The 115,343-nt window shown below is 69.0% G+C and carries 106 protein-coding genes (1 of these 106 running past the window's edge); 26 read left to right on the top strand and 80 right to left on the bottom strand.

Features of this window, described 5'->3' with window-relative positions:
- From LDQ05_RS01315 to LDQ05_RS01265, 11 genes are all read right to left on the bottom strand, one after another.
- The coding region annotated (locus LDQ05_RS01315; RefSeq protein ID WP_226435081.1) for a hypothetical protein crosses the window boundary (this coding region is incomplete at its 3' end): on the bottom strand, window positions 1-181 show 181 of its 450 nt. 269 nt of the annotated region lie to the left of the window's left edge.
- Complete coding sequence (gene dapB / locus LDQ05_RS01310; RefSeq protein ID WP_226435080.1) at window positions 178-933, bottom strand: 4-hydroxy-tetrahydrodipicolinate reductase; 756 nt, start codon at window positions 931-933, stop codon at window positions 178-180. The genes LDQ05_RS01315 and dapB, both read right to left, overlap by 4 nt.
- A 166-nt stretch (window positions 934-1,099) precedes the next feature.
- The gene (locus LDQ05_RS01305) at window positions 1,100-2,434 is read right to left on the bottom strand and encodes a M16 family metallopeptidase (RefSeq protein ID WP_226435079.1); all 1,335 of its coding nucleotides are present in this window, start codon (window positions 2,432-2,434) and stop codon (window positions 1,100-1,102) included.
- Window positions 2,435-2,532: 98 nt separating this feature from the next.
- Window positions 2,533-3,264, bottom strand: a complete 732-nt coding sequence (gene narI / locus LDQ05_RS01300; RefSeq protein ID WP_226435078.1) for a respiratory nitrate reductase subunit gamma — start codon at window positions 3,262-3,264, stop codon at window positions 2,533-2,535.
- Window positions 3,265-3,266: 2 nt separating this feature from the next.
- Entirely contained in the window at window positions 3,267-3,953 is a 687-nt protein-coding gene (gene narJ, locus LDQ05_RS01295) for a nitrate reductase molybdenum cofactor assembly chaperone (RefSeq protein WP_226435077.1), read from the bottom strand.
- Entirely contained in the window at window positions 3,950-5,620 is a 1,671-nt protein-coding gene (gene narH / locus LDQ05_RS01290) for a nitrate reductase subunit beta (protein WP_226435076.1), read from the bottom strand. Before narH ends, narJ begins: the two co-directional genes overlap by 4 nt.
- A gap of 32 nt (window positions 5,621-5,652) precedes the next feature.
- Window positions 5,653-9,351 carry a nitrate reductase subunit alpha gene (locus LDQ05_RS01285; protein ID WP_226435075.1) on the bottom strand — a complete coding sequence of 1,233 codons (3,699 nt, stop codon included), beginning with the start codon at window positions 9,349-9,351 and terminating at the stop codon, window positions 5,653-5,655.
- Window positions 9,348-10,502 (bottom strand): nitrate/nitrite transporter, encoded by a 1,155-nt coding sequence (locus tag LDQ05_RS01280; protein WP_372461006.1) that lies wholly within the window; start codon window positions 10,500-10,502, stop codon window positions 9,348-9,350. Before LDQ05_RS01280 ends, LDQ05_RS01285 begins: the two co-directional genes overlap by 4 nt.
- 669 nt (window positions 10,503-11,171) lie before the next feature.
- The gene (locus LDQ05_RS01275) at window positions 11,172-13,460 is read right to left on the bottom strand and encodes a polyribonucleotide nucleotidyltransferase (RefSeq protein ID WP_226435073.1); all 2,289 of its coding nucleotides are present in this window, start codon (window positions 13,458-13,460) and stop codon (window positions 11,172-11,174) included.
- 332 nt (window positions 13,461-13,792) lie between these two features.
- Complete coding sequence (rpsO, locus tag LDQ05_RS01270; protein ID WP_006551263.1) at window positions 13,793-14,062, bottom strand: 30S ribosomal protein S15; 270 nt, start codon at window positions 14,060-14,062, stop codon at window positions 13,793-13,795.
- A 199-nt stretch (window positions 14,063-14,261) separates the two neighbouring features.
- Window positions 14,262-15,227 carry a bifunctional riboflavin kinase/FAD synthetase gene (locus tag LDQ05_RS01265; RefSeq protein WP_226435072.1) on the bottom strand — a complete coding sequence of 322 codons (966 nt, stop codon included), beginning with the start codon at window positions 15,225-15,227 and terminating at the stop codon, window positions 14,262-14,264.
- A gap of 192 nt (window positions 15,228-15,419) precedes the next feature.
- Here LDQ05_RS01265 and LDQ05_RS01260 point away from each other — a divergent pair, with 192 nt between their 5' ends.
- Genes LDQ05_RS01260 through LDQ05_RS01245 form a run of 4 tightly spaced genes read left to right on the top strand, consistent with a single transcriptional unit; the run spans window position 15,420 to window position 18,700 of the window.
- Window positions 15,420-16,313, top strand: a complete 894-nt coding sequence (locus LDQ05_RS01260; protein WP_226435095.1) for a metal ABC transporter substrate-binding protein — start codon at window positions 15,420-15,422, stop codon at window positions 16,311-16,313.
- A complete protein-coding gene (locus LDQ05_RS01255) occupies window positions 16,310-17,068 on the top strand; it encodes a metal ABC transporter ATP-binding protein (RefSeq protein WP_226435071.1) in 759 nt (252 codons plus the stop codon). The genes LDQ05_RS01260 and LDQ05_RS01255 overlap by 4 nt, the downstream gene beginning before the upstream one ends.
- Window positions 17,065-17,994: a metal ABC transporter permease gene (locus tag LDQ05_RS01250; RefSeq protein ID WP_226435070.1), complete on the top strand. Its 930-nt coding sequence runs from the start codon at window positions 17,065-17,067 to the stop codon at window positions 17,992-17,994. The genes LDQ05_RS01255 and LDQ05_RS01250 overlap by 4 nt, the downstream gene beginning before the upstream one ends.
- Window positions 17,995-18,031: 37 nt before the next feature.
- Complete coding sequence (locus tag LDQ05_RS01245; protein ID WP_226435094.1) at window positions 18,032-18,700, top strand: metal-dependent transcriptional regulator; 669 nt, start codon at window positions 18,032-18,034, stop codon at window positions 18,698-18,700.
- Window positions 18,701-18,735: 35 nt separating this feature from the next.
- Here LDQ05_RS01245 and truB read toward each other — a convergent pair whose 3' ends face one another.
- The 11 genes from truB to rimP all read right to left on the bottom strand — a co-directional run bounded on the left by truB (window position 18,736) and on the right by rimP (window position 29,715).
- Window positions 18,736-19,659 carry a tRNA pseudouridine(55) synthase TruB gene (gene truB, locus LDQ05_RS01240; RefSeq protein ID WP_226435069.1) on the bottom strand — a complete coding sequence of 308 codons (924 nt, stop codon included), beginning with the start codon at window positions 19,657-19,659 and terminating at the stop codon, window positions 18,736-18,738.
- Between the two features lie 3 nt (window positions 19,660-19,662).
- Window positions 19,663-20,331 (bottom strand): 4'-phosphopantetheinyl transferase Npt, encoded by a 669-nt coding sequence (gene npt / locus LDQ05_RS01235; RefSeq protein ID WP_226435093.1) that lies wholly within the window; start codon window positions 20,329-20,331, stop codon window positions 19,663-19,665.
- Window positions 20,332-20,372: 41 nt separating this feature from the next.
- Window positions 20,373-21,311 (bottom strand): metallophosphoesterase family protein, encoded by a 939-nt coding sequence (locus LDQ05_RS01230; protein WP_226435068.1) that lies wholly within the window; start codon window positions 21,309-21,311, stop codon window positions 20,373-20,375.
- Window positions 21,312-21,316: 5 nt separating this feature from the next.
- Entirely contained in the window at window positions 21,317-22,666 is a 1,350-nt protein-coding gene (locus LDQ05_RS01225; RefSeq protein ID WP_226435067.1) for an MATE family efflux transporter, read from the bottom strand.
- Complete coding sequence (locus LDQ05_RS01220; protein WP_226435066.1) at window positions 22,666-23,652, bottom strand: DHH family phosphoesterase; 987 nt, start codon at window positions 23,650-23,652, stop codon at window positions 22,666-22,668. Before LDQ05_RS01220 ends, LDQ05_RS01225 begins: the two co-directional genes overlap by 1 nt.
- 98 nt (window positions 23,653-23,750) lie before the next feature.
- Complete coding sequence (rbfA, locus tag LDQ05_RS01215) at window positions 23,751-24,197, bottom strand: 30S ribosome-binding factor RbfA (protein ID WP_226435065.1); 447 nt, start codon at window positions 24,195-24,197, stop codon at window positions 23,751-23,753.
- 62 nt (window positions 24,198-24,259) lie between these two features.
- On the bottom strand, window positions 24,260-24,550 hold the full coding sequence (locus LDQ05_RS01210) for a DUF503 domain-containing protein (protein ID WP_226435064.1): 291 nt from the start codon (window positions 24,548-24,550) through the stop codon (window positions 24,260-24,262).
- Window positions 24,551-24,635: 85 nt separating this feature from the next.
- On the bottom strand, window positions 24,636-27,551 hold the full coding sequence (gene infB / locus LDQ05_RS01205) for a translation initiation factor IF-2 (protein WP_226435063.1): 2,916 nt from the start codon (window positions 27,549-27,551) through the stop codon (window positions 24,636-24,638).
- Window positions 27,552-27,670: 119 nt separating this feature from the next.
- Window positions 27,671-28,054, bottom strand: a complete 384-nt coding sequence (locus LDQ05_RS01200) for a YlxR family protein (RefSeq protein ID WP_226435062.1) — start codon at window positions 28,052-28,054, stop codon at window positions 27,671-27,673.
- A gap of 45 nt (window positions 28,055-28,099) precedes the next feature.
- Window positions 28,100-29,128: a transcription termination factor NusA gene (gene nusA / locus LDQ05_RS01195; RefSeq protein WP_226435061.1), complete on the bottom strand. Its 1,029-nt coding sequence runs from the start codon at window positions 29,126-29,128 to the stop codon at window positions 28,100-28,102.
- Window positions 29,125-29,715: a ribosome maturation factor RimP gene (gene rimP / locus LDQ05_RS01190; RefSeq protein WP_226435060.1), complete on the bottom strand. Its 591-nt coding sequence runs from the start codon at window positions 29,713-29,715 to the stop codon at window positions 29,125-29,127. The genes nusA and rimP overlap by 4 nt, the downstream gene beginning before the upstream one ends.
- A gap of 147 nt (window positions 29,716-29,862) precedes the next feature.
- Between rimP and LDQ05_RS01185 the strand changes: the two genes are divergently transcribed.
- The 3 genes from LDQ05_RS01185 (at window position 29,863) to LDQ05_RS01175 (ending at window position 31,384) form a co-directional block, all read left to right on the top strand.
- Complete coding sequence (locus tag LDQ05_RS01185; RefSeq protein WP_226435059.1) at window positions 29,863-30,384, top strand: hypothetical protein; 522 nt, start codon at window positions 29,863-29,865, stop codon at window positions 30,382-30,384.
- Window positions 30,381-30,827, top strand: coding sequence for a ferritin-like domain-containing protein (locus LDQ05_RS01180; protein WP_226435058.1), 447 nt, complete (start codon window positions 30,381-30,383; stop codon window positions 30,825-30,827). Before LDQ05_RS01185 ends, LDQ05_RS01180 begins: the two co-directional genes overlap by 4 nt.
- A 119-nt stretch (window positions 30,828-30,946) precedes the next feature.
- Window positions 30,947-31,384: a VOC family protein gene (locus LDQ05_RS01175; protein WP_226435057.1), complete on the top strand. Its 438-nt coding sequence runs from the start codon at window positions 30,947-30,949 to the stop codon at window positions 31,382-31,384.
- A 96-nt stretch (window positions 31,385-31,480) separates the two neighbouring features.
- Here the strand turns inward: LDQ05_RS01175 and LDQ05_RS01170 are convergent, their stop codons facing one another.
- A complete protein-coding gene (locus tag LDQ05_RS01170; RefSeq protein WP_226435056.1) occupies window positions 31,481-33,223 on the bottom strand; it encodes a proline--tRNA ligase in 1,743 nt (580 codons plus the stop codon).
- Window positions 33,224-33,276: 53 nt separating this feature from the next.
- Between LDQ05_RS01170 and yaaA the strand changes: the two genes are divergently transcribed.
- The 3 genes from yaaA (at window position 33,277) to LDQ05_RS01155 (ending at window position 37,920) form a co-directional block, all read left to right on the top strand.
- Window positions 33,277-34,020 carry a peroxide stress protein YaaA gene (gene yaaA / locus LDQ05_RS01165; RefSeq protein WP_226435055.1) on the top strand — a complete coding sequence of 248 codons (744 nt, stop codon included), beginning with the start codon at window positions 33,277-33,279 and terminating at the stop codon, window positions 34,018-34,020.
- Between the two features lie 122 nt (window positions 34,021-34,142).
- The gene (gene ppk2 / locus LDQ05_RS01160) at window positions 34,143-35,051 is read left to right on the top strand and encodes a polyphosphate kinase 2 (RefSeq protein ID WP_226435054.1); all 909 of its coding nucleotides are present in this window, start codon (window positions 34,143-34,145) and stop codon (window positions 35,049-35,051) included.
- A 76-nt stretch (window positions 35,052-35,127) separates the two neighbouring features.
- Window positions 35,128-37,920, top strand: coding sequence for a cation-translocating P-type ATPase (locus LDQ05_RS01155; protein WP_372461003.1), 2,793 nt, complete (start codon window positions 35,128-35,130; stop codon window positions 37,918-37,920).
- Window positions 37,921-37,929: 9 nt separating this feature from the next.
- Here the strand turns inward: LDQ05_RS01155 and LDQ05_RS01150 are convergent, their stop codons facing one another.
- The 3 genes from LDQ05_RS01150 to mqo form a co-directional block, all read right to left on the bottom strand.
- A complete protein-coding gene (locus LDQ05_RS01150; protein WP_226435091.1) occupies window positions 37,930-39,351 on the bottom strand; it encodes an MFS transporter in 1,422 nt (473 codons plus the stop codon).
- 58 nt (window positions 39,352-39,409) lie between these two features.
- A complete protein-coding gene (gene cobA / locus LDQ05_RS01145; RefSeq protein WP_226435053.1) occupies window positions 39,410-40,654 on the bottom strand; it encodes a uroporphyrinogen-III C-methyltransferase in 1,245 nt (414 codons plus the stop codon).
- Between the two features lie 97 nt (window positions 40,655-40,751).
- Window positions 40,752-42,278, bottom strand: a complete 1,527-nt coding sequence (mqo, locus tag LDQ05_RS01140) for a malate dehydrogenase (quinone) (RefSeq protein WP_226435052.1) — start codon at window positions 42,276-42,278, stop codon at window positions 40,752-40,754.
- A gap of 225 nt (window positions 42,279-42,503) precedes the next feature.
- On the opposite strand from mqo, the gene LDQ05_RS01135 reads away from it, so the two are divergent.
- Together LDQ05_RS01135 and mtr are read left to right on the top strand one after the other, a co-directional pair.
- A complete protein-coding gene (locus LDQ05_RS01135) occupies window positions 42,504-43,526 on the top strand; it encodes an alpha/beta hydrolase (RefSeq protein ID WP_226435051.1) in 1,023 nt (340 codons plus the stop codon).
- A complete protein-coding gene (gene mtr / locus LDQ05_RS01130; RefSeq protein ID WP_226435050.1) occupies window positions 43,523-44,896 on the top strand; it encodes a mycothione reductase in 1,374 nt (457 codons plus the stop codon). The genes LDQ05_RS01135 and mtr overlap by 4 nt, the downstream gene beginning before the upstream one ends.
- A 79-nt stretch (window positions 44,897-44,975) precedes the next feature.
- Here mtr and LDQ05_RS01125 read toward each other — a convergent pair whose 3' ends face one another.
- Window positions 44,976-45,542 (bottom strand): alpha/beta fold hydrolase, encoded by a 567-nt coding sequence (locus tag LDQ05_RS01125; RefSeq protein ID WP_226435049.1) that lies wholly within the window; start codon window positions 45,540-45,542, stop codon window positions 44,976-44,978.
- A gap of 75 nt (window positions 45,543-45,617) precedes the next feature.
- Between LDQ05_RS01125 and LDQ05_RS01120 the strand changes: the two genes are divergently transcribed.
- The 3 genes from LDQ05_RS01120 to LDQ05_RS01110 are packed head-to-tail and all read left to right on the top strand — an operon-like array spanning window position 45,618 to window position 47,763.
- Complete coding sequence (locus tag LDQ05_RS01120) at window positions 45,618-46,025, top strand: GntR family transcriptional regulator (protein ID WP_372461002.1); 408 nt, start codon at window positions 45,618-45,620, stop codon at window positions 46,023-46,025.
- On the top strand, window positions 46,022-47,032 hold the full coding sequence (locus tag LDQ05_RS01115) for an ABC transporter ATP-binding protein (protein WP_226435048.1): 1,011 nt from the start codon (window positions 46,022-46,024) through the stop codon (window positions 47,030-47,032). The genes LDQ05_RS01120 and LDQ05_RS01115 overlap by 4 nt, the downstream gene beginning before the upstream one ends.
- Window positions 47,029-47,763, top strand: a complete 735-nt coding sequence (locus LDQ05_RS01110; protein ID WP_226435047.1) for a hypothetical protein — start codon at window positions 47,029-47,031, stop codon at window positions 47,761-47,763. Before LDQ05_RS01115 ends, LDQ05_RS01110 begins: the two co-directional genes overlap by 4 nt.
- Window positions 47,764-47,791: 28 nt before the next feature.
- On the opposite strand, the gene map is transcribed toward LDQ05_RS01110, so the two are convergent.
- Complete coding sequence (gene map, locus LDQ05_RS01105; RefSeq protein WP_226435046.1) at window positions 47,792-48,649, bottom strand: type I methionyl aminopeptidase; 858 nt, start codon at window positions 48,647-48,649, stop codon at window positions 47,792-47,794.
- A 50-nt stretch (window positions 48,650-48,699) separates the two neighbouring features.
- Entirely contained in the window at window positions 48,700-50,325 is a 1,626-nt protein-coding gene (locus tag LDQ05_RS01100) for an AMP-binding protein (RefSeq protein ID WP_226435045.1), read from the bottom strand.
- 113 nt (window positions 50,326-50,438) lie between these two features.
- Between LDQ05_RS01100 and LDQ05_RS01095 the strand changes: the two genes are divergently transcribed.
- Window positions 50,439-51,296, top strand: coding sequence for a helix-turn-helix transcriptional regulator (locus tag LDQ05_RS01095; RefSeq protein ID WP_226435044.1), 858 nt, complete (start codon window positions 50,439-50,441; stop codon window positions 51,294-51,296).
- A 24-nt stretch (window positions 51,297-51,320) separates the two neighbouring features.
- Here LDQ05_RS01095 and LDQ05_RS01090 read toward each other — a convergent pair whose 3' ends face one another.
- The 5 genes from LDQ05_RS01090 to dxr form a co-directional block, all read right to left on the bottom strand.
- The gene (locus tag LDQ05_RS01090; protein ID WP_372461001.1) at window positions 51,321-53,150 is read right to left on the bottom strand and encodes a penicillin-binding transpeptidase domain-containing protein; all 1,830 of its coding nucleotides are present in this window, start codon (window positions 53,148-53,150) and stop codon (window positions 51,321-51,323) included.
- 65 nt (window positions 53,151-53,215) lie between these two features.
- A complete protein-coding gene (locus tag LDQ05_RS01085; protein WP_226435043.1) occupies window positions 53,216-54,052 on the bottom strand; it encodes a GNAT family N-acetyltransferase in 837 nt (278 codons plus the stop codon).
- Window positions 54,053-54,198: 146 nt separating this feature from the next.
- Window positions 54,199-55,350, bottom strand: coding sequence for a flavodoxin-dependent (E)-4-hydroxy-3-methylbut-2-enyl-diphosphate synthase (ispG, locus tag LDQ05_RS01080; protein WP_226435042.1), 1,152 nt, complete (start codon window positions 55,348-55,350; stop codon window positions 54,199-54,201).
- Between the two features lie 45 nt (window positions 55,351-55,395).
- The gene (locus LDQ05_RS01075) at window positions 55,396-56,616 is read right to left on the bottom strand and encodes a M50 family metallopeptidase (RefSeq protein ID WP_226435041.1); all 1,221 of its coding nucleotides are present in this window, start codon (window positions 56,614-56,616) and stop codon (window positions 55,396-55,398) included.
- Window positions 56,617-56,631: 15 nt separating this feature from the next.
- Complete coding sequence (gene dxr, locus LDQ05_RS01070) at window positions 56,632-57,786, bottom strand: 1-deoxy-D-xylulose-5-phosphate reductoisomerase (RefSeq protein ID WP_226435040.1); 1,155 nt, start codon at window positions 57,784-57,786, stop codon at window positions 56,632-56,634.
- Between the two features lie 150 nt (window positions 57,787-57,936).
- Here dxr and LDQ05_RS01065 point away from each other — a divergent pair, with 150 nt between their 5' ends.
- Entirely contained in the window at window positions 57,937-58,182 is a 246-nt protein-coding gene (locus LDQ05_RS01065) for a DUF2631 domain-containing protein (RefSeq protein ID WP_226435039.1), read from the top strand.
- A 123-nt stretch (window positions 58,183-58,305) separates the two neighbouring features.
- On the opposite strand, the gene rlmN is transcribed toward LDQ05_RS01065, so the two are convergent.
- Entirely contained in the window at window positions 58,306-59,415 is a 1,110-nt protein-coding gene (gene rlmN / locus LDQ05_RS01060; RefSeq protein ID WP_226435038.1) for a dual-specificity RNA methyltransferase RlmN, read from the bottom strand.
- A 94-nt stretch (window positions 59,416-59,509) separates the two neighbouring features.
- On the opposite strand from rlmN, the gene LDQ05_RS01055 reads away from it, so the two are divergent.
- Window positions 59,510-60,328 (top strand): HpcH/HpaI aldolase/citrate lyase family protein, encoded by an 819-nt coding sequence (locus LDQ05_RS01055; RefSeq protein ID WP_372461000.1) that lies wholly within the window; start codon window positions 59,510-59,512, stop codon window positions 60,326-60,328.
- Here LDQ05_RS01055 and LDQ05_RS01050 read toward each other — a convergent pair.
- The 6 genes from LDQ05_RS01050 to rpsB all read right to left on the bottom strand — a co-directional run bounded on the left by LDQ05_RS01050 (window position 60,297) and on the right by rpsB (window position 65,233).
- Window positions 60,297-61,073 carry a class I SAM-dependent methyltransferase gene (locus tag LDQ05_RS01050; RefSeq protein WP_226435036.1) on the bottom strand — a complete coding sequence of 259 codons (777 nt, stop codon included), beginning with the start codon at window positions 61,071-61,073 and terminating at the stop codon, window positions 60,297-60,299. The genes LDQ05_RS01055 and LDQ05_RS01050 overlap by 32 nt on opposite strands.
- 7 nt (window positions 61,074-61,080) lie before the next feature.
- A complete protein-coding gene (locus LDQ05_RS01045; protein ID WP_226435035.1) occupies window positions 61,081-62,004 on the bottom strand; it encodes a phosphatidate cytidylyltransferase in 924 nt (307 codons plus the stop codon).
- A gap of 2 nt (window positions 62,005-62,006) precedes the next feature.
- On the bottom strand, window positions 62,007-62,564 hold the full coding sequence (gene frr / locus LDQ05_RS01040; RefSeq protein WP_226435034.1) for a ribosome recycling factor: 558 nt from the start codon (window positions 62,562-62,564) through the stop codon (window positions 62,007-62,009).
- 28 nt (window positions 62,565-62,592) lie between these two features.
- Window positions 62,593-63,321: a UMP kinase gene (gene pyrH, locus LDQ05_RS01035; protein ID WP_226435033.1), complete on the bottom strand. Its 729-nt coding sequence runs from the start codon at window positions 63,319-63,321 to the stop codon at window positions 62,593-62,595.
- A 159-nt stretch (window positions 63,322-63,480) separates the two neighbouring features.
- Entirely contained in the window at window positions 63,481-64,308 is an 828-nt protein-coding gene (gene tsf, locus LDQ05_RS01030; protein ID WP_226435032.1) for a translation elongation factor Ts, read from the bottom strand.
- A 106-nt stretch (window positions 64,309-64,414) separates the two neighbouring features.
- A complete protein-coding gene (gene rpsB / locus LDQ05_RS01025; RefSeq protein WP_226435031.1) occupies window positions 64,415-65,233 on the bottom strand; it encodes a 30S ribosomal protein S2 in 819 nt (272 codons plus the stop codon).
- A 359-nt stretch (window positions 65,234-65,592) separates the two neighbouring features.
- Between rpsB and LDQ05_RS01020 the strand changes: the two genes are divergently transcribed.
- Window positions 65,593-66,072 (top strand): M23 family metallopeptidase, encoded by a 480-nt coding sequence (locus LDQ05_RS01020; RefSeq protein WP_372461005.1) that lies wholly within the window; start codon window positions 65,593-65,595, stop codon window positions 66,070-66,072.
- Window positions 66,073-66,099: 27 nt separating this feature from the next.
- Here LDQ05_RS01020 and LDQ05_RS19910 read toward each other — a convergent pair whose 3' ends face one another.
- Both LDQ05_RS19910 and LDQ05_RS01010 read right to left on the bottom strand, forming a co-directional pair.
- The gene (locus LDQ05_RS19910; RefSeq protein WP_443711380.1) at window positions 66,100-67,461 is read right to left on the bottom strand and encodes a MinD/ParA family ATP-binding protein; all 1,362 of its coding nucleotides are present in this window, start codon (window positions 67,459-67,461) and stop codon (window positions 66,100-66,102) included.
- A gap of 458 nt (window positions 67,462-67,919) precedes the next feature.
- Window positions 67,920-68,834 (bottom strand): tyrosine recombinase XerC, encoded by a 915-nt coding sequence (locus LDQ05_RS01010; RefSeq protein WP_226435087.1) that lies wholly within the window; start codon window positions 68,832-68,834, stop codon window positions 67,920-67,922.
- Window positions 68,835-68,945: 111 nt separating this feature from the next.
- Here LDQ05_RS01010 and LDQ05_RS01005 point away from each other — a divergent pair, with 111 nt between their 5' ends.
- A complete protein-coding gene (locus tag LDQ05_RS01005; RefSeq protein WP_226435086.1) occupies window positions 68,946-70,109 on the top strand; it encodes a multidrug effflux MFS transporter in 1,164 nt (387 codons plus the stop codon).
- A gap of 12 nt (window positions 70,110-70,121) precedes the next feature.
- On the opposite strand, the gene LDQ05_RS01000 is transcribed toward LDQ05_RS01005, so the two are convergent.
- Complete coding sequence (locus LDQ05_RS01000) at window positions 70,122-70,904, bottom strand: siderophore-interacting protein (RefSeq protein WP_226435029.1); 783 nt, start codon at window positions 70,902-70,904, stop codon at window positions 70,122-70,124.
- A 100-nt stretch (window positions 70,905-71,004) separates the two neighbouring features.
- Between LDQ05_RS01000 and LDQ05_RS00995 the strand changes: the two genes are divergently transcribed.
- The gene (locus LDQ05_RS00995; protein WP_226435028.1) at window positions 71,005-71,277 is read left to right on the top strand and encodes a DUF6953 family protein; all 273 of its coding nucleotides are present in this window, start codon (window positions 71,005-71,007) and stop codon (window positions 71,275-71,277) included.
- A gap of 35 nt (window positions 71,278-71,312) precedes the next feature.
- On the opposite strand, the gene dprA is transcribed toward LDQ05_RS00995, so the two are convergent.
- From dprA to LDQ05_RS00950, 9 genes are all read right to left on the bottom strand, one after another.
- Entirely contained in the window at window positions 71,313-72,449 is a 1,137-nt protein-coding gene (dprA, locus tag LDQ05_RS00990) for a DNA-processing protein DprA (RefSeq protein WP_226435027.1), read from the bottom strand.
- Complete coding sequence (locus LDQ05_RS00985; RefSeq protein WP_226435026.1) at window positions 72,446-73,954, bottom strand: YifB family Mg chelatase-like AAA ATPase; 1,509 nt, start codon at window positions 73,952-73,954, stop codon at window positions 72,446-72,448. Before LDQ05_RS00985 ends, dprA begins: the two co-directional genes overlap by 4 nt.
- Window positions 73,954-74,307 (bottom strand): YraN family protein, encoded by a 354-nt coding sequence (locus LDQ05_RS00980; protein WP_226435025.1) that lies wholly within the window; start codon window positions 74,305-74,307, stop codon window positions 73,954-73,956. The genes LDQ05_RS00985 and LDQ05_RS00980 overlap by 1 nt, the downstream gene beginning before the upstream one ends.
- A 335-nt stretch (window positions 74,308-74,642) precedes the next feature.
- Window positions 74,643-74,957 (bottom strand): DUF2469 domain-containing protein, encoded by a 315-nt coding sequence (locus LDQ05_RS00975; protein WP_226435024.1) that lies wholly within the window; start codon window positions 74,955-74,957, stop codon window positions 74,643-74,645.
- 37 nt (window positions 74,958-74,994) lie between these two features.
- The gene (locus LDQ05_RS00970) at window positions 74,995-75,693 is read right to left on the bottom strand and encodes a ribonuclease HII (protein ID WP_226435023.1); all 699 of its coding nucleotides are present in this window, start codon (window positions 75,691-75,693) and stop codon (window positions 74,995-74,997) included.
- Window positions 75,690-76,418, bottom strand: coding sequence for a signal peptidase I (gene lepB, locus LDQ05_RS00965; RefSeq protein ID WP_226435085.1), 729 nt, complete (start codon window positions 76,416-76,418; stop codon window positions 75,690-75,692). The genes LDQ05_RS00970 and lepB overlap by 4 nt, the downstream gene beginning before the upstream one ends.
- 243 nt (window positions 76,419-76,661) lie before the next feature.
- Window positions 76,662-77,003 carry a 50S ribosomal protein L19 gene (gene rplS / locus LDQ05_RS00960; protein WP_226435022.1) on the bottom strand — a complete coding sequence of 114 codons (342 nt, stop codon included), beginning with the start codon at window positions 77,001-77,003 and terminating at the stop codon, window positions 76,662-76,664.
- An 85-nt stretch (window positions 77,004-77,088) separates the two neighbouring features.
- Complete coding sequence (locus tag LDQ05_RS00955) at window positions 77,089-77,988, bottom strand: hypothetical protein (RefSeq protein ID WP_226435084.1); 900 nt, start codon at window positions 77,986-77,988, stop codon at window positions 77,089-77,091.
- 74 nt (window positions 77,989-78,062) lie between these two features.
- A complete protein-coding gene (locus tag LDQ05_RS00950; protein ID WP_226435021.1) occupies window positions 78,063-80,429 on the bottom strand; it encodes a Tex family protein in 2,367 nt (788 codons plus the stop codon).
- 175 nt (window positions 80,430-80,604) lie between these two features.
- On the opposite strand from LDQ05_RS00950, the gene LDQ05_RS00945 reads away from it, so the two are divergent.
- Window positions 80,605-81,525: a serine hydrolase gene (locus LDQ05_RS00945; protein ID WP_226435020.1), complete on the top strand. Its 921-nt coding sequence runs from the start codon at window positions 80,605-80,607 to the stop codon at window positions 81,523-81,525.
- A 4-nt stretch (window positions 81,526-81,529) separates the two neighbouring features.
- Here the strand turns inward: LDQ05_RS00945 and trmD are convergent, their stop codons facing one another.
- The 22 genes from trmD to LDQ05_RS00835 all read right to left on the bottom strand — a co-directional run bounded on the left by trmD (window position 81,530) and on the right by LDQ05_RS00835 (window position 106,133).
- A complete protein-coding gene (trmD, locus tag LDQ05_RS00940) occupies window positions 81,530-82,249 on the bottom strand; it encodes a tRNA (guanosine(37)-N1)-methyltransferase TrmD (protein ID WP_226435019.1) in 720 nt (239 codons plus the stop codon).
- A gap of 3 nt (window positions 82,250-82,252) precedes the next feature.
- Window positions 82,253-82,813, bottom strand: a complete 561-nt coding sequence (rimM, locus tag LDQ05_RS00935) for a ribosome maturation factor RimM (protein ID WP_226435018.1) — start codon at window positions 82,811-82,813, stop codon at window positions 82,253-82,255.
- A gap of 8 nt (window positions 82,814-82,821) precedes the next feature.
- Window positions 82,822-83,064, bottom strand: a complete 243-nt coding sequence (locus LDQ05_RS00930) for an RNA-binding protein (protein ID WP_226435017.1) — start codon at window positions 83,062-83,064, stop codon at window positions 82,822-82,824.
- Window positions 83,064-83,504 (bottom strand): 30S ribosomal protein S16, encoded by a 441-nt coding sequence (rpsP, locus tag LDQ05_RS00925; RefSeq protein ID WP_226435016.1) that lies wholly within the window; start codon window positions 83,502-83,504, stop codon window positions 83,064-83,066. The genes LDQ05_RS00930 and rpsP overlap by 1 nt, the downstream gene beginning before the upstream one ends.
- A 181-nt stretch (window positions 83,505-83,685) precedes the next feature.
- On the bottom strand, window positions 83,686-84,786 hold the full coding sequence (locus tag LDQ05_RS00920) for an amidohydrolase family protein (RefSeq protein WP_226435015.1): 1,101 nt from the start codon (window positions 84,784-84,786) through the stop codon (window positions 83,686-83,688).
- Window positions 84,787-84,815: 29 nt separating this feature from the next.
- Window positions 84,816-86,387, bottom strand: a complete 1,572-nt coding sequence (ffh, locus tag LDQ05_RS00915) for a signal recognition particle protein (RefSeq protein ID WP_226435014.1) — start codon at window positions 86,385-86,387, stop codon at window positions 84,816-84,818.
- Between the two features lie 111 nt (window positions 86,388-86,498).
- The gene (locus LDQ05_RS00910) at window positions 86,499-88,997 is read right to left on the bottom strand and encodes a [protein-PII] uridylyltransferase (protein WP_226435013.1); all 2,499 of its coding nucleotides are present in this window, start codon (window positions 88,995-88,997) and stop codon (window positions 86,499-86,501) included.
- Entirely contained in the window at window positions 88,987-89,325 is a 339-nt protein-coding gene (locus LDQ05_RS00905) for a P-II family nitrogen regulator (protein ID WP_226435012.1), read from the bottom strand. Before LDQ05_RS00905 ends, LDQ05_RS00910 begins: the two co-directional genes overlap by 11 nt.
- A gap of 151 nt (window positions 89,326-89,476) precedes the next feature.
- The gene (locus LDQ05_RS00900) at window positions 89,477-90,784 is read right to left on the bottom strand and encodes an ammonium transporter (protein WP_308013137.1); all 1,308 of its coding nucleotides are present in this window, start codon (window positions 90,782-90,784) and stop codon (window positions 89,477-89,479) included.
- A gap of 216 nt (window positions 90,785-91,000) precedes the next feature.
- A complete protein-coding gene (gene ftsY, locus LDQ05_RS00895) occupies window positions 91,001-92,623 on the bottom strand; it encodes a signal recognition particle-docking protein FtsY (protein WP_226435011.1) in 1,623 nt (540 codons plus the stop codon).
- A gap of 12 nt (window positions 92,624-92,635) precedes the next feature.
- Window positions 92,636-96,262, bottom strand: a complete 3,627-nt coding sequence (gene smc / locus LDQ05_RS00890; protein ID WP_226435010.1) for a chromosome segregation protein SMC — start codon at window positions 96,260-96,262, stop codon at window positions 92,636-92,638.
- A gap of 21 nt (window positions 96,263-96,283) precedes the next feature.
- Window positions 96,284-96,559 (bottom strand): acylphosphatase, encoded by a 276-nt coding sequence (locus LDQ05_RS00885; protein ID WP_372461004.1) that lies wholly within the window; start codon window positions 96,557-96,559, stop codon window positions 96,284-96,286.
- A 61-nt stretch (window positions 96,560-96,620) separates the two neighbouring features.
- Window positions 96,621-97,535: an SMP-30/gluconolactonase/LRE family protein gene (locus tag LDQ05_RS00880; RefSeq protein WP_226435008.1), complete on the bottom strand. Its 915-nt coding sequence runs from the start codon at window positions 97,533-97,535 to the stop codon at window positions 96,621-96,623.
- Window positions 97,536-97,561: 26 nt separating this feature from the next.
- Window positions 97,562-97,993 carry an OsmC family protein gene (locus LDQ05_RS00875; RefSeq protein WP_226435007.1) on the bottom strand — a complete coding sequence of 144 codons (432 nt, stop codon included), beginning with the start codon at window positions 97,991-97,993 and terminating at the stop codon, window positions 97,562-97,564.
- A 152-nt stretch (window positions 97,994-98,145) separates the two neighbouring features.
- A complete protein-coding gene (gene mutM / locus LDQ05_RS00870) occupies window positions 98,146-98,997 on the bottom strand; it encodes a bifunctional DNA-formamidopyrimidine glycosylase/DNA-(apurinic or apyrimidinic site) lyase (protein WP_226435006.1) in 852 nt (283 codons plus the stop codon).
- 3 nt (window positions 98,998-99,000) lie between these two features.
- Entirely contained in the window at window positions 99,001-99,798 is a 798-nt protein-coding gene (gene rnc / locus LDQ05_RS00865) for a ribonuclease III (protein WP_226435005.1), read from the bottom strand.
- A 14-nt stretch (window positions 99,799-99,812) separates the two neighbouring features.
- Window positions 99,813-99,995 (bottom strand): 50S ribosomal protein L32, encoded by a 183-nt coding sequence (rpmF, locus tag LDQ05_RS00860; protein ID WP_226435004.1) that lies wholly within the window; start codon window positions 99,993-99,995, stop codon window positions 99,813-99,815.
- Window positions 99,996-99,997: 2 nt separating this feature from the next.
- Entirely contained in the window at window positions 99,998-100,612 is a 615-nt protein-coding gene (locus LDQ05_RS00855) for a YceD family protein (protein ID WP_372460998.1), read from the bottom strand.
- A 152-nt stretch (window positions 100,613-100,764) separates the two neighbouring features.
- On the bottom strand, window positions 100,765-101,523 hold the full coding sequence (locus LDQ05_RS00850; RefSeq protein WP_226435002.1) for a DivIVA domain-containing protein: 759 nt from the start codon (window positions 101,521-101,523) through the stop codon (window positions 100,765-100,767).
- Between the two features lie 122 nt (window positions 101,524-101,645).
- Window positions 101,646-102,137 carry a pantetheine-phosphate adenylyltransferase gene (gene coaD / locus LDQ05_RS00845; RefSeq protein ID WP_226435001.1) on the bottom strand — a complete coding sequence of 164 codons (492 nt, stop codon included), beginning with the start codon at window positions 102,135-102,137 and terminating at the stop codon, window positions 101,646-101,648.
- Entirely contained in the window at window positions 102,134-102,700 is a 567-nt protein-coding gene (gene rsmD / locus LDQ05_RS00840; RefSeq protein ID WP_226435000.1) for a 16S rRNA (guanine(966)-N(2))-methyltransferase RsmD, read from the bottom strand. The genes coaD and rsmD overlap by 4 nt, the downstream gene beginning before the upstream one ends.
- Before the next feature lie 31 nt (window positions 102,701-102,731).
- Window positions 102,732-106,133 (bottom strand): pyruvate carboxylase, encoded by a 3,402-nt coding sequence (locus tag LDQ05_RS00835; protein ID WP_226434999.1) that lies wholly within the window; start codon window positions 106,131-106,133, stop codon window positions 102,732-102,734.
- A 265-nt stretch (window positions 106,134-106,398) separates the two neighbouring features.
- Here LDQ05_RS00835 and LDQ05_RS00830 point away from each other — a divergent pair, with 265 nt between their 5' ends.
- A complete protein-coding gene (locus LDQ05_RS00830) occupies window positions 106,399-106,941 on the top strand; it encodes a dihydrofolate reductase family protein (protein ID WP_226434998.1) in 543 nt (180 codons plus the stop codon).
- Between the two features lie 50 nt (window positions 106,942-106,991).
- Here the strand turns inward: LDQ05_RS00830 and recG are convergent, their stop codons facing one another.
- Window positions 106,992-109,292 carry an ATP-dependent DNA helicase RecG gene (gene recG, locus LDQ05_RS00825; protein ID WP_226434997.1) on the bottom strand — a complete coding sequence of 767 codons (2,301 nt, stop codon included), beginning with the start codon at window positions 109,290-109,292 and terminating at the stop codon, window positions 106,992-106,994.
- A gap of 42 nt (window positions 109,293-109,334) precedes the next feature.
- Window positions 109,335-110,957, bottom strand: coding sequence for a DAK2 domain-containing protein (locus LDQ05_RS00820; RefSeq protein WP_226435082.1), 1,623 nt, complete (start codon window positions 110,955-110,957; stop codon window positions 109,335-109,337).
- A 241-nt stretch (window positions 110,958-111,198) separates the two neighbouring features.
- Here LDQ05_RS00820 and rpmB point away from each other — a divergent pair, with 241 nt between their 5' ends.
- Together rpmB and LDQ05_RS00810 are read left to right on the top strand one after the other, a co-directional pair.
- On the top strand, window positions 111,199-111,390 hold the full coding sequence (gene rpmB, locus LDQ05_RS00815) for a 50S ribosomal protein L28 (RefSeq protein WP_226434996.1): 192 nt from the start codon (window positions 111,199-111,201) through the stop codon (window positions 111,388-111,390).
- A gap of 84 nt (window positions 111,391-111,474) precedes the next feature.
- Entirely contained in the window at window positions 111,475-112,269 is a 795-nt protein-coding gene (locus tag LDQ05_RS00810) for an enoyl-CoA hydratase/isomerase family protein (protein WP_226434995.1), read from the top strand.
- 20 nt (window positions 112,270-112,289) lie between these two features.
- Here LDQ05_RS00810 and LDQ05_RS00805 read toward each other — a convergent pair whose 3' ends face one another.
- Genes LDQ05_RS00805 through LDQ05_RS00795 form a run of 3 tightly spaced genes read right to left on the bottom strand, consistent with a single transcriptional unit; the run spans window position 112,290 to window position 114,554 of the window.
- Entirely contained in the window at window positions 112,290-112,988 is a 699-nt protein-coding gene (locus LDQ05_RS00805) for a uracil-DNA glycosylase (RefSeq protein WP_226434994.1), read from the bottom strand.
- A 44-nt stretch (window positions 112,989-113,032) separates the two neighbouring features.
- Window positions 113,033-113,554 (bottom strand): gamma carbonic anhydrase family protein, encoded by a 522-nt coding sequence (locus LDQ05_RS00800; RefSeq protein WP_226434993.1) that lies wholly within the window; start codon window positions 113,552-113,554, stop codon window positions 113,033-113,035.
- A 10-nt stretch (window positions 113,555-113,564) separates the two neighbouring features.
- Window positions 113,565-114,554: a thiamine-phosphate kinase gene (locus LDQ05_RS00795; RefSeq protein ID WP_226434992.1), complete on the bottom strand. Its 990-nt coding sequence runs from the start codon at window positions 114,552-114,554 to the stop codon at window positions 113,565-113,567.
- A 164-nt stretch (window positions 114,555-114,718) separates the two neighbouring features.
- Here LDQ05_RS00795 and LDQ05_RS00790 point away from each other — a divergent pair, with 164 nt between their 5' ends.
- The gene (locus tag LDQ05_RS00790; RefSeq protein WP_226434991.1) at window positions 114,719-115,321 is read left to right on the top strand and encodes a DUF3515 domain-containing protein; all 603 of its coding nucleotides are present in this window, start codon (window positions 114,719-114,721) and stop codon (window positions 115,319-115,321) included.
- Window positions 115,322-115,343: the final 22 nt, after the last annotated feature.

Genomic DNA, 115,343 nt, shown 5'->3' with positions numbered 1-115,343 from the left:
CGACCACCGGAAGCAGGAACACCCCGATCCCGAACACCACCGACACCGGTTCTCCGCTGGCGATCAACTCGATACCGGTCCGACCGAGCCGGACGAAATAGAAGGCGAGCGCGACGACGATGAACGCGATCAGCGCCACGACCTTGAGGACGTCGCGACCTGCCGCGGCCGGGGAGGTCACAGGTCCAGCAGCGGGTCGATCCCGACGGTGAGTCCCGGGCGCCCACCGATCTCCCGCACACCGAGCAGCACACCGGGCGCGAACGACGACCGGTCGATCGAGTCGTGCCGGATCGTGAGGGTCTCGCCCTGGGTTCCGAGCAGCACCTCCTGGTGCGCGACGAGACCGGCGAGTCGCACCGAATGCACGCGCACACCGTCGACATCGGCGCCGCGTGCTCCTTCGAGTTCCGCGGTGGTGGCATCGGGGCTGCGTCCCACCCCCGCCGCAGCACGTGCCTCGGCGATGAGCGCCGCCGTCCGGTATGCAGTACCCGACGGCGCATCGGCCTTGTTCGGGTGATGGAGTTCGATGACCTCGACGGAATCGAAGAACCGGGCTGCGGCCTGCGCGAACCGCATCGACAGGACCGCACCGATCGCGAAGTTCGGCGCGACGAGCACGCCCACCTCGGGCTTCGCGGAAAGCCACCCGCGGAGCGTGTCCAGTCGCCCGTCGTCGAATCCGGTCGTCCCGACCACGGCGTGGATCCCGTTCTCGACAAGGAACTGCAGATTGTCCATCACGACGTCGGGGTGGGTGAAGTCGACGACGACCTGAGTGCGGCTCGACACGAACTCCGCGAGATCGTCCCCCTTGTCGACGGCTGCGACGAGTTCGAGGTCGGCAGCCGCCTCGACCGCCGCGCAGATCGCCTGCCCGACCTTGCCCTTCGCCCCGAGCACACCTACCCGAACCGCTGCTGTGTCCACGCTCGATCCACGCCTTTCCGTCACCGTGTCGGTCGCACTCGAGACTACGCATCAACGGTTCCCCACGCCTAAAGCGGGGGATTTCACCCTCGGGGCAGCACCCGACACCTCGAAAAGGGCACCGAACGTATGATCGGGGTCACCGGGAGCGCGGGAGTGACCCCGATCAGGCGACGATGTCGCGGACGGCGCGCGGTAGGTCGCGCGGCCGCCGGTACGGGCCCACGACCGCCGCCGCGAACGGGCGGTGCAGCAGGTCGGCGGCCACTTCGGACACCTGCTCGGTGGTGACGGTGGCGATGCGTTCGAGCGTGTCGGTGACGCTCCAGTGCCGGCCGTAGCTCAGTTCACTGCGCCCGATCCGGTGCATGCGGGCACCGGTGTCCTCGAGGCCGAGCACCAGACCGCCGCGCAACGACCCTTTGGCCCGCGCGCACTCGGCGTCGGTGATGCCGTTCTCGGCGACGTCGGCGAGCACTTCCCGGACGACGGCCGCGACATCGCCGAGATTCTCCGGCTGGCAACCCGCATACATCGAGAACGCCCCGGTGTCGGCGAACGTGTCGACACCGGAGTACACCGAGTACGCCAGTCCTCGTCGCTCGCGGACCTCCTGGAACAGGCGGGAGCTCAGCCCGCCACCGATCACGGCGTTGAGCACCGACAGCGGCCACCGGCGCGGGTCGTGACGGCCGAAGGTGCGGATGCCGAGGGTCAGGTGTGCCTGCTCGTTGTCTCGATCCGTGATGCTCAAGGTGGGGGCCGTGCGCAGACGCAGGTCGCCCCTGCGGTGCGGTGCAGGTGCCGCCGAGGCACCGAGGTGACCGGTGAACGCGCGGCGCACGAGTTCAACCGTGTGCTCGTGATCGACGTTGCCGGCGACCGCGACGACCATCCTGGCCGGTGTGTAGCGGCGCACATGGAACGAGTGCAGCTGGTTACGGGTCATCGCCTCGATGGATTCGAGCGACCCGATGATCGGTCTGCCGACCGGGTGATCGCCGTACAACGCGGTGAGCAACGCGTCGCCGAGAAGGTCTTCGGGGTCGTCGTCGCGGATCGCGAGTTCTTCGAGCACGACCTGTCGTTCGACGTCGACATCGGCGCTGCGGCACCGGCCCCGCAACACCACGTCGGCGACGACGTCCACCGCGATCGGCAGATCGTCGTCGAGGACGTGCGCGTAGAAGCAGGTGTGTTCCTTGCCCGTGAACGCGTTGAGTTCGCCGCCGATGCCGTCCACGAGTTCGGCGATCTCGAGTGCGGACCGCGTCGGGGTGGCCTTGAACAGGAGGTGTTCGAGGAAGTGCGCGGCACCCGCGACCGAGGGCTGTTCGTCGCGCGAACCCACCCCGACCCACACACCGACCGCGGCCGACCTCACCCCCGGCACGTGTTCGGTGACGACTCGGACGCCCCCGGGAAGCACGGTGCGACGGACGCCGGTGTCCGCCTCGGACGAGGTGTTGTCGACGGACAGGAGGTCGGAACGAGATGCCATGTGTTGTTCAGTGGTCCTGGGCATAGACGTGGGTGTGGTGTTCCGCGGGAAATCGCGGAACACCACACCTTACACGTGCGATCCGGGCCCTTGCCGCGTCACCAACCGCGTCGGTGCGGCTGTGACCCGATGAGCTCCCCGCGCTGTGCTTCGTCGCGGCTGCGGTAGACGATGTACGGCCGGAACAGGTACTGGATGGGTGCGCTGAACGCGTGGACGAGTCGGGTGAACGGCCAGATCGCGAACAGCACGAGCGCAATCGTGACGTGGATGTGGAACGACAACGGTGCCTCCGCCATCGCGGCGCCGTCCGGCTGCAGGATCCAGATCGAGCGGAACCACGGCGACACCGTCTCGCGGTAGTTGTGGGCCTCGTTGCCCTCGACGGCACCGATCATCGTCGTCGCGAGACCCGCGACGATCGCCGCGACCAGCACCACGTACATGACCTTGTCGTTGAGTGTGGTCGCACTGAACACCGGACCGGTGGTGCGCCGGCGGTAGATCAGCAGGCCCACACCGAGCAGCGTCGCGACACCCGCGATGACACCGGGAACCGCGGCACCCCAGTGGTACATGTGCTCACTGATGCCGACGGCTTCCGTCCACGACTCCGGGATGAGCAGGCCGATGATGTGCCCGATGAGCACGACGAGCATGCCGAAGTGGAACAGCGGGCTCGCGACGCGCAGCATCCTGCCCTCGTACAACTGCGACGAACGGGTGGTCCACCCGAACTTGTCGTAACGGTAGCGCCACCACGTGCCGACGATCAGCACCGCGAGCGTCACGTACGGCACGATGGACCAATAGATCTCGCCGGCGCTCATGGTCACCGGCCTCCTTTCGGATCCGATGTGCTCTCACGACGCGGAGGCACCGTGAGAGTGAAAGGCTGCAACCCGATCGCTTCGGCCGGCGGGCCGCTGCGGGCCAGGAGCAATGCCCGCTGTTCCTCCTGATCCGACACCGGCGGCAGGGTTGCACACACGGCCGTGATCACGTCTGCGTACGGTGAGCCGCGCTCGACCAGGGCACCGCGCAGGACGTCGAGCGGAACCCGGTGCGCGGCGAGCAGTTTCCCGCCGGCATCCGGGTCGACGGTCGCGGCGAACTCGAGTACCACCGGCAGGTGGTCGGGTGCTTCACCCGTCGGTGGTTCGACGCCCGCGTCCATGTAGACGCGGGCGAACGCGTGGATGTCGGTGCCGCGGTTGCGGGTGTCTCCGCCGGTCCAGTACGTCAGATACATCGTGGAGTGCCGACGCATGTCGAACGTGTCGACGTAGTCGCATTCCGCGACGGTGCGTTCGGTCGCCCGCAGGTACGCCGCGACGCGGGCCAGCGCGTCCCGGTCGTCGCCGGTGATGTGCCCGAGCAGTTCCTCGACGGTGTCGAGGCGCTGCGGCATCTGCGCGTCCGGATAGGCGAGCAGCAGCGACGCCACCTGCCGGATCAGGCGGTGCTGCAGCCTCTCCGCAGCGATGTCGCGGCGCGGGGAGCGTTGCAGGAGTTTCATTTCGTCTCCTCCGCCTGGTGCCGACCACCGGGGAACATCCCCGAAGGCACCCCCTTGCCGTCCCAGTTGAGCAGGTTCACCCGCGACGGGTGGCTCTCGTTCGCGGCCATCCCCTCGCTGGTCTGCCGCTGTTTGAGAGCGTGGAACGTCTCCACGGCCACCGGCACGGGCCCGCCGCTCGCCTCCCCGAACGGTCCGGACTCGTACATGCCCGGACCGCCGTCGAACGAGAGTGCGCACTCGGTGGCGGTCTCCTCGAGCTTGTGGCCATCCGCCGCGTACGCGGTGGGGATGACGTATCGCTCCTCGTACTTCGCGAGCGCGAGCAGCCGGTACATCTCGTACATCTGTTCCTCGGTCATGCCCACCGCCTGCGGGATGTGCGGTTGCGTGTCGCGGCCGAGGTTGACGTCACGCATGTACGAGCGCATCGCGGCGAGACGTTGCAGAACCCCCTCGACGACATCGGTGTCGCCGGCAGTGAACAGTTCCGCGAGGTACTGGATGGGGATCCGGAGCGACTCGAGCGCACCGAACAGATTCCCGAGGTCCTCGCCGTCGTGTCCGTCGCGGCTGACCGCGTCGACCACCGGGGACAACGGCGGGATGTACCAGACCATCGGCATCGTCCGGTACTCCGGATGCAGCGGCAGCGCGACCTTGTACCTGTTGATCAGGGCGTACACCGGAGACCGCTGTGCCGCGTTGATCCACTCGTCGGAGATTCCCGACTCGTGGGCGGCGGCGATGACCTCGGGGTCGGTGGGATCGAGCAGGATCTGCCGCTGCGCCTCGTACAGATCCTTCTCGTCCTCGACCGACGCGGCGTCGAGCACCCGGTCGACGTCGTAGAGCACCAACCCGATGTAGCGGAGCCGCCCCACACACGTCTCGGCGCACACCGTCGGCAGACCGACCTCGATGCGGGGATAGCAGAACGTGCATTTCTCGGCCTTGCCGGTCTTGTGGTTGAAGTACACCTTCTTGTAGGGGCATCCCGACACACACATGCGCCAGCCGCGGCACTTGTCCTGGTCGACGAGCACGATGCCGTCCTCGCTGCGCTTGTAGATCGCACCCGACGGGCACGACGCCATGCACGACGGATTCAGGCAGTGCTCGCAGATCCGCGGAAGGTAGAACATGAAGGTCTCCTCCAGTTGGAGGCGCACCTCCTCGCTGACCTTCTTCAGGATCGGGTCGTCGGGCACGATCTCGGTGGACCCACCCAGATCGTCGTCCCAGTTCGCCGACCACTCGACCTTCATCGGCTCTCCGCTGATGAGGCTGCGCGGCGGCGCGACCGGGATGTCGTCACCCAGCGGGGCATTGGTCAGGTTCTCGTAGTCGTACGTCCACGGCTCGTAGTAGTCGTTGATCGACGGCAGCTTCGGGTTCGAGAAGATCCGGGTGAGTTTGTGGAAGCGCCCACCGTCGCGCAACCGCAGCCGGCCCTTCTTGTCGCGAACCCACCCGCCGCGCCACTTCTCCTGATCCTCGTAGGTGCGCGGATAGCCCTGCCCGGGCCGCGTCTCGACGTTGTTGAACCAGACGTACTCGGTGCCCGAACGATTGGTCCAGGCCTGCTTGCAGGTCACCGAACACGTGTGACACCCGATGCACTTGTCGAGGTTCATCACCATCGCCATCTGTGCCATTACCTTCATGATCGCCTCATCTCACGGGGGTGCCGGTGTCGTCAGTACTGGACCTGCTGCGACCGGCGACGGACGACCGTCACCTCGTCGCGCTGGTTGCCGGTCGGGCCGAGGTAGTTGAACGCGAACGAGGTCTGCGCGTATCCGCCCGCGAGGTGCGTCGGTTTGATCAGGATCCTCGTGATCGAGTTGTGGATACCGCCGCGTTTCCCGGTGGTCTCGGTCAGCGGCACATCGATGGTGCGTTCCTGCGCGTGATACACGTACACCACCCCTTCCGGCATGCGGTGCGACACGATCGCCCGGCACACCACCACACCGTTGCGGTTGACGGCCTCGACCCAGTCGTTGTCGCGTACCGAGATCTTCTCCGCGTCGATCGGGCTCATCCACATCGTGGGGCCGCCCCGCGACAGCGACAGCATGAACAGGTTGTCCTGGTACTCCGAGTGGATCGACCACTTCGAGTGCGGTGTCAGATAGCGCACCGTCAACCCGATCCCATCGGTGTCCCCGACACCGGGCTCGCCGAAGAGCCGCGACATGTCCAGTGGCGGACGGTAGGTGGGCATCTGCTCACCGACCTCCTCGATCCAGTCGTGGTCGAGGTAGAAGTGCATGCGGCCGGTGAGGGTGTGGAACGGCTTGAGTTCCTCGATGTTCACCGTGAACGGCGCGTAGCGTCGGCCGCCGGTCTCGCTGCCCGACCACTCCGGGCTCGTGATGACCGGGACCGGGCGCGCCTGCGTGTCGGCGTACGAGATCCGCCTTTCCTCGCTGCCCTCGGCGAGGTGGACGAGCCGACGACCCGTGCGCTTCTCGAGCTCACGGAATCCCTCGACGGCCAGTCGCCCGTTGGAGGTACCCGACAGCAACAGGATCACGTCTGCCATGCGTTCGGCGGACGTGACCGCCGGGCGTCCCGCTCCGGCACCGGAGTTCATCACTCCGAACTTTGCGGCGAGCTGCTCGACCTCCTCGATCGGATGGGTCGTCACGCCCTTCGTGGTCAGTCCCAGCTTCTCCACGAGCGGCCCGAGGGTCGACCACTTGTCGGCGATCGCCGTGTAGTCGCGCTCGACGACGGCGAGCGGGCCCATCGTCTTGCCGGGAACGGGAACCTCCCCGGTCTTACGCCAGTCTCGTTCGGTACCGGACGGATACGCCATAGCACCGGGCGTGTCGTGTTGCAGCGTACCCATCACCACATCGGTGCGGGTTCCCAGGTGGGTGCGGGCCAGTTGACTGAAGGCCGCGGCGATCGCTCCGAACGCGTCGTAGTCCGAACGGGTTTCCCACGGCGGGTCGATCGCCGGGCTGAACGCGTGGATGTACGGGTGCATGTCGGTACTCGACAGGTCGCCCTTCTCGTACCAGGTCGCGGCGGGTAGCACCACGTCCGAGAACAAGGTGGTCGACGTCATGCGGAAGTCGATCGACATGAGCATGTCGAGCTTGCCTTCGGGCACGTCGTCGGGCCACTGCACATCGTGCGGACGCAACTGGTCGGGTGCCGGATCCCCCTGGACGTTCGAGTCGGTTCCGAGCAGATGCCTCAGGAAGTACTCGTTGCCCTTGCTGGACGATCCCAGCAGGTTCGACCGCCACACACTGAGCACGCGCGGCCAGTTCCGCGGATTGTCGGGATCGGTCACCGCGAGTTCGAGATCACCGCCGGCCAACTGCTGCGCCACGTACGCCGGGATCTCCATTCCGGCCTTCCGCGCGTCGTCGGCGACGTCGAGGCTGTTGCGGTCGAACTGCGGGAAGAACGGCGTCCAGCCCATCGCCACCGCGGACGCCATCACGTCCATCGTGTGCTTGTCCCGGAACCGGCCGCGTCCCAGCGGACTCGACAGCGCATCCGCGCGATATCCGTCGTACCGCCACTGGTCGGTGTGCACGTACCAGTAGGAGGTGCCCGCCATCTGGCGGGGCGGCCGACTCCAGTCGGTACCCATCGCCATCGCGGCCCATCCCGTGACGGGACGGCACTTCTCCTGGCCCACGTAGTGCGCCCATCCCCCGCCGTTGCGGCCCATCGACCCGGTCAGCAGCAGCAGCGCGAGGACTGCCCGGTAGGTGGCGTCACCGTGGAACCACTGGCAGATACCCGCGCCCATGATGATCATCGACCTGCCGCCGGACTCCTCGGCGTTGTGGGCGAACTCCTTGGCGATGCGGATGGCCTGCGCCGCGGACACACCGGTGATCGGTTCCTGCCACGCCGGGGTGTACGGGGTGTCGGCGTCGTCGTAGCCCGTCGCCCACGATCCCGGCAGGTTCAGCTCGGGTCTGCCGACGCCGTACTGGGCGAGCATGAGGTCGAACACGGTGCACACCAGGTGCTCACCGACCCTTCGAACCGGAACACCACGCACGACCGTCTCGCCGTGCCCGTCGACGGTGTCGAAGCTCGGGAGCACGATCTCGGCGGCGTCACCCGCTCCCCCACCGGTCGGCGCGACCGTCAGCGTCGGAACCAGATCGCCCAGGTCCAGATTCCACTTGCCGATCCCGTCGTCGCCGTAGCGGAATCCCAGCGACCCGTGCGGTACCACCACGGTGTCGGTGGCCCCGTCGACGAACACCGGCTTGAACGCGGCGTTCTCGACATCCTGCCCGAGGTCGGCGGCCGTGAGGTTCTTGCCCGGAACGAACGTGCCGTCCCGATCCTCGAGTTTCACCAGGAAGGGCAGGTCGGTGTACTTGCGTGCGTAGTCGACGAAGAACGGAACGCGCTGTTTGACGTAGAACTCGTTGAGCAGCACGTGACCCATCGACATCGCGAGCGCACCGTCGGTGCCGGCCGCGCACGGCATCCACTCGTCGGCGAACTTGGTGTTGTCGGCGTAGTCGGGGCTGACCGTGACGACCTTCGTGCCGCGGTACCGCACCTCGGCCATCCAGTGCGCATCGGGGGTACGGGTGACGGGGACGTTCGAGCCCCACATCATCAGATACGACGCGTCCCACCAGTCACCGGATTCGGGGACGTCCGTCTGGTCGCCGAACACCTGGGGAGACGCCACCGGAAGGTCGGCGTACCAGTCGTAGAACGACGTCATCACGCCGCCGAGCAGTTCGATGAACCGGGACCCCGCCGCGAACGACACCATCGACATCGCCGGGATCGGTGAGAACCCCGCGACCCGGTCGGGGCCGTACTCCTTGATGGTGTGCACGTGTGCCGCGGCGACCATCTCGGTGGCCTCCGCCCACGTGACCCGCACGAGGCCGCCCTTGCCGCGGGCCCGCTGGTAGCGGCGACGACGTTCCGGATCGCTCTGGATATCGGCCCACGCCAGCACCGGATCACCCAGACGGGACTTCGCCTCCCGGTACATCTCGACGAGCACGCCGCGGGCGTACGGGTAGCGCACACGCGTCGGCGAATAGGTGTACCAGGAGAATGCCGCGCCTCTCGGGCATCCGCGGGGTTCGTACTCGGGACGGTCGGGGCCGACCGACGGGTAGTCGGTCTCCTGGGTCTCCCACGTGATGATCCCGTCCTTGACGTAGATCTTCCACGAACAGGAGCCGGTGCAGTTCACCCCGTGGGTGGAACGCACGACCTTGTCGTGGCTCCAGCGGTCCCGATAGAACACGTCGCCTTCGCGTCCGCCCTTGCGGGTGACGGTGCGTCCGTCGCCGGATTCCTCACCGGGGGTGAAGAACCGTCCGCTACGGACGAGAAGTTCCTCGAGCGCGCCGCCGGTGCCGGGCTTGTCGGCTTTCACTGGGACTCCTTCTTACTCGGGATGGTTGCTCCGGACTCCGCGCCGTTCGCGGGTTCGCGGGTCTTGAGCATCAACAGGGTGTACAGAAGCGCGACGATTGCGGTCGCCACGAGCAGCAACAGTCCGACGGTGTAGTCGTTGTCGACGGAGTCGTACGTCGCGCCCATCATCAGCGGCGGGAAGTATCCACCGAGACCACCTGCAGCAGCGACGATTCCGGTGACGCTACCGACCGATTTGGCCGGCGAGCGACGCGCCACCCAGGCGAACACGCCGCCCGTGCCGATGCCGAGGAAGATCGCCATCGCGATGAAGTCGGTGGCCGACCACAGGTCCGGTGCAGGCTTGAGCGTCGCGATGGCCGCGGTGACAGCGGTACCCGCGAACGACGCCAGGACGACGTACTTCGGCGGGATCCGGTCGGACAGGGCACCGCCGATCGGCCGGGCGACCACCGCGGCCAGCGCGAACGCCGCTGTGCGGGTACCGGCGTCGACCGCGGAGAATCCGTAGATCGTCTTGATGTAGGTGGGCAGGTAGTTGCTGAACGCGACGAACCCGCCGAACACGATGGCGTACAGGAAGGACATCTCCCACGTCACCCGGAGTTTGCAGGCGGCGAGGAACTTCGGGACCACCGGTTCGGTGTTCGGGGTGAACGCCGGCGCGTTCCTCATCAGCGTCACGCACAGCACCGCCGTGGCGGCGAGAGCGATCGCCACGATGAAGTGGGTGGCGAGCAACCCGAACCAGTTCACGAATCGGGGGGTGAAGAACGCCGAGAGCGCAGTGCCGACCATGCCCGCACCGAACACGCCGGTGGCGAAGCCGCGACGGGACGCGTCGTACCAGTTGTTCGCGAACGGAATTCCCACCGCGAAGATCGTGCCGGCGATACCCAGGAAGAAGCCGAAGACCAGAAGCAGCGGATAGGATCCCGCGTTCCCTGCGAACCCGACCGCGATGACCGGGAGGATCGAGGCGACCGTGATCGCGATGAACATGATCCTGCCGCCGTAGCGGTCGGTCAGCGGGCCGATGACGATGCGCCCCAGCGCTCCGACGAGGATCGGCGTCGCCACGAGCATGGACGCCTCGGAGCTGCTGAGCGACATGTCGCCCGCATAGGTGGTGGACAGTGGGCCGATCATGTTCCAGGCCCAGAAATTGATGGCGGACACCCACGTCGCGAGTGCGAGGTTCACTCCCGGTCGTGCCCCGATTCCAGAAACCGCAGCCGTGTTCACACCGTTAGGAAACCACTGTCGGGTAGCGAAACACGCAATAATCGGGAAACGTTACATCCGATCGAATATGTGAATTCGATCTTGAGTACGAAAGGCCCTGTCGGGCTGCGACGCAAACTGCTTACAGTGCAAGTTCATCGAAAATTCCGACCCCCGAATTCTCAGGACATCCTAACCTGTTCTACGGAAATCGTCATCCGATTCGCGGGGTGATCCGGGCCGAAATGCCCTTGTGTCGTCGGTGGAATACGGCCCGATTCGCCGGAATCATCACCGATGCCCGAGCCGGCGCCGCTCCCGCTCGGGCAAGCGTGCTCTTCGTCTCCTTCGACCGAACCGACGGTCGCAGCCCCCGCAGACGCGACCCCCGACACGTGCCCGGGCGGCCGGGCGACCCGGGTGGCTCGAACAGCGGGACAGCGAACGGGGACGATGCCCCGCCTGGACGGCAACACTCCGGACGACGACACCCGCGCACCTCCCGCACGCCTCCGGATCGGAAGGTGGGGAGGCACGCGGGTGTCTGCGTGCCTGCTTCCACCGTCGCGGATACCGCGGCGGTGGAGGGTTCTGTCAGGACTCGGTGGCCTCGGCGCTCTCGGGCGCAGCGGAGGCCTGCTCCGCGTCGTCCTCGACAGGGACGAGGCTGATCTTGCCGCGGTTGTCGATGTCGGCGATCTCGACACGGATCTTCGAGCCGACGTTGACGACGTCCTCGACCTTGGCGATGCGCTTGCCGTTGCCGAGCTTGCTGATGTGCACCAAGCCGTCGCGGCCGGGCAGCAGCGACACGAACGCACCGAACGCGGTGGTCTTGACGACCGTGCCCAGGAACCGCTCGCCGACCTTCGGCAACTGCGGGTTCGCGATCGCATTGATCTTGTCGATCGCGGCCTGCGCCGACGGGCCGTCCGCGGCACCGACGAAGACGGTGCCGTCGTCCTCGATGGAGATGTTGGCGCCGGTCTCCTCGGTGATCGAATTGATCATCTTGCCCTTGGGCCCGATCACCTCGCCGATCTTGTCGACGGGGACCTTGATGGTCGTGATGCGCGGCGCGAACGGGCTCATCTCGTCGGGCGAGTCGATGGCCTCGGCCATGACCTCGAGGATCGTGGTGCGCGCATCGTGCGCCTGCGACAACGCACCCGCGAGGACCTGCGACGGGATACCGTCCAGCTTGGTGTCGAGCTGAAGGGCCGTGACGAAGTCCTTCGTACCGGCAACCTTGAAGTCCATATCGCCGAAGGCGTCCTCGGCACCGAGGATGTCGGTGAGCGCGACGTACCGCGTCTCGCGAGTTCCGTCCTCGAGTTCGACGTCGTCGGACACCAGACCCATGGCGATACCCGCGACCGGGGCCTTCAACGGCACGCCGGCGTTGAGCAGCGACAGAGTCGACGCGCACACCGAACCCATCGACGTCGAACCGTTGGAACCGAGAGCCTCGGACACCTGACGGATCGCGTACGGGAACTCCTCGACACTCGGCAGCACCGGAACCAGGGCGCGCTCGGCGAGGGCACCGTGGCCGATCTCGCGGCGCTTCGGGGAACCGACGCGGCCGGTCTCACCGGTCGAGTACGGCGGGAAGTTGTAGTGGTGCATGTAGCGCTTGGACGTCTCGGGCCCGAGCGAATCGACCTGCTGCGCCATCTTGACCATGTCGAGCGTGGTCACACCGAGGATCTGCGTCTCGCCGCGCTCGAACAGAGCCGACCCGTGCGCACGCGGCACGACCGCGACCTCCGCGGACAGGGCGCGGATGTCGGTGATGCCGCGACCGTCGATGCGGAACTGGTCGCGCAGGATGCGCTGGCGGACCAGCTTCTTGGTCAGCGAGCGGAACGCCGCGCCGATCTCCTTCTCGCGTCCCTCGAAGTCCGGTGCGACCTGCTCGAGGACCTCGACCTTGATCTCGTCGGTGCGCTCGTCGCGGGCCTGCTTGCCGGCGATCGTCAGCGCCTCGGCCAGCTTGGCGGACGCGGCTGCCTCGACCGCCGCGTACACGTCGTTCTCGTACGGCGGGTAGAGGGGGAACTCACCGGTCGGCTTCGCCGCCGCGGCCGCGAGGGCCTGCTGCGCCTCGCAGAGCCGGGCGATGAACGGCTTCGCGGCCTCGAGCCCCTGCGCGACGACCGCCTCGGTCGGGGCCTGGGCCCCGCCGTCGACGAGTGCAATGACGTTGTCGGTGGCCTCGGCCTCGACCATCATGATCGCGACGTCGGCGTCGTCGCCGGAGCCGGAGACGATACGACCCGCGACGACCATGTCGAACACGGCGTTCTCGAGCTGCTCGACGGTCGGGAACGCGACCCACTGGCCGGCCTTGTTCTCGTCCGAGCTGATCAGCGCGACACGCACGCCACCGACCGGGCCGGAGAACGGCAGACCCGCGATCTGCGTGGACGCCGAGGCTGCGTTGATCGCGACGACGTCGTAGAGATCGTTCGGGTTCAGGCTCATCACCGTCACCACGACCTGGATCTCGTTGCGCAGTCCGTCGACGAACGACGGACGCAGCGGCCGGTCGATGAGGCGGCAGGTGAGGATCGCGTCGGTGGAAGGACGGCCTTCACGACGGAAGAACGAGCCGGGGATACGTCCCGCGGCGTACATGCGCTCCTCGACATCCACCGTCAGGGGGAAGAAGTCGAAGTGTTCCTTGGGCTGCTTGCTCGCGCTGGTCGCCGACAGCAGCATGGTCTCGTCGTCCAGGTAGGCGACGACGGAGCCGGCGGCCTGCTGCGCGAGGCGACCGGTCTCGAAACGGATGGTGCGGGTGCCGAAGGCACCGTTGTCGAGTGTCGCGACGGACTCGTAGACGCCCTCGTCGACCTCGACTGCGGTGTTGCTGGTCATCTGTGAAATCTTCTCTTTCCCTCTTCGTCTTCGCCGTACCCGCGTGGGCGCCGCGACCCCGTGGTCGCGGCGGCGCACCGACTCGCGGAGGCGGTCGTCGATCGAAACCCCCCGGGGACCGTGCTGCGGGACGGACGTCCCGCGCGTCGTCCGGATCGGAGGATCACTACCGAGGACCGACACCGTCGGTGCGTACGGCTCACCGCCGTGTGCGGTGTTGTGTGCCGACTGTCGGCGCAAACACCGACAGCCAACGAGGCCCAGTGTAGAGGGAGCCCCGTTGGCTGTCGGGCTGGATCAACAGATGTGGATCCGGTCGTGTCCGACCTGCGTCAGCGACGCAGACCCAGACGCTGGATGAGCGAGCGGTAACGCTCGACGTCGACCTTCTCGACGTACTTGAGCAGACGACGACGCCGGCCCACGAGCAGCAGGAGGCCGCGACGCGAGTGGTGGTCGTGCTTGTGCTGCTTGAGGTGCTCGGTCAGGTCGACGATGCGCTTGGTGAGCAGCGCCACCTGTGCCTCGGGCGATCCCGTGTCGGTCTCGTGGAGGCCGTACTCGCCGAGGATCTGCTTCTTCTGCTCGGTGGTCAATGCCACTGGTAACTCCTGATCACTGACGTCCGCGTGCACTGGAAACGGACAGAGTCCGTCGGTGCGGCCGCCGCGAACCGCAGCGCACACCGACGGACCAGCCTACCAGAGCTCGATGGTGTCACCGCAGGTCGCTCACTTCCCCGCGCACCGCGGCGCGCGAGCATGCCCGGCGCCGCCGACCTCCGCACGGAGCTCGTCGCGACTACTGCTCCCCGGCGAGGAGTTCGCGGGCGCGGTCCGCATCGCCGTGCATCGCGGACACCAGCGCCTCCACCGAGTCGAACTTCTCCATGCCCCTGAGTCGCGTGACGAAATCGACCGCCACGTGCTGTCCGTACAGATCGGCCTTCGCGTCCAGCACGAACGCTTCCACTGTGCGGTTGCGCCCCGAGAAGGTGGGGTTGGTCCCCACCGACACGGCAGCGCCGTATCGGCGGCCGACTTCCATCCCGTCGACCGGTGCCCCCGAATCGAGCACCGTGAACCATGCGGCGTACACGCCGTCGGCGGGGATCGCAGCGTACATGGGAGGTGCGACGTTCGCGGTCGGGAAGCCGAGGCCACGCCCACGCCCGTCACCCCGCACGACGACACCTTCGACTCGATGGGGCCTGCCGAGCGCATCGGCTGCCGCCGCGACGTCGCCGGCGTCGACGCACGAGCGGATGTAGGTCGACGAGAACGTCACGGCGTGTTCGGCGAGCAGATTCAGTCCCTGGACGGCGAATCCGAAGCGGTCACTGATGGACCGGAGCATGTCGACGGTTCCGGCGGCCTTCTTGCCGAACGTGAAGTTCTCCCCCACGACGACCTCCGCCACGTGCAACCTCTCGACGAGGATCTCGTGCGCGTACCGATCCGGTGAGAGTCTCATGAACTCGGGCGTGAACGGCACCACGCAGAACACGTCGATCCCGAGTTCCTCCGCGAGTTCCGCGCGGCGCGACAGAGTCGTCAGCTGCGCCGGGTGACTTCCGGGCCGCACCACTTCCATCGGATGCGGGTCGAACGTCATCAGCACGCTCGCCACCCCGCGTTCGCGTGCGGCCTCCACCGCGCGGCCGATCAACTGCTGGTGACCGCGGTGCACACCGTCGAACACACCGATCGTGACCACGCACCGACCCCAGTCCGCAGGAATCTCGTCCAGACCTCGCCATCTCTGCACAACGCGAAGCCTACGACCCTCTGCGTCGTCCGGCACCGCCGACTCACCGCGCCGGAGCGGACGACCCCGCCGCACACGCACGAATCCCTCCCCATCCGGGGGGACACGACACCCTCTCGATACCGGAGCGGCGGTGCCGACTGGACATTTCAGGTTACGCGTCCCCATAATTTCGGGGTGCCTAACTTTTCGATGCGTGCGGTCGCAATTTCGGCGGTGTTGGCGGCGAGCGCGGGACTGAGCGCATGCTCCACGCCCACCGACCGGGACGACAGGCCGCTGGTGCTCACCACGTTCACCGTGCTCGCCGACATGACACGGGTGATCGCCGGTGATCACGTGCGCGTCGAATCCATCACGAAACCCGGTGCCGAGGTTCACGGATACGAACCGACCCCGGGTGATCTGCGGACCGCGGCCGACGCCGACCTCGTCTTCGACAACGGCCTCGGCCTCGAACGGTGGTTCGAGCGTTTCCTGACCGACACCCACGCCGAACACGTCGTGCTCAGCGAGGGCATCGATCCCATCCGCATCGGAGAGGATGCCTACGCCGGCCGCGACAATCCACACGCGTGGATGTCGCCGCTGAGCGCACAGATCTATGTCGACAACATCGAGGCCGCACTCACCGGGCTCGTACCCGAGCACGCCGACGATTTCGCTGCCGCCGCGGACTCCTACCGCCTGCAGCTCCGCTCCGTCCACGACGAGATGGTCGACGCGCTCCGTGCCGTACCCGAGGACCGGCGAGCGCTGGTCAGCTGCGAGGGCGCCTTCTCCTACCTCGCACGCGACACCGGCCTGACCGAGGCGTACCTGTGGCCGGTCAACGCGGACCGACAGGGCACACCGCAGCAGATCGCCCGCACCGTGGACTTCGTCCGCGACAACGACGTACCCGCCGTGTTCTGCGAATCCACCGTGTCCGACAAGGCTCAGCGGCAGGTCGCCGCCGACACCGGCGCGGCGTTCGGCGGAATCCTCTACGTCGATTCGCTCTCCGAACCCGACGGCCCCGTCCCCACGTATCTCGACCTCCTGCGCCACGACGCCCGAACGATCACGACGGGACTGACGCGATGAGCACCCCCGTCGACACCGCACCTCCCCTGGTCGCCGTCGACGCGGTCACCGTCCGCTACGGGACCGTCACCGCACTCGACGACGTGAGCCTGACGCTGCGCCGCGGGGCCGTGTGCGGCCTGGTCGGGACCAACGGTTCGGGCAAGTCGACGCTGTTCCGCACCATCATGGGCCTCGTTCGCCCGGATACCGGTTCGGTCCTGATCGACGGGGCTTCCATCACGGCCGCGCGCCGCGCGGGCAAGGTCGCCTACGTCCCGCAGGCCGAGGGAGTCGACTGGGACTTCCCGATCGGTGTCCGCGATGTCGTGATGACGGGTCGGTACGGACACCAGGGATTCCTGCGCCGGGCTCGGCGCGCCGACCACGACGCCGTCGACGCAGCCCTCGACCGGGTCGGCATGGCCGAGTTCGCCGACAGACAGATCGGCAACCTGTCCGGCGGCCAGCGCAAACGCGTGTTCGTGGCGCGGGCGATCGCTCAGGACGCGCCTGTCCTGCTGCTCGACGAACCGTTCGCCGGCGTCGACACCACCACCCAGGCCGCACTGACCGCGGTCCTTCGCGACCTCGCCTCCGCGGGTCGCGCGATCCTCGTCGCGACCCACGATCTCCCCGGGCTGACGACACTCTGCGACGAAGCGGTGCTCCTGCAACGTCGGGTGCTCGTCCACGATGTCCCCGAGGAGATTCTCCGCCCCGAGAACCTGGCCCTCGCCTTCGGCGTCGACACGACCGCGGAGGTGTCCCGATGATCGAGTTCTTCCTCGAGCCCCTGCAGTACGGGTTCATGCAGCGGGCCCTCGTCATCGCGGTCGTGTCGACCGCGGTGTGCGCCCTGCTCAGCTGCTGGCTCGTGCTCGTCGGCTGGTCCCTGATGGGTGATGCGGTCTCGCATGCGGTCCTTCCGGGAGTCGTCCTCGCCTACCTGGTGGGCGTGCCGTTCGCGTTGGGTGCCCTGCTGTTCGCGGGCATCGCGGTGGCACTGATCGGTCTCGTCCGCGAGACCACCACCATCAAGGAGGACGCCGCGATCGGCACGGTGTTCACCACGTTGTTCGCCCTCGGTGTGGTGCTCATCTCGAAGAATCCCAGCCAGGTCGATCTGCACCACGTCCTGTTCGGCAACCTCCTCGGCCTGTCGACGTCGGATCTGTGGCAGGTGTCGGCTCTGGCGGGTGCGGTGCTGATCGTCCTGGTGGCCAAGCGCCGCGACCTGACGCTCTTCGCATTCGACCGGACCCAGGCCCACACGCTCGGGATGTCCCCCGCCGCACTGTCGGCGCTGCTTCTCGCCCTGCTCGCGGTCACGATCGTCAGCGCCGTGCAGGCCGTCGGAGTGATCCTGGTCGTCGCGATGCTCGTCATCCCCGGCGCGACCGCGTATCTGCTGACGGATCGGATGTCGCGGATGCTCGTCATCGCACCGCTGCTCTCGGTCACGTGCTCGGTCGCCGGTGTGTACATCAGCTACCACACCGATGCCGCCACCGGAGGTGTCGTCGTGCTCACCCAGGCGGCAGCGTTCACGACGGCCTACCTGTTCGCTCCGCTCCGCGGGATCGTGCCCACCCGGCTGCGCCGCAGACACGCTGCGGTGGGCCGACGGAACGCGGATGGCGGCGGCACCCACGGAACGCGCCGCGCCGGGCAGGATGATTCTGCGGTGACGGTTACCTAAGCTTGTGCGTGTGCCCGACAGCCGTGGAACCACCCCGATGCCCGAGACCCTGTCCTCGGTCGCACAGGACTACCTGAAGATCATCTGGAGCACGCAGGAGTGGTCCGGCGAGAAGGTGTCGACGAAGATGCTCGCCGAGAAGCTCGGGGTGTCGGCGTCGACCGTGTCCGAGGCGGTGCGTCGCCTCGCCGATCAGGGAATGGTCGACCACGCCCGCTACGGATCGATCTCCCTGACCGAGGACGGACGTGCCGCGGCCGTCACGATGGTGCGTCGGCACCGGCTGATCGAGTTGTTTCTCGTCTCCGAACTCGGCTACGGCTGGGACGAGGTGCACGACGAGGCCGAGGTCCTCGAGCATGCCGTGTCCGAACGCATGATCTCGGCGATCGACGCGAAGCTCGGGCACCCGGTCCGCGACCCGCACGGCGATCCCATCCCTGCCGCCGACGGCACGATCCCGTCCCCGCCGGCACGCGCGCTCAGCGAGTTCGCCGACGGGGACAGCGGCACCGTCGCCCGCATCTCGGATGCCGACCCGGCGATGCTGCGCTACTTCGACGAGGTGGGAATCGCTCTCGACACCGACATCACCGTCGTCGAACGCCGGGACTTCGCCGGAACCCTCTCGGTCCGCCTCGGCGGATCCGAGGACCGCACGGTCGAGCTCGGTCATCCGGCCGCCGAGGCGATCTGGCTCGTCTGACGCGTACGGGCCTTCGGCGTGTCCGATCTCCGGGGTCACATGTTCGCGGGCCGAACCACGAACACCGACGAGGCCCTCCTGCCCTTCTCCTGGAGAAGGGCCACCGCGCGCCCCCGCGGGTCGATCGCGGCGTACACACCCGGTATTCCCGCGGGTTCGAGCCAACGTCCGTGCGCGAGCACCCCGGCTTCGACGTCGGTGACGGGGCGTACCGGGAAGGCGGTCACGATCGCGGCGTCGAGATCGAGGCTCGGCGCGGGATCGTCCGCGAGTTGTTCCAGGGTGCGCGCGTGGTCGAGCCCGAACGGTCCGACGACGGTGCGGCGCAGGGCAGTGAGATGCCCTCCCACGCCGAGCGCCGCACCCAGATCGCGGGCCAGCGCACGGATGTAGGTTCCCGACGAGCAGTCCACTTCGACGTCGAGGTCGACGAACCCCTCGTCGGGCAGGTCGCGGCGCGCCAGGACCGCGAACCGCGACACGGTGACGGGCCGCGCCGGGATCTCGACGGTCTCGCCCTCACGCATCCGCGCATACGCCCGTTTTCCGTCGATCTTGATCGCGCTCACGCTGGCGGGGACCTGTTCGATGTCGCCCGTGAGCGCGTCGACCTCCGCGGCGATCCGCGCGTCGGTCACCGTCGAGGCGTCGACGGTCGCGACCGCCTCCCCCTCGGCGTCGTCGGTGACGGTGCTCCGACCCAACCGGATCGTCGCGGTGTAGGACTTGGTGGTCAACGCGAGCAGACCGAGCAGTTTCGTCGCGCGCTCCACCCCGAGGACGAGTACACCGGTGGCCATCGGGTCCAGCGTGCCGGCGTGCCCGACCTTGCGGGTCCCCAACAGTCGGCGGCAGCGGGCGACGACGTCGTGACTGGTCATTCCCGCGGGCTTGTCGACGACGACCAACCCCGCACGGGTGAGCGCAGGATTGTCCGAACCGTTCGTGGAATCGGTCATCGCTCAGCGCACCGTGATCGCGGTCAGGACGAGGCCGCCGGCCACCAGCCAGCGACCGTCCAGCGACGTCAACGGGGCACCGTCCGTGGTGTCGCCGGGGACGAGCAGACGCGAGTGAAACGATCCGGAGATCCCCGCGTCGGTGTCGGCGTCACGGTCGAAGGTGATGTGGGCGTCCTCGAATCCGAGCCATCTGCCGGTGAGTGGGAACCACGCCTTGTAGGTGGCCTCCTTCGCACAGAACAGCACACGGTCCCAGTGCACATCGCCGTCGGTCGTGCCCGCGAGCCAGCGACGTTCCTCCTCGAGGCTCACCGCGTCGAGGACACCGTCGGGAAGCCGGTCGTGGGGTTCGGCATCGATGCCGAGCGACCGCACCTGCAGGGAGTAGCCGAGGACCGCACCGCGATATCCGTCGCAGTGCGTCAGGCTGCCGACCACCCCGCGCGGCCAGACGGGTGCGCCGCGCTCACCCCGGAGCACGGGCGCCGGGTCCACACCGAGGCGGCTCATCGCCTGACGCGCGCAGTGCCGTGCGCCGACGAACTCGCGACGACGCTTCTCCACCGCGCGGGCGATCAGGGCCTCCTCCTGCGGGTGCGGCTGCAATCCCGGTGGATCGTCGAACAGTTCGGCTGCGACCACCCCGTCGGGCACGATCCGCGCGATCAGGCCGTCCCGCGTACCGGCGCGGTCCTCGAGCGTCGGTTCCGTCACCGCAGTTCCCTCTCTCGTCGTTCCCGCATCTTCTCGACTTCCGCTTCCATCTCGGGGGTGACCGTGAAATGCCCGCCCCACTTGTTGAGGGTGCCCGGTGGATAGTCCGGGACGGGCAGGATCTGCCGCAGCACCCGGTCCGGCAGACCGCGACGTTGCCATTCGCGCGGGTATCCGACGGACACCTCTTCGAACCGCACCCCGTCGTAGTAGGTGGTGCGCGGGATGTGGAGGTGGCCGTACACGCTGCACAACGCCCGGTACCGCACGTGCCAGTCGGCGGTCTCGGTGGTGCCGCACCAGAGCGCGAACTCGGGGTAGAACAACATCCGCGTGGGTTCGCGCACGAGCGGGAAGTGGTTGATCAGCACCGTGGGCAGTTCCGGGTCCAGCGCGTCGAGGCGCACCCGCGTCTGTTCGAGCCTCGCACTGCACCACACGTCGCGGGTGAGGTACGGGTCGGGTCGCAGCAGGAACTCGTCGGTCGCGACGACGTTCCGTTCGCGTGCCAACGCGAGACCGTCCGCCTTCGTGGCGGTGCCGTCGGGCAGGAACGAGTAGTCGTAGAGCAGGAACATCGGCACCAGCACGACCGGCCCGCCCTCTCCTTCCCATACGGGATACGGGTCTTCGGGCGTGAGCACCCCGAGTTCCCGGCACATCGTCACCAGATAGTCGTAGCGGGCCACGCCGTGCATCTGCACCGGGTCCTTCGCCGTGGTCCACAACTCGTGGTTGCCGGGTACCCAGACGACCTTCGCGAAGCGTTCGCTCAGCAGTTTCAGGGCCCACCGGATGTCATCGGTCTTCTCCGACACGTCACCGGCGACGATCAACCAGTCGTCCGGTGACTCCGGGTACAACTCCTCCGTGACGGGCCGGTTGCCCCGGTGCCCGACATGGATGTCGCTGACCGCCCACAACTTCGCCGACACCGGCATCATCCTCCCGTTCCGTCGTTCGCGTGGATCTGCCGATCCGCGCCGGCCACCGCCCACCGTCCCGTGAGAACCCGCGCGACCACGGCGATCATCCGGAACACGATGAACACGGTAAGCCCCGTCCAGATCCCTGCCAGACCCCAGCCGAAGGCGAGCGAGCACCAGATGAGCGGCAGGAACCCGAACAGTGCCGACGCCAGGGTGGCGGTACGCAGGTAGGCGGCGTCACCGGCGCCGAGCAACACCCCGTCGAGCGCGAACACGACGCCGGCCAGCGGCATGATCGCGACGAAGTACCACCACGCGATGTCGATCTGTGCGAGGACGTCGACATCGGTGGTGAACAGCCCGGGGATCACGGACCTCCCCAGCAGGAAGAACACGGCCAGGAGCGCGGCGAACACCACCGACCACGCCGTGACACGCCACGCCAGCCTGGTGGCTCCCCGCCGGTCGGCGGCGCCGAGCGCTGCGCCGACGAGTGTCTGTGCGGCGATCGCCAACGAGTCGAGAGTGAGCGTCACGAAGTTCCACAGCTGCAGCACCACCTGGTGCCCGGCGACCGCGGCGGCACCGAAGCGCGCGGCGACCGCGGCGGCGGACAGGAAGCACGCTTGGAAGGCCAGGCTACGCGCGATCAGGTCGCGCCCGAGCCGCAACTGCGCGGAGATCACGTCCCGCCGCGCGCGCAGAGGTACGCCGGCACGCACCAACGCCACGACGAACAACGTCGCCGACACGGCCTGACCGACGACGTTGGCGACCGCCGACCCCACGAGTTCGAGTCGTGGCGCACCGAGCAACCCGTGCACGAGAACGGGACACAACAGGGCCGACAGCGCGAGCCCCGCCACCACGTAACGCAACGGCCGGATCGTGTCCTGGACACCGCGCATCCACCCGTTGCCGGCCAGTCCGACGAGGATCAGCGGTGCACCGAACAGCGCGACACGCAGCCAGGAGACCGCGGCACCGGCGATGTCGTCGTCACCGGAGAGCAGTCGGGCGACGGGATCCGCCAGCAGCTGACCGACGACGAGCACGACGGTTCCGACGGCGACGGCGACCCAGGTCGCCTGGACACCCTCACCGACCGCGTCGTCGCGCCTGCCCGCACCGTGGAATCGGGCACTGCGCGCCGTCGTGCCGTACGACAGGAACGTCAGCTGCGTGCTGACCTGGGCCAGGACGAGACCACCGATGGCCAGCCCCGCGAGCGGCAGAGCACCGAGACGCCCCACGACTGCCACGTCGAACAACAGGTACAGCGGTTCCGCGGCGAGCACCCCGAGCGCAGGTACCGCGAGGCCGAGTACGCGCCGTCCCGACACCTCACCGGTCGGCGTCATCACCCGAGCTCGGCGCGCAGTTGCGCGACGATCTCGTCGCGATCACCGTGCGCGGTGTACCCGGAGGCGAAGCGGTGACCGCCACCGCCGAGCGCGGTCGCGACGCGGGACACGTCCACGGTCCGCTTCGATCGCAGCGACACCGTCCACACCCCGACTCCGACCTCCTTGAACACCGCCGCGACCTCCGCCTCCGCGGTCGTGCGGACGATGTCGACGACGCTCTCGATCTCCTCTGCTCCCAGGCCGACCGAGTCGTCGCGACGCACCAACGCGTACACCAGTCCGTGTCCTGCTGCGGCATCGGGAACCAGTGTCGCGGTGCCCAGCACCGCCGAGAGCATCGGCAACCAGCCGAAGGGGTGGGTGTCGAGGAGTGCGCGTGTGATGGCCCCGCCGTCGATCCCGGTGTCGAGCAACCGCGCCGCGAGTCGGTGAGTGCCGGGGCGCACCCACCGGAACGATCCCGTGTCGGTGACGAGACCCGCGAACAGGCAGTGCGCGAGATCCCCGTCGAGTTCGACGTCCCACGCATCGAACACGTCGACGAGCACCACGGCGGTCGCCTCCGCGGCGTCGTCGATCAGGTTGTGGGTACCGAACCGCGTGTTGGAACGGTGATGGTCGACCACGAGGGTGTGTGCGGCACCGTCGAGCCGGTCGCGCAGTGCACCGAGGCGCCCCGCGGTGCCGCAGTCGACCGCAACGAGGAGGTCGACGTCGCGGCGCACGTCCTTCGGCGCGGTCAGCAGATGGATGCCCGGAAGGGTACGCATCGACGCGGGCACGTCGTGCGGTGCCGCGAAGGCGACCTGCACGGACACACCGCGTCGTTCGAGGGCGAGCGCGAGCGCCAGACCGCTGCCGAGGGTGTCGGCGTCCGGCTGGACGTGGCAGAGCACCGTGACGGTGCGGGCCGCGTTCAGCAGGTCGACGGCACCGTGCACGTCGACGTCGGTGCCGTGCGCCTCATCGGGTCCGGTCATCGTCTCTCCACTCGCGATCCTTCATCGTTGCTGATCGTCCCGTCCGGGCACCGGCGACCCCTGTCACCCGGTGCCCGGACCACGGTCGTCGCCGCAGGTCACTCGTCGTCGCGCTCGCGCGGCTCCCTGTACGGGTCGGCGTCGCCCGCGGGAGACGCCCCTTCCCGGGCACGCGCCACGGCGTCGTCCGCCGCCCGTGCCTGCGCGAGCAGTTCCTCCATGTGGCGGGCGGTGTCGGGAACGGTGTCGGTGGCGAACGTCAACGTCGGCGTGAAGCGCACACCGGTTCCCGCTCCGACCTTGGACCGCAGGATGCCCTTGGCCTTCTCCAACCCGGCCGCTGCGGACTCGAGGTCCGGCTCGGTGTTCAGGTCGGCGCCGCGCACCGTGTAGTACACGGTCGCATCGTGCAGATCCGCGGTCACCTTCGCGTCGGTGATCGTCACGAAGGCCAGTCGCGGATCCTTGATCTCGTGGTCGATGGCGGTGGCGACGATGGTGGAGATGCGCTTCGCGAGTCGCCGTGCGCGTGCTGGATCGGCCATGTCTTCGGTTTCCTCCTCGGCCGCCGCTACCGGCGGCGGCGCCGGGTCCGGTCTCCCGAAGGTCAGTCCTCGGGTCCGAACAGTCTTCGTCTGGTGGAGAGCAACTCCAGTTCGGGTCGGTCGGCAACGAGCCGCTCGCACTTGTCCAGTATCTCGCGAACGTGCACGAGGTCCGGTGCGACCACTGCCACACCCAGCCGGGACCTGCGGTGCAGATCCTGGTCACCTGCCTCCGACGCGGACACGCCGAGGCGGCGCAGGTCCGCGAGGACGGGTTTGATCAGCGACCGCTTCTGCTTGAGCGAATGCACGTCGCCGAGGAGCACGTCCAGTTCGAGAGCTCCCAGATACACCCGGTACCTCCGTATCGATCGGGTGGCCCGACACGTCCGGTGGCGGCGGACGAGAAGTTCGTCCGCCGCCACCGTGACCCGTGTGTCAGTCGCGCGGCTTCTCGCGCAGTTCGTATGCCTCGATCACGTCGCCGACCTTGATGTCGGAGTAGGTGATCGTCATACCGCACTCGTAGCCCTCGCGGACCTCGACGACGTCGTCCTTCTCGCGGCGCAGCGACGAGATGGTGACGGTCTCGGCGACGACGTTGTTGTCGCGGAGCAGTCGTGCCTTCGCGTTGCGCTTGACGATGCCGGACTGCACGAGGCAACCCGCGATGTTGCCGACCTTCGAGGACTTGAAGATCGCGCGGATCTCGGCGCGACCCAGCTCGACCTCTTCGTAGACCGGCTTGAGCATGCCCTTGAGGGCCTTCTCCACCTCGTCGATCGCCTGGTAGATGATCGAGTAGTAGCGGATGTCGACGCCCTCGCGGTTTGCGAGTTCGGTGGCCTTGCCCTCGGCACGGACGTTGAATCCGATGATCACGGCATTCGACGCCGCAGCCAGGTTGACGTTGGTCTCGGTGACACCACCGACACCGCGGTCGATGACCCGCAACCGCACCTCGTCGTCGATCTCGATTCCCATGAGCGCCTCTTCGAGGGCCTCGACGGTACCCGAGTTGTCGCCCTTGAGGATGAGGTTGAGCTCGTTGTGCTCCTTCAGAGCGGCATCGAGGTCCTCGAGGCTGATCCGCTTGCGGCTCTTCGCGGCCAGCGCGTTGCGCTTGCGCGCATTGCGGCGGTCGGCGATCTGCCGGGCGATCCGGTCCTCCTCGACGACGACGAGGTTGTCGCCCGCGCCCGGCACCGACGTGAAGCCGATGACCTGCACCGGCCGCGACGGCAGCGCCTCGTGGACATCGTCGCCGTACTCGTCGACCATGCGGCGCACGCGGCCGTACGCGTCGCCGGCGACGATGGAGTCGCCGACCCGCAGCGTGCCGCGCTGGACGAGCACGGTCGCGACGGGACCGCGACCGCGGTCCAGGTGTGCCTCGATGGCGACGCCCTGCGCCTCCATGTCGGGGTTGGCCCGCAGGTCCAGCGATGCGTCCGCGGTCAGCAGGACCGCTTCGAGCAGCTGGTCGATGTGCAGCCCCTGCTTCGCCGAGATGTCGACGAACATGGTGTCGCCGCCGTACTCCTCGGTGATGAGGCCGTACTCGGTGAGCTGCTGACGGATCTTCTGGGGGTTCGCACCCTCCTTGTCGATCTTGTTCACCGCAACCACGATCGGCACCTCCGCCGCCTGGGCGTGGTTGATCGCCTCGACCGTCTGCGGCATGACGCCGTCGTCCGCCGCGACCACGAGGATCGCGATGTCGGTCGCCTTCGCGCCGCGGGCACGCATGGCGGTGAACGCCTCGTGACCCGGGGTGTCGATGAAGGTGATCAGACGATCTTCACCGTTGAGGTGGGTCATCACCTGGTACGCACCGATGTGCTGCGTGATGCCACCGGCCTCGCCTTCGCGGACGTTCGCCTTGCGGATCGTGTCGAGCAGGCGGGTCTTGCCGTGGTCGACGTGACCCATCACCGTGACCACCGGAGGACGCTGCTGCAGATCCTCTTCGGTGCCCTCGTCCTCGCCGTACTGGATGTCGAACGACTCGAGCAGTTCGCGGTCCTCGTCCTCGGGACTGACGACCTGCACGACGTAGTTCATCTCCGAGCCGAGCAGCTCGAGAACCTCGTCGTTCACCGACTGCGTGGCCGTGACCATCTCACCGAGGCTGAACAACGCCTGGACCAGCGATGCCGGGTTCGCATCGATCTTCTCGGCGAAGTCCGACAGCGATGCGCCGCGAGCGAGACGGATGGTCTCACCGTTGCCGCGGGGAAGCCGCACACCGCCGACCGACGGTGCCTGCATCGAATCGTATTCCTGCCGCTTCTGCCGCTTCGACTTGCGGCCGCGACGCGGCGCTCCACCGGGACGACCGAAGGCGCCGGCCGCGCCACCGCGACCGCGGCCACCGCCGCCACCGGGACGACCCCGGAAACCGCCCGGTGCGCCCGCACCGGTTCCGGCTCCACCGCCACCACCGGCGCCACCGCGGTATCCGCCACCGCCGCCGGGACGACCGCCGGGTGCGCCGGGGCGCCCCGGGCGACCGGAGGCCGCGGGACGCGCCGCGCGTTGCGGCATCGCCGCCGGGTTCGGACGCGGAGGCATCGAACCGGGGGACGGACGCGGTCCGCCTGCGCCCGGAGCAGGGCGAGGTCCGCCCTGCGGGCCGGGGCGCGGGCCACCGGAGGCCGCGGCGGGACGACCCTGCCCCGGAGTGGGACGGGGTCCACCCTGACCGGGAGTCGGGCGGGGGCCACCCTGCGGACCGGGACGGGGACCGCCCTGGCCCGGACGCGGAGCGTTCGGGCGGGGGGCGGGACGTTCGGCCGGTGCAGACGAGTACGGGTTGTTACCCACGCGCGGCGGCTTCGGACCGGGACGCGGTGCCGGCTTGGGACCGGGTGTCGCGGCCTGCGGACCGGGCTTGGCGGCGGGCTGCTGCGGCGTCGGGGTCTTCGCGGCCGGGGCCTGGGGCGCCGGCTTGGCGGCCTCCGGCTTCGGTGCTGCCGGCTTCGGCGCACCCGGCTTCGGTGCGCCCGGCTTCGGGCGCGCGGCCTGTGCCTCGGACGCAGCTGCCGGCGTGCCTGCGGGCGCGGCCGCCGGCTTGCCGGACGCGGCTGCCGGCGACGGGGCCGGCGCTGCGGGACGCGGACCCGGACGCGGGGCGCCGGGCTTCGGACCGGGGGTCGGTGCGGCCTTACCGGCCGAGCTGCCCTCGTCCTTCGCCTTACCGAAGGACTCACGCAGACGACGCGCGACGGGGGGCTCCACCGTCGACGACGCCGATTTCACGAACTCGCCCAGCTCCTTGAGCCGTTCGAGTACGACCTTGCTCGTGACATCGAGTTCTTTCGCCAACTCGTGCACGCGGGGCTTGCCTGCCACTGCTCTCCTCACTGATGAGGCCGAGCGGCTGGCTTGCCCGCACGACCTCGGGTTATCTCCGATGGACGTTCATCGCTGGTGCTTCACGGTGTGCTCATGAGTGTTCGTACCTGTTCTTCTCAGAGTTCGATGTCACTGTTGGTGTCCGCGGCGGGGTGCTCTCCGCGCGTGGCGCGGGGGTTCTCCACCAAGGATCCGACCAGCTGATCCAGCGCTGTCGTGTCCGGAAGACCGGATACTTTCAGTGCTCTGCCGAATGCTCGACGCCGAGCGGCGAGACCCAGGCAGTCCGTCGTGGGGTGCACCCACGCACCTCGTCCGGGAAGCCTGCGCCCCGGGTCGGGCACCACGGCGAATCCGGGCGGTTGCGCACCGTCGGACCCGTGGACGCGAGCCACGACCCTCAGCAGTTCGGCAGCCAGCACTCGCCGCCGACACCCGACGCAGGTACGCACCGGCCCGGTGTGTACCCGACCGACCGAAGGCAGGTCATGCTGAACCATCGACCACTCTACCGCTGTTCTGCCCGGAATCCCGCATCCCACCCCCTACTCGCCTGTCGGCGCGGCGTCCGAGGGCTCGTCACCACCGGGAGCCGCATCACTTCGGATGTCGATCCGCCACCCGGTCAGTCGCGCTGCGAGCCGCGCGTTCTGCCCTTCCTTGCCGATCGCGAGGGACAATTGGAAGTCGGGGACCACGACCCGAGCCGCGCGGGCTTCCGGGTCGACCACGGTGACCGAGACCACCTTCGACGGCGACAGCGCGTTGCCGACGAACGTCGCGGGATCGTCGTCGTAGTCGATGATGTCGATCTTCTCTTCACCCAGTTCACGCATGACGTTGCGCACGCGCTGCCCCATGGGGCCGATGCACGCACCCTTCGCGTTCAGTCCGGACACCACCGAATGCACGGCGATCTTGGAACGATGCCCGGCCTCACGGGCGACGGCGACGATCTCGACGGACTCGTCGGCGATCTCGGGAACCTCGAGAGCGAACAGTCGACGGACGAGATTCGGGTGGGTGCGCGACAGCGTGATCTGCGGGCCGCGCTGGCCGCGGGCCACGTTGACGACGTAGCACTTGATGCGGTCCCCGTGCTCGTACGTCTCCCCCGGCACCTGCTCGGCCGGCGGGATCAGCCCCTCGGTCGTGTTGGCGTCGCCGCCGATCTTCACCACGACCATGCCGCGGGCGTTCGCCCGCGCGTCGCGCTGCACCACGCCGCTGACGATCTCGCCCTCGTGGGTGGAGAACTCCCCGAAACGCTGCTCGTGTTCGGCCTCGCGGATCTTCTGCATGATGACCTGCCGCGCGGTGGTCGCGGCGATCCGACCGAAGTCCTCGGGGGTGTCGTCCCACTCGGCGATCACGTTCCCGTCGTCATCACGCTCCTCCGCGAGCACCTGGATCGCGCCGCTCTTCGTGTCGACGAGGACGCGGGCGTGCGGCTGATGTCCGTCGACGTGCCGGTACGCGAGGAGCAGCGCCGTCTCGAGCGTGTCGATGAGCTCGTCGAACGGGATGTTCTTCTCCGACTCCAGCATGCGCAGAGCGGCGATCTCGATATTCACTTGTCCACCTTCGTTTCGTTCACGTCGTCCGATTCGTCGTCGCCCACCGCGGACTCGTCGAGTTCGCCGGCGGCCACACGTCCATCGGGCAGCCCGCCCGCCAGTTCCAGTTCCCGCGGGTTCGGCGGGGAGAACTCGACCTCGACCAGGGCGCTGCGCACCTCGCCGAGCGGGGTCGGCCGAACCACCGGGCCGTCTCGGTCGGGAACGACGAGCCGTACCGTATCGCCGACCAGTTCGCCGATCCGGGCGACGATCGTGCCGTCCGCCAGTTCGATGCGGGCACGACGCCCCTGCGCGCGGCGCCAGTGCCGGTCGCGAGTCAGAGGACGCCCGATGCCCGGGCTCGTGACCTCGAGCACGTACGGCGATTCACCGAAATCCGAGACCGCGTCGAACGCGTCGGATACCAGGCGGCTGAGCCGGGCGGCCTCGTCGAGTCCGAGACCCGCATCGCTGTCGACCATCAGACGGACCGTGCTGTGCTTGCCCGCGGCGGTCACGACCACGTCCTCGAGGTCGTAACCCTCGTCGGACAACAGATCGGCGACGAGCTCGACGATCCTCTCCGGGGGTGGAACAGGCATGACGGGCAAGCTCCTCGTGAAGTTGTGGTCGCAGCGGACAACGGCCGGCACGAGTGCACCGGCAGTGATCCAGCCTAGCCTGCCACCGGCCGGGCCGTGGCCGGGGCGGGATCGATTCCCGTCACATCGGGCTGGCAGGATGGCCCGGTGCCGACGTCTCCCCCGCATCCCGCCCCGTCCCGAAGGGCGCGTCCCGCCCTCTCCCGAAGGGCGCTGTTCCGGTGGTCCACGATCACCGTCACCGGCGCCGTCACGGTCGGTCTGACCGCGTGCGCAGCCACCGACGACGAGCCCGAACCCGATCCGCTCCTGTCCGCGGCCGCACGCGCACGCACGGACGCGGCGACCGCGACGGCGCTCGCCGCCACCACGCCGGACCTCGCCGACGCACTGACCGCGATCGCGGACGAGCGCGCCGCCCACGCCGAAGCGCTCGACACCGAGATCTCGCGCGCCGCCGGCGTGACGGACTCCACGGCACCGCCACCGACGACCACCGCGCCCGCGCCGACCGGTCCCGCACCGAGCGTCGAGGAACTGCGCGCGCGGCTGACCGACTCGCAGCGCGGTGCCGCGGACCTGGCACGTACCCAGCGCGGTTTCCGCGCCGGCCTGCTCGGCTCGATCAGCGCCGCCTGCGCGGCCCACACGGAGGTGTTGTTGCCGTGAGCTCACCCGAACTCGGTTCCGAACAGCAGTCGCTCATCGATGCACTGGCCGTAGAGCACGCCGCCGTCTTCGGATACGGGGTCGTCGCCGCCTTCGCCGATCCCGGCCGTGCCGACGAGGTGGCCGCGGACACTGCTGCGCACCGCGCGCGGCGGGACGCCACCGTCGACACGTTGACCGCGGCCGGGGTGACGCCGCCGGTCGCGGCGCCGGGCTATACCGTCCCGTTCCCCGTCGCCGATCCCGTGCAGGCAGCCGAACTGGCCGTGCAGATCGAGACGGATGTCGCGGTGGCGTGGCGGTCGGTGCTCGAACGAGCCGACACCGAGGCGGTCCGGGCGGACGCGGTCGTCGCCCTCACGGAGTCCGCGATCCGAGCCGCGCGGTGGCGGAGCAATCTCGGGATCGTTCCGCCGACCGTGGCTTTTCCCGGTCGGCCCTGACACCCCGGCCCGCACGCCGCGCCGGGTGATCGCGGGAACGTCCCCGAACTGCCTGCTCCGCGCCCGCGACGGCACTACACTTCGGACGCGACCGTCCCGCAGCGACCTGGGAGCACGCGATGCGATCAGTCGATCCGTACCTGAACTTCGGCGGCAACGCCGAGGAAGCGTTCACGTTCTATCGCTCGGTTTTCGGCGGTGAACTGCAACTGGCCCGCTTCCGCGACATGGACACCGGCGGCGTGGAGTTGACCGAGGAGCAACTGAACGGCGTCGCGCACGTCGCACTGCCCATGGGTGACAGCATCCTCATGGGTTCCGACGTCCCCGCGTCGATGGGCACCGTCACCGCGGGCACCAACTTCGCCATCTCGATCGATGCGGACAGCGCGGAGGAAGCCGACAGGGTGTTCGGCGCGTTGTCGGCAGGAGGCGAGGTGACGATGCCGCTGGGCGCGGTGGAATGGGCCGAGCGCTTCGGCATGTGCACCGACAGATTCGGCGTGCAGTGGATGATCGGCTTCACCGGCGACGTGGTGTTCGGGGCACCCCGGTAGGTCGGGGCACCCCGATCGGCCGGTCACCCACGCCGTTGCGACGCGGCCCGCCCCGTCGACCCCGCGGTGCGGGGACGGACCCGCCGGGGCTGCGGGCTACCGGCGTGTCGCCGCGAGCACCTCACCCACCGCGTCACCGACCGGCACCTCACGTGCTTCACCGGTGAACCGGTCACGTAGTTCGACGTTGCCGTCGGCGAATCCACGACCGACCACGACGACGAGGGGCATCCCGAGGAGTTCGGAGTCCTTGAACTTCACACCCGGCGAGGCCTTGCGATCGTCGAGCAACACCTCGAGGCGCGCATCGGACAGTTCCTGCGCGAGCGCTTCGGCGCCCGCGCGGGCCTGCTCGTCCTTGTTCGCGATGACGAGATGGACGTCGAACGGGGCGATCTCCGCCGGCCACCGCAGACCCTTGTCGTCGTGCTGCTGCTCGGCGACGACCGCGACCAGGCGCGAGACACCGACACCGTAGGACCCCATCGTCGGGCGCACGGGCTTGCCGTTCTCACCCAGGACGTTCACCTCGAACGCATCGGTGTACTTGCGGCCGAGCTGGAAGACGTGCCCGATCTCGATGCCGCGGGCCGACACGAGCGGTCCCGCTCCGTCGGGTGACGGATCACCGTCGCGGACCTCCGCGGCCTCGATCGTGCCGTCTGCGACGAAGTCACGTCCCGCGACCAGCCCGAACACGTGCTTGCCGGGTTCGTCGGCGCCGGTGATCCAGCTCGTGCCGTCGACGACACGCGGGTCGACCAGGTACCGCACACCGTTCGCGAGCAGCGCCTTCGGGCCGATGTATCCCTTGGCGAGGAACGGGTTGGCGGCGAAGTCGGTGTCGTCGAGCATGGCGAACTCGGCGGGTTCGAGGGCCGCCTCGAGACGTTTCTCGTCGACGTCGCGTCCGCCGGGGATGCCGATGCCGAGCAGTTCCCAGTCACCGCCGGGCTGCTTCACCTTCACGAGGATGTTCTTGAGGGTCTCGTCGGCGTCCACCTCGCGTCCGAGGATCTGCGACGCCGCCGCGACGAGCGTGTCGATCGTGGGTGTGTCGGGCGTGTCGTGGACGACCGCCGCGGGCAGCCCGTCGATCGGCACCGGCGCGGGCGCGAGAGTCGTCACGGCCTCCACGTTCGCGGCGTACCCGGATTCGAGGCAGCGCACATAGGTGTCCTCGCCCGCGGGCGAATCGGCGAGGAACTCCTCGGACGCGCTGCCGCCCATCGCACCGGAGGTCGCCGAGACGATGACGTATTCGACGCCGAGACGCGTGAAGATCCGTTCGTAGGCGTCGCGATGCGCGCGATAGGACTCGGCGAGACCGTCGTCGGTGAGGTCGAAGCTGTAGGAGTCCTTCATCACGAACTCGCGGCCGCGCAGGATGCCGGCGCGGGGTCGTTCCTCGTCGCGATACTTGGCCTGGATCTGGTACAGGGTGACCGGGAAGTCCTTGTACGAGTTGTACTCCCCCTTGACGGTGAGAGCGAACATCTCCTCGTGGGTCGGCCCGAGGAGGTAGTCGCCCTGCTTGCGGTCCTGCAGCCTGAACAGGTTCGGACCGTATTCGGTCCAGCGGTTGGTCGTCTCGTACGGTTCGCGCGGCAGCAGCGCCGGCAACGAGATCTCCTGTGCCCCGATGGAGTTCATCTCCTCGCGCACGACACGTTCGATCTGCCGCAGCACCCGCAGGCCCAGCGGCAGCCACGAGTACACGCCGGGCGCGATCCGGCGCACGTAGCCGGCGCGGACGAGGAGCTTGTGGCTGGCGACCTCGGCGTCGGCCGGGTCGTCGCGGAGGGTACGGAGGAACAGGTGCGACATGCGGGTGATCACGGACGGTCAGCCTACCTCTCGCCCACCATCGGCCATCGGTACGGTTGTCGGTTGTGCTGGTGCTTCTTCCTCCTTCCGAAACCAAGTCCGACGGCGGCGACGGCGCGCCCCTCGATCTCGGTGAGCTGTCGATGCCGCAGCTCACCGAGACCCGCGAGGTGCTGGCGCAGGCACTCGTGGATCTCGCGGCCGACCCCGACGAGTCGAGCCGTGCGCTCGGGCTCGGCGCGACGCAACTCGACGAGGTCGAACGCAACGCGAAGCTGTGGGTCTCGCCGACACGTCCGGCACTCGACCGGTACACCGGCGTGCTGTTCGATGCGCTCGATGCCGCAGGTTTCTCGAAGGCTCAGCGCGACAAGGCATATCACCGCGTCGGGATCGGATCGGCGCTGTTCGGCGCAGTGCGGGCGGCCGACCCGATCCCGGCGTACCGGCTGTCCGGCGGATCCCGGATCCCGGGGTTCGGGACCCTGGCGTCACTGTGGCGGCCGGAGCTGTCGGACGCGCTCGTCGCCGAATCCGACGGGGGTCTCGTCGTCGATCTGCGTTCCGGGGTGTACCAGCAGCTCGGCCCGGTTCCCGGGGCGGTGACGGCGACGGTTCTCACCGAGAAGCCGGACGGCACCCGCAAGGTCGTGAGCCACTTCAACAAGCACCACAAGGGCCTGCTCGCCCGTGCACTGGTACTCACCCGCGCGGAACCGTCCGATGTCCGCGGCGTCGCTCGGGTCGCGTCGAAGGCCGGGCTGCGCGTCGAGGTGGCGTCCCCGTCCGAACTCGTCGTCCTCACCTGACCCGTACCGTCCCCACTGCGATCGGCCTTCGCGGTAAATGCACCGAACCACCGTCGCCGCTGGTCATCGTGCCGTAGAGTGCGATGGCAGTGTGTCGTATCGACACGACGAGGGAGCACCTCATGGGCAAGAAGGACCACGCGGAGAAGAAGCACACCGGCGGCGGGACGCACCGTTCGGGCGCCGCCGGATCCCCCACGGGTCCACGTCCGACCCGATCCGGGGAACTGTCCCCTCCCCGACCGGTCCCCGCCTCCCCACCGATGACGAACAAGGAATACCGGCGACATCTGCGTCCGCTCCACGGTGAACTCGTCGCGATGCAGGAATGGGTGCGCGAATCCGGCGCCAAGGTGTGCATTCTGTTCGAGGGCCGCGACACCGCCGGCAAGGGCGGGGTCATCAAGGCGATCACCGAACGTGTCAGTCCGCGGGTGTTCCGGGTGGTCGCCCTCCCGGCACCGACCGAACGTGAGAGGTCGCAGATGTACCTCCAGCGGTACATCCCGCATCTGCCTGCCGCGGGTGAGGTCGTGATCTTCGACCGGAGCTGGTACAACCGCGCCGGCGTCGAACCGGTCATGGGTTTCTGCACCCCGGAGCAGACGGCGCAGTTCCTGCAGATGGTTCCGGCGGTCGAACGCGCCGTCATCGCCTCCGGCATCCTCCTGATCAAGTACTGGCTCGAGGTGAGCGAGGAACAGCAGACCGCGCGCCTGCACAGCCGCATGGACGACCCCCGCAAGGTGTGGAAACTGTCCGCGATGGATCTCGAGTCGTACAGCCGCTGGTACGACTACGCGCGGGCACGCGACGAGATGCTGCGCACGACGCACACCGGGTGGTCGCCGTGGCACGTCGTGTGCACCGACGACAAGAAGCGCGGTCGCCTGAACATCATCTCGCACCTGCTCGACACCGTGCCGTACGAAGCCCCCGAGGCCCGTGAGATCACGCTGCCCGCGCGGCAGGAGCCGGGCGACTACCGCGATCCCGAGCTCCCGGTCGACTGGATCCCCACCCCCTACTGACGACCCGCACCCGAACCCGGCGGGGCGGGCGGGTCCGCGGTGGACGTGTCCACCGCCACGACGGACGGAGACGACCATGGCGGGACAACCCGGGTCCGGGCGCACACCGGCCGCGACGTCCACTGTCGACGACCTCCGGCCGCCGTGGCACGCCATGACGCCCGACGAGGTGGCCGCCGCACTGGACGTCCACCCGCGGTCCGGACTCACCGGCGGCGAGGTCGCGTCGCGGCGGGACCGGTACGGCGTCAACATGATCGTCGCCGAACCCGCGCCGTCCGTCTGGGCGGTCGCGCTGGTGCAGCTGACCGATCCGATGAATCTGATGCTCGTCGTGGTCGGTGTGGTCGGGCTCGTCATCGGTCAGATCCCGGTCGCGTTGACCGTCGCGGGTCTGGCCGCACTCAACGTGGTCCTCGGCACCCGTCAGGAGATGAAGGCGCGCGCGAGCGTCGACGCGCTCGCGAAGATGCAGGTTCCCCACGCGAGAGTGCTGCGCGACGGCACGCTCGTCGAGATCGACGCGACCGAACTGGTTCCGGGCGACGTCGTCTCCCTCGAGGCCGGTGATCTCGTCCCCGCGGACGGCCGGATCCTCACATCCGCGACGCTGGAAACCCAGGAGGCCGCCCTGACCGGCGAGAGCGCCCCCGTCGCGAAGGACGTCACGGCCCTCACCGATCCCGCGGCAGCGCTGGGTGACCGTTCCGACATGCTGTTCCAGAACACATCCGTCACACGGGGCACCGCGACGATGGTCGTCACGGATACGGGGATGACGACGCAGATGGGGCGGATCGCGTCGATGCTGTCGGCCGTCACCCCGAAGAAGTCACCGCTGCAACGGGAACTCGGATCATTGACGAAGGTACTCGCGGTGGTCGCGTGGACCGCGGTCGCGATCATCATCATCATCGGGTTGCTGCGCGGGCAGACCGTGGCGACCGTGCTGCTGCTGGGTGTCTCCATGGCGATCTCCGCGATCCCGACGGGTCTACCCACATTCGTGCAGTCGATGCTCTCGTCCGGGGCGAAGCAACTCGCGGACTCCCGCGCGATCGTGAAGAACCTGAACGACGTGGAGACGCTCGGTGCGACGAGTGCGATCAACTCCGACAAGACCGGCACGCTCACGATGAACGCCATGACGGTCCGGTCGCTGTACTTCCACGGCCGCTGGTTCACCGTCGAGGGTGAGGGCTACGCGAAGTCGGGCGCGATACGTCACGCGGCCGGCGAACCCGTGCCCGACTTCACGCGACTCGCGTACGGGCTGTGCCTCGACAGCGACGCGACGGTGTCCGACACCGGCACCGTCGTGGGCGATCCCACCGAGGCCGCGCTGGTGGTGCTCGCCGCGAAGATCGGTGTGGACGCAGAGGAGACCCGCCGTGCGTACCCGCGATTCGCCGAGGTGCCGTTCGATTCGGCGTACAAGTTCATGGCGACCTTCCACCACGTGCCGTTCGAGGGCGGCGAGGTGTTCGTGGAGATGGTCAAGGGAGGACCCGACGTCGTCCTGGCCCGCTGCTCCGGTGCCTTCTCCTCCGAGGGGGACCGCATCGACATCACGGCGGTCCGCAACGACATCGATGCCGCCAACCGCAGGATGTCGGAGAAGGGTCTACGTGTCCTCGCCTTCGCCGCGCGCCGACTGGACGGACAGGAGAACGCGGTTTCCGACGACCCCATGGCGTTCGTCGACGAACTGACGTTCATCGGGATGGTCGGGATCATCGACCCCCTTCGCCCCGAAGCCGCCGAGGCGGTCCGCACCGCTCACCGCGCCGGGATCGAGGTGCGGATGATCACCGGTGACCACGCGGTGACCGCGTCGGCGATCGGCGCCGAATTGGGGTTGGGGCCGGGCGCGATCAGCGGCGCGGAGTTGCAGGCCATGTCCGACGACGAGGTCCTCGCCGCGCTGCCGGACGTGCACGTGTTCGGTCGTGTCACGCCGCAGGACAAGCTTCGACTCGCCGAACTCATGCAGCGATCCGGGCGGATCGTCGCCATGACCGGCGATGCCGTCAACGATGCCGCGGCGCTCAAACAGGCAGATGTGGGCGTGGCGATGGGGTCCGGCAGCGAGGTCACCAAGCAGGCCGGCAACATGGTCCTCACCGACGACGACTTCGGCACCCTCGTCGACGCGATCGCACTCGGACGCAGCATCTACGACAAGATCGTCTCGTTCATCCGCTGTCAGATGGCGAAACTCTTCTCACTGATCCTGTTGTTCCTCGCCGCGAGCATCTTCGACATCAACGACGGTGTGGCCCTGACCCCGTTGATGGTGCTGTTCCAGAACTTCTTCGTCACCATGTTCCCCGTGATCGTCATCATGCAGGATCCGCCGGCGCCGAACCTGATGGACGACCCGCCCCGCGATCCGTCCGTGCCGATCACCAACCCGCTCGCGCTGTGGCAGTGGATCTTCTACGGCGCCGTCGAGTTCGCGGTCACACTGATCGCACTGTTTCTCGCGCCGGGCGAGATGAGTTCCACCGAAGCGAACGTGCCCATGACCATGGCGTTCGTCGTCCTGGCGCTGGGTTCGATCTTCGGAGGCCTGGTGATGCGTCGCGACCCGGAGAGCGGGCTGGCCGCGCCGATCCTGGGGGCCGTCAAGATCCTGGCGATCCCGACCGTCGTGACCGTGCTCGCCGTCGAACTCGACTTCCTCCGACGATTCCTGATGACCGCCGATCTCAGCGGAGGCCAGTGGCTCGCATGCCTCGGCCTGTCACTGGTCGTACCGGTCGTCGTCGAGGCGGAGAAGGCGATCCGCCGACGTGCCCGCCGGCACGGCACGGCACACACGGTCGACCCGCGTACGGCCGTCACCCCGGCACGTGCCCGCGCGTGAGGGGTCGGCTCACGCGCTCTGCGCGGCCTTCTCCGCTTCCTGGCCCTGCGCGACCTGTTCGGGAGTGAACCCGATGAACAGCGCGGCGATGCCCGCGATCACGGCGCACACCGCGCACCCGACGAGGGCGAACATGTATCCCTCGCCCTGCGCCGCCAGTTCCACCGCGCTCATGTCGGCGACCGCACCGGAGGTGCCCCCCAGAGACATCGTCCGCGAGGTCGCCATCGCGCCGATCACACCGAGCCCGACGGGCCCGCCCAGTGTCTGGGCCACCTGCGCGATCGCGGACAGCGGTCCGATCTCGTGCTGGCCGACCCCGGCGATCGCGCACAGCGGCAACGGAACCACGGCCAGACCCACCCCGAACCCGACGACGAGCACCAGCACGAACAGCGTCGGGAAGTAGCTGACGTACTGGTCCATCGTCGAGCCGACGAGCAGGCTCACCGTCATGATGATCGACCCGGTGACGACGAGCCATCGCGGCTGGACCCTGGCGACGACCCGCGAGGACACCGCTGCGGCGGCACCGAGCCCGAACGCGAACGGCACGAACGCGAGGCCGGCCTGCAGCGGCGTGTATCCGAGGATGTCCTGCACGAACAGTGCAACGAATGCGGCCAGGCTGAACATGACCGCGCCCGCGAAGAAGATCGACACGAACGTCGCGACCCGATCGGTGTTGCGGAACAGGACGAACGGCAGGAGCGGATTCGCCGCGCGCCGTTCCACGAGGAGGAAGATCCCGAGCATCACGGCACCTCCGCCGAGCGCACCGATCACGGCGGGACTCCCCCACCCCAGTTCGGGCCCCTCGGTCAGTCCGAACACGAGCCCCGTGCAGCCGATGGTCGCGAGCACGGCGCCCGGCACGTCGAGAGTCAACCGTTCGGCGGCGGTCTCCCGCAGCGACACCACCGCGAGGACCACGATCAGTACGCCGATCGGCACGTTGATGAGGAAGATCCACCGCCACGACACCTGCGTCAGTGCGCCGCCGAGGATGAGCCCGGCGATCGATCCCACTCCGGTCATCGCGGCGAACACGGCGATCGCACGGTTCCGCGCCGGGCCCGCCGCGAAGGTCGTGGCGACGAGCGCGAGGGCCGTCGGTGACGCGACGGCCGCGCCGACACCCTGCAGCGCCCGCGCCGCGATGAGCATCGCCTCGCCGGTCGCCAGACCGCACAGCAGGGATGCGACGGTGAACAGTGCGACACCGCCGATGAACATGCGTTTCCGGCCGTAGCTGTCGCCGAGCCTCCCCCCGAGCAGCATGAGGCCGCCGAACGCGAGCGCGTACGAGGTGAGAACCCAGTTGCGGCCCGCGTCCGAAAGCCCGAGCTCGGATTGGAGGGGGGCGAGAGCGAGATTGGCGACGGTGCCGTCCAGCACGACCATCAGCTGGAGTCCGCTGAGCACGAGCATGGCGAGGGCCAATGCCCGCGTCGTCGTCGCATGGGGAGGCGAAACCACGTCGGTCACGTTACCGACCGTCCGGAGTGAGCCCCGCGACCGGGCCGATGACGATGATCGCCGGCGGGCGGATGCCCTCGTCACGGATCCGTGTCGCGACCGTGGACAGCTCGGCCCGGACAGTCCGTTGACTGCGCAGCGTGCCTTCCTGCACCACCACCACCGGGGTGTCCGAGGGGCGACCCCCGGCGAGCAACGCGTCGGCGAACCGGTCGATGCGTTCGACACCCATGAGCAGCACCAGTGTTCCGCGTAGCTTCGCGAGAGCGTCCCAGTCGGTGAGCGAGTCGGGATGTCCGGGTGCGACGTGTCCGCTGACGACGACGAACTCGTGCGTGACACCACGGTGCGTGACCGGGACGTCCGCTGCCGAGGGCACCGAGATCGCACTGGTGATGCCGGGCACCACCGTCACGGGGACACCGGCGGCCGTGCACGCCTGCAGTTCCTCGTACCCGCGGCCGAACACGTAGGGGTCGCCGCCCTTGAGTCGGACCACGAATCTCCCGGCACGGGCGCGGTCGACGAGGATGTCGTTGATCGCCTGCTGCGCCATCGCGCGGCCGTACGGCAGTTTCGCGGCGTCGATCACCTCGACCTGCGGGCCCAGCTCGGCGAGCAGTTCCTGCGGGGCGAGGTGATCGGCGACGACGACGTCCGCCTGCGCGAGCAGCCGCCGACCGCGCACCGTGATCAGATCCGGGTCGCCGGGGCCGCCTCCGACCAGCGCCACCCCGACGGGCTTCGCGGCGGTATCGGTGACCTCGCCGAACGAGCCACCGGCGAGCGCGTCGCGGATGGATGTGCGGACCGCTGCGGACCTCCGGTGGTCACCGCTCGCGAGGACACCGACGGTCAGTCCGTCGTGCGCGGTGGTGGCGGGCGTGACGGCGCTGCCGTCACGGGCACTGTCGGCGCGCACACAGAACACGTGACGCCGGTCGGCTTCCGCGACGATCGCCTCGTTCGTGGCGGGTTCATCGGTACAGGCCAGCACGTACCAGGCGCCGTCGAGGTCTCCGTCCCGGTAGTCGCGTAGCTCGAGCGTCACACGGCCCTTCGCCGCCATGCTCTCCACGACGGGGGTCGCGGCGCGGGCGATGACGTGGACGTCGGCGCCGGAGGCCGTGAGCAGACCGAGTCGCCGCTGGGCGACGGATCCCCCGCCCACGACGACGACCCTGCGGCCGTTCAGGTTCAGTCCGACCAGATAGTTCGGGTCGCTGCGGTTCGGGTCTGTGCTCTCGGATGACACCGGGTGGTCCCCACTTTCGGTTCTGGTGCGGTCGCGCGAGGCCGGTCCGCTCCCCCGGGGGTGCGGACCGGCCCGTCGACGGTTCGGTCGAAGGAGATCAGACCGTGGCGACCTCGGCGGGAGCCGCAGGCACCGGTTCGGACGCCGTGTCGAGTTGCAGCGACTCGGTGCTCCACTTCCAGACCTGGTCGAAGAGCGACGGGTTCTCGGAGAGCTTGACGCCCAGCGAGGGCACCATCTCCTTCAGCTTCGGCTGCCAGCCCGCCCACTGCTTCGGGAAGCAGCGTTCGAGTACGTCGAGCATCGCCGGTACGGCGGTCGACGCGCCCGGGGACGCTCCGAGGAGGCCGGCGATGGTTCCGTCGGCAGCGTTGACGACGGCGGTTCCGAACTCGAGGACACCCCCCATCCCCTTGCGTCGGATCACCTGTACACGCTGACCGGCGACGATCAGTTCCCAGTCCTCGAGCCGAGCCTCGGGCGCGAACTCACCGAGGGTGACGATGCGGTCGGCCGGCGACTGCGTGAGCTCACCGACGAGGTACTTGACGAGACCGAGTTCGGTGACGCCCACGCCGAGCATCGACATGAGGTTGTTCGGCCTGATCGACTTGGGCAGGTCCAGGATGCCGCCCTCCTTGAGGAACTTCGGCGACCAGCCGGCGTACGGCCCGAACAGCAGCCCCTGCTTGCCACCGATCACGCGGGTGTCCAGGTGCGGCACCGACATGGGAGGTGCTCCGACGGCGGCCTTGCCGTAGACCTTGGCGCTGTGCTGCGCGATGACGTCGGGGTTGGTGCACCGCAGGAACGCTCCCGAGACGGGGAACCCACCGAAACCCTTCGCCTCGGCGATACCCGACTTCTGCAGCAGGTGCAGGGCGCCGCCGCCGGCACCGACGAACACGAACTTCGCGTGCACGATGCGGGTGACGCCGCTGCGGCGGTTGCGGACCTTCACCTTCCAACTGCCGTCGGACTGCTTGGAGAGGTTGACGACCTCGTGCCCGAAGAACACGGTGCCGCCGGAGGCGGACACGTTGTTGATCAACTGCTTGGTGAGGGCACCGAAGTCCACGTCGGTGCCGGTCTCGGTCCAGTTCAGCGCGACCGGATCGGAGAAGTCACGTCCCTGCGCCATGAGCGGGAGCCGCTCGGTGAACCACTCGGGGCTCTCCGAGTACTCCATACCCGCGAACAACGGATGACCGGCGAGCGCGTCGTAGCGGGCACGCAGGTACTTCACGTTGTCGGCGCCGTGGACGAAGCTCACGTGCGGGATCGGGTTGATGAAGTTCTTCGGGTCGCTCAGGATGCCGTTGTCGACGGCGTAGGCCCAGAACTGGCGCGAAACCTGGAACTGCTCGTTGACGCTGATCGCCTTGGTGATGTCCACCGAGCCGTCGGGCTTACCCGGGGTGTAATTGAGTTCACACAGCGCGGAATGGCCGGTCCCGGCGTTGTTCCACGGGTCGCTGCTCTCCGCGGCGGCGGCGTCGAGCCGCTCGAATGCCGTGATCGTCCACTCGGGCTGCAGCTGCCGCAGCAGCGCGCCGAGGGTCGCGCTCATGATGCCCGCACCCACGAGCACTACATCGGTTTTCGCCTCTACGTTCTCTGACACTGGGAAATCGACTTCCTTGTCTGGTTCGCACGCGGCGCCGCGGCGTGGCGTCCGCACCGATCGCGTGAGTTTCCCGAACACGTCCGTGACCACGTCCCCGACAAGGCGAGTTCGTCACGATCGCGCCGACTGCGACGAACAGGTTACCCGCGCGTTGACCGGCGTTTCACTTCACCCAATTGTGTACCCCGTGCGGCGGGCTGCGGTCATCAATAGGGTGTGATGGTGACTACTTGGCGGCCCGACATCCTCGGCGACGGATACCACCAGCTCACACTGCCTCTCGGAACGGATCCGGATGGTGAGGGTGAGATCACCGCGACGCTGGTGCGGCGCGACGACGACGGCACCGCGCCGCCGGCCCGTGCGGTGCTGTACGTGCACGGTTTCACCGACTACTTCTTCCAACGGCACCTCGCCGACCACTTCGCCGCGCGCGGCTACCGGTTCTACGCCCTGGACCTGCGCAAATGCGGGCGTTCACGGCGCCCGGGACACACTCCGCACTTCGTGACCGACCTGGCGTTCTACGACGTGGAGCTCGGGCGGGCGCTGGAGATCGTGCGCGCGGAGACGGGTGGGGACGTACTCCTCGCCGCGCACTCGACCGGCGGTCTCGTGGTGCCGCTGTGGCTCGACCGGTTGCGACGTCGACCCGGAGGTGTCCGCGGCGCCGGGGTGAGCGGCCTGATCCTCAACAGCCCGTGGTTCGACCTTCAGGGCCCGTCCTGTGTGCGCAACATCGGTACCGCGGTGGTCGACCTGATCGGGCGTCTGCGCCCGAAGGACGTGGTGCCCGGCCAGGAGATCGACACGTACGGGCGGAGCCTGCGCGACGGCGGCTGGGAGTACGACCTCGAGTGGAAGCCGCTGGCGGGGTTCCCGGTGACATTCGGGTGGCTGCGTGCCGTGCGACGAGGGCACGCGCAGCTGCATCGCGGGCTCGACGTCGGTGTCCCCTCACTGATCCTGCGGTCGGGTCAGACGAGGTTCGCTGCGGAACCGGGCTTCGGTGTCGATGCCCTCGACGCCGTCCTGGACGTCCGGCAGATCGCGCGGTGGGCCGGGTGCCTGGGCGATCGGACGTCGATCGTGCCGATCCGCGGAGCGCGGCACGATGTCTTCCTCTCCGCGCCGGACGCCCTCGCACATGCGTTCCGGGAATTGGATCTGTGGTTGGAGTGGTTTGACGCTCACGGAGACCGGACGGGTGCCGCCGGGACACGAGATACGGGAGAACTGGTTTGAGCCACTACGACGTCGCGATCATCGGCACGGGATCGGGCAACTCGATCATCGACGCGCGGTTCGACGACAAACGGATCGCGATCCTCGAGCAGGGCACCTTCGGTGGAACCTGCCTCAATGTCGGATGCATCCCGACGAAGATGTACGTCTATGCCGCCGACGTGGCGCGTACCGTCCGCACCGCGTCCCGGTTCGGGGTGGACGCATCCGTCGACGGGGTGCGGTGGAACGACATCGTCGACCGGGTGTTCGGCCGGATCGATCCGATCGCTGCCGGCGGCGAGCGGTACCGGCGCGAGGACTGCGGCAACGTCACGGTGTACGACGGCCACGCCCGCTTCGTGGGAGATCGGACGCTCGACACCGGTACCGGGGACACGATCACCGCGGATCAGGTGGTGATCGCGGCCGGGGCCCGCGCGACCGTGCCGCCGGAGGTCCTCGATGCCGGTGTGCGCTATCACACCAGCGACGACATCATGCGGCTGCCGAAACTTCCCGACTCGCTGGTGATCCTCGGGACCGGTTTCATCGCGATGGAGTTCGCGCACGTGTTCTCGGCGCTCGGGTCGAAGGTGTCGGTGATCGGTCGCAGCGGCGCGCTGTTGCGGCACCTCGACACCGACCTGTCGGAGCGGTTCACCTCCCTCGCTCAGGAGCGGTGGGACGTGCACCTGTCGAATCCGGCGCGGGAGTTCCGTCCGGTGGGCGACGGTGTCGAGGTCGTCCTCGAGGACGGCACGGTGGTCTCCGGGGACGCTCTCCTCGTCGCGACGGGTCGTCGTCCCAACGGTGATCTGTTGGACGTGGCGGCGGGCGGTGTCGGAACGGACGGGGAGGGGCGGGTGATCGTCGACGAGTTCCAGCGCACCACCGCGCCGGGGGTGTTCGCGCTCGGGGACGTGTCGTCGGCCTTCCAGCTCAAACACGTGGCCAATCACGAGGCTCGGGTCGTGCAGCACAATCTGCTGCACGACGCGTGGGGCGGTGACACCGCCGCGTTGCGGCGCAGCGACCACCGCTACGTGCCGTCGGCGGTGTTCACGGAACCGCAGATCGCCACGGTGGGGATGACGGAGGAGCAGGCCCGCGCGGCGGGCCACGACGTGAGCATCAAGATCCAGGACTACGGCGACGTCGCCTACGGCTGGGCGATGGAGGACACCGAGGGGTTCTGCAAGCTGATCGCCGACCGGTCGACCGGACTGTTGCTGGGTGCGCACATCGTCGGTGCGCAGGCGTCGACGGTGATCCAACCGCTGATCCAGGCGATGAGCTTCGGAGTGACGGCGCACGAGATGGCGACGGGTCAGTACTGGATCCATCCGGCTCTTCCCGAACTCGTGGAGAACGCGTTGCTCGGCCTCTGACGACCGCCGCATACGACGGTGCCCCCGGAGCGACTCCGGGGGCACCGTCGCATGTGTCTGTGCTGTGCGGTGCTGCGCCTCACCAACTTCCGGTGCGCAGCACGATGGCGGAGGCGAAATCGGAGGGTGCGTCGGCGGGGACGTTGCCGATGCCGACCAGTTCGACGACGCGGAACTCGCCGGTGACGTAACGCATGGAGGCCTCGGCTTCGGTGCGCCGGTCTGCGCTTCCGATCACGATCGTGGTGGGTACCTCGGCCGCAGGTGCCGCGGAATCACGAATCACACCGGCGAGGTCGGGAACGGCCGGGTGCCCTCGGTCGGCGACGACGAGGCTGGCAAATCTGCCGAACCGCCCCGCGGCCACCGCCCACGCGAGTTCGGCACCGGTCCCGCTGCCCACCAGGTGGACCCACGGCAGTGTCAACTCGTCGAGGACGGCGAAGACATCGGCGGGTACGAGTCCGTCGGTGCGGTCGAGCACGACGGTCCGCAGATCCGAGTTGTGGAGCCTCTCGCACACGGCATCGAACACATCAGCGGTCTCGCCGGTTCCGGGCAGCAGCAGCACCGTGTGTCTGCTCACCGGCCCGTCGATCCGGACGTGGACACTGCCTCCCTGCGTTGACACCGTCGTCGTCTCCATGTCGGGCACGCTACACGCAGGTCCGCACCGTTCCCGACATTGCGGTCCCGCGTTCCACGTTCTATGGTTCATTACATGAGTAATGAACCGATGAACCTGACGCGATCCGGCGGGTTCATCGTGGCGACCGACGGAGCGCAGCCCCTCTTCCGCCAGATCGCGGAACTCGTCGAGAACTCCATCCTCGACGGCACCTTCATCGAGGACGAGCAGGTTCCCTCGACGAACGAACTCGCTGCCTTCCACCGGATCAATCCCGCCACCGCGGCCAAGGGACTGAGTGCCCTCGTGGCCGACGGCATCCTCTACAAGAAGCGAGGAATCGGCATGTTCGTCACCCCCGGAGCCCGTGAGAAGGTCCGCGCGCAGCGACGCGCGAGCTTTGCGCAGCAGTACATCGCCCCGCTCGTCCGCGAGGCCGACAAGCTCGGCATGAGCGTCGACGAGCTCAAGGACCTCCTCGACACCTGGGATACTCCATGAAGCACACGACGTCGAACTCTCCCGCGACCCCCGACCGACCGACCCCCGGCTCACCGACACCCACCTCCGCACCACCGCCGGACCGCGACGACGTCGTCGTGCGCGCCCGGGCGGTCGGCAGACGGTTCGGCGACGTCGCGGCTCTGTCCGACGTGGATCTCACGCTCGGCGGCAATACGATCTACGGCCTGCTCGGACGCAACGGAGCCGGCAAGTCCACCCTCATGCAGCTGATCGCCGGTCACCTGCGCCCCACGTCCGGCCGCATCGAGGTCTTCGGCACCGACCCCTACGAGAACGACGCCGTCCAGCAACAACTGTGCTTCGTCGCCGACAGCCGGCGCTATCCCGACGACATGTGTGTCGGTCACGTGCTCGCCGCGGCCACCGCGCTGCTCCCGCTGTGGGATGCCGACTACGCGGACCGGCTGGTCGACGCGTTCGCGCTACCGCGCGGCCGCAAGGCCAAGAAGCTCTCGCGCGGCATGACATCCGCGCTCGGCATCGTCGTCGGGCTCGCATCCCGCGCACCCGTCACCGTCTTCGACGAGCCCTACCTCGGTCTCGACGCCGTGGCACGCGAGATGTTCTACGACGAGTTACTCGTCGACTACGCCGAGAATCCACGCACGATCGTGCTGTCCACCCACCTCGTCGACGAGGTCGCCGACCTCCTCGAACACGTGCTCGTGCTCGACCGCGGTCGACTCGTGCTCGACGAGGACACCGATGCGCTGCGCACGCGGGCTGCCGTGGCGCAGGGGCCCTCCGACGACGTCGCCCGGTTCGTCGGTGACAGCACCGTGCTGCATCGGGAACGGCTCGGCGGCACCGCCCGGGTCACCTTCCTGCGCGACGATCCGCACGTCGACGCCCGTCGTCCCGCCGACGTCGACGTCAGACCGGTGTCCCTCCAGGATCTGGTCGTGCATCTCCACCGCAACCCGGACGCCGTCCCGAACCCCGGCCCCGGGACCGTCACCGTCGACCAGGAGGCCTCGCTGTGACCACCGCACTCGCCCTGCCCGCCCCCGTCGACACCGGTTGGTCACGTGTCGCGTCGATCGCGCGGGTCCAGATCGTCTCGTGGCGCCTGCTGCTGGCGTGGCCGATCGCGATCCTCGCCGTGGCATTCACGATCCCGTGGGTGATCTTCGCCCTGGTCGATACCGGGCAGCAGTACAACGTCACCGGCAGTGTGCTGTCGGCGTACGGATTCGTCGTCGCGTTCTACATGGTGTCGATGACGCAGATGATGCCGTTCACGATCGGGCTCGGCAGCACCCGCCGCCAGTTCGTGGCCGCGGTCACGGCGATCGGTCTGGCCGAATCGTTCGTGTTCGCGGCCGCGTTCCAGACGCTGTCGGTCCTCGAAGCCGCCACCGGAGGGTGGGGTGTGGACATGCGCATGTTCGGCGTGCTCCGGTTCGTCACCGACAGCACCGTCCTGCAGTTCCTGTGCTACTTCGCGACGATGTCGTTCGTGGTCGCGCTCGCGATGCTCCTCGGTGCGATCCAGCACCGGTGGCCCACCACCGGGATCCTCGCCGCGGGAGCCGTCGTGATCGGCGTCGGCGGTCTCGCCGCGATCGTACTGACCTGGACCCAGTCCTGGTCGTCGCTGTGGTCGTGGTCGGCCGACTCGCCCCGCGCGGTCACCCTCGTGGCACTGCCGTTGTGCGTCGCCGCGGCCTGTCTGGCCGGCGCGTGGCAGGTCGTGCGGAACGACTCGCCCTGACCTGCACCTGCCGGCGTCCCGTACACCGTCAGGGCAGGGTGAGGATCTCGCTGCCCGTCTCGGTGACCACCAGCGTGTGCTCGAACTGAGCGGTCCACTTGCGGTCCTTGGTGACGACCGTCCATCCGTCGTCCCAGATCTCGTAGTCGGGGGTACCGAGGTTGATCATCGGCTCGATCGTGAACACCATGCCGGGTTCGATGATCGTGTCGATGTCGGGACGGTCGTAGTGCAGGATCACCAATCCGTTGTGGAAGGTCTCCCCGATGCCGTGCCCGGTGAAGTCGCGCACCACGCCGTACCCGAACCGGTCGGCGTACGACTCGATGACCCGGCCGATCACGTTGAGGGCACGACCCGGCTTGACCGCCTTGATGCCCCGCATCGTCGCCTCCCGGGTGCGTTCGACGAGGGTTCGTACCTCGTCGGACACGTCGCCGGCGAGAAAGGTGGCGTTGGTGTCGCCGTGCACACCGTGGATGTAGGCGGTCACATCGATGTTGACGATGTCACCGTCCTCGACGACGGTCGAGTCCGGGATTCCGTGGCAGATCACCTCGTTGAGCGAGGTGCAGCAGGACTTGGTGAATCCGCGGTAGCCGAGCGTCGACGGATACGCGCCGTGGTCGCACATGTACTCGTGCGCGATGCGGTCGATCTCGTCGGTGGTCACTCCGGGCGCGACAGCGGCGCCGGCCTCGGCGAGCGCCTGCGCCGCGATCTTCGATGCGATCCGCATCTTCTCGATCGTCTCGGGTGTCTGCACCCAGGGTTCGTTGCCCTCCTGCGCCGTCGGCTTCCACGCGTACTCGGGTCGTTCGATCGAGTTCGGCACGGTACGGATCGGCGTGGGAGTTCCGGGGACGAGCGGGGCACGGGTGGACATGACGTCCAGATTAGCGCCCGCACCCCACCCTCCCCGAGAGTCGGGGTCGCTCAGCGCGCTGCTCCCTGACGCAACAGGAACCGCTGCACCTTCCCGCTCGGTGTCTTCGGCAGATGCGGCACGAAGTGCACCGCACGCGGATAGGCGTGCGCAGCGAACTTCGTCTTCACCAGCTTCTGCAGCTCGGCTTCGATCGCGTCGTCGCCGTCCACACCCTCGCGGAGCACGACGAACGCCTCGAGAACCTCACCGCGCAGATCGTCGGGCATGCCGACGACAGCGGCCTCGACCACGTCCGGGTGCATCACCAGCACGGACTCGACATCGAACGGGCCGATTCGGTACCCGGCCATGATGATCACATCGTCGTCGCGCGACGAGAAGAAGAAGAACCCGTCCTCGTCGACCTTGCCCGCGTCACCGGTGAGATACCAGCGCCCGTCCGGGCTGAACCGCGCGGCGGTCTTCTCCGGTGCGTCGACGTATCCGGTGAACCACACCAGCGGACTCGCCTGCACGTCGATCGCGACGCGGCCGAGTTCGCCGGGCGCGGCGATCTCGTCGGAGTCGTCGCGCAGCACCGCGCACGTCCAACCCGGCAACGGCTTGCCCATGGACCGTTCGGGAACGTCTTCGCGGAGACCGTCGGCCCACGCGTCCACGACGAACATGCCGTGCTCGGTCTGCCCGTACTGGTCGCGTACGACGACCCCGAGCGTGTCCCTCGACCACGCCAGGACGTCGGGGGTGAGGGGTTCACCGGCCGACGAGGCACGCCGCAACCGGATCGGCGGGTGACCGGCGGTGTCGGCCCGCAACGCCCGATAGACCGTGGGAGCGGCAGCGAAGTTGGTGACACCGAACCGTTCGAGCACCTGCCAGGTCAGCGCCGGCGAGAATCCTGCGTGCAGCAGGATGCTGCGTCGTCCGGCCGCCATCGGGCCGAGCAGCGCGTAGTACAGCCCGTAGGCCCAACCCGGATCGGCGGCGTTCCAGAAGACGTCGTCGTCTCGTACGTCGAGTCCGAACTCCAGATACGCCTGGAAGGACGCCAACGCCTTCACCGGGACGGGAACCCCCTTGGGGGTGCCGGTGGTGCCCGAGGTGAACAGCTGGACGAGGCCACCGGCCCCGCCGACCGGAACCGCCGCCGCGCGCGGGTCGTCGGCCGCATGGGACGCGAGGAGTCCGGCGAAGTCCAACCCCACTCCCCCGCCGTCCCCGGCGACGACGATCTGCCACGGCGCGTCCTCGGGAATGTCCTCTCCCGGAGCGAGCTTCGCCACCTGGTCTCCGTCGGCGACCACGACCTTCGCGCCGCTCGACCGCAGCCGGAAGGCGATGGCGGGCGGCGCGAACGCGGTGAACAAGGGGACGTGTACGGCGCCGCGACGCCAGATCCCGAGCAGAGCCACGACGAGATCGGCGGACTTGCCCATGAGCGTCGCGACGTGGTCGCCCGGCTCGACACCGAGCTCGGCGAGCGCCGCCGCGAATCGCGCGGATCGTTCGGCCAGTTCCCCGTACGTCAGGTCGGTGGCGGTCAGATCGGCGTCGACCACGGTGAACGCGACCGCGTCGGCGGGATGGTCGTCGCACAGCAACCGCGCGGCCGAGGCATCCGGGGTGTCGAAGCGGTCCAGCAGTTCCTTCACTCGGGTCGCGGTGTCCGCCATGCGGTCCGTCCTCTCGTCGGTCGTCTGATCCCGGGGTCCCACTCGAGACCCGTCACCACATATGATCCGAGTCACAGTTGTGTTCCGATACCCCCGGAAAGGGGTGGCAGAAAGTGGCGCCCGGATCATCGTCCCTGCTCCGTCCCCGTGACAGCGACGCCCTGCGCAGCGAACTGCGGCGCGCGGCGGGTCACACGGGTGTACCCGTCGTGTTCGCCGGAGAGGTGCACGACGGCGCCCTGTACCTGAGCGAATTCCTCGGTACCCGCACCAACGGCCTCGCGGGTGTGGTCGTGCCACCGCGGGCCGGGCTCGGGGGACGTGCGCTCGACGAGTCACGACCGATCACGGTGCCCGACTATCGCAGCGCATCGTCGATCACCCACCATTTCGACCGCCCGGTGCTCGGGGAAGGGCTGCGCTCGATTCTCGCGGTCCCCGTCGTCGTCGGCGGGGCCGCCCGCGCCGTTCTCTACGGCGCGGTCCGCGAACGCCTCCCGTTCGGCGACCGGGTACTGAGCACGTTCGTGCAGGCCGCGGATCGTCTCGCGCGCGAACTCGCGGTCCGCGACGAGGTCGACCGGCGGATGGCGATGCTCGCACACACCGTCCCGGACGACCGGGATTCGGTGGCGGAGTCGGAGGTGCGGGAGGTGTACGCCGAGCTTCGCATCCTCGCCGACGACATCGACGATCCCGATCTGCAGCAGCGGCTGCGCGGTCTCGCGCGGCGACTCTCCGGCAACCCCGACGACGCGGACCGGGGTGGGCCGGTACCTGCGCTGTCACCGCGGGAGATCGATGTGCTCGCGCACGCGGCGCTCGGCTGCACGAACGTGGAGATCGCGCGCCGCCTGTCGGTGGGACCGGAGACGGTCAAGAGCTATCTGCGCAGCGCCATGAGCAAACTCGACGCGCACACCCGCCACGAGGCGGTCGTGGCGGCACGGAAGGTGGGCCTGCTGCCGTGAGCACCGCTCGCCGCCGCCCCGTACCTACTGCTCCGCGTACTCGGGCGGCAGCGCCGCGAACATGTCACGGGTGACGGCGACCGCGTTGTCCGAACTGCCTCCTCGTACGACGAGCGTCGCGAATGCGAGGTTCCCGCGGTACCCGACGAACCAGGCGTGCGACCCGCCCTCGACCTCGGCCTCGCCGGTCTTGCCGTAGACCTCTCCCTGATCACGGATCCTGTCCGCGGTGCCGCTGGTGATGACCAGACGCATCATCCCGCGGAGACCGTCGACCATCTCGGGTGTGATCGGCGTGCCGTCGCCGTCCACGACGGTGTCCCGGCCCTCGATGAGGTAGGGCACGGGCGTCCGCCCGTTCGCGACGGTCGCGGCGACCAGCGCCATCCCGAACGGCGACACGAGGACCTTCCCCTGCCCGAAGCCGTCCTCGGTACGTTCGACGAGATCGGCCGCGGGCGGCACCGATCCGGTGACCGCGGGCATCCCGGTGATGTCGTACCCGACACCCACACCGAACTGCGCGGCGGCGACGGTGAGGTCGTCGGCATCCATCTCGGAGGCGAGTTTCGCGAAGGTGGTGTTGCACGAGCGCGCGAAGGCGGTGGCCATGGGGACCGTGCCGAGCGCGAACTCGTTGTAGTTGGGCACGCTGCGCTCACCGATGGTGATCCGGCCCGGGCACGGGACGAGGGTGTCGGGGGTCGCGAGGCCGTTGGCGATGGCGGCACCCGACGTAATGATCTTGAAGGTGGATCCGGGCGGATACTGGCCCGTCAGCGCGACCGGCCCGTCCCGGTCGGCGGCCGCGTTCTGTGCGACCGCGAGCACGGCACCCGTGTCGGTCTCGATCACGACCATCATGGCCTGATCGGTACGGGCGTCCACAGCGGCCTGCGCGGCCACCTGGATCGGGCGATCGAGGCTGACGGAGAACGACGGCGCGGGTTGCGGGGGCGTCTCGGTGAGCACGCCGGTCTCACCGCCGTACTGGTTGACGAGTACGACACTCCAACCGGCAGTCCCGTCGACCTCGTCGATCACCGTCTTCTTGATCTGCCCGATCAGGTCGGGGGCGAACGTGCGGTCGGTCGCGACGAGATCGGCCTGCTCGGTCACGACGACCCCGGGTATTGCAGCCAGGGTCCCGGCAACCGTGTCGTAGTCTTCCTCCCGTAAGCGGACGATGTGCTCCGTTCCGGTCGACGCGGTGGCGGATTCGGCGATCGACTGGGCCGTGATCGACGCATCGAACCGGGCCAGTGCCGCAGCGAGCCCACGCGCTGCGCCGGACACGTCGGGGCTCCGCGCGGCGTCGAATCCGATGCCGTACACCGTTCCGGGCACGAGGACGTCGCTGCCGGCGTGTTCGTTGACACGCGCCCGCGGGGCCGGTGTGCTGCGCAGATACATCTTCTGGGTGTCGCCGAGTTGCGGGTGCAGCACGGACTTCGTCCACCGCACCACCCATCGGCTCCCGCTGCGCCCCATATGGAGCTCACCGGTGTACTGCCAGACCCGGTCCTTCGGCAGGTGCCACGTGTACTCGTACGCGACGGTCGCCGCATCATCCGACATCCGCACTCCGGCGGTGGCGGCGTCGAGCGACTCGGCCTGCAGGGTGTCCCACACCTCCGCAATGGCGACCTCGGCGTCCTCCGGGCGATCGGTGTGCGCCGCGGCCGCGACGATGTCGCGTACGGCGAGGTCGTCGAGGAACGCCGCAGCCGACGCCTCCGGGCCCGTGGGCTGCGAAGCGCATGCCGCGGTCATCCCTACCACCGCAGCGACAGCCGCGACGAGGGCGATGATTCTGGGTGCGACCGGACGCACCACGGTCGGTCGAGCGTTCATCGCCCGTCATCGTATGTGCGGGATGCCCGGGATCCGGGGATTCGGACGCGTCGGGGAGCCCGCGCTCAGTCCAGGAGCACCGTCGAGAAGGTCGCGACCTGACGGAATCCGACGCGCGCATAGGCCGCGCGCGCCCGGACGTTGAAACTGTTGACGTACAGGCTGGGCAGGCGCCCGCCCGCGGCGACGGCCACCGCCACGGCGGCCGTACCCGCGGTGCCGAGTCCGCCTCCGCGTCGTGCCGGATCCACCCACACCCCCTGGATCTGGCCGACCGACGAGGACAGTGAACCCACCTCCGCCTTGAAGACCACCGATCCGTTCTCGAACCGGGCCCAGGCGCGGCCCGCCGCGATGAGACCGGCGACGCGACGCCGGTAGCCGGCCCCGCCGTCACCCGAGCGCGGGTCGATACCCACCTCCTCGATGAACATCGCGACGGCGGCGGGCAGGTAGGCGTCGAGTTCGTCGGGCCGGACCCGCCGCACCGCGGGATCGGACGCGACGAGAGGATCCCGGTCGAGAACCATCAGCGGCTGCTCGGCCCGGACCTCGCGGGCCGGGCCCCAGCCCGGTTCGAGCAATTCCCACATGGGCAGCGTGTGCTCGGCACGGCCGACGAGCGATGAGCAGAGCCGCGGGCCACGGGCCGCCCGATCGGCGAACGCTCGGATGTCGTCGGGTTCGCCGAGCAGTGGAATGAGGTTGGCACCGGAGAAGCACAGCGACTGTTCGGGGCCTCCGCGGCTCCACATCTCGCCACCGAACAACCGGTGGTCGAGGCCGTACTCCTCGACCCGGCCCGCCACCATGCACGTCGCCACCGGATCACGGGCGAGCACCCGTTTCACGGCGGCGCTGTCCCGGCCTCCCAACGACCGGACCCCCAGAAGCTTGAGCACTCGCTCACCACCCGTCGACAAGCCGATACGTGATCAGGGTGCCACGCGTCACGCCCGCATGGAAATCGGTGTTCCGATCCGCCCACCGCCCGACACCTCACGTGCACCACACGTCCCGTGCGCCGCGGTGGCCACCGGGGTTGCGCTCAGCCGACGGTGATGGTGGGGGATCCTGCCGCGTCGTCGCCCATCTCCTCGGCGATGCGCATCGCCTCCTCGATCAGGGTCTCGACGATCTGCGCCTCGGGGACCGTCTTGATGACCTCCCCCTTGACGAAGATCTGTCCCTTGCCGTTGCCGGAAGCCACACCCAGGTCCGCCTCGCGTGCCTCACCCGGGCCGTTGACGACGCAGCCCATCACCGCGACACGCAACGGCACGTCCATGCCCTCGAGTCCGGCGGTGACCTCGTCGGCCAGTGTGTACACATCGACCTGGGCGCGTCCGCAGGACGGGCACGAGACGATCTCGAGCTTGCGGGGACGCAGATTCAGCGACTGCAGGATCTGGGTTCCGACCTTGATCTCCTCGGCGGGCGGCGCCGACAGGGACACCCGGATCGTGTCGCCGATGCCCTCGGAGAGCAGAGCACCGAAGGCGACGGCCGATTTGATCGTGCCCTGGAACGCGGGCCCGGCTTCGGTGACACCGAGGTGCAGCGGGTAGTCGCACTGCGCGGCGAGTTGCCGGTACGCCTCGACCATGACGACGGGGTCGTTGTGCTTGACGGAGATCTTGATGTCGCCGAAGCCGTGCTCCTCGAAGAGGCTCGCCTCCCACAGTGCGGATTCGACGAGTGCCTCGGGGGTGGCCTTGCCGTACTTCTTCATCAGGCGCGGATCGAGGGAGCCTGCGTTGACACCGATCCTGATGGGAATCCCTGCGTCGCCGGCAGCCTTCGCAACCTCCTTGACGCGCCCGTCGAACTCCTTGATGTTGCCCGGATTCACGCGCACGGCCGCACAACCCGCGTCGATCGCGGCGAAGATGTAGCGCGGCTGGAAATGGATGTCGGCGATGACCGGGATCTGGCTCTTCTTCGCGATGGTGGCGAGCGCGTCGGCGTCCTCCTGTCGGGGGCAGGCGACACGCACGATGTCGCAGCCGGAGGCCGTGAGCTCGGCGATCTGCTGGAGGGTCGCGTTCACGTCGTGGGTCTTGGTCGTGCACATCGACTGCACCGACACGGGATGGTCGCTGCCGACCCCGACACCACCGACCATCAGCTGTCGGGTCTTGCGTCGCGGCGCGAGGACCGCGGGAATCTCGGGCATGCCCAGTCCGACGGGGCTTGTCACAGTTCGCCTTCTTTCGTAGCTACCGGCCGATTCTACCGGTGCAGCTCAGAACAGCTTGATGGGGTTGACGATGTCCGCTGTGAGAGTCAGCACCATGAATGCGCCACCGATGACGACCGCGACGTACGTCAGCGGCAGAAGCTTCATGTAGTCGACGGGAGCCCCGACGGGCTTGCCTCGCAGGTTCCGGAACCAGTTGCGGATCCGCTCGTAGATCGCCACGGCCATGTGTCCACCGTCCAGCGGCAGCAGCGGCACCAGGTTGAACGCGCCGAGGAAGAAGTTCAGTTGCGCGAGCAGCAACACGAACGACTGCCAGATGCCGCGCTCGGCGAACTGCCCACCGATCACGCTGGCGCCCACGACGCTGACCGGGGTGTCGATCGACCGTTCGCCGCCCGTCACCGCCGTCCACAGATCGGAGACCTTGCCCGGCAGCGACACCAACGCCTCGGCGGTGCGTGCCGCGAGATATCCGGTGAATCCGAAGGTGGCGGGAACCGCTTCGAGCGGGCCGTACTCGAGGACGGGCGGTTCGGCACCGACGCCGATCGCGCCGACCGTCCGCGAGACCGGCTCGGCATCGGCGACGTCGCTCTCGTACACCCAGCGCTGCACCTGCTGGACCGCGACGGGCACGGTGAGGGTCTCGTCGCCGCGTTCGACCGTGAAGTCCGCGGGGCCGGTGAGCGCCCGGGTGCTGCGCACGAGGTCCTCGAAGGTCTCGACCGGGGTGCCGCCCACAGCGACGACGACATCTCCGACCTGCAGGCCGGCGTCCTGCGCCGGTCCCGTGCCCTGGCACTCGGACGGCGCGTAGCCGCCCTCCTCCCCCGCCTGCGTCGGTGCCGCACAGTCGAGAGACCCGATGACCGCGCGGTCGTCGGTGTTGGGCAACCCGGACGTCACGGCGAGCCCGAAGATCAACGCGATGCCGAGCACGAAGTTCATGGCGATGCCACCGGACATCACGACGAGCCGTTTCCACGTCTTCTGCTTGTACATCGCCCGGTCGACCTCGTCGGGGGCGAGCTCGTCGAGTGCGGTCATTCCCGCGATGTCACAGAAACCACCGGCGGGGATCGCCTTGAGCCCGTACTCGGTCTCGCCGCGGCGGAACGCGAAGACCTTCGGGCCGAACCCGATGTAGTAGCGCCGGACCTTCATGCCGAGCTTCTGTGCGGTCCACATGTGGCCCGCCTCGTGCAGGGCGATGGACACGGCGATGCCGAGGGCGAACAACACGACGCCCAGAACGAACAGCATGTGCGGCCGATCCTCCTACTTCACGAGTGCGCGAGCCCGGTCGCGGGCCCAGCCGTCGGCGGCGAGCACGTCGTCGACGGTGGCGGGTTCGGCCGACCACTCGTCGGCCTCGCTCAGCACCGCTTCGACGGTACCGACGATCCGCGGGAACGTCACCTCACCGGCGAGGAAGGCCTCGGCTGCGATCTCGTTCGCGGCGTTGTACACCGCGGTGAGGCAGCCGCCACCGACTCCGGCGGCGCGCGCCAGGGCGATCGCGGGGAACACCTCGTCGTCGACGGGTTCGAACTCCCAGGTCGACGCCGTCGTGAAGTCGAGTGCCGGGGCGGCGTCCGGCACTCGATCCGGCCAGCCGAGCGCCAGCGCGATGGGCAACTTCATGGACGGTGGGGACGCCTGGGCCAGGGTCGATCCGTCGACGAACGTCACCATCGAGTGCACGATCGACTGCGGATGCACGGTCACGTCGATCCGGTCGTAGTCGATCCCGAACAGCAGATGCGTCTCGATCAGCTCGAGCCCCTTGTTCACCAGCGACGCCGAGTTGAGGGTGTTCATCGGGCCCATCGACCACGTCGGATGCGCGCCGGCCTGCTCCGGCGTGACCGCCTCGAGTTCCGCAGCGCTCCACCCCCGGAACGGCCCGCCCGATGCGGTCAGGACGAGCCGGGCGACCTCGTCCGCGGTTCCGCCGCGCAGGCATTGTGCGAGCGCGGAATGTTCCGAGTCGACGGGCACGATCCGGCCGGGCGCGGCAGCACCGAGAACGAGGGACCCTCCGGCGACCAACGACTCCTTGTTGGCGAGCGCGAGCCGTGCACCGGACTCGAGCGCCGCGAGGGTCGGGCCCAGCCCCAGGGCACCGACGAGTGCATTGAGCACCACGTCGGCGTCGGTGTCACGCACCAGGTCGGTGACGGCATGCGGGCCGCTACGCGCGGGCACGTCGAGCCTCGCCGCCGCAGCGGGATCGGCGACCGCGACGTCGGTGACACCGGTGGCGTGGATCTGTTCGCGCAGCAGATCGATGTTGCCGCCGCCGGCAGCCAGACCGACGACCTCGAATCGGTCGGGGTTCGCCGCGATCACCTCGAGCGCCTGGGTTCCGATGGACCCGGTGCTGCCGAGGAGCAGGACTCGTGTGCGTGGGGAGGATGCTGTGTCGGCCACGTGCTCATTGTTCCCGATGCCGGAGTGTGCGGCCGCACCGGTCGCGGTGGGTCGGCGCGGCGCACCGAACGGTGCCCCCACTTCGTACGACGCCCGGTCGTATGTCACGATTGTCGGCAACGAGACCGACTTGGCGAGCAGGAGGAAACCGTGGCCGGGACCGAGTTGCAGACCACTCACGAGTACACGGACGAGGTTCCGTCGGCTGAGTGGGGATGGAGCGGAGAAGCTCCGAAGCTGTTCCGCACCCTGGGCTGGATCGTCGCGGCGTTCCTGCTGCTGATGATGATCGGCAATCACACCGGGCACGTCGAGGACCTGTACCTGATCGGCTTCGCGGCCGCGATCGTGTTCATCCTCGTCCGCGACATCGTCCGGCGCCGCAAGCCGCGGTAACCACGAGCGAAGACCGGCGACACCCGGGACGCCCACGAGGCGCCCGGGTGTCGTCGTCTGCGCGGGCGCAGGGCGCGCACCGGCCTCACCACGAAGAATGCGAACGCGCCCCTCCTCGGCCGGTCACCCCTCGGCGGCGAGCTGCCCGCACGCGGCCGCGATCTCCTGACCGCGGGTGTCACGCACCGTGCACGGCACACCCTGCGCCTGAACTCTCCGCACGAACTCGCGTTCGACGGGTTTCGGGCTGGCATCCCATTTGCTGCCCGGGGTGGGGTTGAGCGGGATGAGGTTGACGTGCACGAGCGGACCGAGTGCCTTGCGCAGCTTCTTGCCGAGCATGTCGGCACGCCACGGCTGGTCGTTCACGTCGCGGATCAGCGCGTATTCGATCGAGACCCGCCGTCCGGTCTTGTCGGCGTAGTACCGGGCGGCGTCGAGTACCTCCGCCACCGACCATCGGTTGTTGACCGGCACCAGTGTGTCGCGCAGCTCGTCGTCCGGGGTGTGCAGCGACACGGCGAGGGTCACGTGCAGGTCTTCGTCGGCGAGGCGGCGGATCGCGGGGGCGAGACCGACCGTGGACACCGTCACCGACCGCTGTGAGAGACCCAGCCCCTCGGGGGCGGGTGACGTGATGCGACGCACCGCCGCCACGACCCGCTTGTAGTTGGCCAGGGGCTCGCCCATGCCCATGAACACGATGTTCGACAGCCGGCCCGGTCCGCCGGGGACCTCGCCGTCACGCAGGTCCGCGGCAGCCGCGCGAACCTGGTCGACGATCTCGGCGGTGCTCAGGTTGCGGTCGAGACCACCTTGGCCCGTCGCGCAGAACGGGCACGCCATCCCGCACCCGGCCTGGCTGGAGATGCACAGGGTCGCACGGTCGGGGTAGCGCATCAATACGCTCTCGAGCAGCGTCCCGTCGCCCGCGCGCCACAGCGTCTTGCGGGTCTGTCCGCCGTCGCATTCGATGTGTCGCACCGCGGTGAGCAGCGGCGGGAACAACGCGTCCCCCACCTGTCGTCGCAGCGATGCCGGCAGATCGGTCATCTTCTCGGGGTCGGCTTCGAGCCTGCCGTAGTACTGGCGCGCGAGCTGATCGGCCCGGAACGCGGGCAGTCCCAGGTCCCGCACCGCGTCGCGTCGCTGATCGGCGTCGAGATCGGCGAGGTGCCGCGGCGGCATCCCGCGCTTGGGCGCATCGAACACGAGGGGAAGGGTGGCAGACATAATGATCCATTGTCCCATGATTTCGGAGGTTCAGGGCACCCGCGCGGTGTGATACTCACCCACTGCACTCGTCGGGGGGAGGACGATGGGGGCCATGGCCACCGGAATCGACCCCGTGTACGCACGCTCCTGGCTGCTGGTTCCGGGCGCGGACCGCGACCGGTTCGGCGCGGCGGCGTCCTCCGCCGCCGACGCCGTCGTCCTCGACCTCGAGGACGCCGTCCCGCCCGACGACAAATCCTCGGCACGCGCAGCCGTCATCGACTGGTTGCGTGCCGGGAACACCGCGTGGGTGCGCATCAACGACGCCACCACCCCGCACTGGTGCGACGACGTGGACGCACTCGCGGGGGTGCCCGGCCTCGCGGGAGTCATGCTGGCGAAGACGGAGAGCGGGCAGCAGGTCGAAGCCACCCACGAGGCGCTGGCCGCGACGCTGCCCGTGCTGGTGCTCATCGAGTCCGCCGCGGGCCTCGAGGCCGTACCCGAGATCGCGCGGGCGGAGGGCACGTTCCGGCTGGCGTTCGGCAGCGGCGACTTCCGGCGCGACACGGGGATGAGCGACTCCCCGCTCGCGCTGGCCTATCCGCGGTCGCGACTGGTGATCACGAGCCGCGCGGCGCGCCTGCCCGGGCCGATCGACGGCCCCTCCCTGACCGACGACCCGCAGATCCTCGAGCGGGAAGCCCACCTGACCCGTGAAATGGGGATGACCGGGAAACTCTGTACGACACCCGACCGAGCCCCGTACGCCAACGCGGCACTCAGTCCCGACTCCGACGACATCGCCTGGGCACGGACGATCATCGCGCGTGTCGGGGAGGACGGAAGCGGCGTGCGTGACGGGAGTGACCTGCCGAGACTCGCAAAGGCGAAGAAGATCACCCGGCTGTCCCGGATCTTCGGCCGCTGACTGCCCGCCGGGTGCGATCCGGGACCACCAGTCCGGCGGCTCGACGGCGGATGTGCAGCCGATAACGCACGGTCAAAGCGGTTCCCGGGGTCTCGCGCCACGCCCGCGCGGCGATCTCGGGCCCGAACTCGATCCGCAGGACCTGTCCGAGTGCGTCGCGGTCCGGGAACGACCACTCGGTGTCGATACGGCGCAGGTCGAAGCCCTGGGTCTCGAAGAAGGCCTCCACCACGTCCGGCCGATAGTGCGGCAGATCGGCGCGCATCCACTTGCCGTACGGGTGGGCAGTGGCGTCGAGATCCACGACGGCCAGTGCACCACCGGGTCGCAACACCCGCATCGCCTCGGTGATCCCGGCACCGCATCCGGGCCCGAAGAAGTACGCGGTTCGGGCGTGCACGAGGTCGACCGACGAATCCGGGAGGGGAAGTGCGGCGGCAGACCCGTCGACGACGGTCACGGATCCGACGCCGGCTACCCGGCGGCGCGCGGCCGCCCGCAACGGCGGGTGCGGTTCGACACCGACGACGGACCGGGCGTCCGCCGCGAACATCGGCAGGTGGAATCCGGTGCCGCAGCCGACGTCGACGACGTCGCGACCGGCCCAGTCGACGGCCTCCCGCAGCGCCGCGTACACGGCGCCGCGGGTGTCCTGGGCCCGGTTCTCCACCTCGTACACGGCGGGCCAGTGCCAGATGTTGGGGCTCGCGATGACACCCCGGTCGTCTCCCCGTCGTGAGCCCACCGTGTGCCTACACGAACACGGTGAGGATCAGCCAGGTCACGAACGCGGAAGGCAGGATCGAATCGAGCCGGTCCATGATGCCGCCGTGTCCCGGCAGCAGCGTGCCCATGTCCTTGATCTTCAGATCTCGCTTGACCTGCGACTCGATGAGGTCGCCCGACGTCGCGGTGAGCACGAGGACCGCTCCGAGCACCACACCGACCCACCAGGGCCCGTCGAGCATCAGTGTGACGGTGAGGACACCGGCCACCACACACGCGACGAGAGAACCGCCGAAGCCCTCCCAGGACTTCTTCGGGCTGATCGCCGGGACCATCGGGTGCCGACCGAACAACACACCGGCGGTGTAGCCGCCGATGTCGGACGCCACACACACGATCATGAGGCAGAACACGCGCTGCGCGCCCTGCTCGTCGAGCACCATGAGGGTGGCGAACGACGCGAGCAGCGGCAACCATGCGACGGTGAACACCGACACCGCGGTGTCGCGCAGGTAGTTGTGTGGCTGCGCGGCGAGTCCGTGGTCGAACAGCCGCCAGAGCATCGTCACCACCACGGTGCCGGCGAACCCGGCGAGAACCCCGGTGGTTCCGTACGGCCAACCGAGCCAGATCGTCGCCTGCCCACCCAGCAGCAGTGGGACACGGGGAACGAGCACGTCGGCTTCGCGCAGCCTCTTGGTGACCTCCCACGTCGCGATGGCGATGGCGCCACCGACCACGGCGAACCACGCCGTCGGCGCGAACAGCAGGATCACGATGACGAGCGCACCGAGACCCACGCCGACACCGATCGCGGCGGGTAGGTTCCGGCCGGCGCGGGACGCCGGCGCGGACGCCTTCTCCGGTTGCGGGACTGCAGGGGTGATGCCGGAGTCCGCTCCGGCATCGAGTGGAAGCTGCGGATCGGACGATCCGTCGGCTCGACCCACCGTCAGACCTCCATCAACTCGGCTTCCTTGTTCTTGACCAGTTCGTCGATCAGCGCGACGTACTTGGCGGTGGTCTTGTCGAGTTCCTTCTCCGCGCGCACCACCTCGTCCTCACCGGCCTCACCGTCCTTCTGGATGCGGTTCAGCTCCTCCATCGCCTTGCGGCGCACGTTGCGGATCGCGACCTTCGCGTCCTCACCCTTGCCCTTCGACTGCTTGACGAGTTCGCGGCGGCGTTCCTCGGTGAGCTGCGGGACGGAGATGCGGATGATGTTGCCGTCGTTGGTCGGGTTGACCCCGAGATCGGAGTTGCGGATCGCGGTCTCGATGGCGCCGAGCTGCGAGGCCTCGTACGGTTTGACGATGACCATGCGTGCCTCGGGCACGTTGATACTCGCGATCTGCGTCACCGGGGTGGGCGAACCGTAGTAGTCGACGACGATCCGGTTGAACATGCCGGGGTTGGCCCGGCCCGTCCGGATACCGCCGAGATCGTCCTTGGCCACGGTGACGGCCTTGTCCATCTTCTCCTCGGCTTCGAAGAGAGCTTCATCGATCACGGCAGTTCCTCCATGTTCCGTTGTCCAATCATGACCGTACGAGCGTTCCGATCTTCTCACCGGCGACGGCACGAGCGATATTGCCCTTGGTCAGCAGATTGAAGACCATGATCGGCATGGCGTTGTCCATGCACAGGCTGAAGGCGGTCGCGTCGGCGACCTTGAGGTCCTTCTCGATGACCTCGCGGTGTGTGATCTCCTCGAACAGTTCCGCGTCCGGAACCGTGCGCGGATCCGCGGAGTACACACCGTCGACGGCCTTGGCCATCAGCACGACGTCGGCACCGATCTCGAGCGCGCGCTGCGCGGCGGTGGTGTCGGTGGAGAAGTAGGGCATGCCCATCCCGGCGCCGAAGATCACGACGCGCCCCTTCTCGAGGTGACGGCGTGCCCGCAACGGCAGGTACGGTTCGGCGACCTGCCCCATCGTGATGGCGGTCTGCACGCGGGTGTCGATGCCCTGCTTCTCCAGGAAGTCCTGGAGCGCGAGGGAGTTCATGACGGTGCCGAGCATGCCCATGTAGTCCGAACGCGCGCGCTCCAATCCGCGCTGCTGCAGTTCGGCGCCGCGGAAGAAGTTGCCGCCGCCGATCACCACGGCGACCTCGACACCGCTGCGCACCACCTCGGCGATCTGTTCCGCAACCATCGTCACCACATCGGGGTCGAGCCCGACCTTGCCACCGCCGAACATCTCGCCGCCGAGTTTGAGAAGCACCCGGCGGAAACCGGGCCGTTCGTGGGCATCGTCGGACATGACTCTCCTCTGGTTGCGCATGGATCGGCTCCTTCATCCTGCCTCATCGACCCGGCGGAGCCGAGACCGGGCGCGAGGCGACACGCCATCGTTGCCGACGGCGCCCGACACGGCTCGACCCCGCCGGTACAGGTCCGGCGGGGTCGAGCGAACACGGGTCTAGCCGGTGGCGCCGACCTCGAACCGCACGAAGCGGGTGACGGTGGCTCCGGCCTCGTCGAGAAGCGCCTTGACGGTCTTCTTCGAGTCGGTCACGGACGGCTGCTCGAGGAGCACGACATCCTTGAAGTAGCCGTTGACGCGGCCTTCGACGATCTTCGGCAGGGCCTGCTCGGGCTTGCCCTCGGCCTTGGCGGTCTCCTCGGCGATGCGACGCTCGTTGGCGACGATCTCCTCGGGGACCTCGTCCCGGCTCGTGTACTTCGCCTTGAGCGCGGCGACCTGCATGGCGGCGCTGCGGGCAGCCTCGGCGGCGGCGTCGCCGTCACCGGTGTACTCGACGAGCACACCCACGGCCGGCGGCAGGTCGGAGGCACGCTTGTGCAGGTAGACCGCGACGTTGCCGTCGAGAGCGGCGACCCGGCGCAGCTCGAGCTTCTCACCGATCTTGGCGGAGAGCTCCTGGATGAGGGTCGCCACGGTCTTGCCGTCGATCTCGAGCGCGAGCAGCGCGTCGACGTCGGCGGGGCGCGCCTCGGCGGCAGCGGAGACGATCGTGTCGGCGAGCGCCTGGAACTCGGCATTCTTCGCGACGAAGTCGGTCTCCGAGTTCAGCTCGACGAGGACGCCGTCCTTCGCGACGACCAGACCCTCGGCGGTGGAGCGCTCGGCGCGCTTGCCGACGTCCTTGGCGCCCTTGATACGCAGCTGCTCGACGGCCTTGTCGAAGTCGCCGTCGTTGTCGGCGAGAGCGTTCTTGCAGTCCAGCATTCCGGAGCCGGTGAGCTCACGGAGACGCTTGACGTCGGCGGCGGTGTAGTTCGCCATGAGAAGCGAGCCTCCTGTGTCTGTGATGGGAAAGTCTCGGGGTGGGCGTCGATGCGACGGCCCCGACCATGATCTCTCGATCGTCCGGTCGGGGCCGCGCAAGCGATCAGGCCTCGGGGGCTGCGTCCGCCGCGGGGGCGTTCTCGCCGGAGGCGGCCTGCGACAGCAGTTCCTGCTCCCACTCGGGCAGCGGCTCGGCCACGGCCTCGGGCTTGGCGTCCGCGTCGGCGCTCTTCCCTGCGCGGGCCTGCAGGCCCTCGGCGACGGCGGAGGCGACGACCTTGGTGAGCAGAGCCGCGGAACGGATCGCGTCGTCGTTGCCCGGGATCGGGAAGTCGACGAGGTCGGGATCGCAGTTGGTGTCGAGGATCGCAACGACCGGGATGTTCAGCTTGCGGGCCTCACCGACGGCGATGTGCTCCTTGTTGGTGTCGACGACCCACACGGCCGACGGAACCTTCGCCATGTCGCGGATGCCGCCGAGGGTGCGCTCCAGCTTGGTCTTCTCACGCGTGAGCATGAGGATTTCCTTCTTGGTGCGACCCTCGAAACCACCGGTCTGCTCCATCGACTCCAGCTCCTTCAGGCGCTGCAGGCGCTTGTGGACGGTGGAGAAGTTGGTGAGCATGCCGCCGAGCCAACGCTGGTTGACGTAGGGCATCCCGACGCGGGTGGCCTCGTCGGCGATGGACTCCTGAGCCTGCTTCTTGGTGCCGACGAACAGGATCGTGCCGCCGTGCGCCACGGTCTCCTTGACGAACTCGTACGCCTTGTCGATGTACGTCAGGGTCTGCTGCAGATCGATGATGTAGATGCCGTTGCGGTCGGTGAGGATGAACCGCTTCATCTTCGGGTTCCACCGGCGGGTCTGGTGCCCGAAGTGCGCGCCGCTGTCGAGCAGCTGCTTCATGGTGACGACAGCCATGGCTGTTCTCTCTTTCGTGTCGGTTGTCGTGGGTGATCTCGCGATCTCCACCCTGGCGCCCGCATGCCCGCCGAACCCCGCGAGGGGACCGGTCGACGGACATCTGTGACGCACCCACCGACGGTGGATGGCGTCGACGCGCGGACGCGCGAAGTCGATCTGCCTGTGCAGACCGCTCGTCCAGTGTACGAGACCGACCGCCTCGACCACCAACCGGCCGACGCTCGGCGCCCGAAAGTTCGTCTGTGGACAAACCCCTCGGTTGTCCACAGATCGTGAGCGGGGGCTGTCGCGGCACCCGCGAACACGGAAACGTGGCGGGCGTGCAGCTTCCGTCACCGTCCTGCGCCGCCACGGCGATCGCGCTCGTGCTGTGCGCCGTCGCATCGGGCCACGCCACCCCTGTCGCGGGTGCCGCGCCGGCCTTCGGGTGGCCGCTGGAACCGCGACCGGCGATCACCCGCGAGTTCGATCCTCCAGCGCAGGACTGGCTGCCCGGTCACCGCGGCGTCGACCTCGCGGCGCGTCCCGGGCAGACGGTCCTCGCCGCAGGCGACGGCACGGTCGCGTTCGCCGGAACGGTCGCCGGGAAACCCGTCGTGTCGATCGATCACGCGGGTGGGTTACGCACCACCTACGAACCGGTCGTCGCGGCGGTCACGGCCGGCCGCCGGGTGCGCTCGGGGGATCCGCTGGGCACCGTGTCCGCCGGCCACGACGGATGCCCGGTACCTGCCTGCCTGCACTGGGGCCTGCGACGGGGCCGCGACGACTATCTCGATCCTCTGCCGCTGGTACAGCGACCGGTGATCCGCCTGCTTCCTGTCGACGGCGGGTAGCCGTCCCGCCGCGGCCACCCGGCGCGGTCAGAGCGGCGCCGCATGCCGTCCCGTCAACGCCGGAAAGTCGTCGGCGACCATCGCCGCGAGTTCGGTGTACGCCAGACGCGTGGCGGGGCGGAGCAGATCGAGCTCGATCTCGGCGCCTTCGGCGAGGTGCTCGTCGAACGGGACGACCTGCAGGGCACGGCACCGCGAGAGGAAGTGGCCGGTGAGCGCATCCATGTCGACGTTGGTCGCACCGGGGCGCGGGGAGCTGATCACCACGACGGTGCGTTCGACCAGTTCGCCGTACCCGTGGTGCTGCAACCAGTCCAGCGTCGCGGCGGCACTGCGGGCACCGTCGACGGCGGGCGACCCGACGAGGACCAGCGCGTCGGCGAGATCGAGCACACCGCGCATCGCCGAATGCATGATCCCGGTTCCGCAGTCCGTGAGGATGATGTTGTAGTACACCTTCAGGATGTCGACGACGTCGCGGTAGTCGGCTTCGCTGAATGCCTCCGACACGGCCGGATCGCGTTCGCTGGCGAGTACTTCCAACCTGCTCGCCGCCTGGGACGTGTGCGCGCGCACGTCCGAATAGCGTTCGATGTCGTCGGCGACCCGCAGGAGATCGCGCACCGTCGAGTCGGTCTGTTGCCGTACCCGTTGGGCGAGGGTGCCGAAGTCCGGATTCGCGTCCACGGCGATCACGCAGTCACCGCGCAACGAGGCGAACGTCGAGCCGAGGCCGATCGTGGTCGTGGTCTTGCCGACTCCCCCTTTGAGGGAGAGCACAGCGATGCGGTAGTCACCGCCGATCGGTTGTCGGATTCGCGCGACCAACTCGTCGTGGTGCGCGGCCGACGCCGACAGGCCCGGGCTGAGAAGCCCCCCGGTGAGTCGATGGACCCCCCTGCGCCAACCCCCGCCGGGAGCGCGACGAGCACGGCGCACGAGAACACCCGACGCGAGGTCGAGGTTCGATGGTTGATGGTCCGGCCCCGCGTTCGTCCCCGCGATCGACGGTTCCCCGAGCCGATCCGGTGCAGGTTCCGCCCGGTCCGGTTCCGGCGCGGGCGGATGCACGGGGGCCTGTCGCACGGATTCGTGTGGTCGGTCCGGTCGAGGATCCCCCGTCGGTCGGGGTTCGCGGGTCGGTTCCCGACCCTGCGGGGTCGCCGCAGCGGGCAGGCGTTCAGCGACAGGGGGCTCTGCAACAGGGGGCTCTGCAACAGGCGGGGACGGTGTGACGGACCGGAGTACCACGTCCGGTGCCGCGGGCCCGCTCGAGGCGCACTCCGGGATACGTGGCGCGTCCGGCGCAGCCACCGCGACCTCCGGTCCGACTGCCGGTTCGGCCGCGATCACCCGTTCCTGCGTGCGAGGAGGCGTGCGAGGAGACACGGGGGCCGGTGTGTCGACCGACGCGGCCGGTGCGGAGGGCTCCGGTACCGCCGGACGCGCCGGAACCGACAGTGGAGCTCCGAGCGGCGTCGACGCCACCGGGCGCTGTGCGGACACGGCCGGTGGCGGAGGCGCCGTCGGTGCCGGGGGCGCGACGGTGGGATCCGGCACGGGTCGAGACGGTGCGTGCTCGCCCGTCACCGGCGGACGCTCGGCTCGGGACGGCGACGCGTGTGGCGCCGGCGCGTGTGGCGGCACCGTCTCCTCGGGTGCGGTGCGCGAGGACCGGCGCAGACCGCGGCGGCCGACGGGTGCGGCGGCAACCACGGATGCGTCGTCCTCCTGCAACCATGCAGGCACGGCCGGGCTCGGTTGCTCGCGCGTCATCTGACTCCCCCCGCATCTTCCCCCGACTCGGACCGCAGCGACGGTATCAAAAGGGACGTATCGACGCCCGTTCACGCCCTCGGATGCGCCTGCTCGTGCACCGCGCGCAACCGTGCGACGGACACGTGCGTGTACAGCTGCGTCGTCGCCAGACTCGAATGCCCCAGCACCTCCTGGACCACCCGCAGATCCGCGCCGCCTTCGAGGAGATGGGTCGCCGCACTGTGCCGCAGTCCGTGCGGGCCCACATCGGGGGCATCCGGAACGGCCGCCACCGTGGCATGCACCACCGTACGTACCTGCCGCTGGTCGATGCGTCCGCCCCGCTTCCCGAGCAGCAGCGCCGGCCCCGACGTGTCCGCGACCAGGTGTGGTCGTCCGTGGGTGAGCCACATGTCGAGGGCGTGTGCCGCGGGCACCCCGTACGGAACGGTGCGCTCCCTGTTCCCCTTGCCGAGGACGCGGACCACGCGCCGGTCACCGTCGATGTCGTCGACATCGAGTCCGCACAGCTCACCGACGCGGATCCCGGTCGCGTACAGCAATTCGACGATGACCCGATCGCGCAACCCGACGGGGTCCAGTTCTCGCGCCCCGGACTCGGCCGCGTCCATGATCGCGACGGCCTGGTCGGCGCGCAGCACCGCGGGCAGAGATCGGTGGGGGCGGGCGGTCGCCAACCGTGCCCCGGGGTCGGCGTCGACCCGGCCGGTCGTGAACAACCACGCCGTGAACATCCGCACCGACGAGGTCCGGCGGGCCACGGTCGATCGCGCCGCCCCCGACTCGACCTGCCTCGCCAACCACGCGCGCAGGGTCGTCAGATCGAGGTCGGTGATCCGGGCGTCGGGGTCTGCGGCGGCGAGTTCGACGAGAACGGAACGCGCGTCGGCGACGTAGGCCCGCAGGGTGTGCACCGACCGGTTTCGTTCCAGCCGGAGATGGTCGGCGAAGTCGTCGACGTGCACAGCGAGGGCGGGCGGCAACGGGCCGTCGCGCGGATCACGATCCATCGTCCCACCGTGCGGCACACCGCCGGTCACGGCAAGCGGACGCGCCGATAGAGTTAGTTCGTGAGTAAAACTATTCCACTGTCGATGCTGTGCGCACTCGCGCTGCTGTCGGCGACGGCACCGCTGGCGACGGACATGTACCTGCCCGGGCTTCCCTCGATGGTGGAAAGTCTGGACACCACAGCAGTCGCGGTACAGCTCACACTCACGACATTCATGGCCGGCCTCGGATTCGGGCAACTGATCGTCGGTCCGCTCTCCGACGGATGGGGACGCCGGCGCCTGCTGCTCGTCGGCACGATCGTCCTGGCGTCGAGCAGCGCGCTGTGCGCGCTGGCACCCAGCGTCGAGGTCCTCATCGCTGCACGCCTCATCCAGGGCTTCAGCGGTGGAACCGGCATCGTCCTGGCCCGCGCCGTCATCGCCGACCGGGCTCGCGGCCGGGAAGCAGCCAAGCTGTTCAGCGTCATGATGATCATCGGTGGCATCGCACCGATCGCCGCTCCGCTACTGGGCGGGGTGCTGCTCGGCCCGATCGGTTGGCGCGGCATCTTCTGGGTCCTCACCGGCGCCGCCGTCGTCATGCTGGCGGGTGTCCTCGCGTTCGTCCCCGAGACCCTGCCCACCGAGAAGCGGCACGGCGGTGGTCTCGCCGCCCTCGCCCGGAACTTCGGATACGTCCTGCACAATCGACGGTTCGTCGGCTACGCCGGTACCTTCGCGCTGAGCTTCGGCGCGATGTTCGCGTACATCTCGGCATCCCCGTTCGTGGTCCAGAACGTCCTGGGAATGTCCGCATCACAGTTCTCGATCGTGTTCGCGATCAATGCGGTCGGATTGGTCGGCGGCAACATCGTCAACACGCGACTGGTGGCGCGGGTCGAGGTGTACACCCTCCTGCGCGCGGGCGTGCTCGTACTGTTCGGCTCCGGCACCCTCCTACTGGTCGGCACCCTCGTCGCCGGCGCCCACGCCTGGTTGATCCTGCCGCTGCTGTGGGTGTGCATCACGAGCCTCGGTTTCGTCATGGGCAACGCCACGGCCCTCGGCCAGGGCGAGGTCCCGGAGGCCGCCGGTACCGGGTCGGCACTGATGGGTGCGTCCCAGTTCGGACTCGCCGCGATCGTCTCACCACTGGTCGGTCTCGGCGGCGAGGACACCGCGGTGCCGATGACCATCGCCATCGCCACCGCCGGCGGGCTCGCGCTGGTGTCGTTGCTGACGCTGACGCGCGACGCCCGCCGCTGAGCGACTGCCGGATCAGACCGCCTCGGCCTCGGCGAGGTCCCGCTTCCACACGCGGAAGCCCTCCTCCGTGCGGCCACGCCGCCAGTACCCGGAGATCGAGGCGCGCGACGCGGGAACACCGCGGTCGGTGCGCAGGTACGGACGCAGATGCTTCATCACCGTCTCCGCCTCGCCGTGCACGAACACCTGGACGTCACCGCCGGGCCACGGTAGCGCCTCGACCGCCGCCACCAGCGGCGCGTTGCCTTCGGTGAGGTCGGGGCCGGCGTCACCCGCCGCGACACCGCGGTGGAGCCACGTCAGGCTCACCCCCGCGGGCCGCACCAGGTCGAGTTCGTCGCCCGGTCCGGCCACCTCGACGAACACGGCGCCCGTCGCGTCGGCGGGTAGCGTCTCGAGAGCCACCGCGATGGCAGGAACCGCGGTCTCGTCACCTGCCAGCAGATGGAAATCGGCGGCCGGATCCGGCAGGTATCCCGCACCCGGCCCACGCACCGTCACATCGGTGCCCGGCTGCACCGACCGCGCCCACGGGCCTGCGACGCCCTCGTCACCGTGCACCACGAAGTCGATCCAGATCTCCTTCGCGGCCCGATCCACGCGGCGGATCGTGTACGTGCGCAGTACCGTGTCCCCGCCGGACGCCAACTCGATCTTGACGTAGCTGTCCGTCTCGGCCCGCGGCTCGAACTCGTCGAAACCCGCACCGCCCAGCACGACCCGGACGAAGTGCTCGGCGACGACCTCCGTGCGCAGCACGGTCAGCGTCGTCGCCTTCGGAGCGTTACGCGCCATCGACTACCTCCTCTTAGGGTTACCTATCCGAAGCAACCGTACCCGGTCGCGGGCGGTGCGCGGCGGGTCACAGCGCCCCGTCCGGCTAGGCTCGATGCCCATGAGTGCCACCGCGTCCGACGTCGCCACCTGGATGGTCGACATCATCACCACCGAACACCGGGTCCTGCAGACCGACATGATCGAAGCGATCGAGGCCAAGTTCGGCGGGGACTGGATCTACGTGGGCGAGAGCGGACATCCGTCCGTCGACCGCGCAGTCCTCAAGGAGTTCCGCAAGGCGCACCGCGGCGGCATCCGGTGGCACCGCGAGGATCGCGCGTGGTACGTCGCGGACACCGCTGTCGATCCCGCACCCGGCGACGGCAACTGATCGACCTCGGCACCGATCGCCCGGCGGCGGCGGACTCACGCCCGCTCCCATCCGCCGTCACGCGAGACCACCAAGCCCTCGAGTTCCAACATCGGCAACGCCGCGCGCACCCGATCGACCGCGACACCCGCGGACGTCGCGAGCTCGGCGGGGCCCACCGTGCCCACCGCCGGTAACGCCTCGTACACGAGTGCGGTGTCTCCGGACAGCCCATCCAATGATCCGACCACCTGAGCGTCACGGTCGTCGGGCGCGAGCAACGGGCCGCATTCGTCGACGACCTCGTGTGCCGACCCGACCAGCCGCGCCTCGTTCTCCCGGATCATCCGGTGGCATCCCTGCGACGACGCGGACGTCACGGGCCCCGGCACCGCCATCACCGGACGTCCCAGTCGACGCGCCCAGGTGGCGGTGTTCCGTGCACCGCTGCGCCACCCGGCCTCCACCACGAGCGTGCCCGAGGACAACGCCGCCACCAGCCGGTTCCGTGCGAGGAACCGGTAGCGGGCGGGTGCGGTGCCCGGCGGGTACTCGCTGACCACGAGTCCGTTCTCCGACACGGCGCGGAGCAGCTTGGCGTGCGCTGCCGGATACGCGCGATCGACTCCGCACGCCAGGACCGCGACGGTCGTCCCGCCCACCGCCAACGCCGCACGATGGGCCGCCGCGTCCACACCGAACGCGGCACCGGACACCACCGTCCAGCCGTCCAGCGCGAGATCCCCCGCAATCTCCGCCGTGACGTGTTCGCCGTATCCGCTGGCAGCGCGGGTCCCCACGATGCCGATCGCGCGTTCCACCGGTTCGTCGAGCCGGCGCGTGCCCCACACCCACAGCGCGTGCGGCGCCGCCTCCGCATCGGTCGCCTTGTCGAGCATCCCGAATCCCAACAGCTGCCACGCCGGCCATTCGTCGTCGTCCGGGGTGACGAGCCGCCCACCGGCCCGGTGCAGTCGCTCGAGGTCGACGGCAGCGGTGTCCAGGTGCGCCCGCGCGGAGAGTCTCGACGACAGTTCGGCTCCGGCACGCCCGGCGCGGACCGCGGCGGCGACCGCGACGACACCCTCCTCCTCGATCGCCGCGGACAGCGACCGCGACGCCCCCTGCGCGACGGTCGACAGGTACGCCCACGCGAGGCGCCGTTCGTCCGGATCGAACGAATCCGCGTTCATGCCGCACCCCGATCCCGGAAATCGAGGGCCGCCGCCACATGGACCTCGTCGGGCGACGTCGCGCCGTCGAGATCGCACAACGTCCACGCCACCCGCAACGCCCGATCCGCGCCGCGCGCAGTGATCGCGCCCTTGCGCAGCGCCCATTCCACCGGTTTGAGTGCGTCACCCGGGAGGCGGAACCTCTGCCGCAGCGCCGGGCCGGGAACCTCCGCGTTCGTCGCCCACCCGAACTCACCCCACCGGTCGGCGGCGGCTGCACGCGCTTCCGCGACCCGGGCGCGCACGTCGTCGGTGCTCTCCCCGGTCTCCCCCATCAGTGCGCTCGTGGCGACCGACTGCATCCGGACACGCAGATCCACCCGATCGAGGAGCGGTCCGGAGAGTTTGCCGAGATACCGGCGGCGCGCGGTGGGTGCGCACGTACAGTCCGCGTCGCGGGCCGGTGCGCACGGGCACGGATTCGCCGCGAGGATCAGCTGGAACCGGGCGGGATAGCGGGCGACACCGTCGCGCCGTGCGATCCGCACCTCCCCGTCCTCGAGCGGTGTCCGCAACGCCTCGAGGGTCTTCGGGCCCATCTCGGCGACCTCGTCGAGGAACAGGATTCCCCGGTGCGCTCGGCTGACGGCTCCGGGTTTCGCGGTGCCGCTGCCGCCTCCGATGAGCGCGGTGACCGACGCGGTGTGGTGCGGAGCGATGAACGGTGGCTCCGTCACGAGGGGTCTGTCAGGGCTCAGCAGCCCTGCCACCGAGTGGATCGCCGTCACCTCCAGTGCATGGGCGTCCGTCAGTTCCGGCAGAATTCCGGGAAGCCGCTGCGCCAGCATCGTCTTTCCGACACCGGGTGGTCCGGTGAGCATGAGGTGGTGCGCGCCCGCCGCGGCGACCTCGATGGCGCGGCGGGCCTCCCGCTGCCCCACCACCTCGGCGAGGTCGCCTCGTGTCTCTCGTGACGGCGCGGCGGTCGGATCGGGACGCTCGAGCGGTCCGTCGCCCTGCAGCCACAGCACGAGCTCGCGGAGTGTGGCCGCGCCGTAGACATCGATGCCGTCGACGAGGGCGGCCTCGGTCATGGTCCCGACGGGCACGACGATCCGCGACCATCCGTGCTTCTTGGCTGTGAGCACCGCGGGAAGGACACCGCGTACCGGACGTACCCGACCGTCGAGCGCCAGCTCCCCGATGAGCGCGGTCGTGGACATCGACTCGAGCGGCACGACGTCGGCGGCGTTGAGCACCGCGCACGCGAGCGCGACGTCGTAGACGCTGCCGACCTTGGGCAACGTGGCCGGTGACAGTGCCAGCACCACCTTCGAATCCGGCCACTTGCCACCGGAATTGGAGACCGCTGCGCGCACCCTGTCGCGGGATTCCTGCAACGCGGTGTCGGGTAGTCCCACCATTTTCACCGCCGGCAGGCCCCCACCGATGTCCGCTTCGATCTCGACGACATGCCCGTCGACACCCGACACCGCCACCGACCACGCCCGCCCCAGCGCCATCAGAGCACCTGCTTGCGGTGTGTGATCTCCGGAGCCGTGTTCCTACCGAGCACGACGGTGACGACGTCGACGCGGATCCGTTCCCATCCGCGGTCCTGTTCGGCCAGCCAGAGACCCGCCAACCGACGCAACCGCTCTGCTTTCGCCGGTGTCACCGCCTCCGCGGGCGTTCCGTATCCGAGTCCTGTCCGGGTCTTGACCTCGATGAACACGAGTGTCGCGCCGTCCTGCGCGATCAGGTCGAGTTCACCGTGCCTGCACCGCCAGTTCCGTTCCAGCACCGTCATTCCGGCCCGTTCGAGGTATTCGGCCGCCAGATCCTCCCCGAGGATCCCCACTTCCCGATTCCGCATCGTGTCGCTCCTCCCTGTGGTGCACCCACTGTGCTGCAGGGAGAAGACCGGATTCGGCGGTCGAGGTCGTTCACGGCCGGGCTGTGGATGGATCGCGGGGTTGTGGACAACCCACCGTGGTCCGGTGCCGGGCCGCGCGCCGTGTCGTGGTCGTGCGCTACGCTGCTGTGCCCGTCGCGGTGCGCCAGCGCCTCCGCCGACCCGAGCGAACGTACCCTTCGCTCGATCGAGTCGAGCGAAGGGCACGTTCGCTCCGTCGAGGCCGCAGGCCGCAAGCCGCGCGCCGCAGCCCAGCAGAGCGTGAAGGGTGGGGCGGAGGGACGGAAAGTGGGGCGTCAGCCGAGCTTGTCGGGCAGGCGCAGTTCGGGTTTGTCGAGCTCTTCGATGTTGACGTCCTTGAACGTGATCACCCGCACGTGCTTGACGAAGCGTGCGGGACGGTACATGTCCCACACCCAGGCATCCGACATCCGCACTTCGAAGTACACCTCGCCGTTGGCGTTCTGCGGGAGCAGTTCGACCGCGTTCGCGAGGTAGAACCTGCGCTCGGTCTCCACGACGTACGCGAACTGACCGACGATGTCCCGGTACTCCCGGTACAGCGAGAGCTCCATCTCGGTTTCGTACTTCTCGAGATCCTCGGCACTCATCGGTCTCGGTGTCCTCCCATTCCGGTGTTCCCTGTCATCATCCCGCATCGGCCTGCGCGCCGACGAATCGGCGGCGGAACGGCTCCTCGCCGCACGTCGCCGTCACGTTCGCCCACGACCGGCGGTGTTCACGCGACGCTCCGTGTTCACGCAACGCTGCCATGTGCACGGCCGTGCTGTATCCCTTGTGTACCGCGAAACCGTACTCCGGTAGGTCGCGGTCCAGACGCACCATGATCCGATCGCGGGTGACCTTGGCGAGGACGCTGGCGGCGGCGATGCACGCGGCGGCGCCGTCTCCGCCGATCACCGGAAGCGACGGGACGGGTAGTCCCGGTACCCGGAATCCGTCGGTGAGCACGTACCCCGGTGCGACCGTCAGTTGCGCGACCGCCCGGCGCATTCCCTCGATGTTCGCGACGTGGATACCGATTGCGTCGACTTCCGGGGCGGGTACTTCGACGACACTCCACGCGAGTGCGCGCCGCACGATGATCTCGTACAGCTCCTCGCGGGTCCTCTCGGTGAGTTTCTTGGAATCGTCCAGTTTTGCGAGCGACGGGTGCGGTCTCGGTCCGAGCACGCACGCCGCGACGACGAGAGGACCGGCGCACGCACCGCGACCGGCCTCGTCGACACCGGCGACCGGGCCGAGGCCGCACCGCACGAGCGTCGATTCCATGGTGCGCAGGCCCGACGATCTGCGCACCACGGGGCGGGGTGGCCACACACTCACGACGGCAGGATCTCCGGGGAGTCGATCATTCCCATTCGGCCGGGTGGCAGCACGATGAACCGGGCCTTGCCGATGACGTTGTCGAGCGGGATCGACCCCTGGTGTTCGTCGCCCACGTGGTAGCGGGAGTCCGCGGAGTTGCTGCGGTTGTCCCCCATCACCCACACGTGCCCTTCGGGGACGGTCACCGGACCGAAGCAGCGGCCGGATGGGATCTCCGTCTCGCACGTCACGACCCCCGGGGTGAACGGGTAGTCCATCGTCACGTACGGCTCGTCGAGCGGCACCCCGTCGACGAGGACACGCCCCTGGTCGTCGCAGCATTCGACCGTCTGCCCGCCCACCGCGATGACGCGCTTGACCAGGTCGTTCTCGTCGGGTGGTACGACTCCGACGAGGGAGCCGACTTCCTGCAGTCCGCGGATCACGACGTTGTCGGATCGCGTCGAGGTGTATCCGGCCGACCACGACTCGGGGCCCTTGAAGACGATGACGTCGCCGGGACGAGGATCGGTGAACCGGTAGCCGATCTTCTCGACGACGATGCGGTCGCCGGTGCAGCCCGGGCAGCCGTGCAGCGTCGGTTCCATCGATTCGGAGGGGATCAGATAGACGCGGGCGACGAACGTCTGCAACAGAAAACTCAGGAACAGCGCGACGACGACGAGGATCGGGAGTTCCCGCCAGAACGACTTCGGCTTCTTGTCGCTCTTCCCGGAGCCCACGGTCCGGTCGCGGTCCGTGTCCTCCCGCCGGTGGTGTGCACCACCGGCGCCGACGTGTCGGGCACGGTCGTCTGCGCTGTGTCGGTTGGTGCCCGGCCCGGCCGGTTCGTGCGGAGAATCTGCCACCCGGACAGACTAGCCCGGCCCGGACATCAGTCCGGGCCGGGCCAGTGGAGTGCGAGGAAGGATCGGCGCGTCCGAGGGACGCAGGCCGGTACGTCGACCGGCCGCCGAGCCGAGAGGTCAGCGCTTCTCCTTGATCTTCGCGGCCTTGCCGCGGAGGTCGCGCAGGTAGTACAGCTTCGCGCGACGGACGTCACCGCGGGTGACGACCTCGATCTTCGCGAGGTTGGGGCTGTGCACCGGGAAGGTACGCTCGACACCCACGCCGAACGAGACCTTGCGGACGGTGAAGGTCTCGCGGACGCCGCCGCCCTGGCGACGGATCACGACGCCCTTGAAGACCTGCACGCGCTCCTTCGAGCCTTCGATGACCTTGACGTGCACATCGAGGGTGTCGCCGGGGCGGAAGTCCGGAACGTCGTCGCGCAGCGACTTGGCGTCCAAAAAGTCCAGGGTGTTCATCGGTGTTTCATCCTCTTGTTCGCTGGGGCAGAGGAACCTGGCGGCGGCCGCCGCGGACGGCGGGCTCGACCGGTTCGTGCCCGGATCAGGTATGCGTGCCCGAGGGGGGCAACCCGTCCAGTGTGCCAGAAGATCCACGTCGCGTGGAAATCGCGGGTGCCGGGTGGACCCGACGATCGAGTTCGGCCTCCGTCGCGATCCGCGAATGGTGGACGCTGTCACGTACCGCGTCGAGGGTCGGTGACCCGGCGACGAGGTCCTGCACGAAGATCTTCGCGCGGATCAACGGCCGACGATAGCGTCGTTCGCGGACCAACGCACGCATCATCTTCCGCGGCTTGTGCTGGTAGCGCCACCGCGCCCAGGGCGCACCGGGCCGTGACAGCCGGATCGCACCGACCCACAGCAGCGGGACGACGAACAGGCCGACGAGCCCTGTCCATATCTTGCCCTTGGCCAGGACGATCCCCGCCAATCCGAGGTTGACGAGCACCGACACCCCGAGGACGATCCGGCCCACCCATTCGCCGCCGCCGACATCGGCGGCATCGGTCAGGTCCAGCGGCCGCAGCCCCATCAGCAGCAGTCCGGTGACCGCGATCGCGACGAACACTGCGTCGACGGAGACACGGCCCTCCTCGTCCCAATAGACGTCCGTGAGGTAGAAGATCAGGGCGAACTCGTCGAGGGTCAGCGCCGCACCGATCCCGAACAGCGTCGCGAGCAACGCGCCGGTGGCACTGGAGCCGTCTTCGTACACCGCGATGAGGGCACCGCCCGAGATCACCATGGTCACGACACCGAACACCATGTGGTGCACGTGCAGGCCGCCGGGTGTGATGTTGCCCGGCCACCACCGCACCTTCGCGCGGATCAAGCGGACGCTGATCCGGATGAACACGAACGCCACGACGAACCCGATGAGGAAGCAGAACAGCGGCAGCCGACCGGCGGCGACGATGTCGCTGTCGAACCAGCGGACGATCGTGCTCACCGGCCTGCTCCCTCGTGTCCCCGCATCCTCCGGCGGTCGGTCGGACGTGATGCGCGCGCCGGACGTTACCGACCGAACCCTGCCTTGCGCAGCGCGTCGGCCATCGATCCCGACGGTGCCGAGTCGCTGCGACTGCCACCGCCCTGCCGCCGGCCACCGCCCTGTCGCGCACCGCCCTGTCGCGCGTTCGCCTGTCGGGCGTCACCACCGCGACCACCTCGCCGACGGGTCGAGTCGGATCGGCCGCCGCGCGTGTCCTGCCCACCGGTGTCTCCGGGTGCGGGCACCTCGTCGTCGAGTCGTAGGGTCAGGCTGATGCGCTGGCGGGGCACATCCACGTCGAGCACCTTGACCTTGACGACCTCACCCGACTTGACCACATCGTGCGGGTCCTTCACGAAGCTGCGCGACATCGCCGACACGTGCACGAGACCGTCCTGGTGCACTCCGACGTCGACGAACGCACCGAACGCGGCCACGTTCGTGACCACTCCTTCGAGGACCATGCCGGGTTCCAGATCGGCGACCTTCTCCACACCTGCCGCGAAGCTCGCCGTCCTGAACTCGGGACGCGGGTCGCGACCCGGCTTCTCGAGTTCACCGATGATGTCGGTGACGGTGGGCAGACCGAACGTGTCGTCGACGAACTCCTCGGCTCGCAGTGAGCGCAGCGCGCGGCTGTTGCCGATCAGTTCGAGCACACCCACACCGCTCCGCTCGACGATGCGACGCACGACCGGGTACGCCTCGGGGTGCACTGCGGACGCGTCGAGCGGGTCCTCGCCCCCGCGGATCCGGAGGAAGCCGGCACACTGCTCGAATGCCTTGGGGCCGAGCCGCGCCACATCGCCGAGCGCCTTGCGCGACGTGAACGGGCCGTTCCGGTCGCGATGCGCGACGATGTTCTCGGCGAGGGACCCGGTGATACCCGACACCCGCGACAGCAACGGCACCGAGGCGGTGTTGACGTCCACACCGACCGCGTTGACCGCGTCCTCGACGACGGCGCCGAGCGACCGCGCCAGCAACGTCTCGGACACATCGTGCTGGTACTGGCCGACGCCGATCGACTTCGGGTCGATCTTGACGAGTTCGGCAAGCGGATCCTGCAGACGCCGCGCGATCGACACGGCGCCGCGGATCGACACGTCGAGATCCGGCAGTTCCTGCGAGGCGTACGCGGACGCCGAGTACACCGACGCACCGGCCTCCGACACGACGATCTTGGTCAGTCCGCTCATCCCGCTCTGCGCGATCAGTTCGGTGGCGAGCGCGTCGGTCTCCCGGGACGCCGTCCCGTTGCCGATGGCGATGAGTTCCACCCCGTGCCGGGCGACGAGCGCGCCGAGCGTCGCGAGTGCCTCACCGCGACGGTTGTGCGGTTGGTGCGGGTGGATGGTGGTGTGGTCCACGACCTTGCCGGTCGCATCCACGACCGCGACCTTCGTACCGGTACGGAAACCCGGGTCGAGACCCATCGTCGGCCGCGTACCGGCGGGCGCGGCGAGTAGCAGGTCGCGCAGGTTCGCGGCGAACACGTCGACAGCGTCGGCCTCGGCGGACTGCTTCAACCTCATCCGCACGTCCACCCCGAGCGACACCTGGAGCCGGGTGCGCCACGCCCACCGGACTGTGTCGAGCAGCCACCGGTCGGCGGCGCGCCCCTCGTCGCCGATCCCGAACCGTGCCGCGATCCGTCCCTCGAAGTACGACGGGACGCCGGGTTCCGTCCCGCCCAGGTCCGGTTCGAGCGCCAGCGACAGGATCTCCTCCTTCTCACCGCGCAGCACCGCGAGGATGCGGTGCGACGGCAGCCGGTCGAACGGTTCGGTGAAGTCGAAGTAGTCGGCGAACTTCGCGCCGTCGGTCTCCTTGCCCTCCCGGACGGTCGATTTCAGGCCACCACGTGTCCACATGGCTTCGCGCAGCTCACCGACGAGGTCGGCGTCCTCGGCGAACCGTTCGACGAGGATTGCGCGGGCGCCGTCGAGTTGCTCGGCGCTGTATCCCGCGGGATCGGTGTGCGGATCGGTGATCAACGCGTCGGCGACCGGTTCGTGGCCGGCCTCGCGGGCGATCTGGGCCTTGGTGCGGCGCTTCGGTTTGTACGGCAGATAGATGTCCTCGAGACGCGCCTTCGTGTCGGCGGTCATGATGGTGGCGCGCAACTCGTCGTCGAGTTTGCCCTGGGCGTCGATCGATTCGAGGATCGCGGCCCGGCGATCGTCGAGTTCGCGCAGGTATCGCAGGCGCTCCTCGAGGGTGCGGAGTTGAGCGTCGTCGAGCCCGCCGGTGACCTCCTTGCGGTAACGCGCGACGAACGGCACGGTGGCGCCGCCGTCGAGCAGCTGCACCGCCGCTGTCACCTGGTTCTCACGGACGTCGAGTTCCTCGGCGATACGCCGGTTCACGGTGTCGAGTACGGTCGTCACGTCGATCGACCCTACCTCTATTCTTCCGGTGTCCCTTCCACGGAGACGGATCCCCTCGATCTCCGCCGCGGAGTGGTCCGCGCGGCACAATGGAATACAGCACAATGGAATACAGGAGCCAACGATGTCCCCGGGTCGTCGCGACCGCCTCCGGTCGTGTGTGACGTTGCTGTTCGTGACAGCGACGCTTTCGGCGTGCGCTGCCCCCTCTCAGATCGTCGCGACCGGTTCCGACGTGTCCGCTTCCGGACTCGGCGTCACCGCCGCCTCGATCTCCGCCGATCCCGGCCCGGTGCCGATGGCCCTGTTGCCGGGCCGTATCACCGCTGCCGCGGAGGTGGCTGCGGCGCGCGGCGCGACCGTGACGGTCGCGGTGCTCGACCGCGTCACCGGGGCACGTACCATCGGTGGCGCGAACGTGCCGCTCGAAACCGCATCGGTGGTCAAACTGTTCATCGCGGACGACCTGTTGTTCCGCGAAAGGATCGGTGAGCTCCTCCTCACCGACGACGACCACGCTCTGATCGATGTCATGCTCACCTCGTCGGACGACTACGCCGCCAGCACCCTGTGGGATGCGTACGGCGGCCCCGAGATGGTGGATCGGGTCGCCGATCGACACGATCTCACCGGCACCGTCGCCTCGGATTCCTCATGGTGGAACACGACGACGACCGCCTCGGACCTGCTCACCTGGTACGACGATCTGTTGTCCGGGACCGGTGGTCTCGACGAGACCGCGACGACACGGATCGTCGGTGCGCTGATGGACTTCGACGACACCGGCGGCGACGGATACGACCAGAGGTTCGGGTTGCCCGACGGGCTGCCCGACGCGATCGAGCCGGGCATGAAGGCCGGCTGGATGTGCTGCATCGACGACAGTTGGGTGCATCTGTCGACGGGATTCTTCGGCACCGACCACCGGTACGTCCTCGCGGTGTTGGCGAAGGAGACGGTGACGTACGGGGAGGACGACCCGGAGTACGGCGGTTGGTTCCTGCCCGACACGTCGTTCTACGATGCCGCCGAGGATGCCAGCGCCCGCCACGCCCGGGAGACCGTGACCCTGGTGGTCGCAGACACGCTGGGCTGAGCCGTCACTCGTCGCCGGGCTCCCGGGCGACGAGCAGGTCGGGTCGTCGTTCGCGGGTGCGGATCAACGATTGTTCGCGACGCCACTGCTCGACCTTCCCGTGGTCACCGGAGAGCAGCACCGGGGGCACATCGAGCCCCCTCCAGGAGGCGGGACGCGTGAAACTGGGGCCTTCGAGCAACCCGTCGGAGAACGAATCCTCCTGGTGGGACTGCTGATTCCCGAGGACCCCGGGCAGCAGCCGCACGACGGCCTCGACCATGACGAGGACCGCGACCTCCCCACCGATCAGCACGTAGTCGCCGATGCTGACCTCCTCGACCCGGACGCGACGCGCGGCGTCGTCGAAGACACGCTGATCGATACCCTCGTACCGGCCGCATGCGAACACGATGCGTTTCTCGGTCGACCAACGCTGGGCCGTCGCCTGATCGAACGGGCGGCCCGCGGGGGTCGGGACGACGAGCAGCACATCGGGATCGGGATCGCCGTCGGGCCCGGCGAGAACGTCGTCGAGTGCCGGTCCCCACACGGTGGGTTTCATGACCATGCCCGGACCCCCACCGTACGGGGAGTCGTCGACGGCCTTGTGCACATCGTGCGTCCAGTCGCGCAGGTTGTGTACACCGACGGAGATCAGGCCCTTGTCCACGGCCTTGCCGAGCAGCGCGGCACGCAGCGGCTCGAGGTATTCGGGAAAGATGGTGACGACGTCGAGCCGCACGGTCTACTCGTCCTCCGCGACGAAATCGGGATCGAGCAATCCTGCCGGCGGGTCGATCTCGACGATCCGGTCGGTGAGCGAGACGACGGGCACGATCTCGGTGACGAACGGAACGAGGATCTCGCGGCGGCCGCCGTCGGTGGGGCGGATGGACAGCAGTTCTCCCGCCGCGGTGTGCAGAACCTCGCGGACGGTGCCGACCTCGACACCCGAGTCGGGGCGTCCCGCGGCGATGCGCACGGTGAGTCCTTCGAGTTCGTGATCGTAGAACTCGTCGGGATCGTCGGACGGCTCGAGTTCGGAACTGTCGACGACGAACAGCACCCCGCGCAGCGCGTCCGCGGCGGTGCGGTCGGCGACTCCGTGGAGACGCAGCAGAAGCCGCCCGGAATGCTCTCGGGCGGCTTCCACCGTGAACTCACGCGGTGTCTGCTCGCGGGGTGTCCGGCCGCGCAGCGCCGCACCGACCGCGAACCGCAGTTCGGGTTCGTCGGTGCGGACGTCGACGACGACCTCGCCCCTGATGCCGTGTGATTTGACGACACGGCCGACCACGAGCTCCACCGCCACGCCTACCGGTCGGTGTCGACGACGTCGACGCGGATCCCCCGACCACCGATGCCGGTGACGAGGGTGCGCAACGCGGTGGCGGTGCGGCCACCGCGTCCGATGACCTTGCCGAGGTCGTCGGGGTTGACGTGCACCTCGACGGTTCGGCCACGGCGACCGGTGATCATGTCGACCCGCACGTCGTCGGGGTTCGCGACGATTCCCCGGACGAGGTGCTCGACAGCATCGGCGACCACGGCGCTCATTACTCGGCGGCCTCGGTCTCGGCAGCCTCGGTGGCCTCGGCGTCGTCCTTGGCGGCCTTCTTCTTCTTGGGCGTCACGGCCTCGGCGACGGGCTCGTTCTCCGCCTGCGCGAGCGCAGCCTGGAACAGCTCGAGCTTGGTGGGCTTCGGCGCAGCGGTCTTCAGGGTGCCCTCGGCGCCCGGCAGGCCCTTGAACTTCTGCCAATCACCGGTGATCTTGAGGAGGTTGAGGACCGGCTCGGTCGGCTGTGCGCCGACGCCCAGCCAGTACTGCGCCCGCTCCGAGTCGATCTCGATCAGCGAGGGCTCTTCCTTCGGGTGGTACTTGCCGATGGTCTCGATCGCCCGGCCGTTGCGGCGGGTGCGCGAGTCCGCGACGACCACGCGGTACTGCGGGTTGCGAATCTTGCCGAGACGGGTGAGCTTGATCTTGACAGCCACTGCTGCTCTCCTTCGGGTGCGCTCGCGCGCATGTCACGTGCAATTCGGACGACGCACCCCGATGGTGCGCCCGGTTTTGCCTCCAACCTGTGACCGTCGCGCGGTACGTAACCGGATGCGACGACAGCGGTCCATTCTGCCAGATCCTGCGACCCGATCCGAAATCGACGGATGCGCGCCGCTACCGCCGACGCACCACGTTGCCGGCGAGCACGACGAGATCGGGCCGGGCGGACCCCGGATCGGTGCGCGGGTCGTCGCCGTAGACGATGAGATCCGCCGGAGAACCCGCTGCGAATGCGGGGTGTCCGAGCCATTCGCGCGCCGCCCAACTCGCCGCCGCGAACGCACCGTCGACACCGAGGCCGGCCTTGCCGAGCGCGGCGATCTCATCGCCGATCCGGCCGTGTTCGACCTGGCCTCCCGCGTCCGTACCCGCGTAGATCGCGACCCCCGCGTCGTGGGCGGCACCGATGGTGTCGGCCACCCGCCGGTGCAGGTCACGCATGTGCGCCGCGTACACGGGAAACCGGGTCGCCGAGTCGGCGATGTCGGGGAAGTTCTCGATGTTGACGAGTGTCGGCACGAGCGCGGTGCCGTTCGCGGCCATCGTCGCGATGGTGTCGTCGGTGAGTCCGGTGCCGTGCTCGATGCAGTCGATGCCGGCGGCAAGGAGCCCGGGCAGGGCGTCCTCCCCGAACACGTGGGCTGTCACGCGGGCACCCTCCCGGTGCGCGGCGGCGATCGCCTCGACGAGGATCTCGTCGCTCCACAGCGGTGCGAGGTCGCCGACGCCGCGGTCGATCCAGTCTCCGACGAGTTTGACCCAGCCGTCACCGGCCCGGGCCTGTCGCGCGACCTCGGCGGGCAGTTGCGACTCGTCCTCGAGATCGACGGGCAGTCCGCGGATGTACCGCTTGGGCATCGCGATGTGCCGGCCGGCACGCACGATCCTCGGCAGATCCGTGCGCGACGCCAGGTGCCGGGTGTCGACGGGTGATCCGGCGTCCCGGAGGAGCAGCACGCCCACGTCGCGTTCGCGGACCGCCTGCGTCACCGACCCGTCGGTGTCCTCCGCGCCGCCACCGAACCGGATCCCGATGTGGCAGTGCGCGTCGACGAGACCGGGCAGAATCCAGCCACCGTCGGAGAGCACCTCCGCACCGGGGATCGGTTCGGGCGCGAAGCACCCGTTCGCGTCGATCCACAGTTCGATCGGTTCACCGTCGGCCAGTGAGCGGCCCCGGACCGTCGTCGGTGTTCCCCGGCCGGCGGTGATCACGGTCGTCCTCCTGGTTCCGTCCGTTCGCCTCAGTTCTTGGGGAACTTCAGCTTCGACAGGTCGAGGCCTTCGAGTCCGGGGGGAAGCTCGTCGAGGCCCTTGGGCATGTTCGACAGGTCGGGCATGCCCGCTCCCATGCCGGGGAACCCGGCGGGCAGACCACCGGGCAGACCACCCCGCACCTTCGGCGGAGTCGGTCCGCGACCCCCCTTCTTCCCCTTCTTGCCCTTCTTCGACCGCTGGTTCCGTTTCGGTCCGGGCATGCCCATACGGCCCGCCATCGCGGCCATCATCTTGCGGGCCTCGAAGAAGCGGTCGACGAGCTGGTTGACGTCGGAGACCTTCACACCCGAGCCGTTGGCGATGCGCAGGCGCCGCGAGCCGTTGATGATCTTCGGGTTGGCGCGTTCCTCCGGGGTCATGCCGCGGATGATCGCCTGGATCCGGTCGAGTTGCTTCTCGTCGACGTTCGCGAGCGCGTCCTTCATCTGGCCCGCGCCCGGCAGCATTCCCAGCAGATTGGCGATCGGCCCCATCTTCCGGACGGCCATCATCTGTTCGAGGAAGTCCTCGAGGGTCAGCTCTCCGGAGCCGATCTTCGCGGCGGTGGCCTCGGCCTGCTCCGCGTCGAAGACCTGCTCGGCCTGCTCGATCAGGGTCAGGACGTCGCCCATGCCGAGGATCCGGCTGGCCATCCGTTCGGGATGGAAGACGTCGAAGTCCTCGAGTTTCTCGCCGGTGGACGCGAAGAGGATCGGTCGGCCGGTGAGTTCGCGCACGCTCAGCGCGGCACCGCCGCGGGCGTCGCCGTCGAGTTTGGTGAGCACGACACCGGTGAACCCGACGCCCTCGCGGAACGCTTCGGCAGTGCTCACCGCGTCCTGACCGATCATCGCGTCGAGGACGAACAGGACCTCGTCGGGCTGCACGGCATCACGGATACCGGCGGCCTGCGCCATGAGTTCCTCGTCGATGCCGAGACGACCGGCGGTGTCGACGATGACCACGTCGTGCTGCTTGCGCTTTGCTTCCTCGATGCCGTTCTGCGCGACAGCGATGGGGTCGGCGGCGGATACGCCCAGTTCGTTGTCGCCGCCCCCGACGGAGGTGCCCGGGTGCGGCGCGAACACGGGCACTCCCGCGCGCTCACCGACCACCTGGAGTTGGGTGACCGCGCCGGGACGCTGCAGGTCGCAAGCCACGAGCATGGGGGTGTGCCCCTGTCCGGACAGCCACTTCGCGAGCTTGCCGGCGAGCGTGGTCTTACCGGCACCCTGCAGACCGGCGAGCATGATGACCGTCGGCGGGGTCTTCGCCAGGTTCAGGCGACGGGTCTCGCCGCCGAGGATCCCGACGAGTTCCTCGTTGACGATCTTGACGACCTGCTGGGCGGGGTTGAGTGCCCCGTGGACCTCGGTGCCCTTCGCCCGTTCCTTGATCTTCTTGATGAACGCGCGCACGACCGGCAGTGCGACGTCGGCCTCGAGCAGGGCGAGGCGGATCTCGCGGCACGTCGCGTCGATGTCGGCGTCGGACAGGCGCCCCTTGCCGCGCAGGTCCTTCAGGACCCCTGTCAACCTGTCGGAAAGGGATTCGAACACCGAATGCGCTCCTGGTGTGGATCGAAGGTACGGACAATGCTGCGTTCCAGGGTAACGGCTCGCAGCGGTGTCCCGGGTGGCGGCTCGACCCCACCCGGGGTGAGGGCCCGCCTATGCCTGTTCGAGTGGCTTGGGTTCCTGCGCCGGAAGCACCGCGAGCAGCGCCTCCTCGAGGCGTTCCCGGGACGCGCGCGTCGACGCCGCGCTGAAATCCACGCAGAACGAGTCGATCACGCTCGAGCCCAGCGTCGTCACCTTCGCCCACCGCACATCGGCACCGAGCTGTTCGAACACCCCGGCCAACCGGCAGAGCAGACCGACCCGGTCCTCGGCCCGGACCTCGAGCACCACCTGGCCGGGATCGGTCGCATCGAACCAGATCAGCCGTGGCGGCGCCTTCGCGTAGGTTCCGGGCACCGCATGCTCGGGACGTTCCGGCAGCATCGACTCCCGGGCGGCGCGGTCCTTCGCGTCGAGTTCGGCGGTCAGGTCGAGATCGCCGGAGCCTGCGCGCACCAGATCCTGTCGCAGCAGCCCCGCCGCGGGCGGCGCACCGAACAGCGGTAGCACCACGAACGAGTTGACGGTGCAGCCCGCGTGACTGCCGATCGACGCCGACAGCACCCGCAGCCCGTGCAACGCCAGTACCCCCGCGGTGTCGGAGAGCACCCCCGGTGAGTCCGGTGCCACAACCGTCACCGTGTATCCGCGCCCGTCCGCACGGGGATCGAGCGTGACCTGCAGACTTCCCTGCTCGGCGAGGGTGGTCAGCTCGGGATCCATCGGGTCGGGCGCGGGCAACTCCTCCCCCGCCATCACCATGCGGCACCGCCGCACCAGTTCCCGGATCAACGACGCCTTCCAGTCGCCCCACACACCCGGCCCGGTCGCCTTCGAATCGGCTTCGGCCAGCGCGAACAGGAGCTCGAGCAGTACCGGGTCACCGCCCAGTGTGTCGACCACCGACGCGACGGTCGCCGGATCGTCGAGATCCCGTCGTGTCGCCGTGTTCGGCAACAGCAGATGGTGGCGCACCATCGCGACCAGCACCGCGAGATCCGACGGCCACAGACCCATCCGGGAGCCGATCCGTTCGACGAGTTCGGCGCCGACGACGCTGTGGTCGCCGCCGCGCCCCTTGCCGATGTCGTGCAGCAGAGCACCGAGCAACAGCAGGTCGGGGCGCCCGACCCGGGTCGTTGCCTCACCGGCCTGCACCACGGTCTCGACGAGGTGCCGGTCGACCGTCCACGTGTGGACGGCGTCCCGGGGCGGCAGGTCGCGCACCGCACCCCACTCGGGAAGCAGCCGCCCCCACAGTCCCGTACGGTCGAGCGCCTCGATGACGTCCACTGCCGCAGGACCTGAGGCGAGCAGCACCAGGAGATCATCGAGTGCCGCGCGCGGCCACGGCTCACGCAGTTCCGGGGTGTTGTCCGACAACCGTGTCAGCGTGGCCGCCGAGATCGGCAATCCCGTGCGCGCCGCCGATGCGGCGACTCGCACGATCAGTCCCGGATCCTTGCGCGGTCGGGCGTCTCGTGCCAACGCGACCTCTCCGCCGTGTTCGACGACGCCCTCGTCGAGGGGCCGCCGCACCGGACCCCGGCGCAACCGGGACAGGCCGGTGCGAGGCAGCGAGTTGCCCGCGGTGCGGATACCGACGTCGACGGAGTAGCTGATGATCCGGGCGGATTCGGTGAGCACCCGCGCGAGATCGAATCGGTCCCCGATCCGCAGCGCCGCACCGATCTCGTCGGCGTCCTGCGCCCGCAACTGGTCGCGGGCGCGGCGCGCCACTCGGTGCAGTTCGGTCCGGACGTCCAGCAACCGGCGGTGCGCGGCGGCGAGTCCACCGCCCGGTGCATCCGGGCCGAGTCCGGGCATGCCGTCGGTGAGCTGCGCGATGGACAGTGCGTTGAGGAGCTGCACATCCCGCAGCCCGCCGCGACCGCTCTTGAGGTCGGGTTCGGCGCGGTGCGCGATCTGGCCGGTCCGATCCCACCGGGACTGCGTCATCTCGATCAGTTCGTCGAACCTGCCGCGGATCCCGGTGCGCCACTGCCGCCGGACCCCACCGATGAGGAGATTGCTCAGTTCGGTGTCACCGGCGATGTGCCGGGCTTCGAGCATTCCCAGCGCCGCCGTCAGATCGGTCGCCGCGACCTGCAACGCCTGCGGGACGGTGCGGACACTGTGATCGAGCTTGATGTGCGCATCCCAGAGCGGATACCACAGCCGGTCTGCGATGGTCGCCACCGCGGCCGGGTCCATGTCGTCGTGGAGGAGGATCAGGTCCAGATCCGAATGCGGGAGCATCTCCCGGCGACCCAGACCACCGACGGCGACGAGCGCGAATCCGCAGTCCGGTCGGATACCGAGCTCGGTCCCCTTCGTGGTGAGCCAGAAATCGTGCAGGTCGACGAGTGCATCCCGGAGCGCGGGGCTGTCGAGCCTGCGGGTGCGGCCGGTGCCGGCGACGAGGACATCGCGGGCGTCGGCGAGGTCGGCAGCGGTGTCCGGCCCCGGAGACACCGCGGGCCCCGGTCCCGCCGCGTGTGCGGCAGGACCAGGGCCCCGGGTTCCGGCCCCGTTGGGGTCAGAGCGCATCCGAACCTCGTTCTCCGGTGCGGACGCGGACCACGGTCTCCACCGGCGTGACCCAGACCTTCCCGTCACCGATCTTGCCGGTCCGCGACGCCTCGACGATCGTCTCGACGACCTTGTCGACGGCCGAATCGTCGACCACGACCTCGACCCGAACCTTCGGGACGAAATCGACGGAGTACTCGGCTCCGCGGTAGACCTCGGTGTGGCCCTTCTGTCGGCCGTACCCCTGCACCTCACTGACGGTCATGCCCAGCACACCCGCCTGTTCGAGACCGCCCTTGACGTCCTCGAGTGTGAACGGCTTGACGATTGCCGTGATCAGCTTCATTTCCAGTTCCCTTCCCGGTGCCCACCGGCCGTAGTCGCGGCGCAGTCGCCGGCCATCCGTGTCGCAGGCGAGTCGACCTCACCTGCCATCTTCGTCCACCCGCGGTGTTCGTGTCGCCGGGACACGAACACCGCGTGCGGGCGATGTGTCGTTACTTGAGCGCGGAGACGAAGTCGTACGCGGATTCCGCGTGCTCGGTCTCGTCGATACCACGTGCTTCCGATTCGGGCGAGACACGCCAACCCATCGGCTTGAGGGCGAAGGCGATCACCGCGGTGACGACGGCGGTGAACACGAGCGCCACGACCGCGATCACGATCTGGATGACGAGCTGCTTGTAGTCACCGCCGTAGAACAGACCGGTATCGGTGGCGAGGAAGCCGATGGCGACGGTGCCCCACAGACCGGACACGAGGTGGACGCCGACGACGTCGAGGGAGTCGTCGTAGCCGAACTTGTACTTCAGGCCGACGGCGAGGGCGGACAGAACACCGGCGACGACACCGAGCCCGATCGACCCCACGGGGCTGAGCGCGCCGGCGGCGGGAGTGATCGCGACCAGACCCGCGACCGCACCGGAGGCGGCACCGAGGCTGGTGGCCTTGCCGTCGCGGAATCGTTCGGTGGCGAGCCAGCCGAGGATCGCGGCGGCGGTGGCGGTGGTGGTGTTGACCCAGGCCATGCCGGCGACACCGTCGGCGGCGAACGCCGAACCGGCGTTGAATCCGAACCAGCCGAACCACAGCAGCGCGGCACCGAGCATCACGAACGGCAGGTTGTGGGGACGGAAGGCGGTCTTGCCGAATCCGGTGCGCTTGCCGATGATCAGCGCGAGGACGAGCGCCGCGATACCCGCGTTGATGTGCACGACGGTGCCACCGGCGAAGTCGATCGGGTGGACTGCCGCGGTCAGGCCGCCTTCACCGTCGTCGACGGTGCCGAACATCGCCGCAGCGATGCTGTCCTCCGAACCGGAGAGGAGACCGCCGCCCCACACCATGTGGGCGAGCGGGAAGTACGCGAGGGTGACCCAGACACCGGCGAACACCATCCAGGTACCGAACTTGACGCGCTCGGCGAGTGCACCGGTGATCAGTGCCGTGGTGATGATCGCGAACGTGACCTGGAATCCGATGTCGATGATCTGCGGGTAGTTACCCACACCCGGAAGGAAGCCGCCTTCGTCGTCGTAGATGGCGCCCTGGAGTCCGAACATCTCGAACGGGTTCGCGAAGATCCCGCCGACACTCTCGGTGCCGTAGGACATCGACCAGCCCCACAGGACGTAGATCACCGCGATGAGGGCCATCGCACCGAACGACATCATCATCATGTTCAGGACGGATTTGGCTCGCGACATTCCGCCGTAGAAGAACGCCAGGCCCGGGGTCATCAACAGCACGAGCGATGCGGCCATGAGCATCCATGCCGCGTCGCCGGTGTTCACCACTTCCTCCACTTGCAACCTCCCTGTAGACCGCGCCGGTCAGCGCGTTGCTGGAGAAAGCTTGCTGCGGAGATGTTTCGGCGGAAGCGCCGCGCTGTTTCCTCGAGGTGAACGGAATGCGGGCCGGTGTTTCGGTCGTGTTTCGTCCGTTTCGCGACGATCCCCCGGCTCGTGGGAGACGGGGGATCGTCGGGTCGAGGGTGGGCGGCCCGGGGTGAACCCGGGGCGCTACCCCAGCAACGCGTCCACGAAGGCGCCCGGTTCGAACGGGGCCAGGTCGTCGGCGCCCTCGCCGAGCCCGACGAGCTTGACCGGCACTCCCAGTTCGTGCTGGACCTGGAAGACGATTCCGCCCTTCGCCGTGCCGTCGAGCTTGGTGAGCACCACACCGGTGATGTCGACGACCTCGGCGAACACCCGGGCCTGCATCAGGCCGTTCTGCCCGATGGTCGCGTCGAGCACGAGGAGGACCTCGTCGACGGCGGCCTTCTTCTCGACCACGCGTTTGACCTTGCCCAGTTCATCCATCAGTCCGGTCTTGGTGTGCAGCCGGCCCGCGGTGTCCACCAGCACGGCGTCGACGCCACCGTCGATGCCCTTGGCGACGGCATCGAACGCGACGGCGGCCGGATCGGCGGCTTCCTTGCCGCGCACGACCTCCGCACCGACCCGTTCGGCCCACGTCTGCAACTGGTCGGCCGCAGCCGCGCGGAAGGTGTCGGCGGCACCGAGCAGAACCCGGCGACCGTCGGCGACGAGCACGCGTGCGAGCTTCCCGGTCGTGGTGGTCTTGCCGGTGCCGTTGACTCCGACGACCAACAGGACGGACGGGTGGTCGTCGTGCGGGAGAGCACGGATCGACCGGTCGAGGTCGGGACGCAACTCGTCGACGAGGACACTGCGCAGTACGGCACGGGCATCGGCTTCGCTGCGCACGTTGTGCGCCACCATCTCCTCGCGCAGGCGGTCGACGATCTTCGTGGTGGTCGCGGCACCGAGATCGGCGACGAGGAGCGTGTCCTCGATCTCCTCCCAGGAGTCCTCGTCGAGGTCGCCGCCGCCGAGGAGGCCGAGCAGGCTCTTCCCGACGGCGTTCTGCGAGCGGGCGAGGCGCCCGCGCAGCCGGGTCAGGCGTCCGGCGGTCGGCTCGATCTCCTCGATCGGCGCGGGCACCGGAGCCTCCGGCTCCGCGGGCGGGACCTGTTCGACCGGTTCCGCGAGTTCCGGTTCCACGGGTTCCGGTTCGGCACGCTCCGGTTCGGGCGCGATCTCGGGTTCGGCGGGCTCGGGTTCGGCACGCTCCGGTTCGGGCGCGATCTCAGGTTCGGCGGGCTCGGGTTCGGCACGCTCCGGTTCGGGCGCGATCTCAGGTTCGGCGGGCTCGGGTTCGGCAGGCTCGGCGACAGCCGGTTCTTCGGGCGCGGGTGCGGTGGCCGGCTCGGGCTGCTCGACGGTCTCGGTCGCCTCACGCTCGACCGGCTCGGGAGTCGTCGTCTCCGGTCCGGCCGGAGCCGGGCGGGTCGGCGCACGCTCGGGGGCGGGCGCTTCCGTGATCTCCTCGGGAAGCGGAATCGTGCGCGGTGCCGGGGGTGTCGGGGGTGCCGATTTCGGAGCGGGTTTCGGTGCCGGCTCGGGTTTCGGCGGCGCTGTCGCCGTCCCCTGACTGAAACTGAAACCGCTCTGGGCCGTGTACCCGCCCGATCGGTCCTTGGTCTCCGGCGACTCCAGTCGGGCGGTCTCGGGCTTCGTCAACGACACCTGACGACGCCGGTACAACGTCAGGCCCACGACGAGGGCGACGAGGACGACCGCAAGAGCGGCCGCGATGATGATCCAGGCTCCGGTACTCACGCACCCATACTGTCAGGCCTGCAGCTCTTCTTCCGGCTCGGGCACGGTTGTCGCGATGTTCTGTCCCCTCAATCTCTGCGAGATCACCCGGGTGATGCCGTCACCGCGCATGCTCACCCCGTACAACGCGTCGGCGACCTCCATCGTCGGCTTCTGGTGGGTGATCACGATCAGCTGGGACTTCTCCCGGAGTTGCTCGAACAACCCGATCAGACGCCGCAGATTGGTGTCGTCGAGCGCGGCCTCCACCTCGTCCATGACGTAGAACGGGGACGGTCGGGCCCGGAAGATCGCGACGAGCATCGCCACCGCCGTGAGCGACTTCTCTCCCCCCGACAGCAACGACAGCCGTTTGACCTTCTTGCCCGGTGGCCGGGCCTCCACCTCGATCCCGGTGGTGAGCATGTCGCCCGGATCGGTCAGGACGAGTCGGCCCTCACCGCCGGGGAACAGTTTCGCGAAGACCTGCTCGAACTCGCGCTCGACGTCCGCGTACGCCTCGGTGAACACCTGGAGGATTCGCGCGTCGACCTCCTCGACAACGGCCAGCAGGTCCTTGCGCGCACCCTTGACGTCCTCGAGCTGCGTGGACAGGAAGTTGTAGCGTTCCTCGAGCGCCGCGAACTCCTCGAGCGCCAGCGGGTTGACCTTGCCGAGCGTCGTGAGATCCTTCTGCGCCCGTTTCGCGCGCCGCTCCTGGGTGGCGCGGTCGTACGGCATCGGTTGGGGCGCGACGACCTGCTCACCGCGTTCCTTCGCCTGCTCGTACTCGGCGACTTCGAGTGCGGACGGCGGCAGCAACACGTCCGGTCCGTACTCGGCGACGAGGTCGTCGAGTCCGATCCCGAACTGCTCGCCGATGGACTCCTCGAGCTGTTCGATACGCAGCGCGGCCTGCGCCCGGGCGACCTCGTCGCGGTGCACGGCGTCGGTGAGCCGGTCGCGTTGTGCGCCCAACTCGCGGACCTGTTCCTTCACCCGGTCGAGGTGCTCGGTGGCCTCGGCCCGGCGACGTGTCAGCTCTTCGCGTTGCGCGAGTGCCGCGGCCACGACCTCCTCGAGGTGCGCCGCGACCCGGGATCCGGCGTCCGCGACCGCCACCGCGACCGCCGCGGCCTGTCGTCTCGCCGCCCGCGCCCGCTCGGCCCGTGCCCGCGCCTCGCGTTCGGCCTGCGCGGCGCGGCGCAACGAGTCGGCCTTGCCGCGCAGCGACTCGGCGCGTTCCTCGGCCGTGCGGGCCGCGAGCCGTGCCTCGACCTCGACGGCGCGGACTTCGCCGAGTGCGGCAGCCGCCATCTCCCGGTCCGCGGCGGTCGAGTCGGTTGCGGCCCCACCGACGGCGCCGTCCTGTTCCGCTTCCGCCAGCCGCAGCCGTTCCTCGAGTTCGAGGAGTTTCTCCCGCGCGGTGTCCCGTTCGGCTTCCGCCTCGGCACGTTGTGCGAGCAACCGCTCCGATTCGGCGAGTGCGTTGCGGGCCGCCTGACCGAGACGCCCGAGTTGCTCGTACACCGCCGACATCGCCGCATCGGATTCGTTCAACGCCGCCAGCGTCTGTTCTACGTGTTCGGCGCGGTCCTTCTGTTCCGCCAGTGCGCCCGTCAATGCCGCGGACAGTTCCTCGGAACGACGCACAGCCCGGTCCAGTCCGTCACGGGACGTCTCGATCGCCGCCTGGATCTCGAGGGTGCTCGGTGCCCGATCCGAGCCCCCGTACACCCAGCCCGATCCGGCCAGGTCTCCGGCTCGGGTGACGGCACGCAGGTCGGGGCGCTCGGCGCACACCCGGACACCGGTGGCCAGATCCTCGACGACGACGGTGCGGGCGAGCAGTGCCCGCAGGCCACCGCGCAGATCGTCGGGACACTCCACCACCTCGTGCGCCCAACGGGCTCCGGCGGGAAGGTCACCGGTGTCGTCGGGGCCGGCGCTGTTCGCGGCGACGAACGCGACACGCCCCTGGTCGGCGTCCGCGAGCGCACCGGCGAGATCGGTGGCGACCCGTACCGATTCGACGGCCAGGGCGTCGGCCGCCGGCCCCAGCGCCGCCGCGACCGCCGCCTCGTATCCGGGTTCGAGCCGCACCCGGTCCGCGAGGGCACCGTGGATTCCCCCGTCGCTGCCGCGGCCGAGCAGCCACGCGGCACCATCCTTGCGTTCGAGTCCCATCGACAACGCCTCGATGCGCGCACCCAGCGATGCGACCTCCTTGCCCGCGGCGCGTTCGGCGTCCTGGAGTTCGGTGACGCGTTCGTCTGCGAGGCGCAGCGCGGCGACGGCACGTTCGTGCTGGGCGTCGGCGTCGATCTCCCCGGCGTCGAGGTCGTCGATGCGGGCCTGGGCGGTCTCGAACTCGGCTTGCGCGGCGATACCGCGCAGTCGCGCTTCCTCGATGGCGACGGTGAGGCGGCCGATCTCCGCGTCCACGGATTCGGCGCGGGTACGGACGGTGTCGACCTGTCCGGTCAGGCGGGCGAGGCCCTCGCGACGGTCGGCGACAGCCCGCACGGCCGCCAGGTGGGCACGTTCGGCGGCAGCCGCCAGTTCCTCCTGCGCAGCCAACTGATCCTTCGCGGCTTCGAGGGTGCCGTGCGCGATCTCGACGGCCTCGATCAGTTCCGCTTCCTCCGCGGCGATCCGCTCGGCGCGGGCCTCCATCTCGTCGGGGTCCTGCCCGGGGCGCGCCTCCGGTTCGGTGTCGAGATGCCGGGCGCGTTCCTGCGCGATCCGCACCGTGGCGGACACACGCTCGGCGAGCGCCGACAGGCGGAACCAGGTCTGCGACGCCGCCTCCGCACCCGGCGTCAGGTGCGCGAGCAGTTGTTCGTGGCGGGTCTGCTCGGCCGACGCGTCGTCGAGCGCGGCGTTGACGTGATCGAGGCGTTCACGAACGACGCGTTCCTGCTCGTCCTGCCCCTGCAATTCGGCACGGCGGGTGACCAGATCATCGGCGGCGAGACGCAGCCGGGCGTCGCGCAGGTCCGCCTGGATCGTCTGGGCACGCCGCGCGACCTCGGCCTGCCGCCCGAGCGGTTTGAGCTGGCGACGCAACTCGGCGGTCAGGTCGGTCAACCGCGCGAGGTTGGCCTGCATCGCGTCGAGCTTGCGAACGGCCTTCTCCCTGCGGCGGCGGTGCTTGAGGACACCGGCGGCCTCCTCGATGAACGCCCGCCTGTCCTCGGGCCGCGATTCGAGGATCGCCGAGAGTCTGCCCTGACCGACGATCACGTGCATCTCACGGCCGATGCCGGTGTCCGAGAGCAGTTCCTGCACGTCCATGAGGCGGCACGAGGACCCGTTGATCTCGTACTCACCGGCGCCGTCGCGGAACATCCGTCGGGTGATCGACACCTCGGAGTATTCGATGGGCAGTGCGCCGTCGGTGTTGTCGATGGTGAGTGTGACCTCGGCGCGACCCAATGCGGAGCGCCCTGCGGTGCCGGCGAAGATGACGTCCTGCATCTTCCCTCCGCGCAGCGCCTTCGCGCCCTGCTCCCCCATCACCCAGGTGAGCGCGTCGACGACGTTGGACTTGCCGGATCCGTTGGGCCCCACCACACAGGTGATGCCCGGTTCGAATCGCAGAGTCGTCGACGAGGCGAAGGACTTGAAGCCCTTCAGCGTCAGACTCTTCAGATGCATGACGGAGAACCTTACCGGTGCTCAGCGCTCGACGAAGCCGACGAGGTCGCCGCGCGGCGGATCCCAGCGCTCGACGACGAGGGTCACCTTCCCGGGGGTGTCGCCGGACCGCAGCCACGCGAGGAGCCGCTCGAGGTCGGCGCGGGGCCCCTCCGCGATGACGAGGACCCGTCCGTCGGGATGATTGGTGGCGTGCCCGACGAGGCCGAGTTCGAGGGCGCGGGCGCGCGTGAACCAGCGGAATCCGACACCCTGGACATGGCCGTGGACCCACGCGGTCAGTCGTTGCGATGCCACGTCGGTCACGTCGTCCGTCCTCCTGCTCGTGATGTTGCCGCGGTGCCCGGCCGTCCGGTGGTCACCGGTGCACACGAGGGGCCGCGTGCACGGTGCCGTCGAAACCCACGGTGTAGAGGGTGTCGGGATCCCATCCGGGCCCGGACCCGAACGCAACGGAGGACATCATCGGTATCCCTTCCACCACACGGCAACTCGTTCCCGTTTCCGGATCGAGCCGCAGCACCGCACCCGCGAGGTTGAGAGCGATGTACAGGGCACCGTCCGGGCCCACCGTCAGATCGTCCGGCGACTGGATCGGACCGAGACCGGGCAGGTCGATGCTGTGCACCGGGCCGGTGAGGTCGTTCGCGTCGAGGATGTGCAGCCGGTTCACGAGGTCGAACGTGGTGACCGTGTACACGGTGTCGCCGTCCACGGCGATGCCGTTGACGGATCCGAGGTCGGTGCGGATCACCCGTGGCTCGCCACCATCGGCGGGGATGTGCGTCAAGCCCACCTCGCCGATGTCGCGGGAGGCCAGCAACGAGCCGTCGGGTAGGAGCCCGAGCCCGTTGGGCATCACGATGCCCGTCGCCACGGTGTCCTGTTCACCGGTGGCGAGGTCGATCCGGACGATGCTGCCGTCCGGTGTGTCGAGCACGCCCGCCGCGGTGGTGTTGCCGGTGGCCAGGTACACGCTGTCGCCGTCGACGACGATGCCGCCGGGGCCCGTCACCTCCGCCACGGCACCGGAGGTTCCGTCCGGTGCGATGCGCCGTAACGCTCCCGGTCCGATCAACGAACCGTCGGAGATCAGCAGTCCGCCCCGACCGTCGAACGCCAGATTCTCGAGCGTCCCGAATCCCGAGGCGACGGTGCCGACCTCGCGCAGCGCACACACGTCCGTGTCCGCGGACGCCGGCACCGCGGCGACGAACATGCCGGCTGTCGCGACGGATGCGGCTGCGGCGAGCCGGATCGATCGGTTCCCCATCGTGTCCCCCATCGTCAGCTGGCGTGTCAGGAATCGGCGGTGATGGTCAAGGTGACCTTCGTGCCGGCTTTCAAGGTGCGGCCGACGGTGCACACCTTGTCGACGGACCGCTCGACGAGTGCGAGTAGGCGCTGCTGGGCGTCGGCGTCGAGCTCGGAGAGATCGAGGATCATCTCTTCCTCGAGGTGCGGGTAGACCTCGTTGTCGCGGTCCGCGGCCCCCGACACCTTGATGGTGGCGTCGTAGTCGTCGCCGAGGCGACGGGAGAGCGGGAAGTCGGAGCTCATTCCGGAACAGGCCGCCAACGCGATCTTGAGCAGTTCGCCGGGCGTGAAGACACCCTCGACGCCGTCGGAGCCGATGAGCACCTCGGCCCCGCGGGAGCTGCGGCCGGTGTAGCGGCGGGTGCCGGTGCGTTCGACCCACAGTTCGGTGGGCGTGGAGTTCTGATCGGACATGGGTGGAATCCTGCCATGCGGATACGACGCGGCCCACACCGCCGGCACCGGCCACCGATCGTGGCTCCCGCGACGCGAATCGTTTCCCGCGGCGGTAACAGCAGACGCGCCAAGAGGTTCCGACCGCGGGAGCACTGTGCTGCGGCACCCGACTAGCGTTTTCGCTGGCACACCGGGCAGAAGTAGCTCGAGCGGTTCATGAACCGCTCGCGCACGATGCGCGTGCCACAGCGGTCGCACGGGTCGCCGTCCCTACCGTACGAATGTAGAGAACGCGCGAAGTAGCCGGATTCACCGTTGACGTTCACGTACAGGGCGTCGAACGACGTACCGCCCTGCGCGAGCGCGTCGGCCATCACCTCGCGCGCCGCATCCAGCACGGCCCGCAGTTTCGGGCCGCTCACCGTATCGGTGCGGCGGGTGCCGTGGATCCGGGCACGCCACAGCGCCTCGTCGGCGTAGATGTTGCCGATCCCCGACACCACCGTCTGGTCCAGCAGTGCACGTTTGATCTCGGTGTGTTTGCTGCGCAACACGGCGACGACGGCGTCGCGGTCGAACCGCGGATCCATCGGGTCGCGTGCGATGTGCGCGACAGGTTCGGGAAGACGGTCACCGTCGACGTCGACCAGCGGTGCCAGTGCCCATCCACCGAACGTCCGCTGGTCGACGAACCGGAGTTCGGCACCGCCGTCCAACACGGTGCGGATCCGCAGATGCTTCTCGTGCGGCACCGTCGGCGGTTGCACGAGCATCTGGCCACTCATGCCGAGATGCACGACGACCGCGAGGTCAGCGGGTTCGACGAGCAGCCACAGGTACTTGCCGCGGCGGCGTACGCCGGTGACGGTCTGCCCTGTCAACTGCGCAGCGAGATCCCGCGGTCCGGGTTCGTGGCGTCGGGTGGCCCGTGGATGCAGCACCTCGACGGCGCGGATCGTCGCACCGACGATGTGCGCGTCGAGGCCGCGACGGACGACCTCGACCTCGGGAAGTTCGGGCACCGGTTACCGGGACTGGTCCGCCGGGGCGTCGACGTCGGTGTTCTGCGCTGACTCGGTCGCCTGGTCCCCGTCGGACCGTCCGGACAGCGTCTGCCACGCCGTGGCGGCAGCCTTCTGTTCGGCTTCCTTCTTGGTGCGACCGACGCCGACTCCGAGTGACTCACCCGCGATGATCGCGGTGGCCGTGAACTCCTTGTCGTGGTCGGGCCCCGTCGCGGTGATCTCGTACGCGGGTACCCCCGCGCCACGTTCGGCGGTCAGCTCCTGCAGGCTGGTCTTCCAGTCGAGGCCGGCTCCGAGCCGCGGACCGCGTTCGAGGAGTTCCGCGAACAGGCGTAGCACCACCTCGCGTGCCACATCGATGCCGTGCTGCAGGTGGACGGCACCGAGCAACGACTCCATGCCGTCGGCGAGGATGCTCGCCTTGTCCCGCCCGCCGGTGAGTTCCTCACCTTTTCCGAGCAGCAGATGCACCCCCAGACCACCGTCGCCGAGACCTCGCGCAACATCGGCGAGAGCGTGCATGTTCACGACGCTCGCACGGATCTTGGCGAGTTCCCCCTCGGGTTTGTCGGGGTGGGTCAGATAGAGCTTCTCCGTGACCGTCAGGCCCAGCACGGCGTCGCCGAGAAATTCGAGGCGCTCGTTGGTCGGCAGACCACCGTGTTCGTACGCGTACGAACGGTGGGTCAGCGCCAGGGTCAACAGTTCGGGTTCCAGAGGGACGCCGAGGGCGGCGAGGAGGGACGTGTGGTCCGCCTCGCCGCCCTCGGGCGTGGTATCGATCGACTTGCTCGTCACGTGACTACCGATGATCAGGCAGGAGAGGTCACCTGACGGCCGTTGTACGTGCCGCACGTCGGGCACGCCACGTGGGGCAGCTTCTTCTCGCCGCAGCCACGGTTCTGGCAGGTGACGAGCGTCGGCGCAGTGGTGTTCCACTGGCTGCGCCGCGACCGGGTGTTGGAACGCGACATTCTGCGCTTGGGGACGGCCACGTCTACTTCTCCTCGTTGCTCTTGCTCTCGGATGCACTGCTGGGTTCTTCGGAGCCTGCGCCGAACGCGGCTGCCAACCCAGCCCAGCGAGGATCCATTATCTCATGCCCGTGGTCCGAATCCGCAATCGCCAGGCGAATACCGCATTCGGAGCACAATCCCGCACAGTCGTCGCTGCACAACGGCTGCAGAGGAAGCTCCAGTCCGACCGCGTCGACCAGAACCGGCTCGAGATCGATCAGATCGTCCTCGACCCGATGGATCTCGTCGTCGTCGGTGGTCCGGTCGGTGACGCTGTTCGGGTAGGCGAACAGCTCGGTGAGATACAAGCTCACCTCGTCGGTGAACGACTCGAGGCATCGCGAGCATTCTCCGACGGTGTCGGCACGAACTGTACCGGTGACCAGTACGCCCTCGGACACCGACTCCAACCTGAGGTCCAGGTCGATGTCGGCCCCCTCCTCGATCGCGATCAGATCGAGACCGATGTGCGACGGTGACGGAGCGTGCCGCTGCACCGTGCGCGTCGACCCCGGGCGCCGCCCGAGGGAGAGCGTATCCAGCACGAGTCCGGAATCCCGGTCGGGACCCGCAGCGCCGGGACGGTGGGTAGGCACGACTGTCTCACTTTCACGATGTCGGTGGAAAAATCACTGGGCAACCCTGCCATGGTACGCGACGACGCCACCGAACCGGAAACCACCCGAACGTCACCGCAGGTCACCGCGTCAGCAGCGAACCGGCCCGTCGGCGACCCTCGCCGGCACGGTCACCGCCGCCAGCCCGCGCGATGGTCGGCCTCTGCGTAGTCCGGCACCCCCGACACCCGCAGTTGCTGACGCCCGCGGCCCACCGACCGCATCGTGGTGCCCAGGAACTCCTCGAACTCGGCGAGCTTGCCGTCGACGTACTCGTCGCACTCGGTGCGCAACCGGTCCGACTCGGCGTGCGCACCGTCGATGACGCGCGCCGACTCGGCGTGCGCGGCCTGCACGACCTCCGTCTGGGACACCAGCCGTGCCTGCTCCGCCTCGCCGTCCGCCACCGACCGGTCGTACGACGCCTTGCCGGCCTCGATCATCCGGTCCGCTTCCGCACGTGCACGCCCGGTGACGTTCTCGTACTGGTTCTGTGCGTCGGTGACGAGGTCACGCGCCTGCGCCTGCGCGTCCGCGACGAGGTCGTCGGCGTGCGCCCGCGCCTCCTGCACCATGCGGTCGGCCTGCGCCTTCGCGTCCGCGAGCATCCGATCGGCGTCGGCGCGGGCGTCGTCGAGCATCGTGCGGGCCGATTCGTCGGCGTCGCCGACGGTCTTGTCGGCCTGCATGCGCGCGTCGCCGATCAACTTGTCGCGATGATCGAGTACGTCCTGGGCGTCGTCGAGTTCCGCCGGAATGGCATCACGGACGTCGTCGAGAAGCTCGAGCACGTCTCCCCGCGGAACCACACAGCTGGCGGTCATCGGAACGCCGCGCGCTTCTTCGACGATCGCGACAAGTTCGTCGAGTGCCTCGAATACCCGGTACACGCCCTACCCCAATCATGATCGACGGAACGGCCGCTGCGACCGTGCCGCGCTCCAGTCTGCCGTAGCACCGGGGTCGACACGGATCACGCGCGGGGGCGTGTCGGTCACGATCGGGTGGAGAATCACCGCTGCGCGGCGCGTTCGGCGATGCGGGCGAGCAACCGCTGGTGCACCTTCTCCGGAAGCATGTCCGTCACGTCACCGCCGTACGTGGCGACTTCCTTGACCAGGGAACTCGACAGGTAGCTGAACGTGGGGTTGGTGGCGACGAACAACGTGTCCACACCGGTGAGCTTGTGGTTCATCTGCGCCATCTGCAGTTCGTAGTCGAAGTCGTTCGCGCCACGCAGACCCTTCACGATCGCGGAGATCCCGTTGGCCTGCGCGTAGTCGACGAGCAGGCCCTGCCACGAATCCACCCGCACATTGCCGAGGTGGGCGGTGGCGTCGGCGAGCATCTCGAGACGTTCGTCGACGGTGAACATGCCCCGTTTGTTGGGGTTGATCATGACGGTGACCACGAGTTCATCGAACTGCAGCGATGTTCGGCCGATGACATCGAGGTGCCCGTTGGTGACCGGGTCGAAGGATCCTGGACAGACGGCGCGGCTCATGGGTCAGCACCGTAACAGTCGGCGATCTCGATGCGGGTCTCCCCGTACTTCCGGGTCCGTCCCGGCGTGTAGCCGGCGGGCCAGCGTGTCTCGGGCGACCGCGCGGACCGCTCGAGAACCACGATCGAGTCCTCGTCCACCCAGCCGTGCGCCGCCAGTGCCTCGAGCACACCGTGCACCGCCTGCTCCCCCACCGCGTACGGGGGATCCGCGAACACCACGTCGTAGACGCGATCGGCGGTCGCCGCCACGACGGCGGCGACCGGGGCGGTCCGCAGGACCGCCCCGGTCAGTGCCACCGCAGCGATGTTGTCCCGGATCACCGCCGACGCCTTCGCATCGGATTCGACGAGCAGCACGTGCCCGGCACCGCGCGACAGCGCCTCCAGGCCGAGAGCACCCGACCCTGCGTACAGGTCGAGCACGGCAGCTCCGTCGAGGTCGATACGGGCATCGAGCGAACTGAACAACGCCTCGCGCACCCGCTCGGAGGTGGGTCGGGTACCGCGGGGCGGCACCTTCAGGCGCCGCCCCCCGGCCCGTCCCGCAACGATCCGGGTCACGGAATCGCCCGTGTCACTCGGCTGGGTCGGGTCACTCGGCGCTTTCCTCCGTGGACACCACGACGAGGAGATCGCCGCCCTCGACCTGCTGCACCGGACCGATCGCGACCCGGTTGACCCGGCCACCGCGCGGCGCGGTGATCGCAGCCTCCATCTTCATGGCCTCGATCGTCGCGACGGTGTCACCGGCGGCGACGGTGTCGCCCTCGCCGACCACCAGCGTCACCGTGCCCGCGAACGGAGCGGCGACGTGGCCCGGGTTGTTCCGATCGGCCTTCTCCGCCGCCGGAACCTCCGCGGCGATCGACCGGTCCCGCACCGACACGGGCCGCAACTGACCGTTGAGGATGCACATCACCGTGCGGAATCCGCGTTCGTCGGGCTCGGAGATCGCTTCCAGGCCGATGAGCAACTCGACGCCCTTGCCCAGCTTGACCCGATGCTCCTCGCCGTACCGCAGCCCGTAGAAGAACTGGTTCGCGGACAGTTCGGTGGTGTCGCCGTACTGCTCGCGGTGCTCCGCGAACTCGCGGGCCGGGCCGGGGAACAGCAGCCGGTTGAGCGTCGCGCGACGCTCGAGCGACGACCCGCCGAGCCCCTTCTCGTCCTCGACGGTGAGCGGGGTCTCCGGCTTCGGCTCGGCACGCCCGGACAGCGCCTTGCTCCGGAACGGTTCGGGCCAGCCACCGGCCGGGGTGCCCAGGTCACCGCGCAGGAATCCGACCACCGAATCGGGGATGTCGAACTTGCCGGGCTCGGCAGCGAACTCGTCGACCGACACGCCCGCACCCACGAGGTGCAGCGCCAGGTCGCCGACGACCTTCGACGACGGCGTCACCTTGATCAACCGGCCCAGCAGACGGTCCGCGCCGGCGTACGCCGCCTCGACGTCCTCGAAACGGTCGCCGAGCCCCAGCGCAATGGCCTGCTGACGCAGGTTCGAGAGCTGGCCGCCGGGGATCTCGTGGGTGTAGACGCGACCGGTCGGCGCGGGCAGACCCGACTCGAACGGTGCGTACACCCGGCGCAGCGCCTCCCAGTACGGCTCGAGATCACACACCGCCTGCAGATCCAGTCCGGTGTCGAACTCGCTGTGCGCGGCGGCAGCGACGATCGCCGACAACGCCGGCTGGCTCGTGGTGCCGGCCAGCGCTGCCGACGCGCCGTCGACAGCGTCCGCGCCCGCGTGCCACGCCGCGACGTAGGTTGCGAGCTGGCCGCCGGGGGTGTCGTGGGTGTGCACGTGCACGGGCAGGTCGAAGTTGCTGCGCAGTGCCTTGACCAGGGTTGCCGCGGCGGGGGCCCGCAGCAGGCCCGCCATGTCCTTGATGGCCAGCACGTGGGCACCGGCCTCGACGATCTGCTCGGCGAGCTTCAGGTAGTAGTCGAGCGTGTAGATCGTCTCGTTCGGATCGGACAGGTCGCCGGTGTACGACATCGCGACCTCGGCGAGCGTGGTGCCCGTCGCGCGCACCGCGTCGATCGCCGGGCGCATCTGGTCGACGTTGTTGAGCGCGTCGAAGATGCGGAAGATGTCGATGCCCGTGTCGGCGGCCTCCTGCACGAACGCCCGTGTCACGGCCTCCGGGTAGGGCGTGTATCCGACGGTGTTGCGCCCGCGCAGCAGCATCTGCAGGTTGATGTTCGGGATGGCCTCGCGCAGCGCCGCGAGCCGCTCCCACGGATCCTCGTGCAGGAACCGCAGGCCGACGTCGTAGGTCGCACCGCCCCACGCCTCGATCGAGAGCAGTTCGGGGGTCATCCGCGCCACGTGACCGGCGACGGTGAGCAGGTCCTTGCTGCGCACCCGTGTCGCGAGGAGCGACTGGTGGGCGTCGCGGAAGGTGGTGTCGGTGACCCCGACGCCCTTCTGCTCACGCAACGCCCGGGCGAAGCCCTCCGGGCCGAGTTCGAGCAGCCGCTGACGCGACCCGGGTGCCGGCGCCGCCGCCAGATCGATCTTCGGGAGCTTGTCGTGCGGGTACACCGTCGCGACCTTCTCGCCGTGCGGCTTGTTGACCGTCACGTCCGCGAGGTACTCGAGGATCTTGGTGCCGCGGTCCGCGGAGCGACGCAACGTCAGCAGCTGAGGGCGTTCCTCGATGAACGAGGTCGTCACCTTCCCGGCCCGGAAATCCGGGTCGTCGAGCACCGCCTGCAGGAACGGGATGTTCGTGGCGACGCCGCGGATACGGAACTCGGTGACGGCGCGCCGCGCGCGGGCGACCGCCGCATCGAGGTTGCGACCACGGCAGGTCAGTTTGACGAGCATCGAATCGAAGTGAGCGGAGACCTCCGCGCCGACCGAGGTACCGCCGTCGAGGCGGATACCGGCGCCGCCGGGCGTGCGGTACCCGGTGATGCGGCCGGTGTCGGGCCGGAATCCGTTCGCCGGGTCCTCGGTGGTGATGCGGCACTGGAGCGCCGCACCGCGGATGGTGATCGCGTCCTGGCTGAGCCCGAGTTCGGAGAGGCTCGCTCCGGCAGCGATCCGCAGCTGCGACTGCACCAGGTCGACGTCGGTGATCTCCTCGGTGACCGTGTGCTCGACCTGGATGCGCGGGTTCATCTCGATGAACACGTGGTTGCCGCGTTCGTCGACGAGGAACTCGACGGTGCCGGCGCACTGGTAGCCGATCTGCTTCGCGAACGCCACCGCGTCCGAGCAGATGCGTTCGCGCAGGGCGGGGTCGAGGTTCGGTGCCGGTGCGAGCTCGATGACCTTCTGGTGGCGACGCTGCACCGAGCAGTCACGCTCGAACAGGTGGATGACGTTGCCGTGTGTGTCGGCGAGGATCTGGACCTCGATGTGCCGCGGGTTGACGACGGCCTGCTCGAGGAACACGGTCGGGTCACCGAATGCGGCGTCCGCCTCACGGGACGCGGCCTCGATCGATTCGCGCAGCTGGGACCGCTCGAGGACACGCCGCATACCGCGACCGCCACCTCCCGCGACGGCCTTGACGAACACGGGGAATTCCATGGACTCCGACGCCGCGAGCAGCGCGTCGACGTCCGAGGACGGCTCGGACGATGCCAGCACGGGCAGGCCCGCAGCCTTCGCGGCGGCGATCGCGCGGGCCTTGTTTCCGGTGAGTTCCAGGATCTGCGCGGACGGCCCGACGAACGTGATGCCCTCACGCTCGCACGCTGCGGCCAGGTCGGGATTCTCCGACAGGAAGCCGTAGCCCGGGTAGATCGCATCGGCTCCGACCGACACCGCCGCGGCGACGATCTCGTCGACCGACAGGTAGGCCCTGACGGGGTGTCCCTCCTCGCCGATCTGGTAGGCCTCGTCCGCCTTCAGACGGTGCAGGGACTTGCGATCTTCATACGGAAACACCGCGACGGTCCCTGCGCCCAGTTCGTAGGCGGCACGGAACGCGCGGATAGCAATCTCGCCTCGGTTGGCGACCAGCACTTTGGAGAACATTCGACGACGGTACCGCGCCCGACCAGCCCATCCTGACCCGGGATTCCACATCTCGAGACAGAATCACGTTCGCGCGGGACTGTAACGATGCAGTCGGCGAAGCGGTAACACACCCGAAACCTGCACGGTCGCAGAGCCGTAACACCGCGCGGGCCGGCGGCGGTCGGGATCCACGATGAGTTTTCCACGCCGACGCGGTCCGTAGTGGGTGTCGGCCGAATCCACCGCCACCACATCCACCGGATCCCGCACGAAAGGTTTCGTCATGCCCCGCACGATCACCGCCCACCTGTTCAGTTCCGTCAACGGTGTCGTCGAATCCCCCGACAGGTTTCAGTTCGATGCGTTCGGCCCGGAAGAAGGCGAGCTGATGAGCAACGCCCTCGACGGCGTGACCGACATCGTCATCGGACGGAAGCTGTGGCAGGAGTGGTCCGAGTACTGGCCGGGAGCCGACGACCCGTTCGGTGCCTTCATCAATCCGGTCCGCAAGCACGTCGTCACCGGCAGCCTCAGCGGCGACCTCGGCTGGAACAGCACCGCCGTCACCGGCGATCCCGTCGAGTACGTCGAGCGGCTCCGGGAGAGCGGATCCGGCGGTATCACGGTGGCCGGCGGGATCGACACCGTACGCACGCTCTTCCTCGCCGGGGTCGTCGACACTCTCACGCTCACCGTCCACCCCGTTGCGACGGGCGACGGTAGGCGCCTGTTCGACGAATCGGTTCCCCTCACCAGGCTGACGCTCGTCGACAGTGCCGTCACCGGCAAGGGAAACGCCGTGCTCACCTATGCGCTGCGTCGTTGAGCACCGGACCTCGGCGCGCGGCGGGACCGAGTCCGGGTCCGTCCGAGCGACTACGACTTCTCGAGATACTCGACCCTCTCCGCGTCGAGCGCGGCATCCATCATGCGCGCGAGTCCGGGATGCCGGGACAGCTCCGGATCCTCCTCGGTGATCTGCCGAGCGAACCGCTGCGCCGCGGCGATGACCTCGACGTCGTCGACCAGCGAGAGCAGACGCAGCGTCGTCGCAGTGCCGGACTGCGCCACCCCCAGCACGTCGCCTTCCCGGCGCAACTGCAGGTCGAGTTGGGCCAGTTCGAACCCGTCGGTGGTGGCGGCGACCGCCTCGAGACGTGCCATCGACGGTGCCCCGGGCCGGGCGTCGGTGACGAGGAGGCACAGCCCCTGGTGGCCGCCACGCCCGACGCGCCCACGCAACTGGTGCAACTGGCTGACCCCGAAACGATCGGCATCGACGATCACCATCACGGTGGCGTTCGGGACATCGACACCGACCTCGACGACGGTCGTGCACACCAGCACATCGATCCGACCGTCGTTGAAGTCCCGCATGACGGCGTCCTTCTCGTCGCCCGGCAACCTGCCGTGCAGCAACCCCACGCGCAGGTCGCGCAGCGGACCTCCGGACAGCTCCTCGTACTGCTGCAACACCGACTTCGTCTCGGGTATCTGCGCACGTCCGCGCCCGGCACCGCCGCCGCCAGCGGCGGCGTCGATCGCGGCGGGGTCGAACGCATCCTCGTCTCCGTCGTCGTCCTCACCGATACGCGAGCACACGACGTAGGCCTGCCGACCGTCCGCGACCTCCTCCCGGATCCGTTCCCACGCCCGGTCCACCCACGACGGATGCACCTTCGCAGCGACCACCCGACTGACGATCGGTGACCGTCCCCGCGGCAACTCGGTGAGCGTCGACACCTCGAGATCGCCGAGCACCGTCATCGCGATCGTCCGCGGAATCGGGGTGGCGGTCATGACCAGGACGTGCGGTGAGGCACCGTCGCGCCCCCGCGACCGCAGTTCGTCGCGTTGCTCGACCCCGAAACGGTGCTGCTCGTCGATCACGACGAGCCCCAGATCGGCGAACTGCACGTTGTCCTGGATCAGGGCGTGGGTACCGATGACGATGCCCGCGTCGCCGGACACCGCGTCGAGCAGTGCCTGTCGCTTGCGGGCGACCCCCATCGACCCCGTCACCAGCGTCACGCGGGTCGCGTGTTCGTGGCCATCGAGTTCACCGGCCGCCGCGAGGTCGCCGAGCATGCCCGTCAACGACCGGGCGTGTTGCGCGGCGAGCACCTCGGTGGGTGCGAGCAGCACACACTGGTGCCCGGCGTCGATCACCTGCAACATCGCCCGCAGCGCGACGATGGTCTTGCCGGAACCCACCTCGCCCTGCAGGAGGCGGTTCATCGGGTGGCTGCCGGACAGGTCGGAGGCGATGTCCTCGGCGACGGCGAGCTGACCGGCGGTCAACTCGAACGGCAGCCGCGCATCGAACTCGTCGGCGATCCCGCCGCTCCGCCGCGGGCAGCCCGGCGCCGTGCGCACCCCCACGTCGCGGCGACGGCGGGCCAGCACCAACTGCACGGCCGCGGCCTCGTCGAATCGCAGTCGTTCGCGGGCGCTACCGACGTCCTCCTTGCTGTCGGGCAGATGCACCGCGCGCAGCGCCGCGTCGAGGCCGAGCAGCCCGTGTTCGCTGCGTACCTCCTCGGGAAGCGGATCGTCGACGGTGTCGAGCTGGTCGAGCACCTGCCGGACGCAACGCAGCACCGTCCACGACTCGACGTCCCGGGTCGCCCGGTACATCGGGATGAGTGATCGCTCGAAGACGGACAGGTCGAGGCCGTCGCCACCCTGCGACGCGCGGGCCAGACCGGCGAGGTCGCCGGCGCCGCGCACCCTCGGTGCCGGAACCGGCTCCAGGACGTCCTCGCGCACCTCGGGGAGCACGAGATAGCTCGGGTGCGTCAGGCTCCACTTGTCGCGGAAGTACTTGACGGTGCCCGAGAACATGGCGCGGACACCTGGCCGGATGTTGTGCTTGACCTTGTGCGGGTTGAAGAACGTCACGTCGATCGTGTGCTTGTCGGAACGCAACCGCACCGCGAGCCGGTGCCCCGCCCGCGACTTCATCGGGACGACGTCCGCGGATTCGACGCGGGCGATGATCGTGATGTGCTGCCCTGCGGGGGGCTGATCGTCGCCGAGTTCTGCGCCCTGCGTGGCATAGCGGTGCGGGTAGTGCCGCAGCAGATCCTCGACGGTGGTCATCCCGAACGCCTCGGCGAGCGCATCGGCGGTCTTCCTGCCGAGGAGATGATCGAGTCGGTCCGCGAGTGTGGCCACGGCCGTCCTTTCCGTTCCGGGCGGTGGCCGGCGCGGCCACCGTCACTCGACGCCGAGCTGCAGCAGGTCGCTGCGCTGACCCCCGTGATACACCACGACCTCCAGTTCGGGGTGACGGTCGTCGAGGTGGCGGGTCAGTTGCTCGGCGAGGTCGGCGGGAGCGCCGTCACCGACGAGCATCGTCACGAGCTCACCACCCGCGGCGAGCAACTTGTCGAGCAGCGACACACCCGCTGCCGGTAGATCATGCTCGATGACTACGACATCGTGCCCGGCCGAGCCGAGCGCATCGCCCGGCTCACACGTTCCGACCCAGGTCAGCGCCCGTTCCGTGGCGATCTTCAACGACCCCCAGCGAGTCGCGGCCGCCGCCTCGGACATCGCGTACGCATCGTCGACGGCCGCGCGGCGCGCGTCGTGCACCGCGAGAGCAGCGAGTCCCTGCACCATCGACGCGCTCGGCAGGAACATCACCTCGCGGGCGCCGTCACGGACCTGCGCGCCCAGCGCCACCACGTCCTGCGCGGTCACCGACCCGTTGGGCAGCACGAGCACATCGCGACTGGGCATCGCGCGGATCGCGTCGAGGATCCGCCGCGGCCCACACGGTCCGTCGCAGTGCAGGACGGTCGCGCCCTCCGCACCGAACAGGGCTCCGGCACCGTCCCCGTCGACGACGGTGAGCACCGCGCGGCCGTCGTGCCGCGACTCCGCGGTCGTGCAGACTCCGCCGCGCGCGGCCTCCAGCGCGAAACACGTGATCGTGATCCGGCGGAGCCGGCCCGCCGCGGCACCCGCCTCGACGGCCGCACCGGGGTCGCAGCAGTGCACGTGCACCGACCACCCGGCCGCTCCGTCGCCGACGACGGCCACCGAGTCCCCGAGTTCGTCGAGCCGCCTCCGCAACGCGTCGATGCGCTGGCGGTCGGAGCCGTCGACGAGATACATCACCTCGTAGTCCTGGTCCGCGGTGTCGCCGTGGTGCGCGTCCGCTCCGAGGTGCTGGTGACCGTGAACCGATGTCCGGGAGGCCGGTGCGGGTTCGACGGTCAACGCCAGCGTCCGCTGGGGACGCCGGCCGGTCACGACCTCGACGAGGCAGTCCAGCAGCACCAGCAGACCCAGACCGCCCGCGTCGACGACACCGGCGCGTGCCAGCACGTCGAGCTGCGACGGAGTCTCGACCAGCGCGGCCTCGGCGGCGTCCGCCGCCGCGATCACCCGCTCGGCTGCCGCCGTCCCGGCCGCGGCGACGGCGCCGCGTGCTGCGGCGTGCAGGACGCTGACGATCGTTCCGTCCGCGGGTGCGCTCAACGCTGCGGTGACGGTGTCGCCCGCCCGGCTCAGCGCCCGCGCGATGTCGTCACCGTCGATGGTCTCCGCCCCGGCGACCGCGTCGGCGAGACCCCGCAGGATCTGCGCGAGGATCATCCCCGAGTTGCCGCGGGCGCCGGTGAACGCGCCCCGTGCGAGGGCTTCCGCAACCCCGGACGCGGTGCGGGCACCGTCCACCGGGTCACCGAGTTCGCCGACGGCGGCACGGAACGTGATCAGCAGATTCGTGCCGGTGTCTCCGTCGGGAACCGGGAACACGTTGAGTGTGTTGATCTCGTGGCAACGCTCGGCGAGGGTGTCGACGCCCGACTCCGCCCACCGGCGCAGCATCCGCCCGTCGACGCGTCCACCGCGTTCGTGCACACGATCAACCCTCTCTCCGGTTCTCTCGGCTTCGCTCAGCTCGTCCGGTTCTCAGCCGAAAGAGTAGTCGCGTCGCGCAGGCGGAGCCGGTTTGGCCATCGGGACCTCGATTCGGTAAGCTGGCCGGGTTGCCGCGCACGGGTGGCTGTGTTCCCCGTGTCCAGGTACCACAGACAGAAATATCCACTAGACACAAGGAGTTCGCGACATGGCTGCCGTCTGCGACGTATGCGCCAAGGGCCCCGGCTTCGGGAAGTCGGTCTCGCACTCGCACCGGCGGACCAACCGTCGCTGGAACCCGAACATCCAGAGCGTCCGCGCCCAGGTCGCCCCGGGCACCACGCGCAAGATCAACGTGTGCACCTCCTGCCTGAAGGCAGGCAAGGTCGTCCGCGGCTGAGCAACAGATCCTACGCGAAGGCCCCCGGCGCGAAATGCGCCGGGGGCCTTCGACATTCGTATTGCGTGCCGATATGGTGCCCCGGTGACCGATAACAACCAGTCCCACGTGCGGGTGGAAGACGGAGTCCTGCTGATCGCAGTGGCCACGGCCGAGAACGGCGCCTCCCTGTCGCCCGACGGAATGCAACAGGGCATCGCGGCACTGCGCGCGGCCGGCCCCGACATCGGCGCCGTGCTGCTCGTCGGCGAGGGCGCGAACTTCTGCGCCGGCGGCAACGTCCACGGTTTCGCGGCCGCCGGGGACCGTGCCGCGCATCTGCTCGACGTCGCGAACCTCTTCCACGACTTCGTCCGCGAGATCCACGGCGTCGGCGTGCCCGTCGTCGCCGCCGTCCAGGGGTGGGCGGCCGGCGCGGGCATGAGCCTGGTGCTGCACGCCGACGTCGCACTCGGCGGCCCCGGCACGAAACTGCGCGCCGCCTACCCGTCCATCGGGTTCACCCCCGACGGCGGCATGTCCTGGATGCTTCCGAAGGTCGTCGGCCTGGCCCGCGCCCGCGAACTGATCCTCACCGATGCGGTGATCGGCGCGGACGAGGCCGTGCGGCTGGGGCTGCTCAGCCGTATCGTGGCCGACGACGAGGTCCCGGCGGAAGCACTGCGCCTCGCCCGCACCCTCGCGCACGGACCGACCGCCGCCTACGCCGGCATCCGACGTCTGATCAACGATTCGGTGGCACGTTCACTCTCGGAGCAACTCGACGCCGAGGCCGCGTCGATCTCGGCGGCATCGGTGACACCCACCGGAATCGAGGGTGTGGACGCGTTCGTCGAGAAGCGCCGCCCCGACTGGGGGTCGGTGCAGTCCGTCCACTGACCCGCGGAACGGACCGGTGGTCAGGCGAGTCGCCAGTCCACCGGTTCCGCGCCCTGGGCGACGAGCAACTCGTCCGCGCGGCTGAACGGGCGGGAGCCGAAGAATCCACGCGACGCCGACAGCGGTGAGGGATGCGCCGACTCGATCGACGGAACGTTCCCGAGCATCGGCCGGAGGGTCGCGGCATCGCGGCCCCACAGGATCGCGACGAGCGGGAGGTCGCGGGCGACGAGCGCGCGGATCGCCTGTTCCGTCACTCGCTCCCATCCCTTCCCCCGGTGCGACGCCGGGGCGCCCGGCCGCACGGTGAGGACCCGGTTGAGCAAGAGCACGCCCTGCTCCGTCCACGGCGACAGATCACCGTTCGACGGGGTGGGTAGCCCCAGGTCCTCGCTGTACTCGCGGTAGATGTTCGACAGGCTCCGCGGGATCGGTGACACCTCCGGCGCCACCGAGAAGCTCAACCCCACGGCGTGCCCGGGCGTCGGGTACGGATCCTGCCCGACGATCAGCACCTTCACCCGATCGAAGGGGTGGGTGAAGGCGCGGAGCACGTTGTCGCCGGAGGGCAGGTACCGATGCCCCGCGGCGAGCTCGGCCCGCAGGAAGGACCCCATGGCCGCGATGTCGTCGGCGACGGGCGCGAGCGCGTCGGCCCAGCCGGGATCGATGAGGTCCGACAGCGGCCTGGGAGCACGCTCGGCGGTCTGGTCGGTCACGTGTGCAACTCCGGTGGTCGGGGACGGAACACTGCTCGGTCGGCTCAGTCGATGCGGCGGAGCGCCGTGCGGTAGTAGTCGGCGTTCGCGGCGTACATCTTCGCGTTGGGCTCGAACGTGCCCTCGGGCACCTCGAATCCGTCCCGGATCTTTGCGGGGATGCCCATCGCCATGCGACGGGGCGGGAGCTCGAAACGCGGCGGGACGAGCGCGCCCGCAGCGACCTGCGCGCCCGCACCGATCGCCGAACCGTTGAGCACGAGCGAGCCCGAGCCGATGAGCGCGCCGTCACCGATCGTCGCGCCCTCGATGTGCGCGTTGTGTCCGACCACGCAGCGGGCACCGATGACCGTCGGTTCGACCGCGGTGCAATGGATGATCGTGCCGTCCTGGATGTTGGTTTCCTCGCCGACGGTGATCGTGCCGTAGTCACCGCGCAGCACCGCGGTGGGCCACACCGACGCGCGGGCACCGAGCGTCACGGCACCGATCACCACCGCGTCGGGATGCACCCACGCGTCGGGGTGGATGTCGGGGACACGATCGCCGAGAGCGTAGACAGCCATGCGCGCAAACCTATCTCGAGACGTCCGTGTCGCTCCGGGGTGGCGGCGTGAAGCTCTGCCACCCACCCGGCCCGGGGTGCGGACTGCCGGCGACGGTCACGCCGTGACCGTCCTCGACCACCCCGATCCGGTGCCACTCGTCGGGCAGCGGTACATCGGGCGGGAAGCACGCGGCGAGTGCGTGGTCCTCGCCACCGGTGAGGACCCACTCCCACGGATCTGCACCGAGCGCGGCCGCAGCAGCCCCGATCGGTGCTGCGGGTTCCAGGCGGTCCGGGTCCAAGGTGATCCGCACCCCGGACGCCTCCGCGATGTGGCCGAGGTCGGCGAGCAGGCCGTCGGAGATGTCGGTGCCGGCGACGGCGCCGGCGACGGTCGCCGCCGGGCCCGCCGCGTACGGCGGGGTGGGTTCACGGTGGGCATCGACGAGTTCGGGGAAACCGTCGTTCCCGGCGAGCAGCAGCGCCAGTCCCGCCGCGGACCGGCCGGTGCTCCCGGCGAGCGCGACGGTGTCGCCGGGGCGCGCCCCCGACCGCAGCAGGGGTGCGTGTCCTCCGAGGTCACCGAGGACGGTGACCGCGACGATCACCTGATCCGCCTGCACCAGGTCGCCGCCGACGACACCCGCACCGAGTTCTTCGGCGGCCTCCCCGATCCCGGCGGAGATCTCGTCGAGGACGGAGACGGGCGTGTCGGGTGGGCAGCCGAGCCCGACCAGGAACGCGGTGGGTCGCGCTCCCATCGCGGCGACGTCGGCACCGTTCTGCGCGACCGCTTTGCGTCCCACCTGTCGGGGCGTCGACCAGTCGAGGCGGAAGTGCCGTCCCTCGACGAGCATGTCGGTCGACACCGCGACGCGACCGTCCGGTGCGGCGACGAGAGCCGCGTCGTGCCCGGGACCGACCAGGGTCGACACCGGTTGCCGTCGCCCTGCGGTCGCGCGGGCGATGGTGGGGAACTCGCCGACCTCTGCGACAGTGGGCCCGACCGGATCTGTCACTGTGACGGTCGCCTCCTTCTCACACCGGGGTCGGTGCGTGACCTGCCCACGACCGGGCATGCGCCCTCGAAGCACTGATAGTTTCGGTTCACGCTACCCGTCGGCTCGACGCCACCGAGCCCGGCGGGTCACCCGAATCCCGCACAACCGAAACGCAGGAAGCCATGACCGAATCCGATTCCCCCGAACCCGACCGGAACGCCAGCGACGACGGGGGCACCCCGAAGGCCGAGGGCAGACATCCGGCGGTGATCGCGACGGCGATCGCGCTGCCGGTGGCGTTGCTCGTCGGCGTGGTGGTCGCGGCGGTCATGGTGGGACGCAGCCCCGCGACGGGAACGGTCGGTCTCGGCCCCGTTCCCGCACCCGAGGCGGAGTCCGGGTCGTGCACGGACCTGCTCGGGTCGCTCCCCGAGCGGATGGGTGATTTCGCACGGGCCGACCTGGCCGATCCCGCGCCGGTGGGTGCGGCGGCCTGGCAGGATCCGGACGCGGCAGAGGTCGTGTTGCGGTGCGGACTCGATCGTCCCGACGAGTTCGATCAGGCCGCCGCCCTGCAGATCGTCGACGGTGTGCAGTGGTTCGAGGTGTCGGGTGCCGACCAGGGCATCGACGCCAGCACCTGGTTCGTGGTGGACCGTCCCGTCTACGTCGCGTTGACCGTCCCCGACGGTTCGGGACCGACACCGCTGCAGGACGTGTCGAAGGCGATCGCGGAAACACTCCCGCAGCAGGACATCGACCCGGCCCCGATCTCCGGCAACTGACCCGTGCGCACTTCTGGTAGCT

This window comes from Rhodococcus yananensis, from assembly GCF_020515525.1.
Taxonomy (GTDB): Bacteria; Actinomycetota; Actinomycetes; order Mycobacteriales; family Mycobacteriaceae; genus Rhodococcus; species Rhodococcus yananensis.
The sequence above is the reverse complement of the archived record's forward strand: the minus strand, read 5'-3'. Positions and strand labels throughout refer to the sequence as shown.

Bases quoted from the DNA above. Each gene is read 5' to 3' on its own strand.
- LDQ05_RS00830 (WP_226434998.1), top strand. From the start codon at position 106,399: ATGCCCCGCACGATCACCGCCCACCTGTTCAGTTCCGTCAACGGTGTC.
- LDQ05_RS00875 (WP_226435007.1), bottom strand. From the start codon at position 97,993: ATGTCCGATCAGAACTCCACGCCCACCGAACTGTGGGTCGAACGCACC.
- LDQ05_RS00880 (WP_226435008.1), bottom strand. From the start codon at position 97,535: ATGGGGAACCGATCGATCCGGCTCGCCGCAGCCGCATCCGTCGCGACA.
- LDQ05_RS01125 (WP_226435049.1), bottom strand. From the start codon at position 45,542: ATGGAGACGACGACGGTGTCAACGCAGGGAGGCAGTGTCCACGTCCGG.
- LDQ05_RS01280 (WP_372461006.1), bottom strand. From the start codon at position 10,502: ATGATCGGCCCACTGTCCACCACCTATGCGGGCGACATGTCGCTCAGC.
- LDQ05_RS01275 (WP_226435073.1), bottom strand. From the start codon at position 13,460: ATGACCAGCAACACCGCAGTCGAGGTCGACGAGGGCGTCTACGAGTCC.
- LDQ05_RS01115 (WP_226435048.1), top strand. From the start codon at position 46,022: ATGAAGCACACGACGTCGAACTCTCCCGCGACCCCCGACCGACCGACC.
- LDQ05_RS01255 (WP_226435071.1), top strand. From the start codon at position 16,310: ATGAGCACCCCCGTCGACACCGCACCTCCCCTGGTCGCCGTCGACGCG.
- LDQ05_RS00980 (WP_226435025.1), bottom strand. From the start codon at position 74,307: ATGCGGAATCGGGAAGTGGGGATCCTCGGGGAGGATCTGGCGGCCGAA.
- LDQ05_RS01120 (WP_372461002.1), top strand. From the start codon at position 45,618: ATGAGTAATGAACCGATGAACCTGACGCGATCCGGCGGGTTCATCGTG.
- LDQ05_RS01000 (WP_226435029.1), bottom strand. From the start codon at position 70,904: ATGGCGCGTAACGCTCCGAAGGCGACGACGCTGACCGTGCTGCGCACG.
- LDQ05_RS00930 (WP_226435017.1), bottom strand. From the start codon at position 83,064: ATGAGCGCCGTGGTCGCCGATGCTGTCGAGCACCTCGTCCGGGGAATC.
- LDQ05_RS00905 (WP_226435012.1), bottom strand. From the start codon at position 89,325: ATGAAGCTGATCACGGCAATCGTCAAGCCGTTCACACTCGAGGACGTC.
- LDQ05_RS01155 (WP_372461003.1), top strand. From the start codon at position 35,128: ATGGCGGGACAACCCGGGTCCGGGCGCACACCGGCCGCGACGTCCACT.
- LDQ05_RS01245 (WP_226435094.1), top strand. From the start codon at position 18,032: ATGCCCGAGACCCTGTCCTCGGTCGCACAGGACTACCTGAAGATCATC.
- LDQ05_RS01200 (WP_226435062.1), bottom strand. From the start codon at position 28,054: ATGGTTCAGCATGACCTGCCTTCGGTCGGTCGGGTACACACCGGGCCG.
- LDQ05_RS00975 (WP_226435024.1), bottom strand. From the start codon at position 74,957: ATGAGTGCCGAGGATCTCGAGAAGTACGAAACCGAGATGGAGCTCTCG.
- LDQ05_RS00995 (WP_226435028.1), top strand. From the start codon at position 71,005: ATGAGTGCCACCGCGTCCGACGTCGCCACCTGGATGGTCGACATCATC.
- LDQ05_RS01090 (WP_372461001.1), bottom strand. From the start codon at position 53,150: ATGAACGCTCGACCGACCGTGGTGCGTCCGGTCGCACCCAGAATCATC.
- LDQ05_RS00910 (WP_226435013.1), bottom strand. From the start codon at position 88,997: ATGCGCTCTGACCCCAACGGGGCCGGAACCCGGGGCCCTGGTCCTGCC.
- LDQ05_RS00790 (WP_226434991.1), top strand. From the start codon at position 114,719: ATGACCGAATCCGATTCCCCCGAACCCGACCGGAACGCCAGCGACGAC.
- dprA (WP_226435027.1), bottom strand. From the start codon at position 72,449: ATGAACGCGGATTCGTTCGATCCGGACGAACGGCGCCTCGCGTGGGCG.
- LDQ05_RS01055 (WP_372461000.1), top strand. From the start codon at position 59,510: ATGGCCACCGGAATCGACCCCGTGTACGCACGCTCCTGGCTGCTGGTT.
- LDQ05_RS01225 (WP_226435067.1), bottom strand. From the start codon at position 22,666: ATGACGCCGACCGGTGAGGTGTCGGGACGGCGCGTACTCGGCCTCGCG.
- rpsB (WP_226435031.1), bottom strand. From the start codon at position 65,233: ATGGCTGTCGTCACCATGAAGCAGCTGCTCGACAGCGGCGCGCACTTC.
- LDQ05_RS01220 (WP_226435066.1), bottom strand. From the start codon at position 23,652: ATGACCGGACCCGATGAGGCGCACGGCACCGACGTCGACGTGCACGGT.
- LDQ05_RS00835 (WP_226434999.1), bottom strand. From the start codon at position 106,133: ATGTTCTCCAAAGTGCTGGTCGCCAACCGAGGCGAGATTGCTATCCGC.
- LDQ05_RS01150 (WP_226435091.1), bottom strand. From the start codon at position 39,351: ATGCTCGTGCTCAGCGGACTCCAGCTGATGGTCGTGCTGGACGGCACC.
- LDQ05_RS00820 (WP_226435082.1), bottom strand. From the start codon at position 110,957: ATGCTGCGCCGGTGGGCGGAGTCGGGCGTCGACACCCTCGCCGAGCGT.
- rlmN (WP_226435038.1), bottom strand. From the start codon at position 59,415: ATGTCTGCCACCCTTCCCCTCGTGTTCGATGCGCCCAAGCGCGGGATG.
- LDQ05_RS01305 (WP_226435079.1), bottom strand. From the start codon at position 2,434: ATGGCATCTCGTTCCGACCTCCTGTCCGTCGACAACACCTCGTCCGAG.
- LDQ05_RS01260 (WP_226435095.1), top strand. From the start codon at position 15,420: ATGCGTGCGGTCGCAATTTCGGCGGTGTTGGCGGCGAGCGCGGGACTG.
- narI (WP_226435078.1), bottom strand. From the start codon at position 3,264: ATGAGCGCCGGCGAGATCTATTGGTCCATCGTGCCGTACGTGACGCTC.
- rimP (WP_226435060.1), bottom strand. From the start codon at position 29,715: ATGCCTGTTCCACCCCCGGAGAGGATCGTCGAGCTCGTCGCCGATCTG.
- truB (WP_226435069.1), bottom strand. From the start codon at position 19,659: ATGACCGATTCCACGAACGGTTCGGACAATCCTGCGCTCACCCGTGCG.
- rplS (WP_226435022.1), bottom strand. From the start codon at position 77,003: ATGAACACCCTGGACTTTTTGGACGCCAAGTCGCTGCGCGACGACGTT.
- tsf (WP_226435032.1), bottom strand. From the start codon at position 64,308: ATGGCGAACTACACCGCCGCCGACGTCAAGCGTCTCCGTGAGCTCACC.
- pyrH (WP_226435033.1), bottom strand. From the start codon at position 63,321: ATGTCCGACGATGCCCACGAACGGCCCGGTTTCCGCCGGGTGCTTCTC.
- rbfA (WP_226435065.1), bottom strand. From the start codon at position 24,197: ATGGCCGATCCAGCACGCGCACGGCGACTCGCGAAGCGCATCTCCACC.
- map (WP_226435046.1), bottom strand. From the start codon at position 48,649: ATGTCCACCCGTGCCCCGCTCGTCCCCGGAACTCCCACGCCGATCCGT.
- LDQ05_RS01250 (WP_226435070.1), top strand. From the start codon at position 17,065: ATGATCGAGTTCTTCCTCGAGCCCCTGCAGTACGGGTTCATGCAGCGG.
- smc (WP_226435010.1), bottom strand. From the start codon at position 96,262: ATGCATCTGAAGAGTCTGACGCTGAAGGGCTTCAAGTCCTTCGCCTCG.
- LDQ05_RS01075 (WP_226435041.1), bottom strand. From the start codon at position 56,616: ATGCTGTTCGTTCTGGGCGTCGTGTTGTTCGCCCTCGGCATCGCCGTG.
- coaD (WP_226435001.1), bottom strand. From the start codon at position 102,137: ATGAGCCGCGCCGTCTGTCCAGGATCCTTCGACCCGGTCACCAACGGG.
- narH (WP_226435076.1), bottom strand. From the start codon at position 5,620: ATGAAGGTAATGGCACAGATGGCGATGGTGATGAACCTCGACAAGTGC.
- ppk2 (WP_226435054.1), top strand. From the start codon at position 34,143: ATGGGCAAGAAGGACCACGCGGAGAAGAAGCACACCGGCGGCGGGACG.
- LDQ05_RS01005 (WP_226435086.1), top strand. From the start codon at position 68,946: ATGCTGTGCGCACTCGCGCTGCTGTCGGCGACGGCACCGCTGGCGACG.
- LDQ05_RS00800 (WP_226434993.1), bottom strand. From the start codon at position 113,554: ATGGCTGTCTACGCTCTCGGCGATCGTGTCCCCGACATCCACCCCGAC.
- rpmB (WP_226434996.1), top strand. From the start codon at position 111,199: ATGGCTGCCGTCTGCGACGTATGCGCCAAGGGCCCCGGCTTCGGGAAG.
- narJ (WP_226435077.1), bottom strand. From the start codon at position 3,953: ATGAAACTCCTGCAACGCTCCCCGCGCCGCGACATCGCTGCGGAGAGG.
- LDQ05_RS01100 (WP_226435045.1), bottom strand. From the start codon at position 50,325: ATGGCGGACACCGCGACCCGAGTGAAGGAACTGCTGGACCGCTTCGAC.
- LDQ05_RS00985 (WP_226435026.1), bottom strand. From the start codon at position 73,954: ATGGCGCTGGGGCGGGCGTGGTCGGTGGCGGTGTCGGGTGTCGACGGG.
- LDQ05_RS01175 (WP_226435057.1), top strand. From the start codon at position 30,947: ATGCGATCAGTCGATCCGTACCTGAACTTCGGCGGCAACGCCGAGGAA.